Annotated in this window: 64 protein-coding genes and 1 pseudogene; 29 read left to right on the top strand and 36 right to left on the bottom strand. The window is 41.1% G+C overall.

Going from position 1 to position 80,934, the window contains the following annotated elements; translation table 11 throughout:
* Positions 1-161 precede the first annotated feature (161 nt).
* Positions 162-476 (bottom strand): hypothetical protein, encoded by a 315-nt coding sequence (locus FNW02_RS25945; RefSeq protein ID WP_191760367.1) that lies wholly within the window; start codon positions 474-476, stop codon positions 162-164.
* Between the two features lie 636 nt (positions 477-1,112).
* A complete protein-coding gene (locus tag FNW02_RS25940) occupies positions 1,113-1,295 on the bottom strand; it encodes a hypothetical protein (RefSeq protein WP_191760362.1) in 183 nt (60 codons plus the stop codon).
* 482 nt (positions 1,296-1,777) lie between these two features.
* Here FNW02_RS25940 and FNW02_RS25935 point away from each other — a divergent pair, with 482 nt between their 5' ends.
* The 4 genes from FNW02_RS25935 to FNW02_RS25920 all read left to right on the top strand — a co-directional run bounded on the left by FNW02_RS25935 (position 1,778) and on the right by FNW02_RS25920 (position 6,673).
* Entirely contained in the window at positions 1,778-2,467 is a 690-nt protein-coding gene (locus tag FNW02_RS25935) for a hypothetical protein (RefSeq protein ID WP_191760361.1), read from the top strand.
* A 203-nt stretch (positions 2,468-2,670) separates the two neighbouring features.
* Positions 2,671-4,473, top strand: coding sequence for a peptidoglycan D,D-transpeptidase FtsI family protein (locus FNW02_RS25930; RefSeq protein WP_191760360.1), 1,803 nt, complete (start codon positions 2,671-2,673; stop codon positions 4,471-4,473).
* Positions 4,474-4,649: 176 nt separating this feature from the next.
* Positions 4,650-5,747 (top strand): iron-containing redox enzyme family protein, encoded by a 1,098-nt coding sequence (locus FNW02_RS25925; protein WP_191760359.1) that lies wholly within the window; start codon positions 4,650-4,652, stop codon positions 5,745-5,747.
* Positions 5,748-5,977: 230 nt separating this feature from the next.
* A complete protein-coding gene (locus FNW02_RS25920; protein WP_191760358.1) occupies positions 5,978-6,673 on the top strand; it encodes a class I SAM-dependent methyltransferase in 696 nt (231 codons plus the stop codon).
* A 155-nt stretch (positions 6,674-6,828) separates the two neighbouring features.
* On the opposite strand, the gene FNW02_RS25915 is transcribed toward FNW02_RS25920, so the two are convergent.
* Entirely contained in the window at positions 6,829-7,710 is an 882-nt protein-coding gene (locus FNW02_RS25915; RefSeq protein ID WP_191760357.1) for a succinate--CoA ligase subunit alpha, read from the bottom strand.
* 368 nt (positions 7,711-8,078) lie between these two features.
* Between FNW02_RS25915 and FNW02_RS25910 the strand changes: the two genes are divergently transcribed.
* Positions 8,079-8,240: a hypothetical protein gene (locus FNW02_RS25910; protein WP_191760356.1), complete on the top strand. Its 162-nt coding sequence runs from the start codon at positions 8,079-8,081 to the stop codon at positions 8,238-8,240.
* Here the strand turns inward: FNW02_RS25910 and FNW02_RS25905 are convergent.
* Positions 8,220-9,446: a succinate--CoA ligase subunit beta gene (locus FNW02_RS25905; RefSeq protein ID WP_191760366.1), complete on the bottom strand. Its 1,227-nt coding sequence runs from the start codon at positions 9,444-9,446 to the stop codon at positions 8,220-8,222. The genes FNW02_RS25910 and FNW02_RS25905 overlap by 21 nt on opposite strands.
* Positions 9,447-10,178: 732 nt before the next feature.
* On the opposite strand from FNW02_RS25905, the gene FNW02_RS25900 reads away from it, so the two are divergent.
* Entirely contained in the window at positions 10,179-11,939 is a 1,761-nt protein-coding gene (locus FNW02_RS25900) for a hypothetical protein (RefSeq protein WP_191760355.1), read from the top strand.
* Between the two features lie 24 nt (positions 11,940-11,963).
* Here the strand turns inward: FNW02_RS25900 and FNW02_RS25895 are convergent, their stop codons facing one another.
* On the bottom strand, positions 11,964-13,298 hold the full coding sequence (locus tag FNW02_RS25895) for a hypothetical protein (protein WP_191760354.1): 1,335 nt from the start codon (positions 13,296-13,298) through the stop codon (positions 11,964-11,966).
* A 722-nt stretch (positions 13,299-14,020) separates the two neighbouring features.
* Between FNW02_RS25895 and FNW02_RS25890 the strand changes: the two genes are divergently transcribed.
* Together FNW02_RS25890 and FNW02_RS25885 are read left to right on the top strand one after the other, a co-directional pair.
* A complete protein-coding gene (locus FNW02_RS25890; protein ID WP_191760353.1) occupies positions 14,021-14,920 on the top strand; it encodes a UbiA family prenyltransferase in 900 nt (299 codons plus the stop codon).
* A gap of 49 nt (positions 14,921-14,969) precedes the next feature.
* A complete protein-coding gene (locus FNW02_RS25885) occupies positions 14,970-16,364 on the top strand; it encodes a cytochrome P450 (RefSeq protein WP_191760352.1) in 1,395 nt (464 codons plus the stop codon).
* A 53-nt stretch (positions 16,365-16,417) separates the two neighbouring features.
* On the opposite strand, the gene FNW02_RS25880 is transcribed toward FNW02_RS25885, so the two are convergent.
* A complete protein-coding gene (locus tag FNW02_RS25880; protein ID WP_191760351.1) occupies positions 16,418-22,078 on the bottom strand; it encodes an ATP-binding sensor histidine kinase in 5,661 nt (1,886 codons plus the stop codon).
* A gap of 509 nt (positions 22,079-22,587) precedes the next feature.
* A complete protein-coding gene (locus tag FNW02_RS25875) occupies positions 22,588-23,220 on the bottom strand; it encodes a response regulator (protein WP_191760350.1) in 633 nt (210 codons plus the stop codon).
* A gap of 256 nt (positions 23,221-23,476) precedes the next feature.
* Between FNW02_RS25875 and lipA the strand changes: the two genes are divergently transcribed.
* Positions 23,477-24,376 (top strand): lipoyl synthase, encoded by a 900-nt coding sequence (gene lipA / locus FNW02_RS25870; protein WP_191760349.1) that lies wholly within the window; start codon positions 23,477-23,479, stop codon positions 24,374-24,376.
* A 221-nt stretch (positions 24,377-24,597) separates the two neighbouring features.
* On the top strand, positions 24,598-24,735 hold the full coding sequence (gene psaX / locus FNW02_RS25865; protein WP_162397409.1) for a photosystem I protein PsaX: 138 nt from the start codon (positions 24,598-24,600) through the stop codon (positions 24,733-24,735).
* A 21-nt stretch (positions 24,736-24,756) separates the two neighbouring features.
* Here the strand turns inward: psaX and FNW02_RS25860 are convergent, their stop codons facing one another.
* The gene (locus FNW02_RS25860) at positions 24,757-25,623 is read right to left on the bottom strand and encodes a branched-chain amino acid ABC transporter permease (protein WP_191760348.1); all 867 of its coding nucleotides are present in this window, start codon (positions 25,621-25,623) and stop codon (positions 24,757-24,759) included.
* 171 nt (positions 25,624-25,794) lie between these two features.
* Here FNW02_RS25860 and hrmK point away from each other — a divergent pair, with 171 nt between their 5' ends.
* Positions 25,795-27,738 (top strand): hybrid histidine kinase/response regulator HrmK, encoded by a 1,944-nt coding sequence (gene hrmK / locus FNW02_RS25855; protein ID WP_191760347.1) that lies wholly within the window; start codon positions 25,795-25,797, stop codon positions 27,736-27,738.
* 125 nt (positions 27,739-27,863) lie between these two features.
* Positions 27,864-28,694 carry an ATP-dependent sacrificial sulfur transferase LarE gene (larE, locus tag FNW02_RS25850; protein WP_191760346.1) on the top strand — a complete coding sequence of 277 codons (831 nt, stop codon included), beginning with the start codon at positions 27,864-27,866 and terminating at the stop codon, positions 28,692-28,694.
* 56 nt (positions 28,695-28,750) lie between these two features.
* Here larE and FNW02_RS25845 read toward each other — a convergent pair whose 3' ends face one another.
* Positions 28,751-29,803: an SGNH/GDSL hydrolase family protein gene (locus FNW02_RS25845; protein WP_191760345.1), complete on the bottom strand. Its 1,053-nt coding sequence runs from the start codon at positions 29,801-29,803 to the stop codon at positions 28,751-28,753.
* Between the two features lie 449 nt (positions 29,804-30,252).
* On the opposite strand from FNW02_RS25845, the gene FNW02_RS25840 reads away from it, so the two are divergent.
* Together FNW02_RS25840 and FNW02_RS25835 are read left to right on the top strand one after the other, a co-directional pair.
* Complete coding sequence (locus tag FNW02_RS25840) at positions 30,253-30,465, top strand: helix-turn-helix domain-containing protein (protein ID WP_191760365.1); 213 nt, start codon at positions 30,253-30,255, stop codon at positions 30,463-30,465.
* Positions 30,466-30,610: 145 nt separating this feature from the next.
* Entirely contained in the window at positions 30,611-30,823 is a 213-nt protein-coding gene (locus FNW02_RS25835) for a hypothetical protein (RefSeq protein ID WP_191760344.1), read from the top strand.
* 42 nt (positions 30,824-30,865) lie between these two features.
* Here the strand turns inward: FNW02_RS25835 and FNW02_RS25830 are convergent, their stop codons facing one another.
* The 4 genes from FNW02_RS25830 to FNW02_RS25815 form a co-directional block, all read right to left on the bottom strand.
* On the bottom strand, positions 30,866-31,768 hold the full coding sequence (locus FNW02_RS25830) for a DNA-methyltransferase (RefSeq protein ID WP_191760343.1): 903 nt from the start codon (positions 31,766-31,768) through the stop codon (positions 30,866-30,868).
* Positions 31,769-32,223: 455 nt separating this feature from the next.
* Positions 32,224-32,664: a cyanase gene (gene cynS, locus FNW02_RS25825; protein WP_191760342.1), complete on the bottom strand. Its 441-nt coding sequence runs from the start codon at positions 32,662-32,664 to the stop codon at positions 32,224-32,226.
* 284 nt (positions 32,665-32,948) lie between these two features.
* The gene (locus tag FNW02_RS25820; RefSeq protein ID WP_191760341.1) at positions 32,949-33,806 is read right to left on the bottom strand and encodes a methyltransferase domain-containing protein; all 858 of its coding nucleotides are present in this window, start codon (positions 33,804-33,806) and stop codon (positions 32,949-32,951) included.
* Positions 33,807-34,126: 320 nt separating this feature from the next.
* On the bottom strand, positions 34,127-34,432 hold the full coding sequence (locus FNW02_RS25815) for a TIGR03792 family protein (RefSeq protein WP_191760364.1): 306 nt from the start codon (positions 34,430-34,432) through the stop codon (positions 34,127-34,129).
* A gap of 134 nt (positions 34,433-34,566) precedes the next feature.
* Here FNW02_RS25815 and FNW02_RS25810 point away from each other — a divergent pair, with 134 nt between their 5' ends.
* Positions 34,567-34,890, top strand: coding sequence for a phasin family protein (locus FNW02_RS25810; protein WP_191760340.1), 324 nt, complete (start codon positions 34,567-34,569; stop codon positions 34,888-34,890).
* A 78-nt stretch (positions 34,891-34,968) separates the two neighbouring features.
* Positions 34,969-35,490, top strand: a complete 522-nt coding sequence (locus FNW02_RS25805) for an FKBP-type peptidyl-prolyl cis-trans isomerase (RefSeq protein WP_191760339.1) — start codon at positions 34,969-34,971, stop codon at positions 35,488-35,490.
* Positions 35,491-35,657: 167 nt separating this feature from the next.
* Here FNW02_RS25805 and dnaB read toward each other — a convergent pair whose 3' ends face one another.
* The 3 genes from dnaB to gloB all read right to left on the bottom strand — a co-directional run bounded on the left by dnaB (position 35,658) and on the right by gloB (position 38,610).
* Positions 35,658-37,001: a replicative DNA helicase gene (dnaB, locus tag FNW02_RS25800; protein WP_191760338.1), complete on the bottom strand. Its 1,344-nt coding sequence runs from the start codon at positions 36,999-37,001 to the stop codon at positions 35,658-35,660.
* Between the two features lie 200 nt (positions 37,002-37,201).
* On the bottom strand, positions 37,202-37,660 hold the full coding sequence (rplI, locus tag FNW02_RS25795) for a 50S ribosomal protein L9 (RefSeq protein ID WP_191760337.1): 459 nt from the start codon (positions 37,658-37,660) through the stop codon (positions 37,202-37,204).
* A 179-nt stretch (positions 37,661-37,839) separates the two neighbouring features.
* Positions 37,840-38,610: a hydroxyacylglutathione hydrolase gene (gene gloB, locus FNW02_RS25790; RefSeq protein WP_191760336.1), complete on the bottom strand. Its 771-nt coding sequence runs from the start codon at positions 38,608-38,610 to the stop codon at positions 37,840-37,842.
* Between the two features lie 385 nt (positions 38,611-38,995).
* Here gloB and FNW02_RS25785 point away from each other — a divergent pair, with 385 nt between their 5' ends.
* The 9 genes from FNW02_RS25785 to FNW02_RS25745 all read left to right on the top strand — a co-directional run bounded on the left by FNW02_RS25785 (position 38,996) and on the right by FNW02_RS25745 (position 49,731).
* Positions 38,996-40,036: a glycosyltransferase family 4 protein gene (locus tag FNW02_RS25785; protein WP_191760335.1), complete on the top strand. Its 1,041-nt coding sequence runs from the start codon at positions 38,996-38,998 to the stop codon at positions 40,034-40,036.
* A gap of 7 nt (positions 40,037-40,043) precedes the next feature.
* Positions 40,044-40,883: a putative nucleotide-diphospho-sugar transferase gene (locus FNW02_RS25780; RefSeq protein ID WP_191760334.1), complete on the top strand. Its 840-nt coding sequence runs from the start codon at positions 40,044-40,046 to the stop codon at positions 40,881-40,883.
* A gap of 17 nt (positions 40,884-40,900) precedes the next feature.
* Positions 40,901-42,064, top strand: a complete 1,164-nt coding sequence (locus FNW02_RS25775; RefSeq protein ID WP_191760333.1) for a glycosyltransferase — start codon at positions 40,901-40,903, stop codon at positions 42,062-42,064.
* A 193-nt stretch (positions 42,065-42,257) separates the two neighbouring features.
* Positions 42,258-44,507 (top strand): ATP-binding cassette domain-containing protein, encoded by a 2,250-nt coding sequence (locus FNW02_RS25770; RefSeq protein WP_191760332.1) that lies wholly within the window; start codon positions 42,258-42,260, stop codon positions 44,505-44,507.
* A gap of 4 nt (positions 44,508-44,511) precedes the next feature.
* Positions 44,512-45,765 (top strand): glycosyltransferase family 4 protein, encoded by a 1,254-nt coding sequence (locus FNW02_RS25765; protein WP_191760331.1) that lies wholly within the window; start codon positions 44,512-44,514, stop codon positions 45,763-45,765.
* Positions 45,766-45,847: 82 nt separating this feature from the next.
* The gene (locus FNW02_RS25760; RefSeq protein ID WP_191760330.1) at positions 45,848-46,807 is read left to right on the top strand and encodes a glycosyltransferase family 10 domain-containing protein; all 960 of its coding nucleotides are present in this window, start codon (positions 45,848-45,850) and stop codon (positions 46,805-46,807) included.
* Between the two features lie 3 nt (positions 46,808-46,810).
* Positions 46,811-47,785: an Npun_R2821/Npun_R2822 family protein gene (locus FNW02_RS25755; RefSeq protein WP_191760329.1), complete on the top strand. Its 975-nt coding sequence runs from the start codon at positions 46,811-46,813 to the stop codon at positions 47,783-47,785.
* 4 nt (positions 47,786-47,789) lie between these two features.
* On the top strand, positions 47,790-48,680 hold the full coding sequence (locus tag FNW02_RS25750) for an Npun_R2821/Npun_R2822 family protein (protein WP_191760328.1): 891 nt from the start codon (positions 47,790-47,792) through the stop codon (positions 48,678-48,680).
* A gap of 16 nt (positions 48,681-48,696) precedes the next feature.
* The gene (locus tag FNW02_RS25745; RefSeq protein ID WP_191760327.1) at positions 48,697-49,731 is read left to right on the top strand and encodes an Npun_R2821/Npun_R2822 family protein; all 1,035 of its coding nucleotides are present in this window, start codon (positions 48,697-48,699) and stop codon (positions 49,729-49,731) included.
* Positions 49,732-49,848: 117 nt separating this feature from the next.
* Here the strand turns inward: FNW02_RS25745 and FNW02_RS25740 are convergent, their stop codons facing one another.
* From FNW02_RS25740 to FNW02_RS25685, 12 genes are all read right to left on the bottom strand, one after another.
* Complete coding sequence (locus FNW02_RS25740; RefSeq protein ID WP_191760326.1) at positions 49,849-51,198, bottom strand: NAD(P)/FAD-dependent oxidoreductase; 1,350 nt, start codon at positions 51,196-51,198, stop codon at positions 49,849-49,851.
* A gap of 471 nt (positions 51,199-51,669) precedes the next feature.
* Positions 51,670-52,044 carry a hypothetical protein gene (locus tag FNW02_RS25735; protein ID WP_191760325.1) on the bottom strand — a complete coding sequence of 125 codons (375 nt, stop codon included), beginning with the start codon at positions 52,042-52,044 and terminating at the stop codon, positions 51,670-51,672.
* Positions 52,045-52,096: 52 nt separating this feature from the next.
* Entirely contained in the window at positions 52,097-53,818 is a 1,722-nt protein-coding gene (locus FNW02_RS25730) for an AarF/UbiB family protein (protein WP_191760324.1), read from the bottom strand.
* Positions 53,819-54,323: 505 nt separating this feature from the next.
* On the bottom strand, positions 54,324-55,709 hold the full coding sequence (locus tag FNW02_RS25725) for an oligosaccharide flippase family protein (protein WP_191760323.1): 1,386 nt from the start codon (positions 55,707-55,709) through the stop codon (positions 54,324-54,326).
* Between the two features lie 419 nt (positions 55,710-56,128).
* Entirely contained in the window at positions 56,129-57,082 is a 954-nt protein-coding gene (locus FNW02_RS25720; protein WP_191760322.1) for a glycosyltransferase family 2 protein, read from the bottom strand.
* Positions 57,083-57,100: 18 nt separating this feature from the next.
* Complete coding sequence (locus FNW02_RS25715; protein WP_191760321.1) at positions 57,101-58,279, bottom strand: glycosyltransferase; 1,179 nt, start codon at positions 58,277-58,279, stop codon at positions 57,101-57,103.
* A 27-nt stretch (positions 58,280-58,306) separates the two neighbouring features.
* Positions 58,307-59,734, bottom strand: a complete 1,428-nt coding sequence (locus FNW02_RS25710; protein WP_191760320.1) for an O-antigen ligase family protein — start codon at positions 59,732-59,734, stop codon at positions 58,307-58,309.
* A 2-nt stretch (positions 59,735-59,736) separates the two neighbouring features.
* Positions 59,737-61,884, bottom strand: coding sequence for a GumC family protein (locus FNW02_RS25705; protein ID WP_191760319.1), 2,148 nt, complete (start codon positions 61,882-61,884; stop codon positions 59,737-59,739).
* A gap of 151 nt (positions 61,885-62,035) precedes the next feature.
* A complete protein-coding gene (locus FNW02_RS25700) occupies positions 62,036-63,223 on the bottom strand; it encodes a glycosyltransferase family 4 protein (RefSeq protein WP_191760363.1) in 1,188 nt (395 codons plus the stop codon).
* Positions 63,224-63,265: 42 nt separating this feature from the next.
* Positions 63,266-64,477 (bottom strand): glycosyltransferase, encoded by a 1,212-nt coding sequence (locus tag FNW02_RS25695; protein WP_191760318.1) that lies wholly within the window; start codon positions 64,475-64,477, stop codon positions 63,266-63,268.
* A 778-nt stretch (positions 64,478-65,255) separates the two neighbouring features.
* Positions 65,256-67,868 (bottom strand): M1 family metallopeptidase, encoded by a 2,613-nt coding sequence (locus FNW02_RS25690; RefSeq protein WP_191760317.1) that lies wholly within the window; start codon positions 67,866-67,868, stop codon positions 65,256-65,258.
* A gap of 245 nt (positions 67,869-68,113) precedes the next feature.
* Complete coding sequence (locus FNW02_RS25685; RefSeq protein ID WP_191760316.1) at positions 68,114-68,305, bottom strand: hypothetical protein; 192 nt, start codon at positions 68,303-68,305, stop codon at positions 68,114-68,116.
* Positions 68,306-68,662: 357 nt separating this feature from the next.
* On the opposite strand from FNW02_RS25685, the gene FNW02_RS25680 reads away from it, so the two are divergent.
* On the top strand, positions 68,663-70,351 hold the full coding sequence (locus FNW02_RS25680; RefSeq protein WP_191760315.1) for a DUF3352 domain-containing protein: 1,689 nt from the start codon (positions 68,663-68,665) through the stop codon (positions 70,349-70,351).
* Positions 70,352-70,407: 56 nt separating this feature from the next.
* Here the strand turns inward: FNW02_RS25680 and mscL are convergent, their stop codons facing one another.
* A complete protein-coding gene (gene mscL / locus FNW02_RS25675; protein ID WP_191760314.1) occupies positions 70,408-70,839 on the bottom strand; it encodes a large conductance mechanosensitive channel protein MscL in 432 nt (143 codons plus the stop codon).
* A 302-nt stretch (positions 70,840-71,141) separates the two neighbouring features.
* Between mscL and FNW02_RS25670 the strand changes: the two genes are divergently transcribed.
* The 3 genes and pseudogenes from FNW02_RS25670 to FNW02_RS25660 all read left to right on the top strand — a co-directional run bounded on the left by FNW02_RS25670 (position 71,142) and on the right by FNW02_RS25660 (position 73,665).
* Entirely contained in the window at positions 71,142-72,065 is a 924-nt protein-coding gene (locus FNW02_RS25670) for a class I SAM-dependent methyltransferase (RefSeq protein WP_191760313.1), read from the top strand.
* Positions 72,058-73,050 carry a PrsW family glutamic-type intramembrane protease gene (locus FNW02_RS25665; RefSeq protein WP_191760312.1) on the top strand — a complete coding sequence of 331 codons (993 nt, stop codon included), beginning with the start codon at positions 72,058-72,060 and terminating at the stop codon, positions 73,048-73,050. The genes FNW02_RS25670 and FNW02_RS25665 overlap by 8 nt, the downstream gene beginning before the upstream one ends.
* A 32-nt stretch (positions 73,051-73,082) precedes the next feature.
* Positions 73,083-73,665, top strand: a pseudogene (locus FNW02_RS25660) (Uma2 family endonuclease).
* Between the two features lie 95 nt (positions 73,666-73,760).
* Here the strand turns inward: FNW02_RS25660 and FNW02_RS25655 are convergent.
* The 7 genes from FNW02_RS25655 to FNW02_RS25625 form a co-directional block, all read right to left on the bottom strand.
* A complete protein-coding gene (locus FNW02_RS25655; protein WP_191760311.1) occupies positions 73,761-74,633 on the bottom strand; it encodes a 6-carboxytetrahydropterin synthase in 873 nt (290 codons plus the stop codon).
* Positions 74,634-74,757: 124 nt separating this feature from the next.
* Positions 74,758-75,447 carry a J domain-containing protein gene (locus tag FNW02_RS25650; RefSeq protein ID WP_191760310.1) on the bottom strand — a complete coding sequence of 230 codons (690 nt, stop codon included), beginning with the start codon at positions 75,445-75,447 and terminating at the stop codon, positions 74,758-74,760.
* A gap of 15 nt (positions 75,448-75,462) precedes the next feature.
* Entirely contained in the window at positions 75,463-76,425 is a 963-nt protein-coding gene (gene cysK, locus FNW02_RS25645; protein ID WP_191760309.1) for a cysteine synthase A, read from the bottom strand.
* A 78-nt stretch (positions 76,426-76,503) separates the two neighbouring features.
* Entirely contained in the window at positions 76,504-76,941 is a 438-nt protein-coding gene (locus FNW02_RS25640) for an Rrf2 family transcriptional regulator (RefSeq protein ID WP_191760308.1), read from the bottom strand.
* Positions 76,942-77,202: 261 nt separating this feature from the next.
* Positions 77,203-78,939: an iron uptake porin gene (locus tag FNW02_RS25635; protein ID WP_191760307.1), complete on the bottom strand. Its 1,737-nt coding sequence runs from the start codon at positions 78,937-78,939 to the stop codon at positions 77,203-77,205.
* Positions 78,940-79,313: 374 nt separating this feature from the next.
* Positions 79,314-79,595 (bottom strand): 4a-hydroxytetrahydrobiopterin dehydratase, encoded by a 282-nt coding sequence (locus FNW02_RS25630; protein WP_191760306.1) that lies wholly within the window; start codon positions 79,593-79,595, stop codon positions 79,314-79,316.
* A 962-nt stretch (positions 79,596-80,557) separates the two neighbouring features.
* A partial coding sequence (locus tag FNW02_RS25625) for a photosynthetic reaction center family protein (RefSeq protein ID WP_461824391.1) occupies positions 80,558-80,934 on the bottom strand: 377 nt, incomplete at its 5' end.

The raw sequence follows: 80,934 nt of genomic DNA, 5'->3' as shown, positions 1-80,934 counted from the left end.
GGCAGGGGGAGCGGAGGGGCAGGGGAGCGGAGGGGCAGGGGGAGCGGAGGGGCAGGGGGAGCGGAGGGGCAGGGGGAGAATAAATACTGATTCTTGACTCATTACTCAGGACTCAGGACTCAGCACTATTGACCCTTGACCCCTATCTTCGGCTTAAGTCATTAAAAATTTAAAAACGGGAAAACTTGACGTAGTGCGTTACGCAAACGCAGCAGGAAAAGAGTTTGTCGCAAGTTTGAAGTTAGCTTTGGTGGTGGGGCCTTTTGTAGCTGCGCTTGTAATTCTGCATATTCGGCAGCAGTTAGGGGTTTACCATCAATGGGCGATCGCGCTTCTGTAATAATCTGTGTCCGCAATATTTCTTCCGGCGTATCCTCTGGTGGCGGTAATGCCATTACCGCTGATCCCCAGTGGCTATTTAACGCTATCAAGGTAACAATACTCACTGTTAACACCAAAAATCTTATGGATCTCATCACTCTTTGCATCTCCCTCTTTTAACACTCAGAGTTAGGTGATTCAGCCATCTCACCAATCTTCTAACATCCACAGGAGAAGACTTTTGGTTGTTCCTCGATTTTGGGCAACAAAACTGTCAAAAATATACGGTAGGGGCACGGCGTCAGTCAGATTGTCGGCTTGCGGACAAGATTTTGGATGCCATACCCCTACTAGACATTTCCCTAATAAAAATCTGGCAAGTCAATCAACATTACTTAGCCACTTAATCCCAATATGGAATGGACTACAGCCAATGATCAAGAGCAATTGCCAGCGATCGCGATAAATTTTTTGCACTCTTGAAACTGAGTAGTTTACACCCAACGAAGTACCTTGTCCACATAGTGGTTGATATTTCTAGGACTCAACTTTTTTGATTTTGGAAAAAGGTTCTGTCAGGCGAGAATTTACAGACGGACATCTGGTTACGGCAGAAACTATCCTCACCAGTGTCCTCTACTTGCTGTCTTACTTAAACTAACATTTCAGCAAGCTCCAAGCTTTCATCCACCAACATCAAAAATACTGGTATTTTCGCCTGACCTAATTCATTTAAGTCATTTAGTAAGCAGCGCCGTCACTAACCCATAGCGTGCGCGTGATGGCCAGGTTTAGGGTGTTTTAGTAGGCGTAGCAAGGGGCGTAGTAGTAACGGCAGGTGTAGCTCCGGTATCTGCTGGCTCACCTGGAGCACCTGGAGTGGTAGTCCCAGCAGGTTCATTAGTGCCTTCACAGGCTCCGAGAATTGCGGCCAGACTTAACATTAGAGCAAAACCAAAGATTTTTGTTTTCATAACTCCTCTTTCACCAATTGTGGCTAGAAAAATTTTTCGCCTGTTGAATACGATACCGTATTTATTGCTTTTTTTTAAATGCTGTCAGATTACATACTCAAAAGCAATCCTTAAAGGTTATTTCATACAGTAATCTGATTAGCTTCTCTTAACTCACGAGCCAGATAACTTAATTAGCGAACGCAAAGTAGTAAATTACTTAGCAAGCCGAGCTATCATATCAAGAATTTTTATTTTTTCTCAGAGTCTTGCACCTTTGACCCTGCATTGCCATACTTTAGATGCAATACATCTGTCAGATTGCTGCTCGCTGATTGCAAGCATTGCAATATCCAGAAGATGCAAACATTGGTGCAGCTACCTATCAGAACACATAAAAGGGTGTAGGGTGTTATGTGTGCTTATTGTACAAAAAGCAATTCTAACCTTAGCAAGAACAAACAATTAATCCAAAATACAGTATTTTCAATCTGAAAAAAGTTATGGTTGTTGCTCGTAAATCAGATGTTTCTGCAAAGGGTACTTGGTTTCAACGACATTTTACCCTTCCTTTAAGGAAACGACGCTTTGCGCGTCAGGGATCAGCGGCGCGGAGCGCTTCTACAACCGCTGAAGCTGCACCAGTCGCCTCTAAACAACGGCGTTTATCGAAAAATTTATCCGTTTCTTCGACGAATAAAGCGGTTATACCCACATCGATGAAAGAGTTGGGTAGACAACAAGCCTCAAATCTCAACGGAGCGAGTGCAACGCCCAAAAGTCTGAAAGAAAATTTTATTGGCGTTCCTGTAATGCCTAGTTCTAAATCAGCACCTTTATGGTTGCTGCGCTTGTACACTTTACATCGTTATTCATCAGTTGTGGCGTTTTTATTTGTAGCAGCGACACTTGTGGTTTATGGCTGGACGGTATATTCTCAAGAGCTTTGGAGTCAGACATACCGCAGAGTGCAAAACCTACAACGTCATGAGCGGCTGTTGACAACAACCAATGCAACACTGAAAAACAAAATGGCTGAGGAAGCAGAACGACCAACAGCAGGATTAGTATCACCAACTCCTGAAGGGACAATTTTCTTGTCTCCAGCACCTCAAAGTCCTAACCCAGAATCGTCTACCACAACACCAAATTCCGAAACGCAACAGCAAACCCTTTCGCCGTTGGGATACTAAAAGTCATCAGTCATTTGTCATTGGACTAGGATTTTTGACAAACGACAAACAGAGAAGTCTGAGCGCCAGATAGAGGCGAACGGATCTGACTTTCCAAGAAAGGCTTCCGACGCTCCTCTCTTACAAAGTTCAGAGACACTCGCATCGCTACCGCTGCGCTAACCGTACAGAACTTCAAAGACAAAGGACGAAGGACTACCCTAATGCAAAAGAATTTTCGGAATCCAACACTTACGAGGCGGCAGAAGCGTTCTAGACGAGGGTTGACGGGTAAACCTGCTTCTAATACCCAAGACAAAGCACCTCATAATAAGTCTCGGCTGTTCATTGCATGGGGCGTATTAATAGCAGCAGGCTTGGGATTGGCAATCAATCTGTATTACTTGCAAATTGTACGTGGGCCAAAGTTAACTCAGAGGGCGCGAAACCAGCAAATGGTTAATTTGCGACCTTTCATGCCACGTCGGCCAGTGGTTGATCGCAGTAACAATGTGTTGGCGATTGACCGTCCGATGTATACTTTGTACGCTCATCCCAAGCTGTTTAATAAGTCCAATGAAGAGATAGCACAGCGACTTGCCCCAATCATAAATAAAGATGCTGCTGAATTGTTGAAAACCTTTCAAAGCAAAAAAAGCGGGATCACGCTTGCTCCGGCGTTGCCTGAAGAAATTATTGATCGCATCACCTCTTTGAACTTAAATGGCTTGGAGCTGATTCAAAAATACTCCCGCTTTTACCCACCAGATGATTTGGTTGCTGATGTGGTGGGCTATGTAAATATTGATCGTCGCGGTCAGGCAGGTGTGGAGTATTCTCAAGAGAAGTTGTTAGAACGTTCTGTACAAACAGTGCGGCTGAGTCGGTCGGGTAATGGGTCATTCATGCCGGATCATGCTCCTGAAGGCTTTTTGCATTTTGATGACTTGCGACTACAACTCACTATCGATAGCCGTCTGCAACGAGCTGCTCGCAATGCTCTAAAACAACAGATGGAGAAGTTTGGCGCACAACGTGGGGCAGTAATTGTCATGGATGCGTCCGATGGTTCTCTACTAGCCCTGGTTTCTCAACCCACCTATAACCCTAATAAATACTCCACGTCTGATATCTCACTGTTCAAAAACTGGACGGTGGCGGATCTTTATGAACCGGGATCAACTTTCAAGCCTTTGAATGTGGCGATCGCACTGGAAAATGGTGTCATCAAACCAGATGATACTTTTAATGACCCCGGTTTCATTCGAGTGGCTGACCGCACGATCAAAAATGCTCTGAATAATAGTTATGGGCGAATTAACATCGCTCAAATTCTGCAACATTCCAGCAATATTGGCATGGTGCAAATTATTCAACGATTGCAGCCTTCAGCCTATTACAACTGGCTGGAACGTTTGGGGTTAGGACAAAAAGTTGATACAGATTTACCTTTTGAAGTTAGCGGTAGGCTCAAAAGTCAAGAGCAATTTATCGCTTCGCCTATTGAACCAGCTACTACTTCCTTCGGTCAAGGCTTGTCTTTAACACCATTACAACTAGTGCAAATGCATGGAGCTTTAGCCAATGGCGGCAAATTAGTCACACCTCACGTTGTGCGGGGACTGATTGATAGCAAAGGGCAGATGCATTATTCGCCCAATCGCACCACACCACGCCAAATTTTCTCAGCCACCACAGCCAACACGGTGGTAGAAATGATGGAAAGTGTGGTTACTGAAGGTTCAGGCAAGCCTTCACAAATTCCGGGATATCGTATTGCTGGTAAAACTGGCACAGCCCAAAAAGCTAGTCCTTCTGGAGGCTACATTAGTGGTGCTAGAATAACTAGCTTTGTCGCCATTTTGCCAGTAGAGTCTCCTCGCTATGTAGTGTTGGCATTGGTGGATGAGCCAAAAGGAGAAAATGCTTACGGTTCTACTGTCGCCGCACCGATTGTTAAGTCGGTGATGGAAACACTGATTCCTATTGAACAGATTCCACCGAGTCAGACGGGGAATGGAGATTAGGGAATGGGGACTGGGGAAATAAATAACCACTGTCTCTTAACTGTTGACTCTTGACCTTGCTAAATTTAATCTTTGCTTTATAACCAGGGAAAGAGGTAGAGAAAGCTACGAGTATGGATATATAAGTATTAGGGGTGGAACTAATTTCACACCTTTGCAAAGCTACCAAAGATTCCATGCAAAGTAATTTAGTTATGTTCCCCAATGCTGAGGCTGCGGGAAAGAGTACGCAAACACGGGAAAGAACGGCAACTAAGTACAACAGTGCTGAGCAGCAGTTTATAGAACTGCTGGCTACGGAGGATTTGGATAATAAACTAGATGTGGAAGTTGCGAAAGTCAATGAGTTTGAACGTGTACTCTCAATGGCAATTCGTGCTGCCTATCAAAACGGCTACGGTGACGAACAAGCTCATCGTTTTCTTCAGCGGATACTTTATCGAATTAATCGGCTAAAGCTGTTTTGGTATGATGATTTGCGGCACTACACCAATGAGCGATCGCTTTACTTGCACTCATGTCGTGACCAAATTGAGGCAGCTTGGCAAGAGTGGGAACTTGCACAAATCGATGTGGCAGCACTGCAACAATTGGATGTAAAACAAGCGCTAATTGAGCGTGCATCTGCCGATTTAGATCCGCCTTTGTCAGAGGATAGTCGCTATATCCAGGAGGAAATGACGGAAGCTGGCTATCGTCATTTGCTAGCGATCGCTTCTTTTGATGGCTTAGTTGAAGGTAGCCGTCTTTCCCGAATTTTGGGTGGTACTGCCAATGAGGTGCAATGTACGCTTGTACGCGTACTACTAGAAGAATACGGCAACGGTCGTTTATCTCGCAAGCACTCTACATTTTTTGCTCAAATGCTAACTGAGTTTGGCATGAATACCGAACCAGAGGGATACTTTGATTTAGTACCTTGGGAAGTCATAGCTTGTGGCAATCATAACTTTCTGGTGACAGAACGTAAGCGCCATTTTCTGCGTTACAGCGGTGGACTGACATATTTTGAGGTAGCTGGGCCTGCGGCTTACAGAAATTATTTGGCGGCGGCGCAACGATTGGGACTCTCAGAGGCGGCGATGGGTTACTGGGAACTGCACATTAGGGAAGATGAGCGCCACGGACGTTGGATGTTAGATGATGTGGCTTTGCCTTTAGCAGAACAGTATCCTAATGATGCGTGGGAGTTGGTACTTGGGTATGACCAAGAGAAGCTAATGGGCGATCGCGCAGCTAAAGCTGTAGTACGCTCAATACGTGAGTTTGAATAAATCTCTATTCTCGTGTGAGAAATGCAAAAAATTAGTAAGTAAAAATGGCAGGTTTTTTCTGGCATTTTTAATTTTGCATTTCTAAATAATTCTATTGCTAATCCGCTACAAATTTATTTTCTTTGGTAACGACTTATTTACTAAAGAAATACTTATTTATTGCCTTGATTAAAGGTATTAAATAACCTCTTATTACATTGATCATAACACTACCATTGAAGTACAGTCAAATGAAAGATATCTTTTTTTGCCCTGATGAATCTATTTTTTACTCCAATTGCCTAGAAAACCTTGTTCTAAGAAATTGTAAACAATCTGAGTCTATCGTTGAGTTTGGTTCGGGAGATGGTAGTCCCGTGATTAATACATTATTGAGAAACAAATTTGAAGGCGTAATCCGCGGATTTGAACTAAATACTTCTGCATGGAAAGTCGCAAATTCAACAATTGATGAATATAATCTTGGTAATAAATACGTAATCTATAATTCTTGTTTGTTTAAATCTTCTAAACCTAAAGCTAAGTACCTTGTAGCAAATCCGCCTTATCTTCCTGCACCAGATCAAGATATTTATATGCCGCTATTATTTGGAGGTATAGATGGGGCAACAGTTACCAATAATCTTTTATCATTAGGCTACGAAAATGTTTTAGTTTTAGTGTCTAGCTATTCTAATCCAAAAGGTACACTCAAACAAGCAAAAGACAATGGCTATTGTGTAAGTAATTTTCTGATTTTACCTTTAGAATTTGGATACTATAGCTCCGAGCCAAAAGTTAAAAAGCACATAGAAGGTTTACGAAAAAACAAAATGGCCTTTTATTCTGGTGATTATTACTTCTTGGCTGGGGTCTTATTTAAAAAGCAGCAAGAACCTGTAATTGATTTATCGAATGAATTAGCTCAGGTAATGACAAGTCTTTAAAAGTGCGATCGCACTTGTTTTTTTACTAATCTGTTTAAAAGTGCGATCATAACATCACAATCATATTGACTGATGAGAAATCCAAATTTAAGCCCTTCCCCTTTCCCCTTTAACCAAGAAGTATTACAACACATGCAAGCATCCTGGGGAGCATTTCAATTAATCCTTTTTCTAACTAATTCTGGAATTTGGGAAGGACGTTCGGCTACTGGAACATGTACTGCTTTTAAAGCAGCTAGTTTACTTTGAGCTGTGCCGAAGTTTGAATCACGTCCGACAACCGTTGCCAAAGTCCCAGTCTGACGCCAACTTTTTCCTGGTGGTGCTTGTCTACCAGCAATGTAAGCAATTACTGGTTTATCAATTGCTTCAGCAATGTACCGCGCCGCAGCTTCTTCACTACCTCCACCAGGTTGACCGACTAAAACGATCGCCTGTGTAGTTTCATCTTCATCAAGAATTTGCAGCCATTGCAGAAACGAGGAACCGACGATCGCATCACTACCAATACTGACACTAATTGACTGCCCTAAATCAGCTTTGGTCAATTCTAAGGCAACTTCGTAGGTGAGGGTGCTGCTACGGCTGACTATACCCACTGGCCCAGGAGTGTAGAATTCACTAGGATGAGTCCCTAAAAGAATTTTCCCCGGCACAATGATCCCAGGACTATTTGGCCCTATCACAAGAGTTTCACACGCCTCGGCTTTGCGAAGTAATTGCACCATATCCAAAGGCGGCACGCCAGCAGTGATAATAATTATCTGACCAATATTAGATGCGATCGCTTCCAATGCCGCATCTAATACTTGGAAAGGGTGTACACAAATAATCGTTGTGTCAATTGCTCCAAATTCCGCTATCACCTCCTCTACCAAGTCAAACACTGGCAAATCGTTGAGTTGCTGTCCACCACATCCAGGATTGACACCAGCTACCAAATTTGTGCCGTAAGCTTTCATTTGAGCAATATGAGTTCCTGAAATGAATTCACAAAAGCCTTGAATTAGCACTTTACTGTCTGGTGTTAAGTTCATAAAAAATTACCGTAAGTTTGACAACCCTGTACTTTTAATTTTTACCTATAACAGTATGAAGTCTCACACCTGCCTATCAGGTAGGTGTTAAGTAGGAAGTTTCAATTGTTTGTAAGACGCATTTCGACTACTTCGACTGCGCCCTTCGGCTGCTTCGGCTTCGCTCAGCACAAGTTCGCTCAATGCTCGATCCCTGAGAAGACGAGGGTTGAGCGCAGTCGAAACCCGGCAATCTAGGTAAGCTTTAATTTAGCCTTCCTACTTAAAACTCGTTCCGACGCTCGTTCCCCTCTACGAGACGCTGCACATAGCTTGCTTAAGCGTAGGGGAACGCTACCGCTGCACTAACCTAATTCGTAGTTACATCAGTGCTTGCTCTGTACCTCTTAATTACGAAATACGTTAGCGTTGGCGTTGGCGTTGGCGTTGGCGAAGCCTCTCGTAGAGAAGCCTCTCGTAGAGAAGCCTCTCGTAGAGAAGCGGTAGCGCGGAACGAGCGTCATTACGAATTACTTCTTAGAGGCGGTTAACTTAGCCAAACGAACTGCTTTGTCTACTGCCTCATCTAAATTTTCTACCACTATCAGCGCATCAGTGTGGGTTTTTAGTTCTGCAAAATATTCTCTAGCGGCATTGAATTCAGAACCGGCAAGACGGACAACTAAGGGTAGAAGATTAGGTTCTCGACGGCTTTTACTGCCATTCGAGCGTACAACCTGGGATTTGAGTTCGCTTTTGTCTTGCTGCACAAATTTAGCGATGACTTCGGTTACTTCTTCAGATTGAGGAATGCTACCCAAGAAGTTAATTAGTATCACTTGAATGCTTTTGTCAGCGTTCAAGATTTTTAGACCGATGTCTAAGCGATCGCGAAAGGTCGTTGGTGCTGTATCTGTAAGGAAAGCATGACGTAGATTTAAACAAACACCAGGTTTACCACCAGCATTAGAGACTAAATCCAAGGTTGCCATTACCGAACCAGCACCATTACCCAAAATACCGATTTTGCCGTGCATTTCTACACCATCCCAGTCACCTAAAATGCCGTTAATTTCAGTACTGGTATGACGGCTGATGATGTTTGCCGCTATCTGGGCGAGATCTGGATGACGCTTGATTGCCCGTTCATTGACCCTAACTTTACCATTTAGAGCCATAACTTGATCAGCAGCATTAATTGCCAGAGGATTAATTTCTACTAAATCCAGGTCTTTTTGCACAAATAACTCATACATCTTTTCGACAACGCTGCTTACCGATTGCATTAGGGTTCCCTGCAAGCCCATTTTCAAAGCTAGTCGTCGGGCATAAAATGGGGAAAATTCTTGTTCAACTACAACATGCACCATTTTTTCCCCAGCCGATTCCCAATCAATATTGGCTTCTTTGGAACCTAAAAGTACTGGTCGGCAGACAGCAGTGTCTAAAACCACCGCTAAGTAAAATTCTTGTTTGGCGTCGTATTGAGATTCTGCCAATAAAACTTCTGGTAACTCACCCCAAATTGGTAAATTGAAAATACTTTGTGCAGCGGCGATCGCATCAATTGTCGTTTCCGCAAATCTAACACCACCAGCTTTTGCCCGTTCAGCTCCATGTACTTGAGATTTTAGTACAATCGGAAAACGGATTTTTAAACGTTTCAAATCTGTGGGATGGTCGATTCTTTGGGAAGGCAATACAGGAATGCCTATCTTCCCAAACCATTCTTTAACTTGGTACTCTAATAAATCCATTGACGCACCTTGTATTGACACTTTCAAAGCTTTTGATTGGTGCTGTCTTTAATCTTTTGCAGCACCTTAATTGCAGAATTAAATTTTGGGTAACTATAGAAATTTATTTATCATCGTTCAATTTTATCGAATTCAGCAGATGAGATAAATTAATTTCTATAATCAACCCATTTGTGCCAAGTCAACAAAACGTGATTAATCTCCTCAGTAAATCTCCCAGCATAGAAGATAACTAGCATTTCTGTCAAAAATCTCTATAGAAGTTATGAGTTAGAGGTCAGGAGTCTTTTTTGCTGCCTCCTCTCTAACAAGTAATATCTCTGAATGCAACTATATATGACATAGCATTATTTCCTTCACCTTTAGATAATTCTATTACAACTGCTCTGCAACTAAAAGCTGAGGGTAGTAGCTACGATGAATTTAATTATCACTAAGTAATGAGTTAAAATCCTCAAAAACTTTATTATTCCCATTTTTTATTTGTAATTTCTACTTTTGGACAGATTGTTTAATTTCACATCTAGTCAACCAAAAATGTAGCGGAGCGAACAATTATTACTGCTATTTTAATTTTTGGTTAAAATACGGAATTTGTGTTAGAAAGTTGGTCGTTCTGATTCTCAGACTGTGATTGGTTAAAACTGTGCATCTGTATTCAATTAATCCAAAAAGTTCATTTTCTCCCCTCAAAGATAAGAAAAACTATATAGAAGATCAGCGAAAAGCTCTATGAAAGTGGCAGTCCAGCAGGAAGATTTACAACTTTTAGCCAAAACTTTGCAGGAACAATTGCTTGTAGAAGTCCCATCGGTTGAATTCTTCCAAGTTAAGTGTGGCGTCAATAAAGACGAGTTAATGATTTTAACGCAACATTCATCAGATACGATAGTTGACTCTCAGACGATTTTTGCAGTACTTGAGGAAGTACTCCAGTCTCTAGCACCCCAAAAAGAGCAACAGGTGCAATGTTTCCTCAGAGTTTTTGGCGAAAAACTTCCTTATGCCAAACGTTTTTTAACGGTGCAGAGGAGGGAAGGGGAGGCAGGGGGAGATAGGGAAGACAAGGGAGATTCTACTTTGTCCTCCTTGTCCTTCCCACCCCCTTCATCTTCTCTGACCTTTTCTCCACGTATTGATGAGACTGAGGAAGAGGAACTATTTGACCCGTTTGTGGGTGCGCCGGATTTATCGGCTTCTAAGCCAGTACTTCAAGTTAAACCTATGATGCTGGGTGCAGCAGTACTGGGATTTGTAGTCTTAGCTGCTGGTGCTTACTTTCTGACTCGCCCTTGTGTAATGTCTGAGTGTAAGCAAGTCCAAATTGCTGAGCAATTAAAAACCGAATCTCAGCAATTAACGCGCCGCGCTAAGTCAGAAAATGAATTGTTAGCAGTGCAACAGAGACTTCAAGCGGCCAGTGTAGCCTTGGAACCGATTCCCCGTTGGTCGCCCCATTACCAGCAAGCGGAAGAACTACAAGCAAGTTTGTCAGGGCGGGTAGAAAAAATTAACCAGGTAGTCAAGGCTTTGCAGACTGCATCCATAGCAGCACAAAAAATTCAAACTCCTGCATATAGTCTGGAGGAATTACAAGCTAGACAACATTTATGGCGACAAGCGATCGCCCCACTAGAGGCTGTGAGTCCCAACAGTGAACTCTATGGATTAGTGCAAGCGAAATTGCTGGATTATCGTGTCAAATTGCATACTGTAAATCAGCAGATGCTCATTGCAGAAAAATGGCTGAAAAAACTCACAGCAGCAAAAGCTGTAGCCAAGGCAGCCGCTAACCGGGAAGCCACTGCTAAATCTTTGAATGACTGGCAAAAGGTACAGTCTACTTGGCAGGTAGCAGTTAATGCCTTAAATGTGATTCCCCAGATTAGCCCTGGTTATCAAGAAGCACAAAAGCTGTTGGTAGAGTATAAACCTAAACTAGCAGCAGCACGCGATCGCACTACTAAAGAACAATTAGCTGCCAAAACCTACCAACAAGCTGTCAGCACTGCCAATCAAGCCAAAGCTTACGAACAACAAAATCAATGGCAAGCAGCGGCTACATACTGGGATCAGGCTTTGCAAACTGCTAAACAGATATCTCGTGATAGCTTTTACTACACTCAAACTCAAACTCTCATCGAACCTTACTCAGTTGCCCTCAAACAAGCACAAGAGAAACTACAAGTTACTAGTAATTTGCAACAAACCCGCACTGACCTAGATAAAACTTGTGTTAATGGAATTCAGATTTGCACCTTTAGCATAGATAACGAAGGAATTATTGTCCGGTTAACTCCTGAGTATGACCAAACAATCCAAAATAGCTCAGTAAATTCTTATTCTGAGAACCTAACTACTTCTGTTGACCTTACCAATCACTTACAAACTTTACGGGAAGCGCTAGCTGTAATTAGTGAGAATGCTAACTTACCCTTGTTTCTCTATGATGCTCAAGATCAGATAGTTTATGTGCGGACACTGGAAGGTTAGAAGAGAGTGGGGGAGATGGCAAGATTAACCTCGTTGAAAACCCTTTGCTGGCTTTTGTTGCCCTTTACTCTTAGGCTTAGATTTGTTCACTTCTCCTAAAGCTTCTTGAAATAAGTTATGCAGATGTATGGGGACACTAGCAATTTCTGGTAATTCCGGCTCGATGGGTTTGTGAAATTCTTGCAAAAGTGCGTCTAAGTTGGTTGCAAGGCGAAAGTCAGGACGTTGTAGAAATGTCTGCAACACCTTTTCTAACTGAGTTGGATACTGTTGCGCTAATCGATGCCAGATAAATGCATTAATACTTTTATCTTCAAGGTAGTAGCGAATTAGTTTTTCAGCACCTTCAATATTTTGCCAGTCTTCTGCTGATAAAATTGCTTGGATTTTACTATATGTTGGTAAAAACATTTGTCCCCAACGAGGATGGGAAAGAGCTGTTACCTGTTCTGCTTTCTTGAGTTCAGCAGGTAAATCAACCTTTGGCATCACCATTTTACTATTGCCACTTTTGCTGTTAAACATTTGAGAAACTGTCTTGGAGTCAGCACCAAATTCTTCTGCCGCTGCTTTGATTTCCTCATCTCCAATGCCAGCTGCTTCTGCCACTTCAGCCAGGGATTTTGATGGATCAATTCCTGCATCTGCTAACTGTTTCTCAGTAATTAATTCTTGGAATTCAGCTATTTTTTTATTAAGCTGATAACCAGGTAATGTAATTTCATCAGCGCCAAAAAAGTCAACAAACTGTTGATGGTATTTTACTACCGACTGCCAAGCTTCTTCTAGCAAGTCTGGAGCATCGCTGTAAAGATTACTTTTATAGTTATCTTTGAAATTGCCAATTGCTACAGCAAGTTTTGGTTTACCCAATTTACCCATCAGTGTGTAAGGGCCAGAAAACATCCAATAGCTATCTGTGACGGGAGAAATACGAGTTAAAATGATTTCTCCTACTTTTAACCGAGATATTTCCTGTAGTGTTTTGGCATTGTTTGGCTTGACAATGTAATGTTTATCTGTAAGCCAGTTCGATAATTCAAAGCCATCAGGCAGGATGTTAGTTATGGCAAATAAGCCAATAAAACTATGATGCCAGCTGTTGATCAGGTTGCGATCGCTCTCTAATAAATTGGGATGCTCCCGTGTAAATAACTCTAGCGGTGAATGATCATTGACTTTGCCTTCTGTGAGAAAGCTGTCAATAATTAAGTCCTGCTGTATACTATCACCACTCCCACGACGTAACTGTTTGGCTGCATAGGTTTCTAGTGCTTGTGCCAGTTCCCCCTCTGCATCTAGGACAAAATCTACTAAGGCTTGTTTTAATTCGTGCGATCGCTCTAGTATGGCATCCACAAGTTAATCTCTCTGTTCAACAGTTGTAAATTATAGCTTTTAACAGAATTACAGCATCTAGCTATTGCTAGATTTGTACTAAAAAATTACTTATTTTTCCTCAAAAGACTCACCACTACAAAGATTTAGATAACGAAGGTAATGAGGATAATCAGCCGCAGAGGCAATTTTTGAGAATTTTAAACAGCAGACATAGTTCTCGATTTTGGACTGTTTGGGAAATGTAGCATCAATCCTGGTTTTAGTTTGCTCATTCTCTCAGCGTAAATCTTATGACAGCATTAGCTGCTGCATAATACATAAAAATACGGAGTGAAATATTTGTAATTAGTTATTAATACCCTTGTCTTTTTAGCTAATTAGCATAGCCACTAAACGCTATTGCACTTTTTTAGATTGTCATCAGTATTTATCATGAATCTGCATCAGCTTAATATTTTTTTTATAATATTTTTTAATTACGTGTAATTACGGATATTTTTTTAAAGAAAGTATTGAACAATTATTAACTAATGTTGGGAATATACACCTAACTTTAAATACCAAAAACAGCGACGAAAATGTAATTAATGTCCTGTTTAAAATTTGGTGTGATCTTGTATTTTTCACCAATTAAATTGCAGATTCAATCAATATTTTTTCACATAATATTTAGGTTATGTGAATTTGTGTTGTAGCTAAAACTCATTGTCAAACTTGATTTTACTAAGGATTTAATTATTATGATCAATAGTGCAAAGTTTCAGGTTTTGACACAATTTAGTAGTAGCCTGATTCGTGAACCATACCTGATTTGGCTATTCATCAAGCGCGATTATTCCACCACGATATTGCCTGCACTGCTGTTTATAATAGCCGCCTGGAAAAATAGCCAATTGTCTTTTGGAGAGTTGTTTTTGGCGTTAGAACGTGGCTTTATTTATTTTTTGTTGTTCATCTTATCATTTTGTATCGCTAACCAAATCGTTGGCATAGATGAGGATCGGATTAATAAACCTGATCGCCCACTTGTAACTGGAGCTGTTTCATATCATGGAGCTTTAGTTAGGTTGGCTTTTAGCCAGATTGCCTTCTCGTTGATAGGAATGTGGTTTGGAGTTTTAGAATGGGCATTGCTATGGCAACTATTCACCTTCTTATATCACTTCGCCGGTTGGGATAAGAATTGGTTTACCAAAGGTCTTGTAATCGGAGTTGGCGCAGTTGCAGAACTTGCCGCAGCATGGGAAATAGTTACACCAATTACACCGATCGCTTGGCGCTGGATATTCATGATGGGAGTTTTCTGGACTACACTAGTCGCTGTTCAGGATTTTCGTGACATGGAAGGCGATCGCGCTATTGGTCGCAAGACATTGCCGATGGTGATTGGGGAAACAGCAAGCCGAGTGATACTGTGTTTGGGCTTTACATTTTTACCACTTGTAATTCATTTAGTACTGATGATGCCTGCGGGAAATACTTTGAATGTCTTAGTATGTGAACTTGGACTCACAGTACTCTGCTGGATTATTGCCACTAGAATTATGCTTTATCGCAATCCACAGGCAGATCATCATACTTATATGCTGTTAACCTACTGGTTTTGCCTTGTCTTAGCTAGCGCGATCATTATTCTTTAACTTTCTTGCAGAATTCTCTAACAGTAGTGTTACGCAATTAAAGATTTAAATGAAACTACCAAATACTCTCAAAACCTCTTCTTTTGTACAGAAACTCCAGTGGGTTTTTGATCCAGTAGGATATTTGGAAAGCGCAGTTCAGGAATATCCTGACATTTTTACTGCTGAGATCGTTGGTTTTGGGGATACTGTAGTATTCGTGAACAATCCCCAAGCAATCCAGAAACTTTTAAGTGGCGATCGCAAGAAATTTGCCGCCCTCGGTAAGGCAAACAGTGTTATGCATCCCTTAGTCGGTGATAATTCAATGCTCTTACTAAACGGCGATCAACACAAACGGCAACGACAACTTGTGACACCCTCCCTTCATGGAGAGCGGATGCAAGTCTACGGGCAGCAAATCTGTAATTTGACTGAAAAAGTCTTGAGTCAGTTACCCAAAAATCAACCCTTCTTAGCTCGTAACATCACACAGGAGATATCCCTGCAAGTCATGTTACAAACTGTATTTGGTTTGTATGAAGGAGAACGTTATCAAAAACTCAAGCGTCTATTTAAAGTGTTGATGTCAGATGTATTTCAGTCACCACTCACGTCTAGCTTACTCTTGTTCTCCTTCTTACAAAAAGATTTAGGAGTTTGGAGTCCTTGGGGAAAATTTCTCCATGATCGACGACAACTTGATGAACTGCTCTACGCAGAAATTGCTGAACGCCGAGAGCATCCTGATTTGGAGCGTATAGATATCCTCTCGTTGCTGATGTTTGCTCAAGATGAAGCAGGTAACACAATGACGGATCAAGAGTTGCGCGATGAGTTGATGACTCTAATACTTGCCGGAAATGAAACTACAGCCACAGCGATCGCCTGGGCTTTGTATTGGATTCATCATTTGCCAGAAGTAGGTGAAAAACTGTTCCAGGAATTAGATACTCTGGGTGATTCAAAAGACCCTATGAGCATTTATCGGCTGCCTTATTTTACCGCTGTCTGCAATGAAACCTTGCGAATTCACCCCGTGGCCATGTTTACGTTGCCCAGAGTAGTGCAAGAATCTGTTGAACTACTGGGATATTCGTTAGAACCTGGTACGGTCATGCAAGGTTGCATTTATCTCACTCATCACCGTGAAGATTTATATCCACAGCCGAAACAGTTTAAACCAGAGCGCTTTCTAGAACGTCAATTTTCTCCTTATGAATTTCTACCTTTTGGCGGCGGTGTCCGCCGCTGTATTGGTGAGGCTTTAGCTGTCTTTGAAATGAAGCTAGTATTAGCAACTATTTTGTCAAACTATCAACTGAGGTTGGCAGATCACAAACCAGAGCGACCCCAGCGCCGAGGTATGACCCTTGCACCTGGAAATGGAGTCAAGATGGTCATTACAAAACAGCGTGTGCGTCAAGATTCTCTAGTAAATCTGAAAACTACATGCGTCCTCTAGCTTAGCTATTTGACTAGACTTCTGGCATTCTGAATATTAGGAATGCCAGAAGTCTACTGTTGCATCGGTATTTCAACCACAAACTCAGTTCCCTTTCCTAATTTGGAATCACAAGTTAAACTACCCTTGTGCTTATCCACAATAATCTGATAGCTAATTGACAACCCTAATCCCGTACCACTTCCTATCGACTTAGTGGTAAAAAATGGGTCAAAGATTTTCTGCTTCACTGCTTGTGTCATGCCAGAACCGTTATCAGTAAACCGAATTATTACAGTATTTGAATCTGTTAATTCAGTAAAGATGCGAATTGTCGGATTATCAATTATCGGTTGTTCATTGTTAGTTATTTTTCCATTAACTGTTGACCACTGACTACTGACTGCTGAATTCTCCAAAGCATCGATCGCATTGCTTAGGATATTCATAAACACCTGATTAAGTTGACCAGCGTAGCAAGTAACTTCTGGCAGCTGTCCGTATTCTTTGATGACTTCAATTTCTAGATAATCGCTCTTTGCCTTGAGTCGGTGTTGCAAAATCATCAAGGTATTATCGATACCTTCATGAATATCTACAGGTTTCATCTCAGATTCATCTAGGCGAGAGAAGTTGCGTAAGCCCAAAACAATATTTCGGATGCGAGAACTGCCAAGCTTCATTGAAGCTAAAGTTTTTGGCAGGTCTTCTGCTAAAAAATCCATGTCTATTTCCTGCACTTTATTCTCAACTAGAGGTGAAGGATGGGGGAATTCTTGCTGATAAACAGTAATCAAATCCAGCAAATCTTGGACATATTCACTAGCATGAGTAATATTGCCATGAATAAAGTTGATGGGATTATTGATTTCATGGGCAATTCCCGCTACCATTTGCCCCAAGGAAGACATCTTTTCACTTTGAATCAATTGAGTTTGGGTGCGTTGCAATTCTTCTAGGGTTTGCTGTAAGCATCGATTTTTGTCGTTGAGTTCTTGTGTTCTTACCTCAACTTTTTCCTCTAGCGTATGGTTGTATTCTTCTAAGCTTTCCTTAGCTTGTGCCAAATTTTTATAGAGGATGGCATTCTCTAGGGAGATTGCTGCTTGGGTGGTGAGAAGTTTGATAACTTCAATGCGATCGCGTGTAAATGCTCCTGTAGTTAGATTATTTTCTAGGTAAAGAATACCAATCAATTTGCCTTGATTGATAATAGGTATAGACAACAAGCTTTTAGGTGACTCTCGAATAATATAGCTATCGGTTGCTAAAGAAGCGACTGATGTTGCATCATCAATGACGAAGATTTCTCTGGTGCGTTTGACATAGTTAATTAAAGTAATAGGAACATCGTCACTTGATTCTAAAGAAATCGATGGAAACTCTGTATAAGTTGAACTTGAACTAACTACAGTAATGGTTAAATCTAAATTATTACCTTTGCTTAAAATCAGAGCGCATTTAGAAGCTCCCGCATTCTCCATCACAACTTTCATTAAAGTAGAAAGCAGTCGCTCAAGCTCAATTTCTCCAGAGAGTGCTTGAGATGCTTTGACAAATGCTGCTAAATCCAGCGAATCAGAAATACTCGTCTTAGAACCAATAATAGTTTGTTGATTACTTAGAGTAGTAGATAAGGATAAGCTATCGAGAGAAGTACTTTTATCGCTGGAATGGAAACTTAGGTTTTCTTGCTGGAATATGGAAGCAAGGAACTGGGGATAACGTTTTACCAAATCGTCAAATTTGGCTTTAGCACCCCAACGAACGTAGCTATAGTAGGCATCAATTAGATATGTTTGTGCAATCTTCTGTTTGCCCCACTCTAGATAGAATTTACCAGCAAGTTCGTTAGCTAAAGCTTCTTCATTAATGTACTCATGTTCTCTAGCAAGGGAAATGGCGCGATCGTACAATTCCATTGCCTCCACATATTTACCAATAACCCGATATCTTTCTGCTTCTACTAAATAAAACTTGTGCAAATAATTCATCGGAGCATGATTTGCCCAATGCCGCATCTTTTCCTGACTAGTAGCCACCTTTGTCAAGATTTGTTTTTGTTGAGATTCATCGCAATTATAGTAAACCGCTAGCCAAATCAAAGAATTATAAAAATGGAAAAGAGGAACAACTAGTTGTCCTGTGCCAGCATCTAAATACTTTTCTGCCAGGATAGCAATTTCAACTGCTTGAGAAAAATCTTGAAATAGGTAACAAAGATGTAGTTTGCTGAAATATAAATATAAAAGTCCGACTCCATCCTTGGCTTTAAGCTGAATCGGTAGCATTTTCTCCTCGTCGTAGGCTGCACCAATTAAACGACAGGGATCTTCTACATTCCCTAGCAAATTCAAGACGCTCTGCCAATAAATAGCAAGCCAATTAAGCATTCTCTCTTGCTTGGTTTTAGCAATAGCATTGCTGTAGATTTTTAGCTCCTGTGTTAGTCCTGTCAGTTCACTACCGATGAAATATGAATAGTAAGAATAAGCCAGAAGAGAAAAGGCTGCAAATTCTAAATCTCCCGTTTCCAGTCCAGCCGAATAAGCTTCATGTAAAGGTTTTAATGCTTCTCTGGTATGCTCCTTCCAAGGTCTGATATTGGCATTAAATGTCGTAAGTATTTTAGCTGTAACAGTTTTAGTATGAAACTTAGATAAAAGACTTTCAGATAATTTGCCAAATTTATAACCAGTTTCAATATCTCCCATCACCCCACAAAGTATTGATGCATAAACAACATATCCAAAAGCAGATAAGGGAGTATTACCATGTTTAACAGATAAAATGATTTGTTTAAGGACAATCAGTGGTAAAAACTCAGGAGAAACTGCATAAGCAAAAACAGTTGCATTGCTTAAGATATGCATCACTGCCAGTGATTGCGCTTGTGTCATCTCTGGCAGATTAATTAAGTCTTCAATACGTCTGCCATTCAGCTTTGATGTGATTTCTGCTATTGCTAGCTGAACATCAGACTGACTAGGACTATCAGGAAAATCCACATCCAACAACTTTAGAAAGGCTAGTGCAGTATTAACCGCTGCCAGTGCTTGATTTTGCGCTCCATAGGCTTTAAGTTTGACTTCATAAACTTTCACTTTCTCCAGCAGTGTTTTCGCTTGTATTAACACTACCTCCACTAATTTTTCAGTCTGTTCAAAGTTGCCAGCCAAGTACGCCGCTTCTGCTGCTGTCTCGTGCAAAGCTAGGGTTAGCTCATATTTACTCTCCCAGCTATCACCACCTGTTAATAGTTCTATCCCAGTAGTTAAATACTTAATCGCAGCTGGATAAGCCGTTGATGCCAAAGCTTTACGTCCAGCAATCAAATTCATTGTAGCCAGTTCATCACGCTTATCCTGATTAGGAATAAATTCCACAGCAATATTGAACTGATTGACAAGCTCAAAAATGTTTTCTTCTCGTTCTGCAACTGAGATATCACTTAACAGCATTAGCCCAATTTTTAGATGAATTGGCTTTTTTTCGTCTTCAGGAATCAAGGAATAAGCGGCTTGCTGTACTCGGTCATGTACAAATTTATATTTAGGTAATTGTAAATTGGAACTTGGCAATGGTGTAGATTCTTGATTGTTAACCAATAAATGTTGCTCATTAATATTTTCTGGAAATATTTTATAAACATCAGTCTGAGGTAAAATTAACCCCTCAAGTAATGCTTGCCATAAATCTGATGCTGTATCTACCACAGACTTTTCATGTATTATGGCAAGAGTTTTTAAGTCAAAATGATTACCAATGCAAGCAGCAAGTTTCAAAACTTTTTGAGTATTTATTGGTAATCTCCCTATTTGAATTGCTAAAAATTCTACTACATCATCTGTAAGAGCTAGTTCCTTGATTTTTGTAATATCATACTGCCAATGTCCAATATCAAAGTTTAATGTAATTAGTTTATCATCGGATAAAAGCTTAAGAAATTGAAGAGAAAAGAAAGGGTTGCCTTTAGTTTTCGCGAATACCATTTGGGTGAGAGAAACAGCAAATACTTCAGGGCAACGAAGGGTATCAGCAATCAGATGGTTTAAATCACCCTGATTTAAGGGTGATAGGATGATAGTATTAATAGTTGCTCCGGTTTTTTCAATCTCCTGTAGTGTCAAAGCAAATGGATGTCCCTTTGAGACTTCATTATCTCTATACGCACCAACAAGCAGGAAACCTCCCTTATCTTCACCTAGTTTATCTATTTCATTTGATAAAGAAGGCGAGACATTTTCACACATTAATAATTGAATTAATTTTAAAGAAGTTGCATCTGCCCATTGCAAGTCATCCAGAAATATAACTAAGGGATGTCCTTTAGTGGTAAACACCTGGATAAATCTTTGGAACAACAAATTGAAACGATTTTGAGCAGCAATGCCAGAGAGTTCTGCAACTGGGGATTGCTTGCCAATAATCTGTTCGAGTTCAGGTATTACATCAGTAATTACCTGACTTTGTGTACCCAATGCTGACAGAATCTTGACCTTCCACTGTTGAATTTGAGCATCAGTTTCCGAGAGTATTTGCCCAATTAAGTCACGAAAAGCTTGTACCAATCCTGATAAAGGAATATCACGTTGAAACTGGTCAAATTTACCTTTGATAAAGTAACTACGCTGCCGCACAATGGGTTTGTGGATTTCATTGACTACCGCAGTCTTGCCAATTCCAGAAAAACCTGCAACTAATATCATTTCTGTTACTCCGCCTGTCACGCGTCCAAAAGCAGTAAGTAGAGTTTCTACTTCACGTTGACGACCATAGAGTTTTTCGGGAATAACGAAACGGTCTGAGATGTCCCGTAATCCCAACTCAAAGGAAGCAATATTTCCAGTCTTTTGCCACTGGTTTTGGCACACTTCCAAGTCATGCTTTAACCCTAAAGCACTCTGATAGCGGTCTTCAGCATTTTTTGCCATCAGCTTACTGATGATGTTGGACAAAATCGGGGGAATGTTAGAACTAATTAGGCTTGCTTTAAGCGGTTCTTTGGCAATGTGACAATAAACTAACTCCATCGGGTCAGTAGTGATGAAGGGTAACTGTCCGGTGAGAAGTTCAAAGAAGGTAACACCAAGGGAATAAAAGTCGGTGCGGTAGTCTATGCCTCGATTCATCCTGCCGGTTTGTTCGGGAGAAATGTAAGCTAACGTCCCTTCTAAGACGTTGGGATTCGTGAGAAATTGAATTTCTCTTGGCAAGAGGGTGGCAATGCTAAAGTCGATGAGCCTGGTCTCACCTGTGGTAGGGTTAATTAGGATATTGGCAGGTTTAATGTCTTTGTGAATTATGCGTAGGCTTAGCCCACCGTAGGCATCGCGATGCAATTGCTCAAGGGTAGAAGCAACTTTAATCGCTATGTAGAAAAACTCACTCAAGGAAACAGGATTGCCTTCCTTTCCCTTATCTCCCAGTCGCCAGTCTTGAAGAGAAATACCGCCAAAGTCTTCCATCACTAGCGCATAGCCGTTGCGGTAGTTTTCTAAACTATAGGGTTTGACTATGCCAGGAAGGTCAAGGTTTTTGGTGATGGTGTATTGATTGCGGAACTGGGCGATTTCCACAAACGTAGGATATTCATTTCGCATCAGTTTGATGATGACCGATTTTTGGTCTTGTTCTCTGATGCCTCGATAAACTAAGGTTTTGCTGCCTGAGTAGATTTGCTCAGTAATGCGATAACCGGGAAGCACATATAATGTATCGAATACTACTGACATCGCAGCCTATGCTCATAATTTATATTTCTATCGCTTAGTATTCCCATGAGGCGGCTGTTGTTATCAGAAAATAGTAGGTTTATTTTTTTTAATTGTATTTAAAAATCCATATTTTTTAAGAAAAATTTCATATTAAATTGTGTAATTATAAAAATACTAATGCTGAGTCAAAGAATAATATTACTATTGATAGTAAAAAAAATAAAGTTTTATCTTAGATTAAATTACATATCCTTGTTTAAGATATTTGTAACCTAATTATTTTAAACAATTTTAAACAATAAAAAACCTGCCGTTACCTTAGCTAAATAGTAAATTGCGGCAGGTTTATTGTATTTGGGATTGTTTACTAGACTAGAAACTAAGATTACCTCTACCTTAATAAGTCAGGTATTTGGTTTTTAAATATACCTAAAGATGGTAGATTGACATATCAATTTCAAGTGTGGAAAAACTCTTCTTCTTACTTTATTAGCTCAAGAGAACATTGAAAATAGAGAGCGCAAAAGCTACTTGATTTTCTGTTTAATAAAAGTCACTACTTGAGCTAGCTGTTTCTTCAACCCATCAATTTCCCCTTGCATTTTGACAATTTTCTCATTTAGCGCATTTATTTCTGCGGAGGAAGCTGCTTCAGTATTAGAGGCTGCTGATGTAATGTTTTCAGTACTAAAAGTGACTGCTGTAACTCCATCACTAGAGGTTGCTACAGGGCTATTTCTAGCACCAACACCTGCTCCTACCAGAACTGGCTCTGGACGAGGCTGTTTGGCCTTTGTCATGGCTAACTTAATCGCGCCAATTAGTTGTTTCTGGTCAAAAGGCTTTCCTAGAAATTCAAAATATTCAAAGGGTTCTGTGATTTTCTCCGTTACCTCTTCCTTACGACCAGACATAATTACCAAAGGAATCTTTCGTAACTCAGGCTGGGCTTGAATTTGCTGGAAAACTTCCCAACCACTCATTTTTGGCAACAGAAAATCCAACATGATAAGGCTGAGCTTTTCCTGAAGGATGAAATTTAGTCCTTCCATCCCATCTTTTGCTTCCAGTACCTCGAAATTGCCTGGAGGCAACATTTCTCGTACTTTTACCCTGACAACTGTAGTGTCATCGATAACTAAAATTTTGTTACTTGCCACGGCTGATTGCTCTAAACAGAAACTTTAAGTGTAAATAGCGGCTTTGCCGATTGACCTTGAGAATGCTCCCACTATATCCAAAATTTTTGTTGATTGGGGGACAGTATATTTCGGTATAAATCACATTGCTAGAGGTATTTTGCAAAACTTTTGATTTTGTGCTTTGCAATTTGTGTCATGGTGATATTTAAGGCTCTTACCTTGCTCAACAGTAGAGGAAAGCCTTACTCTATCTCTGCATCTTGCTTGGATGTCTATGACTTCGTTACAACCAGCCCAACTCAAATCTGAAATTACAGCAATGCCTAGCTGGTTACGTCGCCCTATTGGCAAGGCCAGCGAACTTTCCACAGTACAGCGCATTATTAAGCAGCGCCAAATTCATACGATTTGCGAAGAAGGACGCTGCCCCAATAGAGGGGAGTGCTACGCCCAAAAAACTGCGACCTTCTTGCTAATGGGGCCTACATGTACACGTTCTTGTGCTTTTTGTCAAGTTGATAAAGGCCATGCACCGATGCCTGTTGACCTAGAGGAACCACAAAAGGTGGCAGAGGCGGTGCAGCTTTTGGGATTGCGTTATGTAGTGCTGACTTCTGTCGCCCGTGATGACTTGCCCGATCAGGGAGCAGGCCATTTTGTAAAAACGATCGCCACTATCCGCCAGTTGAATCCAGCAACTCAAATTGAAGTACTGACCCCAGATTTTTGGGGTGGTACGGGAGCTGGAGAGGAAGGTCAACGCCAGCGAATAGCGATGATTGTCCAAGCCTTGCCAGCTTGTTTTAACCACAATATTGAGACAGTGCGACGGTTAACTGGGCCAGTGCGTCGAGGAGCAAAGTACGATCGCTCGCTGCGAGTACTGGCTATGGTCAAAGAAATTGAGCCAACTATTCCCACTAAATCAGGTTTAATGCTGGGACATGGAGAAACGCTAGATGAAGTGATCGAAACAATGGCAGATTTAAGGGCTGTGGGGTGCGATCGCCTAACTATTGGTCAGTATATGCGTCCTTCCTTAGATCATCTGCCAGTCCAAAAATACTGGACTCCAGAGGAATTCGATCAGCTCGGCAGCTTAGCATGGGAAATAGGATTCAACCACGTCCGTTCTGGGCCTCTGGTTCGCAGTTCTTACCACGCAGGTGATTAGGGACTGGGGACAAGGAAGACAAGGGGACAAGGGGGACAAGGGGGACAAGGGGGCAAGGAGGAATTATTACTCTCCCTTATTTATCTTGTTTCCTCCCAGTCCCCAGTCCCCAGTCCCCAGTCCCCAATCCCCAAGCTACACAAATATTTTTAAAGAATTTGGGTAATGGGTACACCTGTTTGGTATTTCTTAAAAAGTCCTGACATTAAGGAGAACCGTTTATGACTGCTAAAGGTAAAGATTTACCAGTTGCCGACAGTGGAGCTAAACCTCCCTACGCCTTTCGCACAGGCTGGGCACTGTTGCTGTTAGCTATCAACTTTCTGGTAGCAGCATACTATTTCCACATTATTCAATAGTTAGAAGTGGAATGGTGCTGCTCAAATCGTGCCTTTGAATAAACCTTTGGGACGAATGAGCAGCACCAAAATCATAATTAACAGTGCGACACCTTGTTTATACTGAGAACCCAGCCAAGGGGTACTGATTTCCTGAACAATGCCGATGATAAAAGCTGCGGCGATCGCACCGTAGGGGTTGCCAATCCCTCCTAAAATTACGGAGGCAAATAATGGTAAAATTAAGAACCAACCCATATTTGGGCGGACAGCTGTAATCAACCCATACATGCTCCCTCCCAATGAAGTGAGAGTGCCAGCAATTAGCCAAGTCCACAGAATTACTCTGTCAACATTAATACCAGAAACTCTAGCTAAATCCAAATCGTCAGCAACAGCTCGCATCGCCTTACCAACTTTGGTATTTTGCAGAAGGTAGTGCAGCGCCAAAATTGCTAACACCGCTAAACCCAATACCAATAATTGATTTTGTGGTACTTTTAAGCCCCAGATATCTAGAGCAGTGGTTACAGGTACATCATAATTTTGGTTTCTACCGCCCCAAATAAAAATAATTCCATTGCGAATAAATAAAGCCAGTCCTATGGAAATAATAATCAGCGTAGTGGAAGTAGCACGGATAGAGCGCATTCTTGACCATAGTAATTTTTCTGATAAAAGCATCGCCGCTACTGTTCCCGTCGCCGCCAGTATCATCGACAGCCAAATATTGACTCCAAAGGTATTCACCAGCCAAGTAAGATAGGCTCCTAAAGTTAGAAAGTCACCATGAGCAAAGTTAGATAACCGCAAAATCCCATAAGTAAGTGTCAATCCGACTGCTGCTAGAGCAATAATGCTTCCCACAGCAATTCCGTTGACGATCAGTTGAGCAAATTGTGTATCCATAGTTTTAAGTTGCTATCAAAAAATTTTAAATGAGTAATTTCATACAATAATTTTTGGACTGGCTGCTACATAAGTTATGGTTTATAAATATAAAAGAGTTGTCCGCTAATTTACATAGAATCCTGTTCGCATTTTTATGCGAAGCTAACTTGTTCACCGGTCTAGTTGACCATGCAGCAGTATTCAAGCTTACCAGAACAGAACTCACAGATAGATGCAACGCCAACACTTTTGAAAACAATTCAGCAACTTCGTGCCGAGTTGTGGCTGGAGAGCAGCTTGAACCAGTTGCAAAGTCGCCTTAATGATTGCCTGCTTTCTGCGTGTATCACTGTCCCACACGCAAGAGCAGCAGAAACAGAAATTTTCCAAATCGTGGTGAACGAGCTAAACAGTGCTGTGGATAACAATAGAGTGGCGCTCACGCACTGTGCCGTAGGTATCGCTTTGTTTCAACCGCAAGAAACAGTTGGCACAATTTGCTACATTTCTGGCTCCCCATCCCCAGCTTCACAATCTCCACTCCTAGAAGTTACGCCCAAAAAACGCAAAAAACTGCGGTTAAAGTTGCAAGAGGTCATAGAACTCAAAGATTTGCAGCAGCTTGAAAACAAACAACCACCAAGTGCTTGGCGGTTAGTCGATACTTTTGGCGAGGTTATGGGCTGGCTAATTATTGCTACAGCACCCCTAGTCGAGTCTGGTGACTCACTCATAGCATCACAAGCTCAACTCACCTCGCAATTGATGGCAAGGTCTGCCAAGCAATGTGCTACAGCTTTGGCACAGCTTAGGCAAATATTATCTTGGCAGCAAGGATATCAACAATTAGGTAGCTCTAATCAAGAACTGGAACGCACCAATCAACTCAAAAATCAATTTCTGGCAAATACCAGTCACGAAATTCGCACACCGCTGAGTTCGATTATCGGGTTTACCCACTTACTCTTAGCTCAGGGCTACGATCCCACCAGAGAACGCCACCAAGAATATTTGACTATTATTCAGTCAAGTGGTAGACACCTGCTAGCTCTAATTAATGATATTTTGGATCTCTCTAAAATTGAAGCAAACCAGCTAGAAGTCCAGTGGGAAACTGTGGATGTGCCAGTGTTGTGTAGCAATGTTTTGGCGTTGGTCAAAGAGAAAGCCGCTAATAAAGGTTTGCAACTACGCCTAGACCTAGATCCTGATGTCACAACTTTAGTAGCTGATTCCTTGCGACTCAAGCAAATGCTATTGAATTTACTTTTCAACGCTCTAAAGTTTACCAGTAGCGGAAGTGTTGGCTTACAGGTCGCCCCTAAAGGTGGGTTTGTGCATTTTACAGTTTGGGATACTGGCATTGGTATCTCTCCAGCAGACCAAGCTCACTTGTTTCAACCCTATTTTCAAATTCTCAACGCTGTAGCTGATGGTATTGAAGGTACTGGATTGGGTTTAACAGTAACTCGGAAGCTTGCGGAGATTCACGGTGGTTGCGTGGAAGTCGAATCTGAAGTTGATCGCGGCTCCCGTTTTACCCTCATACTTCCCCTCAAGGCTGTGGGATTAAATGAGGGAGTAGGGGGAGTAGGGGAAGCAGGGGGAGTAAGGGGAGTAGAGGAAGCAACATCTTTTTCATCTCTTATGCCGATCAACTGTAGCTCCAGGTCGGAGATTTTGCTGGTGGAAGATGACTTACCCAATGCTGAGTTAATGCAAATTTATTTAAGTAAGTTGGGATATAAGGTGACTTGGGTAAAGACTGCTGTCGAGATGTGGGAAGCTCTAACACAGTTAGACCCAGCAGTTATTTTAATGGATGTCTACCTGCCAGATGGAAATGGTCTTAAATTGGTGCAACAACTGCGAGAAAATCCTCAGTATTGTAATATTCCAATAATTGCCCAAACAGCAATGGCGATGAAAGGCGATCGCGAAACCTGTCTAGCAGCCGGAGTCAATGAATACACTTCTAAACCAGTTGATTTACCACTTTTAGCAAATCTGATAGCTAAATATAGCAACCTACCAACAGATGAGGGAGCAGGGGGAGCAGGGGAGCGGAGGGGCAGAGGGGCAGGGGAGCGGAGGGGCAGGGGAGCGGAGGGGCAGGGGGAGAATAGATACTGATTCTTGACTCAGAACTCAGGACTCAGGACTCAGTACTCATTACTCAGCACTGTTGATCCTTGACTGTTGACCAATGACTACAATGGTATTGATTGGGTGCTATAAGGTTTTAGCGGGATTGGGAAATGATGCTGATAGACAAATTGGAGCAACTAAAAGCCTTATTTGGAGAAATGGAGCAGGCGTTGATTGCCTACTCTGGAGGTGTTGATAGCACTTTGGTTGCCAAAATTGCTTATGATGTGTTGGGCGATCGCGCTTTGGCTGTAACAGCTGTCTCTCCTTCGCTGTTACCTGAAGAGTTGGAAGATGCCAAAATTCAAGCAGCAACGATTGGGATTCTTCATAAAGTCGTCCAGACTCACGAGATGGAAAATCCTAATTACACCTCTAACCCAGTCAACCGCTGTTATTTTTGCAAAAGTGAATTGCACGATACTCTCAAACCTTTAGCTTGGCAATTGGGTTATCCCTATGTGGTGGATGGGGTTAACGCTGATGATTTGCATGATTATCGCCCAGGAATTCAGGCGGCCAAGGAAAGAGGTGCGCGATCGCCTCTAGCAGAAGTAGGTGTTACTAAAGCAGAAGTCCGTCAACTTTCGCAACAACTCGGTTTACCTTGGTGGGGTAAACCTGCTCAACCTTGTCTGAGTTCTCGCTTTCCTTACGGTGAAGAGATTACTGTAGCCAAGTTACAACGAGTTGGTAGGGCAGAAATTTTCTTGCGGAAACTGGGTTGGCAAAATTTGCGTGTGCGTTCAGAAGGCGATACAGCACGTATTGAATTGCCACCAGAACAAATCAAAGAGTTTGTTTTGACTACGGATTTACAAACATTAGTTTCCACATTTCAGGATTTGGGATTTGTCTATGTAACCTTAGATTTAGAAGGTTATCGTAGCGGTAAGTTAAATCAGGTTTTAAATCAGGAAGCTTTGGGCGTTAAATCATAGAATTTTTGTTGTCTGTGCTTCTACGGATACTAGAAAGCAACCGTAATTGCGATCGCTCAGTTCTCGCGCTGAGTGAGCTTGAATTCTATTTGCTGTAGTACTGATCGCCACACATCATAGCCATCTACAGACAGGTGTAACCCATCTGTAGTTAACTCTGGACGCAAATTGCCTTCCAAATCCGTAAACCAACTATAAATATTTTGATAATTAGCTCCTTGTTGTTTGGCTATTAAAGCAAGTTGTTCGTTTATGTTACGAATGCGGCTATTAGAAATTGATGAAAGGCGAGTAGGCAAAATTGATTGGACAATTATCTGGGCTTTTGGGTGATTTTGCCTTAATATGCGGATAATCCGGCGGTGATTACGCAAAATTACTGCATCACTAGCACCTTTGCGTAAGTCATTAATTCCAGCCATGACGTAAATTACATCAGGTCGCGTTGCCGAAAATGCCCCCAATCTCTTTAGAATGCCACTAGAAGTATCTCCAGATATGCCCTGATTTAGCCACAATTTACCAGTAGGCAGTTTTTCAGTGGGAAACCACAGGCTCAAAGAATCACCAACTAAGATACTCAGATGATTTGTACCTTGACCTTGAGCGATCGCTTTGGCTTCCAAAGCTAATAATCTTTTCCAGTCCTCATAAGTCAGTTGGTGGTTTTTGGCTGACTCCCACAATGACTCTAAGCTATCATCATCTGCACGTTTATAAATCTGGCCTGTTTTTAAAGCCGCTAATCTTTGGTAGTAAAGTTGACTTCCAGATAAATATGTGCTGTTTGCTGCTGAGAAATTAGGGTTAAGTGATGGCTCCGTCTGATTACTGAATTCTGGAGAGGAGATATCAACACTAGGAGGGATTTTCTCACCTTCTGTTGGCTGTACATGCTCTAGTGGTTGTAAAGCCTGGTTACTCAATTCTGGAGAAAAGAGGTTAACGCTAGGGATGATTTTCTCATTTACTGTTGGCTGCGAACCCTGTTTTAAATCCCACAGGAATCTAGAATTGCTTGGCAGGATCATCGATAAATGTGGAAGAGTCGACGCTGGTATTGCCAATCCTGTTAACAAGCCTGCTGCCAACAGATAAGGTTCCCTCATCCTTCTACCTTCTCCTCTACTCACTGCTTTTCCCTATGACAACATTTACTGGCTGGATTCAGGAAAATTTTACTTCGGTTAGATTATTATTCTTATTTACGTTGTGTAGTTCTGTAAAGTGGGTTAACGGGATTATATTGGACAATTTACAATTTCTTCAAAGCAAATTTTTCTTGGTATTAAATTACAGTCTTCAACATTACTCTTACTGCTTGTTGTGTCACAAATTTTGCTAGTAGTGCAGAATTGGCGATTTATGAGTAATTTTTGATTATCTAGCGGCAGATGTTTTTGCCTTTGATGTTGGTAATATGATAAATGTTTACCTGATTTTAAAAAGCCTTAAATCAGGTAGCTATGTGATCGCCTGGATATTGATAGACCGGGGGCGATCGCTTTTTAATATTCTCATATAAAATTAAACGATGCAATTGCATCAACAGTCAAGTATGGGATTAGTCAGATTAAAGATTCGAGAACTAGCACAAGAAAAAGGTTGGACGTTGAAAGAGGTTTCTGACCGTTCTGGAGTAATTTACAGCACAGTTAGAAGCTATGCTCGTCGTTCTGGAATGACAACAGTTGATTTTACTGCTATCCATAAGTTAGCTCGTACCTTTGATGTGATGATTGAAGAATTAGTAGAAATTCTAGAGGAATAAACTAAAAGCTACTATTGAAGGTGTTGATATAATACGATGCCATGTCATCAATACGCAAGCATTATGTCTTTAAACACATTTAAATTAAGTTTTAAATATATAGAAGAAGTTTATTGGAAATGCTAGTATTTAGGCTAAGTCATTAGTGTTTCCCTATTATTCTGTGGCTAGAGCTAGTACAGCGATCGGTGTTAGTCCAATTATTAAGGAGATTGTGCAAAAACAGGCACATTCAACACGTTTAACCTTAAAAGAGGTCATTCTCATGGGTATGTTAGCGATTGACAAGATGGATGATCAAAGTCGTCAAGAGCTAGCAGATCAAGTTCATCAAATGCAGGTAAATCGAGAGATTTGAATGATTTGTCATTAGTCATTTGTTCTTTATTCTTACTAATGACTAATGACTAAATCGATAGTGGCTTCCTACAACATAATCCTGATTAATTTCAAAAGAAATCCATTGGCGCTGCAAAGTTTCAGCGACAAATCCGGTTGTGTTGGAACCTGCAAATGGATCTAAAACTATATCATCTTCATCAGTTAAGAATTTGATGAAGAACTCGGCGAACCCTTGAGGAAAACGTGCTGGATGAGGTTTAACTCCTGCTGCTTTACATTGACGTAAATAAGCACTATTTGATTCAGTATTGGCAATTTCTAGTAAATTTGGCGGAATTGCACCCTGGTTATCTTTTTGAAACTTATCAGAAATATCATGTCCGCTAGGACGTATTTGAGCTTTATAGCCATTTTTTAGTAATTGTTTCATACTTTGGCTATATGGTTTTAAAACTTTTCTATTGTCTGCTTTAGGATTTGGTGTTTTAGCCAACCACCAAACTATATTTACTGAATCTTTCACCCGAATTCGCCTGATTGTCACCCACTCAGCAGGGGTTGGTAATCGAGCAGGATTGTAGTGGTAAAATTCTTGAGCAAGAGAAAAACCTACTTCCTTGCATAATCTAACTAAAAGTTCGTATTGATAGATACTCCGCACAGGATTACCAGGAAGATAAGCACCACCTAAATCCAAAATGAATGAGCCATTATCTGCCAATACTCTTTTAAATTCATAGGCAAAAGGTAGAAACCACTCGATATATTTTTCAGCGCTTTCGTTCCCGTATTCTTTTTTTCGAGTCAAAGCAAAAGGAGGTGAAGTCAGGATTAAATTAATACTATTATCAGCAATGAATTTAATAAGTTGAAGGCTATCACCTAAATACGCTGCTCCTTTTTGCTGGACATAATAGGGATGAAAAATTGTTTCTTTGCGTTGCGTTATTGGTTCTTGCAAAAGTTATAAAATTATTTTGACTTTATAGTTATAACTTGTTTTGATATGGTTCAAATATTTAATTTAAAAAATTATTACTTTGGCAAAAATTAACGTAGAAAATATATGTTTACTTTGCATCGCTCTGCGTTCGCATCTAATTCTGAAACCTTTGATGATATGTCAGACAATTTTAGATTTTAGATTTTGCGGAAAGTCTGTAGCAAGATCCCGCAGGGTGCGGAGGCTTCCTCCGTTCCCCGAAGGGGTTGCCGTTGGCGTACCCCTACGGGGAAGCAAGCTACGCGCAGGGTGTAGCAGACAAGCCTCTCGTTCACGAGTGTCTCCGATAGGAGAAGAGAAGGCATCAGAACTTTCCAAGACAGATTTTGGATTGACCCTACGGATCAGTCCGGGAGCTTGTACTATTAAGGAATCATTATCAAGTGCAAAAGTTTTTATAACTGACTAAAACGCTACCACTTTTTGTATGAAAGAAATTTACCAGACATAATAATTTTAACGCGATCGCCTTTGGGGTCTTCTTCTTTTTCCACATCTAAAGTAAAGTCAATGGCGCTCATAATTCCATCACCAAATTTCTCATGAATTACGGCTTTAATTGGTAATCCATATACCTGAATAATTTCGTAGAAACGATAAATTAGTGGGTCAGTTGGGACAATTGGGCCCAATCCTTTCACAGGGTATGTAATCAATTCTTGAATATAACTTGCATCTAATTCTAATGCTTCAACTAGTAACTTGGCCTCTTCCTCAGAAGCACTAGCTTGACGGTAGAATAAAGCAGCAATCCAGACTTCATCACGTCCAAGAATTTTTTCTAAATCAGCAAAGCTCAGTCCTTTGTTTTGTTTTGCAGCTAATAGTTTTTGAGTAATTTCGGGAATAGACACCTAATAACTCCTCCAAATCTGTAATAATTCTGACTAATCATCACTAAGATTAAGGTGATCGCTTTTTTTTGGGAAGCTCGACTTTATTAAAATCCCAGAACATAACCCTTGTAATCTGGCAAAAGTTCTAGCTGTGTGGCAACAACTTTACCTGACGTGATTAGTTTGGATGAAATCGAAAAAGACAAAAGCTTATTTGCATAAGGGTTTTAACTTATGCGATCGCCGGATGCGAAAATGGATCAAGTCGAGCCAATATAACAATAAATTTTACTTTGCTTGTACTATTGTTTTGGCATCACAAATGTGCCAGCCGGCAAATACAACATTTTGCGACTATTCTGATCAATCGCCACTTCGTCAACTAGGGAAAGTAGCTGCTGATTTAATTCGGGAGAGGCGTTACTTAAGTTAGCCTGGAAAAGGAAATCCATCAATACTTTACCTTCTTCGGAATTATGCTCAAAGCAAGCAGAAACATCTAGATATTCGGGATAGCTTTCAAATTTATACGACAGACCGATATCATCGATAATTTTACGTAACTTATTTGATTCCATCATCTGGGAAGACCCTTCTTGCCAATATTGCTCATTCCCAACGACCTCTGCGTATTTCGTAATCAATTTAAATATCACTGCTTCTTCTGTATCTAGAGTGATGAAAACAACTCCTCCGTCTTTGAGCATATCAAGCGACTTAAGGATTAAGCGCCTCTCTTGACCGGGCATATGGTAAATTGAATGCGTGAAATGGATACAGTCAAATTTGTCATTTGTCTGAAAATCCTCAATACTCATCGGATGCATCTCGAAATGCACTTTGCCAAAATTAGCAGACTGCATCGTTGCTTCAAAGATCTGCCGATGAATATGATTAGGCTCCACTACTACATACTTTAATGCTTGTCCCTCAGCCATATTTTGCTGGAGGAAGTGGATAAATTGCTTATCGAACTCTCCAGGGCCCGGGCCAACACTTAACACTGAAACCTCTGCTTGCTCAGGAAGACTGCTTTTAAGATGCTTGTCAAGCATCTCTAAAGCTTTTTGTCGGTTAACTTGCCAATTTTTTAAAAAAATTTTGTATGACGAGGCATAAGCCTCATACATCTGCTTTTGCGTATCACTTGATGTTGACATTGTAAATTTACTAAAAACTTTAGTACAGGAAAAACTTGAAAAAGTATAGCAGGATTGCAGTCAAGAATTTAAGTAATCCTTGCATTGCCTTTAGCTAAAAGTATCTGTGTCTACTGCTTGTTTGATGCGTTCTTCTGATGTCGGCAACCTTTGTCCTTGGACATCGTACCAATAAAGTCATTACAGCGTTACACCTTCATAGTTTGCGCGATCGCAATCAATTCCTAAATATCTAGCGACAAGCCTTTCAAGTTAAGCAGTTTGCAACCAACGCAAACCAACTGCGACTTACCTCAACACTGCATGTCTACGCATTACCGTCAAATATGGGGGAATTTCCGTACTTGATACTCCGCTGATTCCATAATCGGATGAGTTCCCACTACTTGGGCAAATTTGTTTTCAATAGCCTGCAAATCTGCTTGGGGTATAGCTTTCCACTGTTCTCGCGTTGCCCAACGAATGATTAGGATAACTTCTTTGGAGTTGTCGGGAGTAATCCAAACTTCTTTACCGAGAAACCCAGGATACTTAGCCAGCGCTGCTGTCCAAATTTCTGCATCCTTCTGAATAAAATTTTCCCGTAAATCGGGAGCAACATGAAATTTAAGGAGTTCTATAACCACGCCCTGTGATCCCTGTGCTTGCCAATTTGCCAAAATAGAGCTGTAGGCTAGAATAACTACGCTTACAGCATAGCTTGATTGCGTACACTCAGGAGCAAGGGTCGGCTGGTTTGAAACAAGAAGAGGAAGGGAGTATGGATAATAATAACTGGTTGCAACAATTAATGATGGTAGGTCTTGGTACAACATCTATAGTTGCAGAAAAACTACGGCAAGTCAGCGATGACTTAGTTAAAGATGGTAAGCTCAATCCTGAACAAGCCAAGGCTGTGATTGATGATATTGCACAGCAATTAAAGTCGGAGCAGGGAAATTGGGATGTCCAAATGCAACGACAAATGCGAAATATGATGCAGGATTTAGGGGTAGCTCGCCAGTCTGAGGTGGACGAACTGCGGGGTAGAATTGACCGTTTAGAGCGTCAAGTGCGCGATTTAGAAAATAAGCTTTGGCGTTAGAATGTCCTTTGTGATTTAAACTAAATGTGTTCTGTTGGTAATCCTTTTACCAGGCTACCTAAGTAGGGAGAACTGATTTTGAAAGCAATATTTCTCAGCGTGGTGTTCATGCTGGCATGTGTTGTGCTTTTGGTGTTGGCGCAAGTTGGCGGTAGACAGGATACTGCCATTGCTACCCAATTGTCCCAAACACTACCAGTGCCTACGACTGAAACTGAAAACAATACCTTAATTGCGAGTAATACTATGTCTGATGCTAATGCTGTAACCACCCCTTCTGGATTGAAGTATGTCGAATTAAAAGAGGGGACTGGAGCGACTCCTAAAACCGGACAAAAGGTCGTGGTACATTACACTGGCACTTTAGAAGATGGTACTAAATTTGATAGCTCACGCGATCGCGGTCAACCCTTCGACTTTAAAATCGGCGTCGGACAGGTAATCAAGGGTTGGGATGAAGGAGTTGGCACAATGAAGGTAGGTGGTCAACGCCAGTTAATCATCCCCCCTGAGTTAGGTTATGGTTCTCGCGGTGCTGGTGGTGTGATTCCACCTAACGCCACTCTGTTGTTTGATGTGGAATTGTTGGACGTTAAGTAGGGATTGGGTACTGGGGACTGGGGACTGGGGACTGGGGACTGTGAAGATGTTCCAAAATAAGTTTGGGATTAAAGCCACTTCTAGAATTTTTCCGTTTTTACCCAATCCCCAGTCTTTAATCCCCAGTACCCAGTCCCTTTTACTAATTATTTTGTTTTGCTAAATTATTAAAGTTTGAGATTCTGAAACTTTGTAAACTGTGGATTAAATAGAAGTTTTACAGTACCAGTTGGCCCGTTGCGGTGTTTAGCTACGATTACTTCTGCAATTCCGCGATCTGGAGTATCTGGAGAGTAATATTCATCGCGGTACAACATTATTACTAAATCCGCATCTTGTTCAATACTTCCGCTCTCTCTCAAATCCGATAGCATTGGGCGCTTATTGGTGCGTGCTTCTACTCCTCGGCTTAACTGAGATAGTGCAATAACTGGTACAGATAATTCACGCGCTAAACCTTTGAGTTGACGCGTAATTTTTGATAACTCTTGGACGCGGTTATCACCTCCTCCTTCCATTAATTGCAAGTAATCTATAACAATTAATCCTAGTTCAGTTCCTTGTTCTGCTTGGAGTCGCCGCGCCTGACTACGCATTTGTGTGACTGTAATATTCGGCGTGTCGTCGATATAAATTGGCATTTCCGAGAGGATACCAATAGCACGGCTTAAAGGTTCCCACTGTGTTTGACTGAGGCGTCCACTCCGCAGATAACTGCTTTCAATTTGCGCTTCGCTAGCTAATAAACGTTGCGTTAGTTGCTCTTTGGACATTTCCAAGCTGAAAACAGCAACCGGTAATTTATAAGAAGCAGCAATATTATGAGCAAGGTTCAAACAAAAGGCCGTTTTTCCCATTGATGGCCTACCAGCGACAATAATCAAATCAGAACGCTGAAAGCCACTGGTCATGGCATCTAAATCATAAAATCCGCAGGGAATACCAGGTAAGGCAATACCTTGATTTCGATCTTCAATATCCTGGAAATTATTAATCAGGGTATCAGAAATGTGAATTAGACCTGATTGGGGACGTTCTTGAGTAACGCCGAAAACTTTCTGTTCTGCCTGATCGAGGACGATTGGTAACTCGGTTTCTGTCTCGTAACCGAGATGCACAATTTCATTGCCTGCTTTGATTAACTGTCGCCGCAGGTATTTTTCCATCACCAACCCTGCCAAGGAGTCGATATTGACTGCTGACACTGTGCGGTCTACCAGAGTTGCTAATTTATTTCTGCCACCAATGCGGGTCAGGATATCATGGTCAGCCAACCAACTTGTAACCGCGAGTAAGTCTGTGGGTTTACCTTGAGTGTGGAGCCTCACAGCTGCTTGATAGATATCTTTATGAGCGCTAATGTAAAAAGCTTCGGGAAGGAGGCGATCGCTAACTCGACTAATCGCTTCTGGATCTAGTAAAATTCCCCCCAAAATTGCTTCTTCCGCCTCAATATTTTGGGGTGGTAGGCGATTGCTACCATCACCTTGAAAATGCAGTTCTTCAGCCATAATCAAACATTAAAAGTCAGGAGTAGAGACGCGATTAACCGCATCTTTACAGGATTCAGGAGACAAAAGCTATAAGGAGTGGAATTTAAATGTCATGATTTCTTTTTGATTCTGCTTACAAGTGCCAGATTTTAAACCCATCAAGGCGCTCACCTAAAAATCATTCTGTCTCCTGTCTCCTGTCTTCTGTCTCCTGTCTTCTAGCTGGCTACAACTTGAATATCGACTTGCGCCGTTACTTCAGAATGCAGCTTAATTTCGGCTTTATAAGTACCAAGGTGGTTAATGTCGGGGATAGTAATGCCACGCCGATCAACTTCTTGATTGGTAGCTGCTTGAATTGCCTCTGCAACTTCTTGAGTGGTAACAGTACCAAAAATTGCTTCGTTTTCACCAACCTGCTTAGCAATTGTCAAGCTACCAACTTTTTCCAAAGCTTCTTTTTGCACCAGAGCTTGTTCTCTAAGTTCTAATTGCCGTTGACGTTCTTGTTCACGACGGCGTTCTACTTGTTTGAGAATACCGGGAGTGGCATGGGTTGCCAATTTTTGAGGAAGCAAGTAATTACGAGCATAGCCGGGAGCTACGTCTACTAAGTCGCCAGATTTGCCCAGCTTGCTGATATCCTGATTTAAAACTAATTGCACGCGTTTCGCCATCGTTTTTCGTTTTTCCTGTAAAATCTCATTAATTTAGGTTTGGGCAGAATAGCTCATGTGAGTGTAGCTGTATTCCAAGCGGCTTTGCCTATACCCTAAAGCTTACAGATCGTAGCGAAAGGTAGGGTGCGATCGCAACTATTAGCGTCAGAAAAATCACAAAGCGTGTCAACTCTTGACTAAAATCTGTCTTTCATTCCCCGTATCCGAGCAAAGGTTTGCACAGGATCACTGCTTTTGGCTGCTGATTGTAATGACGGTTGCTCCCAACGTAAAAAGGGATTAGTACGCTTCTCCACTCCCAACAGCGAGGGAATCGTCGCTTCTCCTCGACTACGGTAAGCCTTGACTTCATCGTAGCGCTTCTTGAGGTCGGCATTGTCGCCATCCACAGTCAAAGCAAATTGCAGATTTTTTAAGGTGTATTCGTGGGCGCACCAGATGCGGGTATCGTTAGGTAGAGAGCGCAATTTGCTTAAAGAGTCTACCATTTGCGTTGGTGTCCCTTCAAATAAACGACCGCAACCGCCAGCAAACAGCGTATCACCACAGAATAAGTCCCCAACACCAGCTTGTTCTGGAGGAAAGTAGTAAGCAATGTGAGCGCGAGTATGTCCGGGAACGAAGACTACTTCAGCTATTCGGTCTGCAAACTCAACGCGATCGCCTTGTTGCAAAAACACCTGTTGTCCAGGAATTCGTCCGCGATCCTCAGCTCCGCCATAAACTGTCACTTTCGGGAAGTGTTGCATTAACTGCTTGTTACCACCCACATGATCGTTATGGTGGTGCGTGTTAAAAATTGCTACTAAATCAGCTTTTAGTTCTGTCAATTTCTTTAAGACTGGTTCCGCCTCCGCTGGATCGACAACAGCGGCAATATTTTGTTTGCTGTCGTGCAGTAAAAATATATAGTTGTCTGAGAGTGCCTCAAGACGCATTACCTCCATTACCTCTGTCTCCTTCGCAAATAAATGTTTGGTATTGATTAATAATCCTATACCTCAGTAAGTAACAGGGTTACTTGCACAAGCTACATCAACTATTTATACTTTCACTATTATAACTGTACTACTTCATAAATCATGATAGTGTACAACCGTACTTCCACGGTAAATATACCAACTCATAACAAAATTCACCTAGATTTATCAGTAAAATTTCTATAGGAATAACTATAAATATAAAGTTAAATTTATCATATTATTTTATCTTTTAAAGATATCAAATAATTTAATTATCAAGAATCATCAAGATTCGCTTTCAGACGTCAAAGATAATACTATTACATATTTAAAACCAATTTATTTCAATAAACAAAAATGGATTAAAACAATGCATTTTTTAGATAAGCCGTTAATCAAAAATATATGTTTTAAAATTTTCAGCATTGCTAAAGTAAAAGAATATAAATATCCTTATATTTTGGAAAAAGCTAAATCAAAATTTAGCAATTTAATCAAAAATAATCTAGATGATCATCAACTATATGATCTAGTTTTTGTAATTCACGATGCTAAAGGCTGGATACTCGAAGCAATATGCAGAGAAATTGCTACATATTTTCCAGGTAAATATTTTTTTGCATATTCTTTGACCGAGCTACCTCAAGCTAAAGCATACTTTTTTGCTCACTACTCTTTTTTACCTATAGCTTTAAAGCAAAACCCGATTCTTTGGCAAAGCAAGCTACTCGTTTGGTATACACATCCAAAAGATATTGGTAGAAGCAATGAAGAACTTATTTATACGCTAAATCAAAGTACTAAAGTTATATGTACCTGCTCACAATTTGTAGAGTTACTCAAAAACCAAGGGGTAAACAGTAAAAAAACGACATTTATTTTGGGTGGTGCTGATCCTGCAATGTTTCAACCCCATCAACGTTTAAATGGCGCTGTTGGTTTTTGTACAGCATACTATGCTAGAAAATCTCCAGAATTGATATTTAATATTATCAAGTCAATGCCCCATAGAAAGTTTATTCTTTTGGGTAGAGATTGGGATCAATACGAAAGATTTGAAGAACTAATTGCTTTACCAAACTTATCTTATATTCAAGCTCCTTATTCGGATTACCCTAAGTACTATGCTGAGATGGATGTTTTTGTTTCACCTGCGAAATTAGAAGGTGGCCCTATACCTTTAATTGAAGCGATGATGTGTAATATTGTCCCTGTAGCGAGTAGAACAGGATTTGCTCCTGATATCATTAATCATGGAGAAAATGGCTTTATCTTTGATATTGATAGTCCCGGTGAAGTGGTATGTAAATTAATCGACCAGGCTTTTAATATTCCAGCTAATATCAGTAAAACTGTTGAACATTTGACTTGGAAAAACTTTTCTTTGGAAGTGCAAGAACTTTTAAAATAACTATTATATGAAATCAAAAAGAGGCTTTATAACAATTCTGACAGGTCTTTACTCTTTTCAAGATTGTATTCATTTTTTAGCAGCAATTAGGAAATTTCATCAAGAACCAATAATTATTCTAATTGACCAAGTTCCAAAAGTTCTCTATCCTTTACTCAAAGCTTTCAAAAATGTAACTTTAAAGCCAGCCCCGGCGAATGAAAATCCTGTTTTAGCATCACGACACGCAAAACTAGCTCTATATGAAGCTTCTGATTTTGAGCAAACAATTTATCTAGATTCAGATATTTGTTTACTTTGTGATATCAATGATGTGTTTGAGTATTTAGATGAATATGATTTTTTATTAACTGAGGATGTGCAACCTTATATTGTTAAAGCAACAAATTTATTACGGGGAAAGCAACAAGACCTTTTGCCTAATGTTTTACCAATTCTGCAATCTATCGGTCTACCTTTAAAAGAAGATAGTGTGCAATATAATGGCGGTTTTATGGCTTTTCGGAAAACAGAGATAACTAAGTTATTTTTTGATAAATTTAAATACTATTTTGAAATTGTTAAAAATAACCAAGATAAATTACTTTTAAAAGACCAAGGAGCATTTGCTTCTGCGATCGCATCTGTACATCCAAAGATGAAAATATTACCACCTACATACAATTATCTCAGTAAATGGCAGGACGCTTATAATATTCAAGATGAAATTAAAGTACTTCACTGTACGTATCCTTACCGTCCTCAATATGCTAAAAATATTACTCGTTCTTTGTATACAAGGGTTTTTGACAGATTCGCTAAAGTATTTTTGCCGAATCAAGTTACAAATCCTTGGCGCACTAAATAAAAACCAGTGAAAAAATAGTGAAAAAAATTTCAAAAATATCACTGTTAGTTTCAGACTTATCAAGTGCAGCTATTTTGCGTGCATACTTGATAGCAGCAGCCCTCAAAACTTTAGGGCTGGAAGTTGAAATTATGGGATTTTTATTTGGAAAAAACTTATATCGAAATTTACCATCAGAGTTAAATGTTTATCATTTACCTGGCAAAAATTTTCCAGATTTTTTTGGCGAAATGAGAAAACTTTTACCAAAAATAAATGGAGATATAATTTATGCAATTAAACCACAAACAGCAAGCTTTGGAGTTGCATTACTCAAAAAACTATATAGCCAAAAACCAGTCATTTTAGATATAGATGATTGGGAACTCAGCTGGCATGGTGGTGATGATTGGCATTATCATCCTACACTCAAACAATTAGCTAGAGAATTATTAAAATCAGACGGCGCACTCAGAAATCCTTATCATCCTTTATACGTTAAATGGATGGAAGGTTTAGTAAGTCGCGCTGACGCTGTGACTGTGCATACTACATTTTTGCAACAGCGTTTTGGCGGTACATTTGTTCCCAATGGTAAAGATATTTGCTTATTTGATCCTGCTCAATATGAACCTGAATCGAGTCGAATTCGCTATGGTTTATCTGAATATCGTATTTTAATGTTTCCTGGTGCGCCAAGACCTTATAAAGGTTTAGAAGATGTTCTAATAGCGTTAGATAAAATTAATCAACCAGACTTAAAATTGGTGATTGTGGGTGGCAGTCCTTATGATGATTATGATCAGCAACTTCAACAACAGTGGGGACGCTGGATTATCAAACTGCCAAAGTATCCAGCTGATATTATGCCTGATTTAGTAGCTGCTGCTCACATTGTTGTTGTTCCCCAGCGAGATACTCTTGAAACTCGCGCTCAATTTCCCCTCAAGTTGACAGATGGGATGGCAATGGCTAAACCTGTATTATCAACTCGCGTTGGAGATATTCCCAAAATTTTAGGTAATACTGGTTACTTAGTTGAACCTGCTTGTCCTGAACAAATTGCTGAACAAATTCAATCGATATTTCAAGATTTAGAGTCAGCGAATCAGCTAGCTCTCAAGGCAAGAGAAAGATGTGTGGAGCACTACAGCATAGAGGCGATGGCTTCGACGCTCAAGTCAATAATTTCTCGATTATAGATATTGATGGAGGTAATTTATATGTGGAAGTAATGAGATTAACTATTTTGTCAAAGCTTTAAAAGCTAGGATTATGGTAAATTTGTGTTTTAACTAATTTATGAAAATATTTAGTGTTTTGATTTGATGATTAGCTAATTGAACAACTAACTGGTGAATAATATTAATTAATAAGTAAATTTACAAATAGCCAATGTCTACCAGAAAATTACTACTAAGATTTGCTAAACCCTATCCAGGTTTGATTCTATTGACAATATTGTTAGGATTTTCTGGAGCTTTATTTAATGGGGTCAGCACGGCTCTAATTGTACCAGTAGTTTTAAGAATTGTCGGACAAGAAGTAGATTTAAGTAGTGCTCCTACTCTTCTCAAAACAATAATGTCTCCCTTTGATAATATTTCAGCAAATTACCGCACAGGAGTAATGGCTGGAGCTATTATATTCACAATTATTTTAAAAAACTTAGCGGCTTATGCCAGTGCTTTAGCATCGAGTTCTTTAACACGAGCATTGACAGCAGATATGCGAGAAGCCGGACTAAGATTATTGCTAGAAATTGATATAGATTATTACGCCAAAACGAAAGTTGGTGATTTAATTAATCGACTTGGTGGAGAAATTGGTCGTGCAGCCGGCGCTGTAGGTAGTACAGTCAAGCTAGGTATTTTAGGGATTACTATTTTAGTTTTTGTTGGGTTGTTATTGTCAATTTCTTGGCAGCTAACGATTGCTTCAACGATTTTGCTATCGTTAGTAACTTTAATAAATCAGTATGCTATTTATCGCTCTAAAAAGTTTGGTAAACAGCTTAGCGATATGTCTAAAGCATATTCAATTACTGTGCTGGAAACTCTGAATGGAGTTAGGTTAGTCAAAGCAACTGGAAATGAAGAAAAAGAATATCAACGAATTAAGAAATTAATCCGCGATCGCGAAAAAGCAGATTTTCAATCTCAGGTTAATTCGGGAGCGATAACACCCCTGAGTGAAGTCATGGGTATTACAGCTTTACTGCTGATTATACTTTTGAGTAAAATTTTCTTTGCCGACCAAATTACTTCCCTGGCCCCTGTACTTCTAACATATCTATTCTTACTGCTGCGAGTACTGCCATTAATTTCTGAGTTAAATACTATTCGCAGCAACTTTGCAAGTACTGCTACCAGTGTGGACGTAACAAGTGAATTTTTGAGCTTGGATGATAAGCCATTCATGGGTAACGGTAAGCTTCCCTACACGAAATTACAAGAGGGAGTACGTTTTAATTCCCTTTCCTTTGCTTACCCCAGTCATGAAAAGTTGGTGCTCAAAGATGTGAATTTATACTTACCACATGGCACAACCTTAGCTTTAGTAGGCGGTTCCGGTGCTGGTAAATCCACTTTGGCAGACCTTTTACCCAGATTTTACGACCCAACATCTGGCTGCATTACCATTGATGGCATTGATTTGCGCGAGTTTGATGCTGTATCCCTGCGAAAGCGGATGGGAATTGTCAGTCAAGATACCTTTCTGTTCAATGACTCGGTAGGAAATAACATTGCTTATGGACGACCAGAGGCTACCGAGGATGAAATTATCACAGCAGCAAAGCGAGCAAATGCCTATGAGTTTATCAGTAAATTACCCCAAGGTTTTGACACCCTGATTGGCGATCGCGGCGTCATGTTGTCTGGTGGACAAAGACAAAGATTAGCGATCGCTCGCGCACTGCTACAAAATCCAGACATTCTCATACTTGATGAAGCCACCAGTGCTTTAGATACCGTTTCCGAACGCTTAGTACAAGCTGCACTCGATGATCTCAGTCGCGATCGGACAACCCTAGTAATTGCTCACCGTCTTTCTACAGTCCAAAAAGCCGATCAAATTGCTGTATTGGATCAAGGACGGGTGGTAGAGGTGGGAACCCATGAAGAACTTTTACAAAAAGGCGGTTACTACTCACGCCTCTATTCAATGCAATTTGCTGAACGCCCAGAAGCTATTGTTAAACGTAATCAAAGCTTGCTCCGCATCTCTCACGAAATTCGGACGCAGTTGAACTCAATGATTGGGTTTTTACGCTTATTACTTGATGAAATGGTAGACAATTCTCAAGAGCGGCAAGAATTAATTGAAGAATCCTATAAATCAGCCTGGAGAATTCTTAATACCATTGATGTTTTTGATGATGTTGTTAACATGCAGTTGAAAGGTAAATTCCTCTCACTTTCTGAGCAAAATCAGAATATTGCAACCAGTGAATATGAAACATTTAATCATATTTCCGTTGAGTTTAGGACTTGTCTTAATCCCATACTTAGCTCTCTTCGCTCTCTAGCTGATAATTTAATATCTACGCACAACGAACAAAATAAATTAGTTACAGAAACTTATGAAGCTGCTATCTATCTACTCGATAACTTAGAAAAATTTGAGGATAGTATTACTAACTAAATTTATGAAAAATATTGCTTTAAAAAAACACTATGTTTTTTTTATTGGTGAAAATTTGCCCCAGCCAGAAGCTCACTTAGTACAGTCTACAAATGCAGCTAATGCAGCCGCTAACTTAGGATATTCAACAGTTTTGGTATACCCTGATAAAAATTCTAGAGCTATTAAACCAGCTAATTTAGTTCGTCCTTTTCAACCTAGAAAAACTCCAACAGAACTTATCAAATATTACAATCTCCATGACAAGTTAAAAGTTTCTCCCTTACCGATGCCTTGGCCAATTGACCATTTTCAAAGCAAATTCACTGACTCTAACACCATTGCCAGCAAATATTATTTACCATTTCATATACTTCCTACTACCAAACTTGTCCACAGTCGTAACTGGAATTTCGTCAAAGCTGCGATTAAAAATGGCATTCCTGCAATCTACGAACACCATCACCATGAAGATAAACTATTCGAGCCAGAAATTGTTAAAAGTCCGCTGTTTCAAATTGCTGTCACAGTTGTAGACACCATCCGCGAAACCATGATTAAAAATGGCATTCCACCAGAAAAAGTGATTAAGCTGCACAATGGTTTTAACCGCTTATTTATGCAGAGACAACCAGAAAAAGCGGCGGAATGGCGCAAAAAATTACTGATGGAGCGATCGCATTTGATAGTGTATGCAGGAGCGCTACAACAATTCAAGGGTATTGACGTACTAATTGATGTGGCTAGTGAAATGCCAAATGTGCAATTTGTCTGTGCAGGTGGTAAGCCAACAGAAGTCGAATACTATCAGCAATTAGCAAAAGAAAAGCAAGTTTATAATATTACATTTTTGGGCTATGTTTTGCATGATGAGTTAGCATCTTTGCTACAAGCAGCCGATATTTTAGCTCATCCTCATTGTTCAGGAAAGGCAGCAACTTTTACATCTCCCCTAAAGCTGTTTGACTACTTCGCCTCTGGAACTCCCATTGTAGCCACAGAAATTCCCTCATTAATTGAGTTTCAAGATATTCAAGCGTTCACCGGAGGTGTTGGCGTTGGCAAAGCCTCTCGTAGAGAAGCCATCGCTGCTTGGTGTGAGCCAGATAATCCAAGCAAATTCGCCGAATGTCTGAAGCGTGTTTTAAAAACTCATCCCAGAAAAGTAGAGGGTTATCCAGATAGTGTTGAGTTTGTCAAGCAATTTTCTTGGGAAAATAGAGCGGCAAAAATTCTTAGTTACGTCGATGCATCTCTACTTCCCCCACTTATTGCGTAATGGAAAATGGCAAAGATAGAGAGAGCGGAGGAATGGAAATAACTTTTGACTCTTAACAAATGACAAATAACTAATAAATAAAATGAATATAAAAACTATAGGTATGATTAGCAGCTATCGAGGTTTAGAAACTAGAGGCGATTGGCTGTGGCAACAAACCCCCAATCAATTTGGAATTTGGGGCAATATGCAAATGTTAGCACTAGCACCAAAACCAGATTTTTTAATAATGTATCAGTTCGATTTTCCTCAAAAATCGCCACAGAAATCTTGGTTAGATAGTTTTCGCAAACCACAGCAACCATCAGAATTAAACATCGATTCTTTGTTGCGTAATGTCGATAAAGAGCGAATTATTTATTTGCTTAGAGAACCACCTTTAGATGAAATTGTAGAAATAAACAATCAGAATTATCAACAAGCCCAAAAGTATTGTGGTTACGTTTCTGGGCCTGATGATTTTGCTCCCACTTCCGACTATATGCCTGCTATTTGGTATCACTCAAACACCTTTCAGGATTTAAATGAAATGCCATGTCCTCAAAAGGTTGCTCCATGCAGTTGGATTACTTCTGGAATTAGCCGCACGGCTAACCACCGCCAGCGTTTAGACTTTTTGCAGTCTTTACAATCAAGTGAAATTAAGTTTGATTTGTATGGGCGTAACTTACCTGTATGGGCGAAAACATTAGGAGAACTTAGTAATAAGTGGTACGGGATGGCACCTTACTACTACAATCTATCAATTGAAAACTATGCTGATAATAATTGGTATGTGAGTGAGAAACTTTGGGATAGTTTGCTTGCTTGGTGTCTACCAATTTACTACGGTGGGCCGGCTGCTGATAAATTATTGCCACCGGGTAGTTTTTTAAGATTGCCTAGTTTAGATGAAAAAGGCATTGCCTACATAAAAGAAGTGACTGCTACACCTGATGCTTGGTATGCTGCCAAGGATGCGATCGCAGAAGCACGTCAAATTATATTACACAAATTAAATCTGCTTAACTGGTTATCAAATTTTGTTACTCAACACTCATAAATTATGGATGGTATTTGTACGCTTGGTAATGATTATGTTTTTGATCAACTGCTGGCTTTGCTCAACAGTATTGATGTGATATTGGGTAAAGAAACTCCTGTTTGTATCTATCCTTTTGATGACAAAATGCAGCGGATTGCTGATGAAATAGCTAAACGTCCTAATGTAGTTATTTACGATAATCAAGAATCAATTAACCGCTGGGATAAATTTATGCTAGAGGCTAGTCCTGCTAGCATGAACAAAAATAAGTATAGAATTTATGGCGGTCATCGACGCTTTTGTGCATTTGATGGCCCCTTTGATAGGTTTGTTTATCTGGATGCCGATACTCTAGTGATGAATTCACTAGATTTTATTTTTGGAAAATTAGATGAATACGACTGTGTTGTCTATGATTTTCAGTTTAAATATCCAGATAAAGTTTATAACGTCAATTCAGATAAATTACTCCAAGTTTTTGAAGAAACTCGGCTCAAGACTGAAATTTTTTGCTCAGGATTTTACGCTTCTAAAAAAGGTTTATTTGACCAATATAAACTAGAAGAATTATTATCTTACTTGAGAGCAGGCGAGAGGGAAATACTCTATCCTACAGGAGATCAGCCAGTTCTCAACTATATGTTTATGAGGTCTGGCACACCAGTTTATAATCTTGCTCATCACTTACCAAATAATGAAATAACAGGCTGCTCTGTTACTTCTAAACATTTTGAAGAACAAGACAAAATTCTTTATGATAAAGGTGCTCGACTAACTTATCTGCATTATATTGGTATTCCTCCTAACATTAATCAAGCAGTATGTGCTGGAGAAAATATTGAGTTTCCCTATCGAGATTTATTTCTTCACTATCGCTACCTACACGAACCAGAGAAGCGTCCAATCTTTAATAATCCTCCTAAACGTTATGACGCTCCACCACCAAATTTACTTACAAGAGCTTTGCGAAAATTAAAGTTAATTAATCAAGGATAATTTTATGAGTCGGGGAATTTATATAGTTGCTAATGACCGCGTTATTGATAATGCGATCGCTTTACTCAATAGCATTCGCCACTATGACCAAGAAGTGACCGTTTATCTTATCCCTTTTAATGACAACTATCACAAGGTAGCAGAGCAACTTGCCAGTTTACATAATGTGCAAGTTTTCCCAAATCTAGAACTTCTTGATAATTTAACTAAACGCATAGGGGAAATTTTTGATAGAGATTTCCTCGCATTACCTAATAAAATGCGTAAACTTGTGGCATGGTTTGGGCCTTTAGATGAGTTTATTTATATTGATACTGATATTGTCGTTTTTGAAAAAATCGCAGACAATCTAGACAAGCTTTCAGAAGTCGATTTTTTCTGCTGCGATTATCATTATGCTAATGACAAGCTACGAAATGTCTTTTCCCCATTTGTAATAGAGCATCAAATTTTTTCAAATGCCCAATTAGAAGACGTTTTCAACAGCGGCTTTTGGGCTTCGAGAAAGGGAGTTATTACCGAGAAACAGATGGATGAAGCTTTAAGCCAGTGTGCAATGCATCGCGAATATTTTGATTTTTCTGAAGGAGTTACAGACCAACCTATTCTGAATTACCTTGTTTTGAAGCTGATTGCTAAACGTGGTAATCTCGTCAAAATTCCTGGGGGCGGGCCTGGTAGTTGGGCAGGTTCGCAAAATTTTCAACAGCAAGATTACGCTCTCTATGACCGAGGACAACGACTAAAATATCTCCACTGGGCTGGTACGCGGATTAAAGTTGGTAGTCCCTATTGGCAATTGTGGGAACACTATCGTTACCTTCATGAAGGTAAATTTGCCTTCATTCCAAAGCTGACTCGCCGTTTATTTCCCTTTGTTTCTGCCCGTACTTAATATTAGGAGTATCCCGATGACTGATGGTATTTACATCCTAGGTAATGATGTGGTCTATGACCAAGTAGTTGCATTACTCAACAGCATAGAGGCTAATGCTGGTAAAAAAATTCCTATTTGTATAATTCCATATAATGAACGGTTAGACAAGGTGCGAGAAGAGATTGCAGCTAGAGATAATGTGACTTTATTTGAAAACTCTGCTGCTATTACTTATTGGGATAACTTTGCAACTCAGATATGGAAAAATTATCCAAGAGCACAAAAAACTTGGCGAGAGTGGGGTTTCTCTGATTTATATGAGTTACCCATGCACCGCAAATTCTGTGCATTTGATGGCCCCTTTGATAAATTTATTTATTTTGACGCAGATACCTTATTAATGGGGCCAATAGATTATGTATATGAAAAGTTAGATAATTATGATTGGGTAGTAAATGATTTTCAGTATAAGTCTGACTTAAAGTACATTTTTGATGGTTCACCAGAGCTTTTAAAGCAAGTTTTCAATCAAGAAAAATTGCAGTCTCAGATATTCTGTGCTGGTTGGTTTGCATCTAAAAAACATATTTTTTCTCAAGATATGTTAGTAGATATTCTCAACAAATTAGAGGCTGGTGAAGCTGATGTAATGGCTTTAGTAGCACCTGACCAATCTTTATTTAACTACATGGTATTAAGGAGCGGAATTTCATATTATAACTTTGCTTACCATGACTCAGAGAAAGCGACTGGTAATCACTGGAGTTCTAATTTTGATGTGGTAAATAACATCCTTTATGACCAAGAACGGCGACTGACATATCTGCACTTTATGAGTATAGGTGCATCAACCTTTACTCAACTTTGCGCTGGTGAAGATGTCAACGTTCCATACAGAGATGTGTTTTTGCATTATCGGTATTTAACCTCGCCAGAACTAAGACCTCAAAGTTTTAGGGTTGAGAGTCCCTTAATGCGTTTACAAAAGACTACTAGCAGTTTTATTCAGCAAAAAGTCAATAACATTAAGCTCAACTATCGCAATTTCAAGGATAGAATTACTCAATAAACCTCTTATATAAATCAATTTACTGAATAGAATACTCGGAGTGTTCCAGCCTATATGATGTGTTGCTTAGTATGCAAAGGTTGCCTATTTTTTCTTTAGCGATTATATGAATTTAGATCAACGCGACTTTTGAAAAACATCTAACTTTGGTTTTGGAAGCACTTGGCTGTTTTGAATACCAACGTTTTTAGTGGACAGAATCAAGCGAACGGCGCGATCGCGCAATAAATAAGTATGAAGCCAGGTAAGTAATACCAGCAAACGACTGCGGTAGCCAGGAACATATACTAAATGAACTCCTAGCCACATCAGCCAAGCAAAGAAACCTGTAAATGCAAACGCGCCAATTTTTCCAACACCTGAATAACAACCAATAATCGCTAATCTTCCGTTGTTAAAGTAGCTAAAGGGTTTTGGCAATTTACCTCGAAGCTGCCTTTTAATATTTTGTGCTACAGTAACGCCCTGTTGTAGTGCCTCTGGCGCAATTCCAGCTAAGGGTTTACCATTTTTCTCTAGGTATGCAAGATCCCCAATGGCATAGACATGGAGTTGCTCTAACAATTGTAGAGTGGGATGAACAATTAATTTTCCTTTGTTTGCTAAAGCTACCTCCTCTGATGTCGCGGGAGAGTTAGCTTCTAAACCTGCTGTCCAAATTACGGTTGCAGTTGGAATTATTTGGTTGTTTTGAAGATGCACAGATCCTAGAGTTACTTGGTTGACTCTTGTTTGCAAGTAAACTTCTACTCCCAACTGACGTAATCGCTTGTAGGTGTAGATTCCCAACTTCTGTGGGAAATCAGCTAATAAGCGATCGCCTGATTGCACAAGAATCAGCCTGACTTGCCCTAAATCTATTGTTGGATAATCCTGACGTAAGTGACCTCGAAGCATTTCAACGAAGGCCCCGACCATCTCAACACCTGTTGGGCCACCGCCTACAATAGCAAACGTAAGTAGTTGTTGACGTCGTGATGGATCAGATTCCTGGATAGCTTTTTCAAAACAAGAGAAAATATGATTTCGCAATGCTATTGCCTCTTCTAATGTTCTCATTGAAAAGGCATATTCTGATGCTCCAGGAACTCCTAAAAACCGCGTTTGGCTTCCAGTTGCAAGCACGAGAAAGTCGTAGCTGATTACACAATCATCTGTTTCAATGATCTGCGCTGAAAAATCAACTTGTTGAACTTCAGCCATCAAAAACTGAACTTTGGGTATTCGATGCCGTCTCGTTTCTTTAGCATTCCACAGGCAAGAGAATCGCCGTAAAATTGTGCGGATAGGGTAAGCAATGTACTCAGGTTCTAGTTGACCTGTTGCAACTTGATACAACAGCGGTATGAAGGTGTGATAGTTGTTGCGATCAATTAACAATACATCTGCACCAGAATCAGCTAAACATTGGGCAGCTTGCAACCCACCGAATCCAGCGCCAACAATGACAACGCGGCTATTCTTCATCCATCCCCTCTTGATTTAGCTAGCGGGTCAAGTTATACCAATTTAAGAAAAGAATGTGACAGATAGACCATGTCGAGACGTTGCAATGTAACTTCTCTACCAAAGGATTTGTTGCAATCATTAATTGAATCGGTAAACCTCCTACAAAAATAGAGGCTGAAACCATGCAAAATCGTTCCAACCTCATTTTCATTATTCCCCACAAGCGCATCTAATGATGTCTTAATTCATCGGTATTTATCAGTGTTTACACCGAAGTTCAGATCGCTATGCGGGTCTTACTGCCCAACCGTTCTTTCAGAACGGTTGCCTTGTGTCCTTTAGACACAAGGGAGAGGCGCAAGGCTTTGCGCCTCTCGGCAGTGATACAGACCATCGGCGGAAGCCGCCGCTCCGACTTCTCTCTGTGGTTATTTTTTCGCTTATTCGTATTTTTGCAATAAGTCTAATTAAAAGCGTCTTGTCTTATCTCTAAGAGAAAGAATCTAAATCTAAAGATTGCATTCCTCGGCGTTCGGCAAAGGTTAGCATACTTCCCAACTGCAACCAAACTAACAAACAAGTAAGCAGACTAACAGGTAGACCAACTCCTAAAGCTAGCAATGAGGGAAAGCCAAATATCTCTAAACCTGAAGAGAGAAATAAGCAAACACCGCCAGTTATGCCAATAAATGGCACAAACAATTGTTTTAATGAGGAACTTGGTTTAGTAGTTTCGGTACGCTCGCTTGGCCATTTCTGCACAATTACTTTTAAAGTACCAGATAACGCCAAACCAGAAGTTAATGCTGCTAAAAAGCCAACAAGTAATAGAAAATAGGGGGGTTGCAGAGGGAAATAGTACATTAAAACTCCTGAATGATATTAAAACAAGATATGCTATGCAAATTCTGATGTTTTACTTTTTACTTGCTGACTGTCCTGCAAAAGGCACAAGGAAAGTAGCTTTTGGTAAAATAGCTGCTGCGCCTTCTCTAGATAAATCACTTAAAAGCCCGATCGCTAAATTGAATAAACGATTTGGCTGTAAGTCATCTTTAACCAGATTCCACAGACGTTGGACTTCTTCGGTGTGGAGGCGGTCATCTTCAGTAATCGCAAGCACCAACTGACGCCGGAGAAACTTGCCTTCATCCGACAGCAGATATTGAAATCCCATCTGTGCTGTGGGTAAGACATCAAAGTTGCCATCAGTACGAGCGATCGCAATTAAATTTTCTAAACGCTGCCACTGGAATTTACCATTTTTAAATAACACATTGAGTAAGCGCCGCCGCAATTCTGGCGATTCCCCTGTTAGCAACCGTCGTGCTATGTATGGATAACCTACCTCGACAATTTTAAAATTCGGGTTGAGGCTCAGAGCGATACCTTCTTGTGTTACCAGCGAACGAATAATCAAAGCAAACTTTGCCGGAACTCGGAAAGGATATTCGTACATCAACTCCGAGAATTCATCGGTAATAGTTTTGAAGTTAAAATCCTTGACATTTTTACCAATGGCGTTTCCTAGCACCGCTTCTAATGCTGGCACAATTGGGCAAATATTCGTGTCTGGCGTTAAAAAACCCAATTTTACAAAGTCTTCGGCTAAATCCATGTAGTCTTTATTTACAAGATGCACTAAGGCATCCACCAGCGTTTCTTTGGTGTTTTCCTCTAATTGATCCATCATGCCGAAGTCAATGTAAGCCATCCGACCATCGGGTATGGCGAACAAATTGCCGGGATGGGGATCAGCATGGAAGAAGCCGTGTTCTAACAACTGTTGCAAACCCGAAGTAACACCAATTTGGATAATTGCTTCTGGGTCTAAACCTGCTTCTCTGATGCGTTGAGTATCTGTTAGCTTGAAGCCGTTAATCCATTCCAGGGTTAAAACGTGAGTATTGGTGTAACGCCAGTAAATAGCTGGAACTTTGACTTGCGGGTCGTTGCGGAAGTTACTAGCAAATTTTTCGGCGTTGCGACCTTCATTGATATAGTCGATTTCTTCAAATAATTTAGTCCCGAACTCGTCCACAATTAAAGTTAGGTCGTGACCGAGATTCAGGGGCAACCAGGGAGCTAGCCAACCTGCTGCCCAACGCATTAAATACAGGTCGCGTGTCAGAACTGGGCGTAAGTTGGGGCGTTGTACTTTTACAGCGACTTCTTCGCCACTCACCAAACGACCTCGGTAGACTTGACCCAAACTCGCAGCCGCTACTGGCGTCGGAGAAAGTTCGCTAAAACTTTCGTGAATTGGGCGGTCTAGTTCAGTTTCGATCATCTGGTAGGCGATCGCACTATCAAAAGGTGGCAACTGATCTTGCAGCTTTACCAGTTCCTCTAAGAAATCTTTGCGTATGAGGTCAGGCCGAGTAGAGAGGGCTTGACCAACTTTAATAAAAGTAGGGCCGAGGCGGGTGAGCAGTTCTCGCAACTGGATAGCTCGTTTTACCTTGTTCTGCTCAACTTGATCTTGCCATTCGTCCCACTTAAGACTGAGTATAAATCCTGTAAAAGACCAGATAATTCTTAGCAGTCGCCCCCAAGCTTGCCAGGGACGGTAACGATAGTAACGAGCGATCGCGTCTGGATTATACTGCTTTAGCTGAGCAGTTTGATACTGACCCACGCCTTTTTTTGCCTCTTTGACTGGGAATTTTACAATTTTGTTCGTTTATCTCCCGACTAGCAAGCTGTTTGCAAGTGCAGGATAACAATAGTCTTTAATCTAAAACAATTAAAACCTAACCTATTAAAGGAAAGCATTTGAGGCAATTTTTGCCTGCTCATTATTAACTGCTTAGACTTGTCTATCTTTTTCTTAATTATACTTTATAAAACTACAACTACTTATCTAAGTTTTTGATGATTTTATTTTTTCTTAACCATTATTCATATAAATATAAATATTACCTATGTAACCAAGATGAAATAACTAAGTACTAGTAATGATCATCAGCTACATAAGCCAACAGTACTATTACTATCTACTCAAAGAATGATTAACCAACCAAGATTTGATTGTTGATAGATTGCAGCAGCAAATGAGCGATCGCAAACAGAGCGCCAAAAAAATACATAGTTGTAGTTGTGAATCAGAAAGCTAATTCAGGATTGATCTATTTTTATCAGCTTTAAGATTTCAATATTTTAAAATAGCCAACTAAGCTGTTTCTCTCTTTAGTTGATGTTAGTGGAAGCAGTAATAACAAGCAAGACAGGTAACGGACTGAACCGCTGAATGCACTAAAAATCAAAACAGCAACCGAGATCATGTACCAAACAAGTGGTTCAGTATAATTTAGACTACCTACTTCTCTAACAGTGTATAGGTGAAGAATAAAATAGCTAGCTAACGCACAGATTTCAGCCCAGCCATAACCAATCATCCCCAAGCGCGGTACTAGCAAAAACGCACTTCCCGCAAAAATTGCTATGTGAACTAGGTGAAACCAAGTCACCAGAAGATTTTTACACTCTAAATATAGTACTGAGCGATGTAAGTTGAAAATGGCATGGGAAAGATAGCTAACGGCAATAAACGGAAGTACTTGCAGCACCGGATACCAATTTTTACCAAAAACGAGCGTCAAAACCACAGGAGCCACTAGAGAAAACCCCGCCATTGGTAGCCCAACTGCCAGTACTTGCAAACGCATTCCCTCTTGAATACTCTTGCGTATACGAGTTTTGTCATCTCCTAATTTAGGAAGTGCCACCATAGCCAGTCGCCAGGTTACTGTTTTAGCAAAAGAAAGCATCTCAACCAGGCGAATGCATAGAGCCACAAAGGCAACGGCTTCAGCCCCAGCAAAACGTCCCACAATCACAGGATTGACTAACGTACGCAATTCCCAAATCCAAATCGAACTAGCATAGCTTAGTCCATACTCAAGCATTGTCCGAATTAAATCTGGATTCCAGGATAAGCGCAACCGCAGCTTGCTACTAAAGTAATTTAGTGATAATTGGCAAGCTTGCTGTGTGAATAAGCCAAGAACGGGCGACCAAGCACCATATCCATGTAGTGCTAATGGCACTGCTACCAGATAGTAGCTAATTTGGCTAAGTAACTCAATATATGCTATGCGCTGATAGTTTAGGTCACGTTCCAGCTTTACTACCCAAGGCAGATTTAAAGTACTCAGAGGTATAGTTAAAGCCAAAATTCCCACAAGCGGTGCAACTTCTGGAAGCCTGAGCAATTGAGCAATCATCTGTCTGCCTAGCACAAGACCGACGACACAGATAATATTAATGCATAGCAACAAAGTAAAAACTTGATTGTACTCATGTTGCTCTGGATTAGTCTTTTTGCGAAGTAGATAAGCATCCAGACCTGATGGAGCTAAACGGTAAAAGAAGATGACAATACCACTACTTGCTCCAAAAAGTCCGTACTCAGTTGGGCCGATTACTCTAGTAATTAATATCACGCCGACTAAGCTGAGCAATATACCCAAACCTTGACGGATAAGCATGATAAATCCGCCTTTTAAGGCTTGATGGCGTAGTCCCATAATCACTTCCTATATCGAGGGAATTTTTCTAGTGATTGTGTCATATTTAACAGTAAACAGTTAACAGTAAACGGTAAACAGTCAAGATAATTGGGTTTAAGGGGAACCAGTAAGGGGGCACTCACTTCCAACTGAAAACTAATAACCCAAAGCCGATTAATGGCAGGCGCTATCTGACGGGTTTAAATTCCCCACCATACCCCTTGATAACTGTTTACTGTTTACTGTTTACTGTTTACTGATTCCAAATTAGCCAGATATCTCTAATTTTTTAATACCAAACAAGTAAGGAAGTAGAAAAATGAGCATCGCAGACTTTGAAGCATTTATTTGACTCAAACGTAGCCTTCAAATCTTAACCAGCAGACGATCACCATAGCTCAAATCCAACCTATAGCGATCGCCTTTTTTCGAGAAGCTCACTGTGCGATAATTGATACAAATCGCCGACGCAGGGCGTAGATTAGTGCCAGTACTCTGTTAAAACCATCAGCGCCTAAACATTGCATAATTGCGATCGCTACACTGAGACGAATACATCCAGAAGAGTAGCGTAGCTGCGGATAATAAGCGATCGCTTGGGTGCGAAAATATATTGCCTGTTGGCGATCGCCATTTTGTATTGCTTTCCAAGCTAAATAGATACTCGCATAACCATAGCTGCGGTTTTTTAAATACATTAGCTCCTGTGAAACTGATTGAAATAATTTCTCAATCATTCCAAAACCTTGTTCTAACATCTGCCAGTTTTTTGTGGCATTATTTTGATGCTGTCGATAGCAAACTAGAGGTTCTTTAATTACAGCAAAAGGATAGCGAGCAGCAATCCGAACCCACATATCCCAGTCTTGAGAGTAGCGTAAGTTCCGATCAAATTCACCAACAGTTTTCAGGCAATCATTGCGGACTATGACAGAAGAAGTAACTATAGTATTTTGCCTCAGTAATTGTTTTAAAGCATCTCCTTCTGCATTGGATTTCATGACTCTACCTGAAGACCGACTTTGCCAATCAATTAACAACATATTCGTATGTACCAAGCCTACTGTTGGGTTATCTTCTAGATAACGCACTTGTTTTTCTAGCTTAGTTGGCTTCCACAGATCATCAGCATCTAAAAATGCTATATACTCACCTTGTGCCTGAGCAATTCCTGTGTTGCGTGCCACGGAAGCACCCTGATTGGGTTGTACAATTAATTTAACTCGTGAATCTATTAAATCATTTGCCCATTGCCCAATATTGTCTGTACTACCATCATCAATAACTAACACCTCAAAATCTATAAAAGTCTGCCTCAAAACACTTTTTAAAGTTTCCGGCAGATAAGTCATTGCATTGTAGGCGGGAATAATCACAGAAACTTTTGGCATACTATCAAGCTCATAAAACTAAGATTTTTTAGACTGAAGAATTGTCTTTAAAATGACATCGCGGTAGCGCAAAGCAACAGCGTCCCAGCTAAAACGCGAGCCAATCCGTCTTGCTTTCTGCTGCCAATTTCCACTCAAAACTTTGGCAATAGCAGCAGCATAGCTATCTATATCTGTGACATCACAGAGAATTCCACCATCTGCAACAACATAGCGACGCATTTCATCGTCTGTGGCCACTACTGGTAAACCACTAGCCATTGCTTCCAGATAAGAAAGAGCACATGGTTCATTAATAGAAGGTAGAGTGAATGCATTTGCACTGCGATAAACTTTAGGCATTTGCTCAGCAGGAAAAGTTTTGATGGCAAAGCGATCGCTTCCTAATAATTTCTCACCTAAAGATTGAAAATATGCTCGGTCAGGGCCATCTCCACAAATCAGAAAACTGACTTGCGGTAAACAAGCAACTGCCTGCATTGCTAGTTCAACTCGCTTGTGTCCGTTACGATTGAGAGAAGCTACACATAAAACCAGAGGTTTGTTTAAACCCAAGGCCATCTTTTCGCCTTCAGGTGTAAAGCGGTTAGTATCTACACCGTTGAGAATAATGCTGGTAGCTTGGGAAGGTTGTAAAGTCCGCGCAAAATCAGCCATCGTTTCTGAAAAGACTACAAGATGATCCGGCTGAAATAGCAAGTTGCGTGCAAGCGATCGGCCTTGATTTAGCAATCCAGTATGTTCGGTATAAACAATCGGCGTACCAATTAGGGCACGCACAAAAGCTGCCATTGCTAAACCTCCGTAATCATTACAAGGAAAAATCAGATCGGCTGGGTGTTGTAGCAATCGCATAGCACAAGGCAAAAAACTAGTCAGGTGTTCAATAACGATGTCAGGATGAGGAGAAAACCGTCTCATTACAGAAGCGATCGACAAATAATTGAGAATCTGACGTGCCTTTGTGCGAGGAATACCACCAGCCGGATAATAAAAAGGGCTACAGGGTGCGCCTGCTAATAATTCCACTTCAAAGTCAGCATTGAGGCTACGAGCAAGCTCAATGGCAAATATTTCTGAGCCACCACTCCAGTTAACCCCTGCACTTGGATGCACCAAAACTACCCGATAAGGTCGTTGATGTCGTCGTGCTGTTAGTTGGGTGTGATTGCTAGAGTCAATCAAGCGCTGGGTCATTTTGCGTATGTGATTGCTATAGAGGTCTTACTCAGCCACAGAGTTGTCCAGAAGCTTTGGTTGATTCCAGTCCCAAGCAGTAATTGCAAACAAAGTCCACCAGTAAAAAAAGAAAGTTGTGTGAGTCCAAATATTCTCAGTAATCATGCCGACCATTATGGACAAAAGCATCGCTAACAACACCCAACACAGCTTTTGCTGAGCTATGTTCCGGGAAGTGCGCTGGAGTAACTTAATGAAATGTGTAACTTGAGTACCGAGAAAGGCTAGAAAAACTAAAAGACCTATAACTCCACTTTCTGCTAGAGCCATTAGATAATCGTTATGAGCATAATTCTTGTAAATAGTTAAATGGCGGCTAGTCGCCAGACCATAACCAAAGATTGGAGACTGCTCCCAAGCCTTTAGTAGATAACTCCACTGTGATAATCGCCAGTTAAAACTGTTGTAATCTCCCTGAGCTAAAAGAATCGCTCGTGATATATCCATATCTGAATTGAATAGCGGTGTTTGAGCTAGGGAACTAAGGCGCTGTTGTCCAAACTCTGTACTGGCAAATAGGGCTATGACTATACCAAATAACAATGCTCCACCAATCAGATTAATCATGCTTAATCTTGGTGCAATTAAAACCAGAATAAAAATACCCAGGATCATCAAGCCAAACAGGGCTTTAGTACTCACATAAAAAAAGCAGAGTAAGCCAAGTAACACTAGCCAAGGCCAACGCTGCTGCGACTGACTTAGCTTCCAATAAGTTAAACCGATGAACAGCAACAGAAAAGTTACAAAGGTATTAGAAAGACCAAGAGTACCGTTAATCCGGGAAATCTCTCCCAGAATTGGGTCTTGAGTTCCTCGGAGTATAGCTGGTAGGAGCGAAACGGGAAGGATCGTCTGCATCAATGCTGCCGTTAAGGGGATGACGAGAGCAAAAAATAATGCAGAGATAATCTTTTGCGGATGGACTCGATCTTTAAGCTGCATTACCAGCAAGTAGACCATCAGCCAGGAAAAAAGACGCACCCACTCGCGGACGCCATCTCGCCAAACACCAGTGTGATGCCACTGTCCTCCCAGAGGTATGAGTATTACCCATAAACCCTGTAGGGCTACCCAGCCTGCAAACAACCACCAGAAACGATCAGTACGGACTGGCCGACCAACCAGTAATGTTGCTACCACATAAAGTAAAGTCAGGATATTAATACCAATAGCAAACGCTGCTGGTATTTGCTGATCAGAGAAAGGATCGAGAGCGCTACGGACAATTAATAGACCAATAACCGCTTGCTCAAATCTGGTAAAGAAGTAGAAAACTAATGGTATTGCGATCGCCACTAGACCCAAGTAAGCAGGACGAACGCTGGCAAGAAAGCCCGCAAATATACCAATCCCCAGACCTGCCAACACAATCCATGTCATCAAAAAACTTGCGCGTTGATTAGTCAACATCGTCATTTAGACCTCGAACCGTTAAACGCATTGACAGTACTCCCTAAACTGGTTAAACGTTTGAGAGGTCGGGAGAAATAGCGGTAAGACTTTTCAGTTTGATCTGTTGTACCATTGACCACCACTCCCAGAATCGATGTGCGATTTTGTGTAAGCTCTGAAATGGCTTTTTGCAGTGATTCCTTAAGTGTGAAACTGGGACGTGTAACTAGCATGATGCCGTCGCTGTACCGACTTAAAGTAGCAGCATCAGCACTGGCGCTAAGTGAAGGAGTATCTATAATCACAAAATCGTATTTAGCGGTAGCTTCTGCTATCAGTGACTTCATTGCATCTGACTCTAGTAATTGCGAGGGGCGTTCATACAGTTCACCACAAGTTAATACTGAAAGATTTTTGATATGATTTATTGGTTGTGCTGCCTCTAATAAAGATTGACGCCCGTCAAGCACATCGGTAATTCCTGGCTTTGGAGCTAAGTTGAATAGTTTATGTTGCATGGGGCGATGCAAGTCTGCATCCACTATCAATGTCCGCCGAGATAACATGGCACAGACAGCAGCTAAGTGCGAAACCACTATTGATTTACCTTCACCGGATTGAGTGCTACTAATTACAATGCTCCGCAATTTCTTAGAACTACGAAACTCTAAGGTTTTCAGCAGCATCCGGTAAGGCTCAACCAAAGAAATATCATCCAGGAAGCTTTCTGAGCCTTGCAGGCTAAGCATTGATTCGGGTAGGGTGGGTAATGCTCCTAGTAAGGGTGTTTTCAGTAGTTCCTCGGCTTCTGAAGCATCGTGAAGTGTGTTATCCATCACCTCCAACAGCAGTACAACAATAATGGCTAAAATAGTTGCCAATACGGTGGCCAACACCAATACGATCGCCCGGTTGGGAGAAGTGGCAGAAGTCGCTGGTTTCGCCTCTTCGATAATTCGGATGTTGCCAATTAGCTGGGCTTCCGCAATCCGTGCTTCTTCTAATTTGCTTTGCAACAATTTTAGGGATGCGGCTGCTTCTTCCCGTTGGCGAGTGAGTGCAGTCAGTGGTTGCTGTTGAATTGGCAGTTGTGCTAAGCGAGCCTGGAGGTTAGCTTTCACAGACTGGACAACTCGTAGCTTATTTGCCACTGTCAAACGTTCAATCTCATTATTAATCAGTTCAGAAGTGAGATTCTGACTCAGAGAATCGGATGCGATCGTGCTGGGGGAAATGGCTGAATTTCCAGGTGAGAGGCGAGCTAATTCCTTCGTGTACAAAGCACGGACATCTCGCTGATTCTCAAGCAGTGTGATTACAGTGGGATGGTTCTCTGTAAAGCGCAAACGAGCATCGATGAGTTGCGTCCCTAAGTCTGCCAATTTGGCGCGTAACTTCTGGAGTTGTTCATCTTGACCACCGCGTACAGCGGCATAAGCATTGTTGAGATTTGTGGTGGAGGTAATTTGTCGTAGAGATGCACCACGCGATCGCGCCCCTTGAAGTTGACCAGCTAAAGTTCGCTCCTGATCCTCCAGATTGGCTAAACTATTGACTAAACTTTTACTTTGGTCTTCAAACGAGACAATACCACTAGCTTGTCTATATCTGTTTTCTACAACTTCTGCTTGTTGCAGTCGTAGCCGAGCTGTTGGTACTTCTTTTGCCAAGAAATTCCGTACGCTTGCAGCTTCTTTGCGGATCTGTTCTGCACTTTCCTCAACCATTGTCTGGGAAACAGCATTGACAAGTTTTGCGGCCAGAATTGGGTCTTGAGCTTGGTAGCTTAGAACCAAAATATTCGTAGCTGGGACGATTTTCACTCGCAAATCTTTACTGAATTGCTTAATTGTCCGCTGGTTTTGAGGCTCAGGAAAAACCTTCGCTAGCGATCGCTCTAAAACAGGTTGTGATTTGACTAATTCTGCTGCATCGGCCAAGGGGCTAGGGCCACCAGGGATACCCACAGGCACTTGAGTAAGGTCACGTCCTAGATCGGAAACACTCACCCTCTTGTCATCTAGCATTAGTCGTGCTGATGTTTGATACATACGTGGGGCAAAGGTTAGATAGACAACTGCACCCCCAATTACAGCAGCAAATGTAGCTAAAGCTGGCAAACTTCGCCGCTTTAAAACTGCTGGTAAAGATGAAAAGCCTTTCTCCATTACATATACCTTGATGATTGGGCATTAGCGACAAATGGGTAGGGGCACGGCACTGCCGTGCCCCTACGAAGAATTTATGTGTCGCAAACATTATTTGAATTGGTATCATTAGTCATTGGTTAATCGTCCTTTGCAGTTAACAAATGACAACCTATTTTTTGCCGAGAAACCCAACAAGTCTGCTATTAGGTTCTGATATACCTTCCGGCTCAGATGAATTCAGAATTGTTGTGTATAGTTTTAAGGTTTCAGAAGTAATGTGATCCCAACTATATTGAAGCTGCACATATTTTTGTGCATTCTTAGCCATTGCCGCCATTTCAGTAGGATGATTAATCGCCCAGTCTAGAGAAGTAATACAAGAGTCTAGGTTTCCTGCTGTAAAAAGCATTCCCTGGCGATCGCTAATTAATTGTTGGTGAGCTGGGATGTTGCTTGCCAGAACGGGTATACCTTCGCGCATCGCCTCTAACATTGCCAGAGGTAGTCCTTCCACATCAGAAGGTAAGACAAATAATCCTGCTCCCCGGACGATTTCCCAGAGACGAGAACGCTGGAGTTCACCCGCGAATAAGATATCTCGATCATTAGCGACTGTTTCTAATAGTTTTGCCGCAAAGGATTTAGTATCGCTGACACCTCCAGCTAGAACAAGTTTCCATCCAGCTGGTTTCAAGGCACGAAAGGCCTCAATGAGTAAGTCTGGACGCTTTTCTGGTACTAGTCTGCCCAAAAATAAAATGTAGCGCCCCTTTGTTAAACCGAGGGATGTACCGTAAGAAAAGTTGGGGTCTGATGCACTATAGCTGGCGGGAGCGTTGGGGATGTAGACTGTATCCCGCTCATAGGTTTGGAGAAAGTAAGATTTGAGGTCTTTTGACACCACAATCAGCCCGTGGGCATAGCGCACTGCTGCTTTCTCCCCCGTCAGAATCAGGCGACTGGACAAATTGCCCCATTTGGCGCGTTGCCAGTCTAATCCCTGACAGCTAACTACAACCTTTGCAGAAGTGGTAATTTTGGGTAAACAAGTAAATAGAGATGGGCCTAGAGCGTGAAAATGAACGATATCATATTGCTGGACACAAGAAGCGATCGCTCCTAATGCTGAAGTCATCAAAGCATCAAGACCACGTAAACGCCAATCTGGTAAAGAGATGACTCGCACACCCCAATAATCATAGTGGTCAAACCAAGAACAGTTGGTATAAGAAGACCGGGCGAATAAATCAACACAATGACCCTGCGCGGCCATACGGGGATACACTTCTGCACAATAATGCTCAATTCCTCCTTGTTTGGGAGGCAAACCTTTCGCACCAATGACGGCTATTTTCATGGCATCAGTTCTTTTCTCAAAATGGTTCATCTAGTCTAGTTATTAGCTAAGAGCCGAGTTGCTAGGCAGTTCCCAACGACTTAGCATCTTGCTATAAAAACCCTGGATAACAGTGCGGGCGGCGTAGGGCTGTGCAGTTCCTACACAAGAAGCAGTTGGATAGTTTTCAGGATGCAGTATTATTTGGCGTAAGGCATCTGCTATACACTCTGGTGTTCGTTGTTCACAAACAACCCCACTGTCAGCAGCTAACAATTTTGGGGTTTCACCGCATCTAGTTGTCACTACTGGCGTCCCACTGGCTAGCGCTTCCAAAACTACCAATGGTAAGCCTTCATAAGCACTACTGAGAGCAAAGATATTGCAAATACGATGTAACTTTGCCAGCTCCTCTATCGCCACTGCTCCCAACATCGTCACTCGACCAGACAATCCCAACCGACCAATTTCCGCACGTATTTCCGTCGCTAATTCCCCATCACCCACTATCAAAAGATGAGTCTGCGGTTGATTCAAAGCAGCAAACCCACGTACTAACAGCACCGGATCTTTTTGCGGATGCAGCCGACCTGCAAACAAAATAAAACGTGTTTCTTCATCCAAACCCAGCTTGAGAGCTAGTTCGCGCCGATAGGTTTGCCGTTGTGCCTGACTCAAGGGGTAAAAAATTTCGTTGTCAAACGAATTTTTGATGTATGCAACACGGTCTTGCACCAGGGGATAACGCTGTTTGTAAAATTCTGCTGCATCGGTATTGCATGAAAGAATTTGGCTAAACTGGCGAACTAATAAACTTTCTAGAGCAAAATATGCTGCGGGAAATTTTCGCCACAAAATCGCCTTTTGATCACCCGCAGCTTGCATCTGCGTGTGAATATCATTATGGATAAACAGAGTTTTTTCTCCATGCCAATTCCAGGCTGCCAAGCTTGGTTCTAGTCTATGAAAGTGCATAAAATCTGAGGACAAGCAACGTCCTAAAAGGGCAGCCGTATACTTGAGCGTGGTAGGTATCAGACTCCTGAAATTATCATTTTTCAAGAAAAATAAAGGGAGAAAGCTAATTTCTCTACCTGCTAGTTCTGCTGCTTGCCACTTCAGAGTAGGCTGATTTTCATCTCCTGTTCCGACAAGACGCACTTCAAATTCGTTGGGTGCGTACTTGATAAAAGTCTTAATTAGTGTCTGAATTCCTCCAATACTGGTGTTCCAAGGATTGAATTGGTAAAAAATTGTTAGAACCGGTTTACGCATTAATAACAACCCTACAAAACTTGCGTGCAAACACTCTGCAAACACTCAGATGTATTTCCATTAACAACGTGAGTTCGATAAGCAAAATAGCTTTCAAACTTTTGTCAAATCTTCTTTAGCGTTGACGTAAACGCGTATTGCAAAGCACAACCCTTACTCTAAGGAGAACCCGTAGACCAACAGATACTTGCTTCAACTCTAAAAGAGCAACGCAGTATCTAACCAAGGGAAACTTTTTGATAAGTAGGGTAATGACTTGTGGTGTGGTCAGACATCACACATTTTCTAGTCAATAAATTAACTTATTGACATTAATGTGCGATCTAATTTAGGAATTCTTTTCAGACAAGCCTTTTGGCTTTGATTCGTCGAACTCACGTTCAATAAAGACCGAGATAATCTTTGTTGTATCTACATCGGAATCTAATTACCTCTTCAATTTGTTGTATTTCTAAAGATAGATACTAGATCGGTGTTCTAGTCAACTGAGTTACAAATTTATCGGTGTTGATCGGTGTTTATCTGTGATTAATCAATTCTTTGTGTACCTTACTCAAGTGAGAACTGCTATATACAGAACAATAAATACTTCACTACGAACAAAAGTTTTATTTGAAATTTTTTAATTATTTATACTTATTTAAAAGATTTAATTCAACAAGTACAAAATTAATTTTAATTAGATAAAGTATAGCTATAGTAATTGGTAAAAATGGTAAAAAATTACCAATTACCAAATAGCTACTGTTAATTACGCTTATATACTTATGATGTCGTGCTACTTAGATTTGGCTTCTAAGTTTTCTAAGCGACTTCTAAGTTCCTGGTTTTGTTGTTTAAGTTGGTCAAATTCCTCACGCAACTGACGCAGCGTTTGTTCTGAACCAATGTTCTTTTGCACCTTGGAAATCTCTTCTTCAGCATAGCGACGTACACGTCCATCAGCTGTTTGTTCGGCTAGTGATCGCAAAATTCCAGACGCTTTAGGAGTTTCCATTTGTCCTAATCCTGCGGCTACAGCCACTTGCGTTAAAAAGAAGGTTTCCTTGGCGAGTTCTGATAATCTTTCTAAAATCCGTTCCAAATTGACCGGACTTTGACCTCCAGAAATCTTTCCTAAAGCGCGAATTGCAGCTAGACGTAAAGGTTGCGGTACGCCAAGTTTGGTGTATTCTATCAGCAAATTTAAAGCTGCTTCCGAGGTTTTGAATTCAGCTAAGCCAGCGATCGCTCCACTCCGCACTACTTCATTCCAACCCGCTTTTTCTTCTAAAACTGATTTCAGCAGCTTTAGCACTTTGTCTTCCTTGGGTTTTTCTTCCAAGTTAGCAGATGCGTAGGCGAAGCCCGTCGCAGACATCGCTCCAATACTACGAGATGCCATTGCTTCTACGTAGTAACTGGGATCGCCCTTCTGCAACAGGTTTTTCACAGCTTTATAGCTTTCAGCAGTTTTGATTTGAGCAAGTGCTTCCACCACAGCTCGCCGCACGATTGCATTTTGATCTTTCAACCCAGGAATTAACCCATCAAAGGCTTGGTCTAACTTAATTTGTGCCAATTGTTTAGCTACTTCAACCCGCACACCCCACAATGGGTCATTTTTTAATGATGCAGACAATGCCTTCGTTGCTTCTAACCCACCTTTTTTAGCTAAAGCTTCTGCTGCATAGATGCGAGAAATCGGGTTGGGATCAAGTTCTAACTGTACCTTTAACTCCGGTACTGGATACTCCAAAGATACTGTTTTCAGGTAGTTATTCTCAACATCAAAACTGATAAATTGGGGTTTGTTTTCTAGTGGAAAGTAGAAGCTTTGTTCACGTTCATTCACTCGCACCGTAAAAGTTTTTAGGTTCACAGCTTCTTGCTGTTGGGTGTAGCCAAAACCTATAGGAATTCTCAGATCAAATAAATCCTTACTACTATTTTGATCTGCTGTCGCTTGAGTTTGAGTTACTGTAACTTTTGCTAAGTTAGCATCTCCATCCCAAGAATAACCAACTTTAAAATCGGGATGACCACCACGATAAACGTATTGATCAAAAAGAAACAACAGATTACGTCCGGTTGCTTTTTCTATTGCCCTGAGTAAGTCTATTGTTTCTACAGTTTTGTGAGCATTATCTTGGACGAATGTTTGGATTGCTTGCCAAAATAATTCATCTCCTAATTCAGCCCGAATCATGTGATAAACACAAGAGCCTTTTTCGTAGATGTGGCGATCGTAAAGCTCAATGGCTTCTCGGTAAACGTGCGTTACCATTGGACGGCGGTAGCGGCTGCTATCTTCACTAAGGTAACGACGAGCTTCTAATAAACGATAGTAAGCTGCTTCTTGTAGGCTATATTCGTGTTCTGTCCACATCACTTCAGAGTAAGAAGCCATTCCTTCTTTTATCCAAGCATGAGACCAATGCTTGATCACCACCAAATCACCAAACCACTGGTGTGCGAGTTCGTGAACGACTAAACTTTCTGTATTGCGGTTATCTAAGGCGGCGCGTTCATCTAACAAGCATCTATCTGTGAGTAGAGTTGCAGAGGTATTTTCCATTCCGCCAAAGATGAAGTCATCGACACAAACTTGGGCATATTTCGGAAAAGCATAGGGATAACCATACTTTTCACTCAAGAATTCAATCATGCGGGGAGTTTTGCCCATGCTGCGTTTGGCATCTTCCTCGCGTCCTTTTTCCACGTAATAGGTAACGGGTTTACCCTTCCACTCATCCCGAATTTCAGCAAAGTCTCCTACTGCTAGAGTCATCAAGTAGGTAGGATGAACTTGCTGTTGTGACCAATGGTAGATTTTATCGTTACCATCGTCCTCGGTGTCAATAAGTTCGCCGTTAGAAATGGCAATGAGAGGTTTAGGAACGCGGACGCGAATTTCTGAAGTTGACAGTTGTCCTGGGTAGTCAAAGCAAGGAAACCAGTAGCGAGAGTCTTCATCTTCTCCTTGAGTCCAGACTTGGGTGGGCTTGTTCGGGTAATGCTTGTCTGGTTGAATAAAGTAAATACCGCGTTGCGGTTTTGCTACTGAGTAGGCGATCGCAATTAACAAGCGTTTATCAATTTGCGTCGTCTCAGAAAGTCTGATGGAAAGCTGCTCTCCATCGTAATCAAAATTTTGCTGCACTTCGTCTACCTGCACAGATTCGATATTCAGGTTGACAGCATCCAAAGTTAAACGCTCAATCCCATTACGGATTGGCAAGAGACGAATGCTACAATTACCGTGGTAGCTTTGGTTAGGAATATCCAAGCTAAGATCTAAAAAAATATGCTCTACTTGTCCGGGGCGATCAGGGTTGTAGTGTGGTCTTGCTCCCGGTAACTCAAAAGATTTGTGTCCGTTATTCTCTGTATCAAAATAAGACTGCGACATTGATCCTTACTGACCTACCTTGTAATCCTGAAAAGTCTGGCTGGATGTAATTAAGAACAATAGCTGTTATTGGGTGTATTTCTCAAATCAACAGGGCGTGTGAGGGTAAAAACTCTTCGCTGGGGTTGGGGGATTTGAATCAATCTCTCCCGAAGCTCCCATGTATGATAACAAGACGTTTCTCTAACCAATTAAGGCGTAGCTTGCTTCTTTGCAGGATTACGCGTCTACAGAGAAACCCTCTGTTACAAAGTTGAGCCAATCGCTTGGGCGGGTTCCCCAACTTGTGCATTAGCGTAGCGGTAGCGACGCAGGAGCGTCACTGGCGTCTGTTCGTCCTTCTTTACAAGACGCTTAGAGCGACTGTGCGTAGCGTCGGAAACCTCTGCTTTAACCAGAGCGCTCCGCTCAGACTTCTCTCCATATCCCTCCCACATTTACTTTTCCTGATGTAAGCTGTTATTTTGCACTTTTGTGTAATCGGGTCAAGAATTTCTTGCACCTCGATAAATTTTTATTAAGTACAAATGTTCCTAAGTATGCTTATAACTTAGGATAACTTGCCGCTGTTGAGCGTGCTATTTTTTTTGAGATGAACAACATATCATTTGCGGATTCGCTTCTCATCCCATTGAAGTATTTTTTAGAGTAATTCCATACTGCTAGTTTGTAGGACTACTAATTTTATCAGTAAATACCGATCAATTAGTAGAAATTATTAATAAATCAGAAAACTCTCCAATAACGCTTGTATAAATGTCGGTGACAATTTGAGGAAAAGAGGATAACAAAAAATGCCTGAAAGTAAATCAAAGTTTTTAATTCCTGCTGTTGGTGCTGCTGTAGTTGTGGCAGGAAGTGTAGCAGCTTATATGTATTTTAAAGGCCCGTTAGGGGATAGCTCTGGCGCTCTGGGCAGCGCTAAAGTGATACCTTCAACAGCATTATTCGCAACTTATATTACCACTGATCCTCAAGCTTGGGCAAAGTTACAGCAGTTTGGCACTCCAGAAGCACAAAAGTTAGTGGCAAAAGGTCTGGAAGACTTTAATAAGAGTGTGTTCAGTGACAGTAATATTTCCTATGAAAAAGACATTAAGCCTTGGGTTGGTGGTGTAATGATTGCTGTGCTGCCACCAAATCCAACTAAACCAGCGCAGCAAAAAGTACCTTCTGGCGCACCTAATACACCAATAAACATACAGCAGGAACCCAATATCCTGATGGTCGTAGGTATTAAAGACAAACTCAGTGCCTTGAATTTTGCTAATAAATTAAAGGAACAAAAAGGGGTCAAAATCCAGGAATCTGACTATCAAGGTCAAAAAATTACAGAAACTATAGAAAATGGCAAACCGACATATAGTGTTGTTTTGAATAATAGCCATGTAGCATTTTCTCCCGAAAGACAAGCTGTAGAAAAGGCAATCGACACCTTTAAAGGACAGCCATCCTTTGCGAGTAAAGAAGGCGCAAGTAGCATTATTGCCAAAAGTGTGGATGTCAAAAACACGCTGGCCCAAATCTATGTGCCTGACTATGCAGGCATGGTACAGCAATTGCTAGCTACAAATCCGCAGGCGACAAAGTTACCACCACAAACCCTGACACAACTAAAGCAGGTGAAATCTATGGTAGCGGGTGTTGGAGTTGATGATGGAGGAGTGCGGGTAAAAGCGATCGCCAATTTAGATCCGCAGCTGAGCAAATTCCAATATCAAACAACTCCCGCGACGATAGTGGGACAATTTCCCGCTGAGACTTTTGCTTTAGTTAGCGGACAGGGTATCAGTCAAGGCTGGCAAACGCTAGTAGAGCAGTCAAAAGATTACCCGGAATTTAAGCAAGTAGTTGAACAGGCGCGTGGACAACTCAAACAAGTGAATATTGACCTTGATAGAGAGGTTTTCGGGTGGATGAATGGGGAATTTGGCTTCGGTGCGATTCCCTCTAATCAAGGTGTGTTGGCGAGTGTTGGTTTTGGGGGAGCTTTAGTATTTGATACCAGCGATCGCAAAACGGCAGAAGGCACTTTCACAAAATTGGATACCCTCGCCAAAACACAACAAATCAATATCACCAAAAGAAATATCGCTGGTAAAGACGTCACTGAATGGCAGATCCCCCAACAAGGAGCTTTATTAGCGCATGGTTGGCTGGATCAAGATACCTTGTTTGTGGCTATTGGTGGCCCTGTTGCTGAAGCAGTAGCAGATCGTAAGAGTCAACCTCTCGACAGTAGCGACACCTTCAAAACTATTACTGGTTCTTTGCAAAAACCCAACGGTGGCTATTTCTACCTGGACATGGATAGAACTGTGTCCCTAGTAAATCGTTTCGCGGCACAAGGTCAACCTATCCCGCCTGAAGCCAATGCTATCCTGAGTTCTATTCGTGGTCTTGGTGTTACTGCTACTAGCCCCGATAAATCCACTAGTGAATTAGAGATGTTGTTAGCTCTTAAACCGAATACAACAAAGTAGAAGAATTAGGGATTAGGTATTGAGTATTAATATTCTTCTCAATCCCCAATCCCCACTTACAAGACTTGATTATTCCGAGATTCCAAGGTTTGGGTCAGCCTATCCAACGCGCCAGTTAGTCTTTCCTGAGCTACAAGATTAGGGTCTGGTGGGGAGTTATCAGCGACTTCTTCTTGTCTTTTGAATCTTTGTAAGGCTTGAATTGCTAAAAATAAAATTAAAGCAATGACTAAAAAGTCAACTATTGCACCGAGAAACTTCCCGATAGCGATTCCTGGCCCAATAGTGATTGTTCTCCAGTCTTTACCACTTAAACTCACCAAAGGGTTAATCAATGGCATAATCACATCTTCAACAAAAGAGGTGATTATCTTGCCAAAGGCAGTACCAATAATGACAGCGATCGCTAAGTCAACTACATTGCCTTTTAGGGCAAATTCTTGAAAATCTCTTAAAAAGCCACTTACTCTTCTTCTTGCTCTTGCCATAATTTTCTATCGAGAAGTTGATAGTAGTTTTCTTTTAAATGACACCTGAGCTTTTGCCATCTCCGTTGAGATAGATTTTGCTAAGTATCGAAATTTTACCAGTCTTAAATAAATTTCTCTGATAAAAATAAATTAAATACCAGTATTACTTGCATCTTCCAAGAATCTTGGTAATTTGCATATGTCAAGTTTCTGTGATAATCAGGGGAGACAGACTGTCGTTATATAATTAAATTTGCTTCTAGACTGGTTTGCAGCAAGTATGTCATAAGTAGAAAAGGCTATTCAACGCAAACTGACTTATGACCGCTGCTGTAAATACTGCCCCTGGCTTAGCTTCCCGCTTGGTGAATGCCATACTGGCAATTAAGCCTTTAGCTAACCTGGCCAAGCATCAAGCTAGACAAATGATGATTAAACGCGCTGAGAAAATCGGCGTGCCTTGGACGCGAGAAGTTGAAACACTACAGGCACGTGATTGGAAAACTGATCTAGCTCAAGTACAAAATCCTCTACTTTCCTATCCCGATTACTACCTCACTTCATTCCATGCCTATGAAACCGGAAATCTCAACTGGCAAGCTGCTTTTGAGGTAGAGTCAGCCGCTCACGCTGTCCACGCTAAAATTTGGCAAGGTACTGAAGCGCAAGGCGATTTAATGCTGCGCCAAAGTTACCACAATATTCTCAAAAGCCAAATTCCTAACGAGCCACAAGATATTTTAGATGTAGGGTGCAGTGTCGGCTTAAGTACCTTCGCCCTACAAGCAGTTTATCCTCACGCTCAAATCACAGGCTTAGATTTATCTCCCTACTTCTTAGCCGTTGCTCACTACCGCGCCCAACAACGTCAATCTAAAATAATTAACTGGGTTCATGCCAAAGCTGAATCTAGTGGACTACCAGATAACTCTTTTGATCTAGTCTCTATTTTCTTGATGTGCCATGAATTACCCCAGTCAGCAACCCGACAGATTTTTGCTGAAATGCGGCGAGTGTTGCGTCCAGGTGGCTACTTGGCAATTATGGACATGAATCCCAAGTCTGAAATTTACAAGAAAATGCCAGCATACATTTTGACATTGCTCAAAAGTACTGAACCATACTTAGATGAATATTTCACTTTGGACATTGAGCAAGCTATTGTTGAGGCGGGTTTCCAAGTTCCTACTATCATTGGCAACAGTCCCCGTCATCGCACAGTAATTGCTCAGGTGAGTGGTTGATTTCTTCCTACTACTGTGGGCAGTAATGCCCCCAATACTGCTGCTGGGCTACTACTATTGTCGTGTCCCAAATGCCCCACCTTTGTTACGCTTGCTATTGTTCTTTATAATTGGGGCGATATCTGGTTTCTGTGCTCTCAGTCTCGAATGGATTTTTGAAACTGTATTCAACTGGCTTGTAGACTGGCAGCACCAGGGATGTTTCGTAACAAGGCGCTGCACATTTGGGCTGGTTGGTGTAGCCTTGCGGCAGCTTGTGGAAATAGGGCCAATTGAAGAAGGTTGCAAGTTGATAGGGGTTGTAGTTCCAACCTGCTATCTGCAACGTAGGTATCGATTACTCCCTGCTACCATTTTTCTCTTCACCATAGCTGTTGCTCTCGGATTCACCGCCCAAGAGAACTGGATTTACCTTTTCCACGGCACAGCATCAATTCTTGACCGTAGCATCGGCACGCCAGTCCACGCTATGTTTTCTGCTCCTTGGGGATATGCCCTGGGAATATATATTTCCTCCAGGATACGTTTGCATCGACATAAGAAGCTTGTTCTTTGGGCTTGGCTTAATGCTGTAATCTGTCATGCCCTAGTCAATGTCCTATCTAGTGCTTGGCGTTACTCACCACCCTTACGTTACCTTAGCTATGGTTTATTTCCGTTGCTGCTGTGGATGTTTTGGCGACTGGAGCAATTACTGCAAAAAGTGCAAGGCAAACCCCCTATTACCTTGATATCAGGTTATACACCCCAGCATCGTTACTGGCAACGAGGTTTAGTGATGTTTGCTCTTATACTGGGTGGAAATGCTATTTTTGGGCTGTTTATCTTAGCAAGACAACTTAGCCCTTTGCGTTTGTCGCAGCTTTTTGATACTGAGATAATGTGGTTTATGCTTAGAAAAATTTCGCTAAATCTCATTTTCGGAATTCTAGCCTGGATAATTTATCGTTATTTGCGACATTCCGCACGTCGTCGATATTTTTGAAATATTATTTAGAAAAATGCTAGGGGGTTTTTATGCAAACAACTCCAGTGCGTTGGACGACTGCCGACTTAGAGCTATTTGCAGGCGATTCTCGTTCCGAGACACTTCGTGAACGCAGAAATCGCTATGAGATTATTGATGGAGAATTATTTGTGACTAAAGCGCCTCACTGGGATCATCAGGCGACATGCATCAATGTTGGTACATTTCTTAAAATTTGGTCAGATGAAATGTGGTCTAGGTAAGGCTGCGATTGCCCCAGGAATTATTTTCTCAGATGCCGACAATGTGATCCCTGATGTGGTGTGGGCGAGTTATGAACGCTTAGAACGCTTGCTAGATGAGGCTGGACACCTGATGGGCGCACCAGAGTTAGTAGTAGAAGTTCTGTCGCCCGGTGAAAAAAACGAAAAACGTGACAGGGAATCAAAGTTAAAGCTTTACTCGGTGCAAGGGGGTCAAGAATATTGGATTTGCGATGGCATACAGAAGAAAGTTGAGGTTTATCGTTGTGAACAGGCTGCCTTAAAACTAGCAGTTACTTTATTTAGCCAGGATGAATTGACAAGTCCTTTGCTACCTGGTTTCAACTGCTTGGTGAGTAAACTTTTCTAGCCTTGAATTCTTTTCGTTTGAGGCTGGCAAACTAAAGCAATGAAATACTAGTAAATAATAGGTAATGGTAAAAATAATTACCTATTACCAATTACTTAAACTTTTGCCAAAACAGGCTCATTCATGACGTTATTGACTAAATTGGATTCTGACTCAGTACAGTATATTTCGCAGGAGTTATTGGGACTTTCAATCAGTTTAACTTTGTAAAGCTTGGCTCCCAATTCCTGAATAGGCGATCGCAGTAAATTACTAATGTAAAGTGCAATATTCTCAGCAGTGGGCACGACCTCGGCAAAGTAAGCAATATCTTTATTTAAAAAGGTGTGATCGAACGGCTCAAGCACATGATCTTCTATCACCTGATTCAGAGCACCTAAGTCAACAATCATGCCAGTGCGCGGATCAATTTCCCCTTTCACAGTGACTTCTAAATGGTAGTTGTGTCCGTGACCGTGAGGACGGGCACACTTCCCGTAAATCTCAGTGTTTTCTTCGTTACTGAGTTTGGGGTGAGCCAGCCGATGGGCGGCGCTAAAGTGAGTGCTAATGGTCAGGTAGGCTTCCATTCCGTTTCCCATATAATCTGCCCAAAGTTCAGGATGTTCAAATAACTGTACACGGACTAAAGGCAAGTGGGGTGATAGTCGCTGCCAAATAACCCGTGCAATATTCTCAGTGGTGGGTAAAGTTTGTTGAAATTCTGTCCACACATCGTTGAGATAAAAGAAGTCCAATTGGCTAGTAACTTCCCGTTTAATTACGTGTTTCACGTCGGACAAGTTCAGCACCATGCCATATTTGTCTAATTCCCCGGCTAGGGAGATAAATAATACATAGTTATGTCCATGTCCGGGAAATCTAGAGCAAGCACCAAATTTTTCAATATTCTCGGCTTCACTTAGTTCTGGCAACCAATAGCGATGACTTGCTGAAAACTGAGCACGGCGATTAACAATGCATTGCATGAGTATACTGAGAGCAAAAATTAAAATTTCTTAACCTTTCACTGCTTCCAGCATAAACTAATTTTTGTTTACTTTGTCATCAGTCATTAGCAAAGGACAAACGACTAATGACAAATGACATTAACTATTCAACCGATGCTTGCGCCTCACAATGCAATCTTTCAGCTATGCGGAATAGCTCTAGACCTGTGTGTAAATAACGATCATCGTAGCTCAAAGGGAAGTAAGCTAACTCTTCTAACCCATCTCCTACTTGACTGAGGCTGTAGTAGAGGTGAGCTGCTACTCTTGCTAAACTAGGAGGATTCGGTAGGGAGCGAAGAGTCATTTGTGCCTGCTTGAACTCATCTCGGCAAGTTTGTAAGTATTCCTGAAATTCTTCTAGTAACTCATCATCAAAGGGATCAGCAGCTAATTGCTCCATTTGTTCCTCTAGTGAATAGAGAATGCTACAAAGCAGGCGATTGACTGGTTGATAAACTCGGCGCAGCCATTCATCAACTTGTTCGTCAGCATCCCGTCCGGTTTGCCGTGTTGCTTTGTAACGCTTTTGAGCAGAAGCAGTACGCTGTTGGCGATCGCTATTTACTTTTTGAGAGCCATTTCGTAGTTGTTGGTCATAATTGAGACGATTATGAGTATCGCCTAAGACTTCATACGCGGCATTGATGTGGATAATCCGCTCGTTATCCGCTGTTTCCTGATTACTGTCAGGATGAAATAATTTTACCAAGCGGCGATAAGCTTGCTTAATCTCCGCTTGGCTGGCATTTTGACTAACTTTGAGTGTTTCGTAGTGGTTAGAATCGGCCATTCATCTAATTTATCGTTAGCTGACGCTAGCTGCTACCCTTGCCTCTAGGTCTTGGAACAATGGTGTACTTAGATATCTCTCTCCAAAACTGGGCTGAATCATCACAATTAAGCGTCCTTTGTTTTCTTGACGCTGGGCAACTTGAATCGCCGCACACAAGGCGGCTCCACTGGAAATACCAGATAGTAGTCCTTCTTCTCTTGCCAAACGCCGACCAAATGCGATCGCTTCTTCATCGGTGACGGTAATCACTTCATCAATCAATTTTATCTTGAGTACTTGGGGAATAAACCCAGCGCCAATTCCTTGAATTTTGTGTGGCCCAGGTCGTCCGCCAGACAATACTGGACTATTGGCCGGTTCAACGGCGATCGCCTGAAAACTCGGCTTGCGTGTTTTAATTACTTCTGCTACACCAGTGATCGTACCACCTGTTCCGACCCCCGCCACAATTATATCAACCTGTCCATCAGTATCTTCCCAGATTTCCTCAGCTGTAGTTTCTCGATGCACTTTTACATTTGCTGGATTACGGAACTGTTGCAACATATAAGCATTCGGCATACTGTCAACTATCTCCTGTGCCCGCCGAATTGCCCCACTCATCCCCTCAGCACCCGGTGTTAGTTCTAGTTCAGCTCCATAGGCCCGCAACATTGCCCGTCGCTCTCCACTCATCGTCTCTGGCATTGTCAAAACTAATCGATAACCCTTAGCTGCTGCTGCCATTGCTAGGGCAATTCCTGTATTTCCAGAGGTGGGTTCCACCAAAACCGTCTTGCGAGGAGTTATTAGCCCCTCTTCCTCGGCAGTATTAATCATACTTACTCCAATCCGGTCTTTAACTGATGCGGATGGATTCAGACTTTCTAGTTTCACCAAAATTTGAGCAACACACCCTTCTGCTTCAGGAATGCGGTTCAATTGCACTAGAGGTGTACGACCAACGAGTTCTGTGATGTTACGAGCAATTCGCATAATTAGTCCTTAGTTATTAGTAAATATTTATTAGTCAGTTGTTTTTGCTCTCTTGGTCATTAGTTAAACAACTAATGACTAAATGTAATACATGATATCTAGTTGCCGACGTGATTCTCGTTTTTCACAGAGATCTTGAAGTGTATAGTTTTGCAACACTGCGTTCGCAGCCTGAGATGCTTCTAGCCAGATTTCTTCTATAACAGAACTGTCTATAGTTTTAGTATTAGTATCTTCTTCATTCGTTCCCATATCCAAACCTTCCAAACAGCCTAAAATCTCTAAAAGTTTTATTCTTCGAGGTTCTCGCGTCAAAAAATAACCGCCTTTTGACCCGCGTTGACTTTTAACTATACCTCCACGCCTCAAAGTTGCTAGTAGCTGTTCCAAATAGCGATCGGGTATGTTTTGTTGTGCTGCAATTTGTCGAATTTGCAGTGGTTCGCCACTTTCGTAATGAGAAGCCATTTCTAACAGGGCAAGAATGGCGTATTCAGATTTACACGATAGTTCCACAGGCAGCAATTAAGTTAAGAATTAGTAGTTAGAATTTTACGCGCTATAAACTTGATCCTGCTCACCTCTATCAAAAAAGCTTGTTTAGAAAAAGTTTGTTACGACGTGAGTTAGGAGTTTTGAATTTTCAACTTATAACTCCTTCTTTTTCCAGTATACTCCGGTTCCCCGCTAGGGTTTGTTGCCGTTCCTAAAAACAAAAAACCCCGCCTGATGGCGGGGAGCAATAGGATTTAAAATTGCAAGTTAGTTTTCAACACTCTAGAAGGTAAAGGTTGTTCTGAGTGTACCGATAATTGCATCATCGTTATCGCTGTTTTGACCAGGCGAAGTCAGATAAATAACGCCAGGAGTGATTGAAACGTTATCCGACACACGATATTTGTAGAAGCCTTCAATTTGATATGGTACATCGCCACCACCAAAACCTGGGCGGTTGAGAGCATAAGGTTGTGCGCCTGCGAAGACACCCAATACGTTACCTCTCTTACCAAAATCAGATAAGGCAACTCCAGCACCGTAAGTCCAAGATTCAAAATCATCACCCGCACCGGAACCTACTACATCGGTGTAGGCTACAAAGCCACTGACAGACAGTTTGTCGCTTGGTCTAAACGCCGCTGACAGACCGTAGGAGTTACTGGAAGATGAGTTAGCCAAGGTGTTGGCTTGTTGAGTACCTACTACACCAAGGGGAACACCACCAGCGTTAGTCAGATTCAGACCAGAATCAAATAGAGCACTACCTGCGCCATTATATCCATGAACATAGGTGGCTGCTAAAGCTAAGCGATCGCCAACACTAAAGTTCAACTGACCTAGAGCTGCATAGTCACCGTTGAATACACCTTGACTTGCACCAGGAGCATTGGCTTCTGATGACAAGTAACCCACTGTAACTGAACTGGGTCTTAGAATACCGCCACCTTGACCAAAAGGTATGTTAAGTGCTACACCTGCGCCACCACCAATCCGATAGATGGGGCTTTCAGAAGAAAAGGCAGATAAAGCGCCATTACCACCGTCAGTTTTGTCAAAAAAGTATGGGTTGTTTACAGCAGCATAATGGCTGTGTCGTCCTCCGGCAGCTGCGAGGTAAACCTGAGCTGGGCCTATGGGTACTTCATAGGTCAGTCTGTCTATATCAACGCTGTTGTCACCAGTACTACCGATTTGGAAAGTTTGAGCGCCTTCAGAACTGGGAATAGGGTTTCCGGCAGTATCTTGGATTGCAAAGGCTTGTGAATTACCAGCCGCAAGACGGGTGGTCAAAACGTCTCTACCAGTGAAACTGGTTTGCAAGCCTAAACGTACTCTGTTTTGGAAGACGGTGTTGTTAGCATCACCAGTTCCATCACCAAAAGCATCACTAACAGCAAAAATAGCTTCACCAACTAGCTTGGTGGTAGTAGAGAACTGATTTGCTTCCAATTCAGCGGTACGCGCTTCTAAGGAATCGACACGACCGCGTAGGGTTGCCAGTTCTGCGGAGAATTCTTCTTGTAACCGCTGTAAAGTGGCTAAGTCTTGTTTAGTTACCAAGTCAGCTGTTGCTGTGGCAATTAATTCATTAACCCGATCCAAACAGGCATTTAAACCAGCGGCAAATTCATAACGGGTCAGAGCACGATTACCGCGATAAGTGCCATTGGGATAACCCGCAATACAACCATAGCGCTCAACTAAGGACTGCAATGCTTGGAATGCCCAATCGGTAGGTTGTACGTCGGAAAACTGAGAAACCGATGTTACCTGAGCCTGGGTACTGTTCTTGTTGCCTTCGTTACTGTAGCGGTTAACTTGATCTAAAACGTTGGCATCATTAGCTGTTTGAGCCAACAACTCTGGTTGTTGAGCAAGCGTGGTTACGCTTGGTTGCTCAGCTGGTGATACTTCATTGGTGGTATTTGGAGCCGCAATTGCTGTTGTTGAAACTAACAATGTTGCTCCCAAAACTGCTGGACTAACCACTAATGATTTCCATAAGAGATTAGACATCTTTCCTTTTCTCCTCACACCTTGTATAGATAATTGCCTTTGTTGCACCTAATTCTCAAAAATGCGACATCTCATTGAAACCTGTGGATGAAGCATAGTTGCCATTACTACAATTTTAGTTTTTGCAAAGCTAATAACTGATTAACTTATCGTTAAAAATTTATGCAATTAACTTATGCAAAAACATATCTTTATATCATAACATTATAAAACACCTGATTGGGATGGCAAGATAGGAGCGATCGCATTGATAACTGTCACACATAAGTTATCTATATATCTAAGCAGGGAGTAAGGTTTTGGGCATTTACTAATCCCTATTTAGATAAACCGCTAAAGGCTTTAGACACTTGGCAGCTTGCAAGAGAAATTACTTAGTTGATTTGGGAAATTACCTCTGCTATATCAAAATCCTTCTGCGTCAACCCACCTGCATCATGTGTCGTGAGTGTAATCTTCACTTTGTTGTAAGAAATTTCTATATCTGGATGATGTCCCGCAGACTCAGCCGGTTCCACCAGCTTATTTACAAACTCAATTGCTTGGATAAAATCCTTAAATTTGCGGGTAGTCTGCAACTTGGACTTTTCAACTATCCAATCTGACAGAGCGCTTGCCTGTTCTTGGATTTCAGCCTCAGAAAGTAGTTTTGCCATATTAAAAGTCCCTCGTTTAAGCTAATCAGCATTCAAGTTACATATTCACTTAAGAGTCAGGAGTCAGAAGCAAAAAGAAAAATACTCCTAACTCTTGACTTACTAAGTTTTCCAAAGTGCAAGTTGGATGCACATCTGCTTATAGCTTTATCACTTCTTACGCTTTATTTGGCGAAACTCCTCTCATCACTTTATATAAATAAGGTATGTGAGGATCGAGTAACTAAATAATGTATCTATATCTATATTCAAGTTTGTCCAAGGACATGGACACTTTTGTTCACGCCTAGTAAATTACCAAGGATTGATGAAGATATTTTTTTGTTAATAAATACTTTAACGTCACTTGCATCTAAGCTTTCAAGAGCAAGGATTGATAAATTAAAAGTCACCCATAAAAAACTATCCGCTCTGAATTAGATTAGGAAATCTAATTCAGAGCGGTCTAGCGGGTCTTCAGGTTGCAACCAGACTGCCGGAAGGAACTCCGAGCTTGCCTAGCTACTTGAGCTAACTTAGTCTCTCAAGATGACTAAGGCTTGCTTTTAGAGAACAGCCCCGGCACACAGCCGGCTAACTGCAACCTGATGACCCATGCATTTACTACTTTCAATCATGGGCATCACCTCCTTGTTGCCTAAGCGGTCTTAGTTTCAAAAAGGCAGAGCGTTGTTGCTCTGAGCTTGTAATCTTTATTTAAGATAACACATAAATTTAGAGATATTAACCATAAATAGAAAAACCCCCACCTTTTGGTGGAGGAGTACTAAGTAATGGATAATTTTGGCACTTTTCTGGCTTTTGCCTAGGATATTTTGGGAAGCAATGGTTGCGCTTTTCACAATTTTTTGCTTCAACTATAACTAACCGCAGGCTTTACATTCTCTGATTAGTGCTAGATTTCCTCAAACCATAGCCCTTAATCAGAATCATGGTCACTTTTAATTTGTTTCTGATCATTCTTAGAGAGCGTTACCGCGAGGTAGAACTTCCTCAGGGAATACAAATTGTTCGTGAGGTTGATCTTGAGGAGCCATCCAAGCGCGGATGCCCTCATTCAGCAAAATGTTTTTGGTATAGAAAGTTTCAAACTCTGGGTCTTCTGCTGCTCGCAATTCTTGGGAAACGAAGTCATAAGCCCGTAGGTTGAGTGCCAAACCGACGATGCCGACGGCGCTCATCCACAAGCCTGTAACTGGCACAAACAGCATGAAGAAGTGCAGCCAGCGCTTGTTGGAGAAGGCAATCCCGAATATCTGTGACCAGAAACGGTTTGCCGTCACCATTGAGTAGGTTTCTTCTGATTGGGTGGGATTGAAGGCGCGGAAGGTGTTTGCTC

The sequence above is a fragment of the Komarekiella delphini-convector SJRDD-AB1 genome, from assembly GCF_014831675.1.
Lineage (GTDB): Bacteria > Cyanobacteriota > Cyanobacteriia > Cyanobacteriales > Nostocaceae > Komarekiella.
Note: the sequence above shows the minus strand (reverse complement) of the source record. Positions and strands in the feature narration are given on the sequence as shown.

Excerpts from the sequence above, each read along its gene's own strand:
- FNW02_RS25925 (WP_191760359.1), top strand. The coding sequence starts at position 4,650 with ATGCAAAGTAATTTAGTTATGTTCCCCAATGCTGAGGCTGCGGGAAAG.
- FNW02_RS25680 (WP_191760315.1), top strand. The coding sequence starts at position 68,663 with ATGCCTGAAAGTAAATCAAAGTTTTTAATTCCTGCTGTTGGTGCTGCT.
- FNW02_RS25920 (WP_191760358.1), top strand. The coding sequence starts at position 5,978 with ATGAAAGATATCTTTTTTTGCCCTGATGAATCTATTTTTTACTCCAAT.
- FNW02_RS25765 (WP_191760331.1), top strand. The coding sequence starts at position 44,512 with ATGAAAAATATTGCTTTAAAAAAACACTATGTTTTTTTTATTGGTGAA.
- FNW02_RS25705 (WP_191760319.1), bottom strand. The coding sequence starts at position 61,884 with ATGGAGAAAGGCTTTTCATCTTTACCAGCAGTTTTAAAGCGGCGAAGT.
- FNW02_RS25760 (WP_191760330.1), top strand. The coding sequence starts at position 45,848 with ATGAATATAAAAACTATAGGTATGATTAGCAGCTATCGAGGTTTAGAA.
- FNW02_RS25670 (WP_191760313.1), top strand. The coding sequence starts at position 71,142 with ATGACCGCTGCTGTAAATACTGCCCCTGGCTTAGCTTCCCGCTTGGTG.
- larE (WP_191760346.1), top strand. The coding sequence starts at position 27,864 with ATGATGCTGATAGACAAATTGGAGCAACTAAAAGCCTTATTTGGAGAA.
- FNW02_RS25750 (WP_191760328.1), top strand. The coding sequence starts at position 47,790 with ATGAGTCGGGGAATTTATATAGTTGCTAATGACCGCGTTATTGATAAT.
- FNW02_RS25720 (WP_191760322.1), bottom strand. The coding sequence starts at position 57,082 with ATGCCAAAAGTTTCTGTGATTATTCCCGCCTACAATGCAATGACTTAT.
- FNW02_RS25635 (WP_191760307.1), bottom strand. The coding sequence starts at position 78,939 with ATGTCTAATCTCTTATGGAAATCATTAGTGGTTAGTCCAGCAGTTTTG.
- FNW02_RS25885 (WP_191760352.1), top strand. The coding sequence starts at position 14,970 with ATGAAACTACCAAATACTCTCAAAACCTCTTCTTTTGTACAGAAACTC.
- psaX (WP_162397409.1), top strand. The coding sequence starts at position 24,598 with ATGACTGCTAAAGGTAAAGATTTACCAGTTGCCGACAGTGGAGCTAAA.
- mscL (WP_191760314.1), bottom strand. The coding sequence starts at position 70,839 with ATGGCAAGAGCAAGAAGAAGAGTAAGTGGCTTTTTAAGAGATTTTCAA.
- FNW02_RS25710 (WP_191760320.1), bottom strand. The coding sequence starts at position 59,734 with ATGTTGACTAATCAACGCGCAAGTTTTTTGATGACATGGATTGTGTTG.
- FNW02_RS25740 (WP_191760326.1), bottom strand. The coding sequence starts at position 51,198 with ATGAAGAATAGCCGCGTTGTCATTGTTGGCGCTGGATTCGGTGGGTTG.
- FNW02_RS25755 (WP_191760329.1), top strand. The coding sequence starts at position 46,811 with ATGGATGGTATTTGTACGCTTGGTAATGATTATGTTTTTGATCAACTG.
- FNW02_RS25785 (WP_191760335.1), top strand. The coding sequence starts at position 38,996 with ATGCATTTTTTAGATAAGCCGTTAATCAAAAATATATGTTTTAAAATT.
- FNW02_RS25725 (WP_191760323.1), bottom strand. The coding sequence starts at position 55,709 with ATGGGACTACGCCATCAAGCCTTAAAAGGCGGATTTATCATGCTTATC.
- FNW02_RS25650 (WP_191760310.1), bottom strand. The coding sequence starts at position 75,447 with ATGGCCGATTCTAACCACTACGAAACACTCAAAGTTAGTCAAAATGCC.
- FNW02_RS25780 (WP_191760334.1), top strand. The coding sequence starts at position 40,044 with ATGAAATCAAAAAGAGGCTTTATAACAATTCTGACAGGTCTTTACTCT.
- FNW02_RS25890 (WP_191760353.1), top strand. The coding sequence starts at position 14,021 with ATGATCAATAGTGCAAAGTTTCAGGTTTTGACACAATTTAGTAGTAGC.
- FNW02_RS25930 (WP_191760360.1), top strand. The coding sequence starts at position 2,671 with ATGCAAAAGAATTTTCGGAATCCAACACTTACGAGGCGGCAGAAGCGT.
- FNW02_RS25770 (WP_191760332.1), top strand. The coding sequence starts at position 42,258 with ATGTCTACCAGAAAATTACTACTAAGATTTGCTAAACCCTATCCAGGT.
- gloB (WP_191760336.1), bottom strand. The coding sequence starts at position 38,610 with ATGGAGGTAATGCGTCTTGAGGCACTCTCAGACAACTATATATTTTTA.
- FNW02_RS25810 (WP_191760340.1), top strand. The coding sequence starts at position 34,567 with ATGGATAATAATAACTGGTTGCAACAATTAATGATGGTAGGTCTTGGT.
- hrmK (WP_191760347.1), top strand. The coding sequence starts at position 25,795 with ATGCAGCAGTATTCAAGCTTACCAGAACAGAACTCACAGATAGATGCA.
- FNW02_RS25880 (WP_191760351.1), bottom strand. The coding sequence starts at position 22,078 with ATGTCAGTAGTATTCGATACATTATATGTGCTTCCCGGTTATCGCATT.
- FNW02_RS25945 (WP_191760367.1), bottom strand. The coding sequence starts at position 476 with ATGAGATCCATAAGATTTTTGGTGTTAACAGTGAGTATTGTTACCTTG.
- FNW02_RS25655 (WP_191760311.1), bottom strand. The coding sequence starts at position 74,633 with ATGCAATGCATTGTTAATCGCCGTGCTCAGTTTTCAGCAAGTCATCGC.
- FNW02_RS25700 (WP_191760363.1), bottom strand. The coding sequence starts at position 63,223 with ATGAAAATAGCCGTCATTGGTGCGAAAGGTTTGCCTCCCAAACAAGGA.
- FNW02_RS25905 (WP_191760366.1), bottom strand. The coding sequence starts at position 9,446 with ATGGATTTATTAGAGTACCAAGTTAAAGAATGGTTTGGGAAGATAGGC.
- FNW02_RS25745 (WP_191760327.1), top strand. The coding sequence starts at position 48,697 with ATGACTGATGGTATTTACATCCTAGGTAATGATGTGGTCTATGACCAA.
- FNW02_RS25735 (WP_191760325.1), bottom strand. The coding sequence starts at position 52,044 with ATGTACTATTTCCCTCTGCAACCCCCCTATTTTCTATTACTTGTTGGC.
- dnaB (WP_191760338.1), bottom strand. The coding sequence starts at position 37,001 with ATGGCTGAAGAACTGCATTTTCAAGGTGATGGTAGCAATCGCCTACCA.
- FNW02_RS25715 (WP_191760321.1), bottom strand. The coding sequence starts at position 58,279 with ATGACCCAGCGCTTGATTGACTCTAGCAATCACACCCAACTAACAGCA.
- FNW02_RS25935 (WP_191760361.1), top strand. The coding sequence starts at position 1,778 with ATGGTTGTTGCTCGTAAATCAGATGTTTCTGCAAAGGGTACTTGGTTT.
- rplI (WP_191760337.1), bottom strand. The coding sequence starts at position 37,660 with ATGGCGAAACGCGTGCAATTAGTTTTAAATCAGGATATCAGCAAGCTG.
- FNW02_RS25685 (WP_191760316.1), bottom strand. The coding sequence starts at position 68,305 with ATGTGGGAGGGATATGGAGAGAAGTCTGAGCGGAGCGCTCTGGTTAAA.
- FNW02_RS25820 (WP_191760341.1), bottom strand. The coding sequence starts at position 33,806 with ATGTCAACATCAAGTGATACGCAAAAGCAGATGTATGAGGCTTATGCC.
- FNW02_RS25940 (WP_191760362.1), bottom strand. The coding sequence starts at position 1,295 with ATGAAAACAAAAATCTTTGGTTTTGCTCTAATGTTAAGTCTGGCCGCA.
- cysK (WP_191760309.1), bottom strand. The coding sequence starts at position 76,425 with ATGCGAATTGCTCGTAACATCACAGAACTCGTTGGTCGTACACCTCTA.
- FNW02_RS25840 (WP_191760365.1), top strand. The coding sequence starts at position 30,253 with ATGGGATTAGTCAGATTAAAGATTCGAGAACTAGCACAAGAAAAAGGT.
- FNW02_RS25860 (WP_191760348.1), bottom strand. The coding sequence starts at position 25,623 with ATGGATACACAATTTGCTCAACTGATCGTCAACGGAATTGCTGTGGGA.
- FNW02_RS25845 (WP_191760345.1), bottom strand. The coding sequence starts at position 29,803 with ATGAGGGAACCTTATCTGTTGGCAGCAGGCTTGTTAACAGGATTGGCA.
- FNW02_RS25915 (WP_191760357.1), bottom strand. The coding sequence starts at position 7,710 with ATGAACTTAACACCAGACAGTAAAGTGCTAATTCAAGGCTTTTGTGAA.
- FNW02_RS25900 (WP_191760355.1), top strand. The coding sequence starts at position 10,179 with ATGAAAGTGGCAGTCCAGCAGGAAGATTTACAACTTTTAGCCAAAACT.
- FNW02_RS25630 (WP_191760306.1), bottom strand. The coding sequence starts at position 79,595 with ATGGCAAAACTACTTTCTGAGGCTGAAATCCAAGAACAGGCAAGCGCT.
- lipA (WP_191760349.1), top strand. The coding sequence starts at position 23,477 with ATGACTTCGTTACAACCAGCCCAACTCAAATCTGAAATTACAGCAATG.
- FNW02_RS25695 (WP_191760318.1), bottom strand. The coding sequence starts at position 64,477 with ATGCGTAAACCGGTTCTAACAATTTTTTACCAATTCAATCCTTGGAAC.
- FNW02_RS25690 (WP_191760317.1), bottom strand. The coding sequence starts at position 67,868 with ATGTCGCAGTCTTATTTTGATACAGAGAATAACGGACACAAATCTTTT.